96 protein-coding genes and 1 pseudogene are annotated in these 115,343 nt (G+C 67.2%); 50 read left to right on the forward strand and 47 right to left on the reverse strand.

What is annotated here, in order from left to right:
• Positions 1-265: 265 nt before the first annotated feature.
• From ACFONC_RS09915 to ACFONC_RS09945, 7 genes are all read right to left on the reverse strand, one after another.
• Entirely contained in the window at positions 266-949 is a 684-nt protein-coding gene (locus tag ACFONC_RS09915) for a DUF481 domain-containing protein (protein WP_386743646.1), read from the reverse strand.
• A 147-nt stretch (positions 950-1,096) separates the two neighbouring features.
• The gene (locus ACFONC_RS09920; protein WP_386743648.1) at positions 1,097-2,146 is read right to left on the reverse strand and encodes a dimethyl sulfoxide reductase anchor subunit family protein; all 1,050 of its coding nucleotides are present in this window, start codon (positions 2,144-2,146) and stop codon (positions 1,097-1,099) included.
• Between the two features lie 210 nt (positions 2,147-2,356).
• Complete coding sequence (locus ACFONC_RS09925; protein ID WP_386743650.1) at positions 2,357-3,115, reverse strand: 4Fe-4S dicluster domain-containing protein; 759 nt, start codon at positions 3,113-3,115, stop codon at positions 2,357-2,359.
• The gene (locus tag ACFONC_RS09930) at positions 3,112-3,339 is read right to left on the reverse strand and encodes a hypothetical protein (protein WP_386743652.1); all 228 of its coding nucleotides are present in this window, start codon (positions 3,337-3,339) and stop codon (positions 3,112-3,114) included. The genes ACFONC_RS09925 and ACFONC_RS09930 overlap by 4 nt, the downstream gene beginning before the upstream one ends.
• Positions 3,336-6,452 (reverse strand): molybdopterin oxidoreductase family protein, encoded by a 3,117-nt coding sequence (locus ACFONC_RS09935; protein WP_386743654.1) that lies wholly within the window; start codon positions 6,450-6,452, stop codon positions 3,336-3,338. The genes ACFONC_RS09930 and ACFONC_RS09935 overlap by 4 nt, the downstream gene beginning before the upstream one ends.
• A gap of 27 nt (positions 6,453-6,479) precedes the next feature.
• A complete protein-coding gene (locus tag ACFONC_RS09940) occupies positions 6,480-7,091 on the reverse strand; it encodes a hypothetical protein (protein ID WP_386743656.1) in 612 nt (203 codons plus the stop codon).
• Positions 7,092-7,155: 64 nt separating this feature from the next.
• Entirely contained in the window at positions 7,156-7,851 is a 696-nt protein-coding gene (locus ACFONC_RS09945; protein WP_386743657.1) for a LolA family protein, read from the reverse strand.
• 81 nt (positions 7,852-7,932) lie between these two features.
• Here ACFONC_RS09945 and ACFONC_RS09950 point away from each other — a divergent pair, with 81 nt between their 5' ends.
• From ACFONC_RS09950 to ACFONC_RS09970, 5 genes are all read left to right on the forward strand, one after another.
• Positions 7,933-8,901 carry a helix-turn-helix transcriptional regulator gene (locus tag ACFONC_RS09950; protein WP_386743658.1) on the forward strand — a complete coding sequence of 323 codons (969 nt, stop codon included), beginning with the start codon at positions 7,933-7,935 and terminating at the stop codon, positions 8,899-8,901.
• A gap of 4 nt (positions 8,902-8,905) precedes the next feature.
• The gene (locus ACFONC_RS09955; RefSeq protein WP_386743660.1) at positions 8,906-9,790 is read left to right on the forward strand and encodes a patatin-like phospholipase family protein; all 885 of its coding nucleotides are present in this window, start codon (positions 8,906-8,908) and stop codon (positions 9,788-9,790) included.
• Positions 9,791-9,949: 159 nt separating this feature from the next.
• On the forward strand, positions 9,950-10,294 hold the full coding sequence (locus ACFONC_RS09960) for a hypothetical protein (protein WP_386743662.1): 345 nt from the start codon (positions 9,950-9,952) through the stop codon (positions 10,292-10,294).
• 202 nt (positions 10,295-10,496) lie between these two features.
• Positions 10,497-12,647 (forward strand): prolyl oligopeptidase family serine peptidase, encoded by a 2,151-nt coding sequence (locus ACFONC_RS09965; RefSeq protein WP_386743664.1) that lies wholly within the window; start codon positions 10,497-10,499, stop codon positions 12,645-12,647.
• 141 nt (positions 12,648-12,788) lie between these two features.
• Positions 12,789-13,340, forward strand: a complete 552-nt coding sequence (locus tag ACFONC_RS09970; protein WP_386743666.1) for a DUF924 family protein — start codon at positions 12,789-12,791, stop codon at positions 13,338-13,340.
• 15 nt (positions 13,341-13,355) lie between these two features.
• Here the strand turns inward: ACFONC_RS09970 and ACFONC_RS09975 are convergent, their stop codons facing one another.
• Positions 13,356-13,682, reverse strand: coding sequence for a rhodanese-like domain-containing protein (locus tag ACFONC_RS09975; RefSeq protein WP_386743667.1), 327 nt, complete (start codon positions 13,680-13,682; stop codon positions 13,356-13,358).
• A gap of 35 nt (positions 13,683-13,717) precedes the next feature.
• Between ACFONC_RS09975 and ACFONC_RS09980 the strand changes: the two genes are divergently transcribed.
• Positions 13,718-14,512, forward strand: coding sequence for a polysaccharide deacetylase family protein (locus ACFONC_RS09980; RefSeq protein WP_386743669.1), 795 nt, complete (start codon positions 13,718-13,720; stop codon positions 14,510-14,512).
• 196 nt (positions 14,513-14,708) lie between these two features.
• Here the strand turns inward: ACFONC_RS09980 and ACFONC_RS09985 are convergent, their stop codons facing one another.
• Genes ACFONC_RS09985 through ACFONC_RS09995 form a run of 3 tightly spaced genes read right to left on the reverse strand, consistent with a single transcriptional unit; the run spans position 14,709 to position 17,406 of the window.
• Positions 14,709-15,380, reverse strand: coding sequence for a class I SAM-dependent methyltransferase (locus ACFONC_RS09985; protein ID WP_386744638.1), 672 nt, complete (start codon positions 15,378-15,380; stop codon positions 14,709-14,711).
• 11 nt (positions 15,381-15,391) lie between these two features.
• A complete protein-coding gene (locus ACFONC_RS09990; protein ID WP_386743671.1) occupies positions 15,392-16,156 on the reverse strand; it encodes an SGNH/GDSL hydrolase family protein in 765 nt (254 codons plus the stop codon).
• Complete coding sequence (locus ACFONC_RS09995; RefSeq protein ID WP_386743673.1) at positions 16,153-17,406, reverse strand: aminotransferase class I/II-fold pyridoxal phosphate-dependent enzyme; 1,254 nt, start codon at positions 17,404-17,406, stop codon at positions 16,153-16,155. The genes ACFONC_RS09990 and ACFONC_RS09995 overlap by 4 nt, the downstream gene beginning before the upstream one ends.
• Positions 17,407-17,670: 264 nt before the next feature.
• Between ACFONC_RS09995 and rsgA the strand changes: the two are divergent.
• Together rsgA and ACFONC_RS10005 are read left to right on the forward strand one after the other, a co-directional pair.
• Positions 17,671-18,761 (forward strand): annotated as a pseudogene (gene rsgA, locus ACFONC_RS10000) (ribosome small subunit-dependent GTPase A); the annotation flags it as partial.
• Positions 18,762-19,008: 247 nt separating this feature from the next.
• Positions 19,009-20,268 carry a flavohemoglobin expression-modulating QEGLA motif protein gene (locus tag ACFONC_RS10005; RefSeq protein WP_386743675.1) on the forward strand — a complete coding sequence of 420 codons (1,260 nt, stop codon included), beginning with the start codon at positions 19,009-19,011 and terminating at the stop codon, positions 20,266-20,268.
• Positions 20,269-20,320: 52 nt separating this feature from the next.
• On the opposite strand, the gene ACFONC_RS10010 is transcribed toward ACFONC_RS10005, so the two are convergent.
• The 5 genes from ACFONC_RS10010 to dgcN are packed head-to-tail and all read right to left on the reverse strand — an operon-like array spanning position 20,321 to position 26,391.
• The gene (locus ACFONC_RS10010; RefSeq protein ID WP_386743677.1) at positions 20,321-21,220 is read right to left on the reverse strand and encodes a LysR family transcriptional regulator; all 900 of its coding nucleotides are present in this window, start codon (positions 21,218-21,220) and stop codon (positions 20,321-20,323) included.
• 47 nt (positions 21,221-21,267) lie between these two features.
• Positions 21,268-22,983, reverse strand: a complete 1,716-nt coding sequence (gene ggt / locus ACFONC_RS10015; protein WP_386743679.1) for a gamma-glutamyltransferase — start codon at positions 22,981-22,983, stop codon at positions 21,268-21,270.
• A 60-nt stretch (positions 22,984-23,043) separates the two neighbouring features.
• Positions 23,044-24,282 carry a sodium/glutamate symporter gene (gltS, locus tag ACFONC_RS10020; RefSeq protein ID WP_386743681.1) on the reverse strand — a complete coding sequence of 413 codons (1,239 nt, stop codon included), beginning with the start codon at positions 24,280-24,282 and terminating at the stop codon, positions 23,044-23,046.
• Between the two features lie 43 nt (positions 24,283-24,325).
• Positions 24,326-25,354: an N-acetyl-D-Glu racemase DgcA gene (gene dgcA / locus ACFONC_RS10025; RefSeq protein WP_386743683.1), complete on the reverse strand. Its 1,029-nt coding sequence runs from the start codon at positions 25,352-25,354 to the stop codon at positions 24,326-24,328.
• Positions 25,339-26,391 (reverse strand): N-acetyltransferase DgcN, encoded by a 1,053-nt coding sequence (gene dgcN / locus ACFONC_RS10030; protein ID WP_386743685.1) that lies wholly within the window; start codon positions 26,389-26,391, stop codon positions 25,339-25,341. Before dgcN ends, dgcA begins: the two co-directional genes overlap by 16 nt.
• Before the next feature lie 318 nt (positions 26,392-26,709).
• Between dgcN and ACFONC_RS10035 the strand changes: the two genes are divergently transcribed.
• Both ACFONC_RS10035 and ACFONC_RS10040 read left to right on the forward strand, forming a co-directional pair.
• A complete protein-coding gene (locus ACFONC_RS10035; RefSeq protein ID WP_386743687.1) occupies positions 26,710-29,043 on the forward strand; it encodes an NADP-dependent malic enzyme in 2,334 nt (777 codons plus the stop codon).
• 178 nt (positions 29,044-29,221) lie between these two features.
• On the forward strand, positions 29,222-29,689 hold the full coding sequence (locus ACFONC_RS10040; RefSeq protein ID WP_386743689.1) for an REP-associated tyrosine transposase: 468 nt from the start codon (positions 29,222-29,224) through the stop codon (positions 29,687-29,689).
• A gap of 88 nt (positions 29,690-29,777) precedes the next feature.
• On the opposite strand, the gene ACFONC_RS10045 is transcribed toward ACFONC_RS10040, so the two are convergent.
• The 3 genes from ACFONC_RS10045 to ACFONC_RS10055 form a co-directional block, all read right to left on the reverse strand.
• Positions 29,778-30,119 (reverse strand): response regulator, encoded by a 342-nt coding sequence (locus ACFONC_RS10045; protein WP_386743691.1) that lies wholly within the window; start codon positions 30,117-30,119, stop codon positions 29,778-29,780.
• 108 nt (positions 30,120-30,227) lie between these two features.
• Positions 30,228-30,668: a response regulator gene (locus ACFONC_RS10050; protein ID WP_386743693.1), complete on the reverse strand. Its 441-nt coding sequence runs from the start codon at positions 30,666-30,668 to the stop codon at positions 30,228-30,230.
• On the reverse strand, positions 30,665-32,467 hold the full coding sequence (locus tag ACFONC_RS10055) for a sensor histidine kinase (protein WP_386743695.1): 1,803 nt from the start codon (positions 32,465-32,467) through the stop codon (positions 30,665-30,667). Before ACFONC_RS10055 ends, ACFONC_RS10050 begins: the two co-directional genes overlap by 4 nt.
• A 239-nt stretch (positions 32,468-32,706) precedes the next feature.
• On the opposite strand from ACFONC_RS10055, the gene aceE reads away from it, so the two are divergent.
• Both aceE and ACFONC_RS10065 read left to right on the forward strand, forming a co-directional pair.
• Positions 32,707-35,394, forward strand: coding sequence for a pyruvate dehydrogenase (acetyl-transferring), homodimeric type (aceE, locus tag ACFONC_RS10060; RefSeq protein ID WP_386743697.1), 2,688 nt, complete (start codon positions 32,707-32,709; stop codon positions 35,392-35,394).
• 163 nt (positions 35,395-35,557) lie between these two features.
• Positions 35,558-35,857 (forward strand): addiction module antidote protein, encoded by a 300-nt coding sequence (locus tag ACFONC_RS10065; RefSeq protein ID WP_386743699.1) that lies wholly within the window; start codon positions 35,558-35,560, stop codon positions 35,855-35,857.
• Between the two features lie 255 nt (positions 35,858-36,112).
• Here ACFONC_RS10065 and ACFONC_RS10070 read toward each other — a convergent pair whose 3' ends face one another.
• The 3 genes from ACFONC_RS10070 to ACFONC_RS10080 all read right to left on the reverse strand — a co-directional run bounded on the left by ACFONC_RS10070 (position 36,113) and on the right by ACFONC_RS10080 (position 43,386).
• On the reverse strand, positions 36,113-37,441 hold the full coding sequence (locus ACFONC_RS10070) for a hypothetical protein (RefSeq protein ID WP_386743701.1): 1,329 nt from the start codon (positions 37,439-37,441) through the stop codon (positions 36,113-36,115).
• Positions 37,416-38,681: a hypothetical protein gene (locus ACFONC_RS10075; protein WP_386743703.1), complete on the reverse strand. Its 1,266-nt coding sequence runs from the start codon at positions 38,679-38,681 to the stop codon at positions 37,416-37,418. The genes ACFONC_RS10070 and ACFONC_RS10075 overlap by 26 nt, the downstream gene beginning before the upstream one ends.
• A 352-nt stretch (positions 38,682-39,033) precedes the next feature.
• A complete protein-coding gene (locus tag ACFONC_RS10080) occupies positions 39,034-43,386 on the reverse strand; it encodes an RHS repeat-associated core domain-containing protein (RefSeq protein ID WP_386743705.1) in 4,353 nt (1,450 codons plus the stop codon).
• Positions 43,387-43,669: 283 nt separating this feature from the next.
• Here ACFONC_RS10080 and ACFONC_RS10085 point away from each other — a divergent pair, with 283 nt between their 5' ends.
• Positions 43,670-44,065 (forward strand): helix-turn-helix transcriptional regulator, encoded by a 396-nt coding sequence (locus tag ACFONC_RS10085; RefSeq protein WP_386743707.1) that lies wholly within the window; start codon positions 43,670-43,672, stop codon positions 44,063-44,065.
• A 121-nt stretch (positions 44,066-44,186) separates the two neighbouring features.
• Positions 44,187-44,660 carry a hypothetical protein gene (locus tag ACFONC_RS10090; protein ID WP_386743709.1) on the forward strand — a complete coding sequence of 158 codons (474 nt, stop codon included), beginning with the start codon at positions 44,187-44,189 and terminating at the stop codon, positions 44,658-44,660.
• On the opposite strand, the gene ACFONC_RS10095 is transcribed toward ACFONC_RS10090, so the two are convergent.
• The 5 genes from ACFONC_RS10095 to ACFONC_RS10115 all read right to left on the reverse strand — a co-directional run bounded on the left by ACFONC_RS10095 (position 44,646) and on the right by ACFONC_RS10115 (position 49,677).
• Positions 44,646-45,740 (reverse strand): integrase core domain-containing protein, encoded by a 1,095-nt coding sequence (locus ACFONC_RS10095; RefSeq protein ID WP_386743711.1) that lies wholly within the window; start codon positions 45,738-45,740, stop codon positions 44,646-44,648. The genes ACFONC_RS10090 and ACFONC_RS10095 overlap by 15 nt on opposite strands.
• 136 nt (positions 45,741-45,876) lie before the next feature.
• Positions 45,877-47,262: an MvaI/BcnI family restriction endonuclease gene (locus ACFONC_RS10100; RefSeq protein ID WP_386743713.1), complete on the reverse strand. Its 1,386-nt coding sequence runs from the start codon at positions 47,260-47,262 to the stop codon at positions 45,877-45,879.
• On the reverse strand, positions 47,262-47,681 hold the full coding sequence (locus tag ACFONC_RS10105) for a very short patch repair endonuclease (RefSeq protein WP_386743715.1): 420 nt from the start codon (positions 47,679-47,681) through the stop codon (positions 47,262-47,264). The genes ACFONC_RS10100 and ACFONC_RS10105 overlap by 1 nt, the downstream gene beginning before the upstream one ends.
• Positions 47,682-47,685: 4 nt before the next feature.
• Positions 47,686-48,930 carry a DNA (cytosine-5-)-methyltransferase gene (gene dcm, locus ACFONC_RS10110; protein ID WP_386743717.1) on the reverse strand — a complete coding sequence of 415 codons (1,245 nt, stop codon included), beginning with the start codon at positions 48,928-48,930 and terminating at the stop codon, positions 47,686-47,688.
• 237 nt (positions 48,931-49,167) lie between these two features.
• Complete coding sequence (locus ACFONC_RS10115; protein ID WP_386743719.1) at positions 49,168-49,677, reverse strand: hypothetical protein; 510 nt, start codon at positions 49,675-49,677, stop codon at positions 49,168-49,170.
• Between the two features lie 309 nt (positions 49,678-49,986).
• Between ACFONC_RS10115 and ACFONC_RS10120 the strand changes: the two genes are divergently transcribed.
• The 5 genes from ACFONC_RS10120 to ACFONC_RS10140 all read left to right on the forward strand — a co-directional run bounded on the left by ACFONC_RS10120 (position 49,987) and on the right by ACFONC_RS10140 (position 56,809).
• The gene (locus ACFONC_RS10120; RefSeq protein ID WP_386743721.1) at positions 49,987-50,784 is read left to right on the forward strand and encodes a hypothetical protein; all 798 of its coding nucleotides are present in this window, start codon (positions 49,987-49,989) and stop codon (positions 50,782-50,784) included.
• Positions 50,785-51,335: 551 nt separating this feature from the next.
• Positions 51,336-52,439: a DNA cytosine methyltransferase gene (locus ACFONC_RS10125; RefSeq protein WP_386743723.1), complete on the forward strand. Its 1,104-nt coding sequence runs from the start codon at positions 51,336-51,338 to the stop codon at positions 52,437-52,439.
• Between the two features lie 204 nt (positions 52,440-52,643).
• Positions 52,644-53,072: a hypothetical protein gene (locus tag ACFONC_RS10130; RefSeq protein WP_386743725.1), complete on the forward strand. Its 429-nt coding sequence runs from the start codon at positions 52,644-52,646 to the stop codon at positions 53,070-53,072.
• Positions 53,069-55,015 carry a Z1 domain-containing protein gene (locus tag ACFONC_RS10135; protein ID WP_386743727.1) on the forward strand — a complete coding sequence of 649 codons (1,947 nt, stop codon included), beginning with the start codon at positions 53,069-53,071 and terminating at the stop codon, positions 55,013-55,015. Before ACFONC_RS10130 ends, ACFONC_RS10135 begins: the two co-directional genes overlap by 4 nt.
• Positions 55,016-55,030: 15 nt before the next feature.
• Positions 55,031-56,809 (forward strand): ATP-dependent nuclease, encoded by a 1,779-nt coding sequence (locus ACFONC_RS10140; RefSeq protein ID WP_386743728.1) that lies wholly within the window; start codon positions 55,031-55,033, stop codon positions 56,807-56,809.
• A gap of 64 nt (positions 56,810-56,873) precedes the next feature.
• Here ACFONC_RS10140 and ACFONC_RS10145 read toward each other — a convergent pair whose 3' ends face one another.
• From ACFONC_RS10145 to ACFONC_RS10155, 3 genes are all read right to left on the reverse strand, one after another.
• Complete coding sequence (locus tag ACFONC_RS10145) at positions 56,874-57,815, reverse strand: HNH endonuclease (protein ID WP_386743730.1); 942 nt, start codon at positions 57,813-57,815, stop codon at positions 56,874-56,876.
• A gap of 183 nt (positions 57,816-57,998) precedes the next feature.
• Positions 57,999-58,283, reverse strand: coding sequence for a helix-turn-helix domain-containing protein (locus tag ACFONC_RS10150; protein ID WP_386743732.1), 285 nt, complete (start codon positions 58,281-58,283; stop codon positions 57,999-58,001).
• Positions 58,284-58,510: 227 nt separating this feature from the next.
• The gene (locus tag ACFONC_RS10155) at positions 58,511-58,816 is read right to left on the reverse strand and encodes a helix-turn-helix domain-containing protein (protein ID WP_386743734.1); all 306 of its coding nucleotides are present in this window, start codon (positions 58,814-58,816) and stop codon (positions 58,511-58,513) included.
• A 260-nt stretch (positions 58,817-59,076) separates the two neighbouring features.
• On the opposite strand from ACFONC_RS10155, the gene ACFONC_RS10160 reads away from it, so the two are divergent.
• Together ACFONC_RS10160 and ACFONC_RS10165 are read left to right on the forward strand one after the other, a co-directional pair.
• A complete protein-coding gene (locus ACFONC_RS10160) occupies positions 59,077-61,743 on the forward strand; it encodes a TonB-dependent receptor domain-containing protein (RefSeq protein ID WP_386743736.1) in 2,667 nt (888 codons plus the stop codon).
• Between the two features lie 74 nt (positions 61,744-61,817).
• On the forward strand, positions 61,818-63,890 hold the full coding sequence (locus tag ACFONC_RS10165) for an Atxe2 family lasso peptide isopeptidase (RefSeq protein ID WP_386743738.1): 2,073 nt from the start codon (positions 61,818-61,820) through the stop codon (positions 63,888-63,890).
• Here the strand turns inward: ACFONC_RS10165 and ACFONC_RS10170 are convergent, their stop codons facing one another.
• The 6 genes from ACFONC_RS10170 to ACFONC_RS10195 all read right to left on the reverse strand — a co-directional run bounded on the left by ACFONC_RS10170 (position 63,891) and on the right by ACFONC_RS10195 (position 68,884).
• Complete coding sequence (locus tag ACFONC_RS10170) at positions 63,891-65,636, reverse strand: asparagine synthase-related protein (RefSeq protein WP_386743740.1); 1,746 nt, start codon at positions 65,634-65,636, stop codon at positions 63,891-63,893. It lies immediately after the preceding gene.
• Positions 65,612-66,316, reverse strand: a complete 705-nt coding sequence (locus tag ACFONC_RS10175) for a lasso peptide biosynthesis B2 protein (protein ID WP_386743742.1) — start codon at positions 66,314-66,316, stop codon at positions 65,612-65,614. The genes ACFONC_RS10170 and ACFONC_RS10175 overlap by 25 nt, the downstream gene beginning before the upstream one ends.
• Before the next feature lie 53 nt (positions 66,317-66,369).
• Entirely contained in the window at positions 66,370-66,510 is a 141-nt protein-coding gene (locus ACFONC_RS10180) for a benenodin family lasso peptide (RefSeq protein ID WP_386743744.1), read from the reverse strand.
• Between the two features lie 268 nt (positions 66,511-66,778).
• Positions 66,779-67,399 carry a GntR family transcriptional regulator gene (locus tag ACFONC_RS10185; protein WP_386743746.1) on the reverse strand — a complete coding sequence of 207 codons (621 nt, stop codon included), beginning with the start codon at positions 67,397-67,399 and terminating at the stop codon, positions 66,779-66,781.
• A gap of 355 nt (positions 67,400-67,754) precedes the next feature.
• Positions 67,755-68,540 (reverse strand): TerC family protein, encoded by a 786-nt coding sequence (locus tag ACFONC_RS10190; protein ID WP_386743747.1) that lies wholly within the window; start codon positions 68,538-68,540, stop codon positions 67,755-67,757.
• Between the two features lie 68 nt (positions 68,541-68,608).
• The gene (locus ACFONC_RS10195) at positions 68,609-68,884 is read right to left on the reverse strand and encodes a TFIIB-type zinc ribbon-containing protein (protein WP_386743749.1); all 276 of its coding nucleotides are present in this window, start codon (positions 68,882-68,884) and stop codon (positions 68,609-68,611) included.
• A 593-nt stretch (positions 68,885-69,477) separates the two neighbouring features.
• Between ACFONC_RS10195 and ACFONC_RS10200 the strand changes: the two genes are divergently transcribed.
• From ACFONC_RS10200 to msrA, 3 genes are all read left to right on the forward strand, one after another.
• The gene (locus ACFONC_RS10200; protein ID WP_386743750.1) at positions 69,478-70,572 is read left to right on the forward strand and encodes a hypothetical protein; all 1,095 of its coding nucleotides are present in this window, start codon (positions 69,478-69,480) and stop codon (positions 70,570-70,572) included.
• A 182-nt stretch (positions 70,573-70,754) separates the two neighbouring features.
• Positions 70,755-71,255 carry a peptide-methionine (R)-S-oxide reductase MsrB gene (msrB, locus tag ACFONC_RS10205; RefSeq protein ID WP_386743751.1) on the forward strand — a complete coding sequence of 167 codons (501 nt, stop codon included), beginning with the start codon at positions 70,755-70,757 and terminating at the stop codon, positions 71,253-71,255.
• The gene (msrA, locus tag ACFONC_RS10210) at positions 71,255-71,761 is read left to right on the forward strand and encodes a peptide-methionine (S)-S-oxide reductase MsrA (protein ID WP_386743753.1); all 507 of its coding nucleotides are present in this window, start codon (positions 71,255-71,257) and stop codon (positions 71,759-71,761) included. Before msrB ends, msrA begins: the two co-directional genes overlap by 1 nt.
• Positions 71,762-71,870: 109 nt before the next feature.
• Here msrA and ACFONC_RS10215 read toward each other — a convergent pair whose 3' ends face one another.
• The 3 genes from ACFONC_RS10215 to ACFONC_RS10225 form a co-directional block, all read right to left on the reverse strand.
• The gene (locus ACFONC_RS10215) at positions 71,871-72,770 is read right to left on the reverse strand and encodes an ATP-grasp domain-containing protein (RefSeq protein WP_386743755.1); all 900 of its coding nucleotides are present in this window, start codon (positions 72,768-72,770) and stop codon (positions 71,871-71,873) included.
• A 123-nt stretch (positions 72,771-72,893) separates the two neighbouring features.
• Positions 72,894-73,553 (reverse strand): membrane protein YczE, encoded by a 660-nt coding sequence (gene yczE / locus ACFONC_RS10220; protein WP_386743757.1) that lies wholly within the window; start codon positions 73,551-73,553, stop codon positions 72,894-72,896.
• Positions 73,554-73,901: 348 nt separating this feature from the next.
• Complete coding sequence (locus tag ACFONC_RS10225) at positions 73,902-74,357, reverse strand: nucleoside deaminase (protein WP_386743758.1); 456 nt, start codon at positions 74,355-74,357, stop codon at positions 73,902-73,904.
• Positions 74,358-74,505: 148 nt separating this feature from the next.
• On the opposite strand from ACFONC_RS10225, the gene ACFONC_RS10230 reads away from it, so the two are divergent.
• The 6 genes from ACFONC_RS10230 to ACFONC_RS10255 all read left to right on the forward strand — a co-directional run bounded on the left by ACFONC_RS10230 (position 74,506) and on the right by ACFONC_RS10255 (position 81,707).
• The gene (locus tag ACFONC_RS10230; RefSeq protein WP_386743760.1) at positions 74,506-76,083 is read left to right on the forward strand and encodes a hypothetical protein; all 1,578 of its coding nucleotides are present in this window, start codon (positions 74,506-74,508) and stop codon (positions 76,081-76,083) included.
• A gap of 44 nt (positions 76,084-76,127) precedes the next feature.
• Positions 76,128-76,901 (forward strand): bifunctional demethylmenaquinone methyltransferase/2-methoxy-6-polyprenyl-1,4-benzoquinol methylase UbiE, encoded by a 774-nt coding sequence (gene ubiE, locus ACFONC_RS10235; RefSeq protein ID WP_386743762.1) that lies wholly within the window; start codon positions 76,128-76,130, stop codon positions 76,899-76,901.
• A gap of 201 nt (positions 76,902-77,102) precedes the next feature.
• Positions 77,103-79,139: a M1 family metallopeptidase gene (locus ACFONC_RS10240; RefSeq protein WP_386743763.1), complete on the forward strand. Its 2,037-nt coding sequence runs from the start codon at positions 77,103-77,105 to the stop codon at positions 79,137-79,139.
• A 3-nt stretch (positions 79,140-79,142) separates the two neighbouring features.
• Entirely contained in the window at positions 79,143-80,129 is a 987-nt protein-coding gene (locus ACFONC_RS10245) for an alpha/beta fold hydrolase (protein WP_386743765.1), read from the forward strand.
• Positions 80,126-80,860 carry a hypothetical protein gene (locus ACFONC_RS10250; protein WP_386743767.1) on the forward strand — a complete coding sequence of 245 codons (735 nt, stop codon included), beginning with the start codon at positions 80,126-80,128 and terminating at the stop codon, positions 80,858-80,860. The genes ACFONC_RS10245 and ACFONC_RS10250 overlap by 4 nt, the downstream gene beginning before the upstream one ends.
• Positions 80,861-81,134: 274 nt before the next feature.
• Positions 81,135-81,707 (forward strand): aminoacyl-tRNA deacylase, encoded by a 573-nt coding sequence (locus ACFONC_RS10255; protein ID WP_386743769.1) that lies wholly within the window; start codon positions 81,135-81,137, stop codon positions 81,705-81,707.
• Positions 81,708-81,710: 3 nt separating this feature from the next.
• On the opposite strand, the gene ACFONC_RS10260 is transcribed toward ACFONC_RS10255, so the two are convergent.
• Positions 81,711-82,643 (reverse strand): carbohydrate kinase family protein, encoded by a 933-nt coding sequence (locus ACFONC_RS10260; protein ID WP_386743771.1) that lies wholly within the window; start codon positions 82,641-82,643, stop codon positions 81,711-81,713.
• Between the two features lie 293 nt (positions 82,644-82,936).
• On the opposite strand from ACFONC_RS10260, the gene ACFONC_RS10265 reads away from it, so the two are divergent.
• The 8 genes from ACFONC_RS10265 (at position 82,937) to ACFONC_RS10300 (ending at position 93,332) form a co-directional block, all read left to right on the forward strand.
• Positions 82,937-83,983 carry a rod shape-determining protein gene (locus ACFONC_RS10265; protein ID WP_386743772.1) on the forward strand — a complete coding sequence of 349 codons (1,047 nt, stop codon included), beginning with the start codon at positions 82,937-82,939 and terminating at the stop codon, positions 83,981-83,983.
• Positions 83,984-84,184: 201 nt separating this feature from the next.
• Positions 84,185-85,216 (forward strand): rod shape-determining protein MreC, encoded by a 1,032-nt coding sequence (gene mreC, locus ACFONC_RS10270; protein ID WP_386743774.1) that lies wholly within the window; start codon positions 84,185-84,187, stop codon positions 85,214-85,216.
• Positions 85,213-85,695: a rod shape-determining protein MreD gene (gene mreD / locus ACFONC_RS10275; RefSeq protein ID WP_386743776.1), complete on the forward strand. Its 483-nt coding sequence runs from the start codon at positions 85,213-85,215 to the stop codon at positions 85,693-85,695. The genes mreC and mreD overlap by 4 nt, the downstream gene beginning before the upstream one ends.
• Positions 85,696-85,704: 9 nt before the next feature.
• Positions 85,705-87,705 (forward strand): penicillin-binding protein 2, encoded by a 2,001-nt coding sequence (mrdA, locus tag ACFONC_RS10280; protein ID WP_386743778.1) that lies wholly within the window; start codon positions 85,705-85,707, stop codon positions 87,703-87,705.
• Positions 87,706-87,849: 144 nt separating this feature from the next.
• Positions 87,850-88,962 (forward strand): rod shape-determining protein RodA, encoded by a 1,113-nt coding sequence (rodA, locus tag ACFONC_RS10285; protein WP_386743780.1) that lies wholly within the window; start codon positions 87,850-87,852, stop codon positions 88,960-88,962.
• Between the two features lie 557 nt (positions 88,963-89,519).
• Positions 89,520-90,650, forward strand: coding sequence for a lytic murein transglycosylase B (mltB, locus tag ACFONC_RS10290; RefSeq protein WP_386743782.1), 1,131 nt, complete (start codon positions 89,520-89,522; stop codon positions 90,648-90,650).
• On the forward strand, positions 90,650-92,050 hold the full coding sequence (locus tag ACFONC_RS10295) for a septal ring lytic transglycosylase RlpA family protein (protein WP_386743784.1): 1,401 nt from the start codon (positions 90,650-90,652) through the stop codon (positions 92,048-92,050). Before mltB ends, ACFONC_RS10295 begins: the two co-directional genes overlap by 1 nt.
• A 61-nt stretch (positions 92,051-92,111) precedes the next feature.
• Positions 92,112-93,332: a D-alanyl-D-alanine carboxypeptidase family protein gene (locus ACFONC_RS10300; protein ID WP_386743786.1), complete on the forward strand. Its 1,221-nt coding sequence runs from the start codon at positions 92,112-92,114 to the stop codon at positions 93,330-93,332.
• Positions 93,333-93,674: 342 nt separating this feature from the next.
• Here ACFONC_RS10300 and ACFONC_RS10305 read toward each other — a convergent pair whose 3' ends face one another.
• Positions 93,675-94,610 (reverse strand): CsgG/HfaB family protein, encoded by a 936-nt coding sequence (locus ACFONC_RS10305; protein ID WP_386743788.1) that lies wholly within the window; start codon positions 94,608-94,610, stop codon positions 93,675-93,677.
• 163 nt (positions 94,611-94,773) lie between these two features.
• Here ACFONC_RS10305 and ACFONC_RS10310 point away from each other — a divergent pair, with 163 nt between their 5' ends.
• From ACFONC_RS10310 to rarD, 6 genes are all read left to right on the forward strand, one after another.
• Positions 94,774-95,052: a DUF493 family protein gene (locus tag ACFONC_RS10310; protein WP_386743790.1), complete on the forward strand. Its 279-nt coding sequence runs from the start codon at positions 94,774-94,776 to the stop codon at positions 95,050-95,052.
• Between the two features lie 16 nt (positions 95,053-95,068).
• Entirely contained in the window at positions 95,069-95,788 is a 720-nt protein-coding gene (lipB, locus tag ACFONC_RS10315; RefSeq protein ID WP_386744640.1) for a lipoyl(octanoyl) transferase LipB, read from the forward strand.
• A gap of 10 nt (positions 95,789-95,798) precedes the next feature.
• Complete coding sequence (gene lipA, locus ACFONC_RS10320; RefSeq protein ID WP_386743792.1) at positions 95,799-96,803, forward strand: lipoyl synthase; 1,005 nt, start codon at positions 95,799-95,801, stop codon at positions 96,801-96,803.
• A 176-nt stretch (positions 96,804-96,979) separates the two neighbouring features.
• A complete protein-coding gene (locus tag ACFONC_RS10325) occupies positions 96,980-99,169 on the forward strand; it encodes a carboxy terminal-processing peptidase (RefSeq protein WP_386743794.1) in 2,190 nt (729 codons plus the stop codon).
• A 236-nt stretch (positions 99,170-99,405) separates the two neighbouring features.
• A complete protein-coding gene (gene yedA, locus ACFONC_RS10330; protein WP_386743796.1) occupies positions 99,406-100,347 on the forward strand; it encodes a drug/metabolite exporter YedA in 942 nt (313 codons plus the stop codon).
• On the forward strand, positions 100,344-101,261 hold the full coding sequence (gene rarD / locus ACFONC_RS10335) for an EamA family transporter RarD (RefSeq protein WP_386743798.1): 918 nt from the start codon (positions 100,344-100,346) through the stop codon (positions 101,259-101,261). The genes yedA and rarD overlap by 4 nt, the downstream gene beginning before the upstream one ends.
• A gap of 100 nt (positions 101,262-101,361) precedes the next feature.
• Here rarD and ACFONC_RS10340 read toward each other — a convergent pair whose 3' ends face one another.
• The 6 genes from ACFONC_RS10340 to ACFONC_RS10365 form a co-directional block, all read right to left on the reverse strand.
• Complete coding sequence (locus tag ACFONC_RS10340) at positions 101,362-101,670, reverse strand: hypothetical protein (protein ID WP_386743799.1); 309 nt, start codon at positions 101,668-101,670, stop codon at positions 101,362-101,364.
• On the reverse strand, positions 101,648-102,850 hold the full coding sequence (locus tag ACFONC_RS10345; protein WP_386743800.1) for an alpha/beta fold hydrolase: 1,203 nt from the start codon (positions 102,848-102,850) through the stop codon (positions 101,648-101,650). Before ACFONC_RS10345 ends, ACFONC_RS10340 begins: the two co-directional genes overlap by 23 nt.
• Positions 102,850-104,175, reverse strand: coding sequence for an ABC transporter permease (locus ACFONC_RS10350; protein WP_386743802.1), 1,326 nt, complete (start codon positions 104,173-104,175; stop codon positions 102,850-102,852). The genes ACFONC_RS10345 and ACFONC_RS10350 overlap by 1 nt, the downstream gene beginning before the upstream one ends.
• Before the next feature lie 25 nt (positions 104,176-104,200).
• On the reverse strand, positions 104,201-105,367 hold the full coding sequence (locus tag ACFONC_RS10355; RefSeq protein WP_386743804.1) for an ABC transporter permease: 1,167 nt from the start codon (positions 105,365-105,367) through the stop codon (positions 104,201-104,203).
• A 130-nt stretch (positions 105,368-105,497) separates the two neighbouring features.
• Positions 105,498-106,187 (reverse strand): ABC transporter ATP-binding protein, encoded by a 690-nt coding sequence (locus tag ACFONC_RS10360; RefSeq protein WP_386743806.1) that lies wholly within the window; start codon positions 106,185-106,187, stop codon positions 105,498-105,500.
• Between the two features lie 150 nt (positions 106,188-106,337).
• Positions 106,338-107,597: an efflux RND transporter periplasmic adaptor subunit gene (locus ACFONC_RS10365; protein ID WP_386743807.1), complete on the reverse strand. Its 1,260-nt coding sequence runs from the start codon at positions 107,595-107,597 to the stop codon at positions 106,338-106,340.
• A 325-nt stretch (positions 107,598-107,922) separates the two neighbouring features.
• Between ACFONC_RS10365 and ACFONC_RS10370 the strand changes: the two genes are divergently transcribed.
• The 6 genes from ACFONC_RS10370 to ACFONC_RS10395 all read left to right on the forward strand — a co-directional run bounded on the left by ACFONC_RS10370 (position 107,923) and on the right by ACFONC_RS10395 (position 115,281).
• The gene (locus ACFONC_RS10370) at positions 107,923-108,876 is read left to right on the forward strand and encodes an ABC transporter ATP-binding protein (protein ID WP_386743809.1); all 954 of its coding nucleotides are present in this window, start codon (positions 107,923-107,925) and stop codon (positions 108,874-108,876) included.
• Positions 108,876-109,640, forward strand: a complete 765-nt coding sequence (locus tag ACFONC_RS10375; protein WP_386744642.1) for an ABC transporter permease — start codon at positions 108,876-108,878, stop codon at positions 109,638-109,640. The genes ACFONC_RS10370 and ACFONC_RS10375 overlap by 1 nt, the downstream gene beginning before the upstream one ends.
• A gap of 82 nt (positions 109,641-109,722) precedes the next feature.
• Complete coding sequence (locus ACFONC_RS10380) at positions 109,723-111,576, forward strand: CIA30 family protein (protein WP_386743810.1); 1,854 nt, start codon at positions 109,723-109,725, stop codon at positions 111,574-111,576.
• Positions 111,577-111,627: 51 nt separating this feature from the next.
• The gene (locus tag ACFONC_RS10385; protein WP_386743812.1) at positions 111,628-112,890 is read left to right on the forward strand and encodes a sensor histidine kinase; all 1,263 of its coding nucleotides are present in this window, start codon (positions 111,628-111,630) and stop codon (positions 112,888-112,890) included.
• Between the two features lie 18 nt (positions 112,891-112,908).
• Entirely contained in the window at positions 112,909-113,511 is a 603-nt protein-coding gene (locus tag ACFONC_RS10390; protein WP_386743813.1) for a response regulator transcription factor, read from the forward strand.
• Between the two features lie 90 nt (positions 113,512-113,601).
• Positions 113,602-115,281, forward strand: a complete 1,680-nt coding sequence (locus ACFONC_RS10395) for a diguanylate cyclase (protein ID WP_386743815.1) — start codon at positions 113,602-113,604, stop codon at positions 115,279-115,281.
• The last annotated feature ends 62 nt before the right edge of the window (positions 115,282-115,343 follow it).

Genomic DNA, 115,343 nt, shown 5'->3' on the forward strand with positions numbered 1-115,343 from the left:
GCATCCTGCCCCTGCGAAAAACGCCGCACATCCATGTGCGGCGCCCTTTGGGTCTTGTCCGCCGGCTCCGCCGCTGCGGAGGGGCCCCGAAGATCAAGATCAAGATCAACGGCAACGGCAACGGCAACGGCAAAAGGCGCATCTGCGCGGGTTGGCCGTAGGTCGGGGTTACACCCCCGACATGCTCTTCGCGTGGCAGCCGCCGCGGGCGAAGGCCCGCAGGGCGGGTCTTGGCTCGCCGCCACGCCGCCCATTCAACGGCCTTCTAGAACGCGTAATGCAGGTTCACCGACCCCTGCGTGTCGGTGCTGCCGCGGCCGCCGTCGCCGGCGCTGTCGTGGTTGACCTCCAGCCGCGACTGCAGGGTCAGGCGCGGCTGCAGCATGATGTCGACGCCGAGGGTCTGGCGCACGAAGGTGTTGTGGCGGCCGGTTTCCACGCGCACGCGCTGGTTGATCTCCGCCCAGTCGCCGAAGCGTTGCGACAGACGCAGCCCGCCGGTGGCGATCACGCCGATCGCGGCGGTGCCGTAGTCGGCGTATGGCTGCAGCCGGTAGCCGGTGCCCAGTTCCAGCTGCACGTGGGTGTCGGGCCGCCGGATCGCCGCCATTCCGTAGGTCGTGTCGACCTTGGCATAGCTGGCCTCGGCGTCGAACCATTCGCGCTTCGTGGCGGGGGCGTGCAGCGACGCATAGCTGCGGGTGGCCAGCGGCGATGCCCGGGCCGGGCGCAGGCGCGGCACGGTGCCGGGCACCTTGGGCTTCCACAGCGTGGTGTAGGCGGTCGGTTCCAGCCACTCCGCGTCCGGGCAGATCAGCCGGTAGCACGGCGCGCGCAGCGACACATGCCCGGCCGCGATCGCGAGCGCCGCCGGTTCTTCCGGCGACTCGGGCAGGGACTGCTGGAAGACGGGCAAGCCGGCAAGCGCCAGCCACCAGATCGCGGGCACGGCGGGGACTCTCTGGAAACGTCAGTGGAAACGATTACAGCGGGATTATGCCGGGTTCCGGATGACAATCCAAAGGATCACGGCCGTTTTCGCGCACGTATTCAGCCCACCTTCGGTTCCAGGGCTCGTTTGCGCAGTTCAACGCATTCAGTAATACAGCGACACCACATGCCGGGCCTGGGCGAAGAACAGCCAGCGTTCGATGAAGGCGCCGGCCAGCACGACCAACGCCGCTGCCGCCAGCGCGAAGGCGGGGCCGCCGATCCCCGCCGCCAGCAGCAGCCAGGCCAGCAGCGGGCCGCCGAGCAACAGCGCGCTGGCACCGACGCGCAGCCAGCGCGCGTGGCGGCGCGCGACCTGGAACGCCATTTCGCGGGTGACGTAGTTGGCTTCCGTGTGCGGACGCTCGAATACCGTGGCCTCGCGCGCCGGCAGGCCGATCGCCGCGGCGCGGGTGCCGGGCAGGCCGATGCGGTCGGTGTCATGCCAGTACAGCCATTTCAGCGCGACCAGCAGCGCGGCGACGATCGCCAGCGTCAACAGCATCGTGCCCGTGCCCTGGCTGCCAAGCATCGCCAGCATCAGTGCGAACAGCAGCGCCAGCCCGGTCAGCAGCGCGAACAGCAGGTACACCGGCAGCACCAGCGGGTGGCGCCAGGCCGGGATCGGCTTGAGCGAGGCGTAGATCATCGCCGTGCACGCCACCGTCGCCAGCGCGCACAGCGCCAGCACGATGCCCGACACCGCCAGCAGCGCCGCGAGGGTCGGGCCGGGCTCGCCCCACCACAGCAGCGCGCCGACTACCAGCGCCGGCAGCAATGTCGCGATCGCCAGTACGCCTTCGCGCGACAGCCACGATGTGCGCCACTGCGAGAACGCCCGCCACGCGCGCAGCGGCTTGCCCAGGTGGGCGAGCGAGGCCAGCAGGCCGATCGTCGACAGCGCCAGGCCGAGCAGCAGCGCCGCCAGCTGCACGCCTGCCAGCGTTGGCTGCACTTGCCCGCGCAGGCTGAGCAGCGCGAGCGACACGCCGAGCCACGCCAGCAGCCCGTAGCCGGCGCCGGAGAGGGTGGTGAAGAAGATGACGGAGAGGGCGGGGTGCATGGTGGTCGGGTTCTGCCGATGGAGGTGGTGCGATGCGGTTGGCGATCCTTGCCGGGTGTTGCCGTTGCTGTTGTTGTTGTTCTTGATCGTCATTCCCGCGCAGGCGGGAATCCAGTGACTTCGGCCCCGGCGTCATGACATGGGAGCAGCGTCCATGGATGACCAGACGTTCGTCTGTTGAAAACCCCGCCTGCGCGGGAATGACGGCTTGAGGGAGCCTTGGCAGCTTCCATGCCGACGCCTCCAACACTTCCACTGCCGCACCAATTCGCTGCCCGGCCGAAAATTCCTGTTCCCCCGAGCCTAGCGCTTCAGCAGCCGCCCGAGCCAATGCAGCGGCGATGTCGCTTCCTCGTCCGTGCCGTGCGCCGCGCTTCCACCGTCATTCCCACCACCATCGCGCCGCGGACGCGGCGGCAGGTAGCGGTTGACCGGCTCGTACCCCAGTTCCGGCATCAGCGCCACGCCGCCGCGCTCGGCGACGAGCTTCGACACGTCGGAACCCGGGTCGCCGAGGTCGCCGAAATGCCGGGCGCGGGTCGGGCAGGCCTGCACGCAGGCGGGCTGGCGTTCGCTTTCGTCCAGGTTCTCGTTGTAGATCCGGTCCACGCACAGCGTGCATTTCTTCATCACGCCCTCGACCGGCGAATACTCGCGCGCGCCGTACGGGCAGGCCCACGAACACAGCTTGCAGCCGATGCACTTGTCTTCGTCGACCAGCACGATGCCGTCCTCGGCGCGCTTGTAGCTGGCGCCGGTGGGGCACACGGTCACGCAGGCCGGCGTCTCGCAGTGCAGGCACGAACGCGGGAAGTGGAGGGTCATCGCCGGCTCCGGCGCATCGGCGCCCGGCGCGGTTTCGGCCAGCTCGTAGCTGTGCACGCGGTTGAACCACACCCCCGACGGATCCTTGCCGTACGGCTTCTCGTCGGTGAGCGGCCCTGCGATGCCGCCTGCGTTCCACTCCTTGCAGCTGGTCGCACAGGCGTGGCAGCCGACGCAGGTGTCCAGGTCGATCACCAGCCCGAGCTTGACCTTCGATGGCGGCGGCAGCGCGGTCACGGCAGCGTCCGGTGGCGCAGCTTGCCGGAGCCGTAGCCGACCAGCAGCAGCGAGAACACGAAGCCCAGCGCCGCACGCCAACGCGGCGACGGCGGCGGCACCATGCCGCCCATGCGCATCTGCGGGAACGCGGACGGATCGATGAAGGCCCAGGTGCTGATGACCAGCCCGATGATGCCGGCCAGCAGGCAGGCCCAGCGGATGACGCGCATCAACGTTTTCATCGTGTGCTCCTTCTTTTCGCGCGCATGGCGGCGCCGTAGCGCAGCGGCGCCTCGCTGGCCTCGGCGAACTCCAGCGGTGCGAACTGCGGCTCCGATTCGTCCGTGGAGCCGCCGACCTTGCGGATCGCCACGCGCAGGTCGAACCACGCCGCCTGCCCGGTGACCGGGTCGGCGTTGGCGTAGTCGCCGCGCGGGGTGATGTCGGAGATCAGGTGGTTCATCAGGAAGCCCTTGTCGCCTTCCGGCGCGTCGGCCGCCAGTCGCCAGGCGCGGCGGCGCTTGCCGATCGCGTTCCAGGTCCACACCGTATCCGGCTGCACGTTGGACGCGAACTTCGCCTGCACGGTGATGCTGCCGTGGTGCGAGGTGACGGTGATCCAGTCCTCGTCTGCCACGCCGTGTCTCGCACCCGTGTCCGGGTGCAGGTACAGGAAGTTGCGCGCGGTGATCTGCCGCAGCCACGCGTTCTGCGAGCCCCACGAGTGGTACATGAACATCGGGCGCTGGGTGATGGCGTGGAGGGGGAACAACTGCGTTGTTCTTGCTCCCTCCCCTTCAAGGGGAGGGCTGGGGAGGGGATGGGTTTCCCCACCGACCTGCGCGGATTCAAACGCCTCGTACCAGATCGGCAGCGGATCGAAATACGTCGCCACCCGCTCGCGATGTTCCGCCGGCGGCTGGTACGCGCCGTGTCCCTGCGCCGCAAGCCGGAACTTCTGTAGCGGCTCCGAATACAGCTGCAGCACGATCGGCGCGGTGGATCCGACGAAGCCGAGCTTCTGCGCCCATTCGAGGTAACCGCGGTTGGCCATCTTGAAGTAGCGCGCGTGCTCTGGGATCTCCTCGCGCCAGAAGCCGTTGTTCTCGATGTACCGCTGCAGTTGCTCGGGATTCGGCGCGCCCTTGCCGTGCGTTTCGCCGTCCTCGCCGCGCCAGCCGGCGAGCAGGCCGACGCCGGGCGCGCGTTCGTGGCGGACGATGTAGTCGGCGTAGTCGCGGTACTTCGGCGAGCCATCGGCATGCACCATGCCCGGCAGGCCGAGCCGCGCGCCAAGTTCCAGCAGCACCGACTGGAAGCCGCGCACGTCGCGCGCCTTGCCGTCGCCGCCGGCCTGCGTGGCCGGGTCGAACACGGGGTGCCGGATCGCATCGGCGGCGCCATCGGCATCGGAGATCGGGCGGTCGAGCAGGCTGATCGCGTCGAAGCGTTCCAGGTAGGTCGTGTCCGGCAGCACCAGGTCGGCGTAGGCGACCATCTCGCTGGCGAACGCATCCGAGTAGATGATGCGCGGGATGCGGTACTCGCCGCTTTCATCCTTGTCGGTCAGCCACTGCATCGTCTCGCGCGTGTTCATCGCCGAGTTCCAGCTCATGTTGGCCATGAACATCAGCAGCGTGTCGATGCGGTACGGGTCGCCGGCGTGCGCGTTGCGGATCAGGGTGTGCATCATCCCGTGCGCGGATAGTGGGTACGCCCACGAGAACGCGTGGTCGATGCGGCGCGGGCGGCCGTGTTCGTCGACCAGCAGGTCTTCGGGGCCGTGCACGTAGCCCAGCGGGCCGGCGTCGAGGGTGCCGTCGGCGCGGCGCGCCTTGCCGGGGCGGTTGGGCAGCGGGATCGGCTTGGGATACGGCGGCTGGTAGCGGAACGAGCCCGGCGCATCCACGGCGCCCAGCAGCAGCTGCAGCAGGTGCAGCGCGCGGCAGGTGTGGAAGCCGTTGCTGTGCGCGCTGATCCCGCGCATGGCGTGCATCGACACCGGGCGGCCGACCATCTGCGCGTGCTCGCGGCCCCAGGCGTCGGTCCATGCGACCGGCAGCACCAGGTTGCTCTCGAACGCTGCCTGCGCGAGCTCGCGCGCGATGCGGCGGATGGTGTCGGCGGGGATGCCGCACTGTTCGCTGGCGGCTTCCGGCGCGTACTGCGGATCGAGGTAGCGCTCGGCGATCAGCTGGAACACCGGCACGGCCCTGCGGCCGTCGGCGAGCGTGTACTCGCCGACGACGGCGGGCGCGATGTCGATCGCGTCGGCTCTTGCCTGTGCTCCCTCCCCTGCGGAGGCGGGGGGTGAGGAGGTGCGCTTGCGAGCCACTGGCTCGCGCGCCGACGAACGCACGCCAGCTGTGCTGGCGGGCTGGGCGGGCTGGGGAGGGGTGCTGTCGGCTCGGGCGTTCTTTCTGGAAGTTTGCACCGGATCCGACGCAACCCCCTCCCAACCTCCCCCTGCCTTCGCAGGGGGAGGGGCAAGAGCCCAGCACAGCACGTTGCCCTCCACGTCGCGCGCGAACAGCCCGTCATCCGCGCCACCCGGATTGCGCACCACCAGCCAGTGCGCGTTGGCGTAGCGCACCAGGTAGTCCAGGTCGATGCGGTCCATCCGCAGCAGTTCGTGGATCAGCGCGAACGCGAACAGTCCGTCGGTGCCCGGGCGGATGCCGATCCATTCGTCGGCGATCGCGCCGTAGCCGGTGCGCACCGGGTTGACCGCGACGATCTTCGCGCCGCGTGCCTTCAACTTGCCGAGGCCGAGCTTGATCGGGTTCGAGTCGTGGTCTTCGGCCACGCCCCACAGCATCAGGTACTGCGTGTGGTCCCAGTCGGGCTCGCCGAATTCCCAGAAGCTGCCGCCCAGCGTGTACAGCCCGCCGGCGGCCATGTTGACCGAGCAGAAGCCGCCGTGCGCGGCGTAGTTGATGGTGCCGAACTGCTGCGCCCACCAGCCGGTCAATGCCTGCGACTGGTCGCGGCCGGTGAAGAACGCCAGCTCGTCCGGGTTGCGCTCGCGGATCGGCGCCAGCCAGTCGGTGGCGACCTGCAGCGCTTCTTCCCACTCGATCTCGCGGAACTCGCCCTTGCCGCGCTCGCCCACGCGCAGCAGCGGCTTCGACAGCCGTGCCGGCGAGTAGTGCTGCATGATCCCGGCCGCGCCCTTGGCGCAGATCACGCCCTGGTTGACCGGGTGCGCGGGGTTGCCCTGGATGTAGCGCACCTTGCCGTCGGCCATCCACACCTTGATGCCGCAGCGGCAGGCGCACATGTAGCAGGTTGTTGTCTTGACCTCGTCGCCCGGTGACGGCGACAGGTCCAAGGCTGGCTCGCTGGGCTGGCGCATGGCCGCATTGTGCACGCGTGGCGCGCGTCAGTCACAAAGCGCGCGCTTGCGGCGCAGTTCTTCCTGCAGCAGCTCGCTGTCGCCGGACTGGGAGAGCTGCTGGATGTTGCTGGCGACGCGTGCGCACGGGTCGGTGGTGTAGCCGGGGCCGGCCACCAGCCCGCCGATCGCGCGCAGCACGCGCTCGGCCGAGATTGGTTCGCGCATGCGGAACGCATCCGTTCCCGGCCCCGGCAGCCTGGCGGCGCGATGTGCGAGCGGGTCCGCCGCGAAGGCATCGGCGTCGATCGCCGCGCGCGACAGTTCCCGGCCCTGTTCGATGAACACCGCGCTCATCGGTGCCTTGCCCGGCGCTGGCGGCGTGGCGTGCGCTTCAACCTGCGCTTCGGCGGGCGATGGGGTTCGTGGCGCACGCATGTGCGGCGCGGACGTGCGCATCGCATCCGGCCGGACCTCCGTCGCCGGCGGCGGGGGCGACGGCAACGACGGCTCGATCCAGGTCACCTGCAGCGCGCCGCCCGTTTCGCCGGAGGGGAGAACGATCTTCCGCGCCACCATCCACCAGAGGAACATGTGCGCGACGATCGTGAGCACGCACGCGAACACATGGCCGGGGTCGACCCTCCCTGTCCGTCCCATGCCCTGTCCCGTGGTGGAAAGGCGCGCAGTCTGTCGAGCGCCCGGTTAAACCGCGGTTACCGGTTCATTGCGGCGGCGTAATCCGGATCGACGGGTCGTTGTAGCGCGAATAGCGGATCAGGCTGGTGCCCGCCTTGCCCGGTTCGGTGATGACCGCCTGGACCTGCAGCGGCAGGCCGTTCGCGTCGACCCACATCGTGATGTCCGCCGGCGTGTCCGCCGAGGGCTGGCGCAGCAGGAACTTGCGCACGGGCTTGCCGTCGAGGATCGCGGGGCCAAGTGCCTGCACGACGATCCCGTCGTGGGCGTCCTCCAGCCGGCCCGGGTCGCGCCACTTGTCCGTCATCCCGGCCGGCATCTTCGAGCGGATGACCTGGCCGCCGGCCTGCATGTACATGGTGTCGCCGATGATCGTCTGGCTGCCGATGCCGCCGGGCATGGTCATGCGGAAGCGGTCGGGGGCGACGAAGTCGAGTTCGGAGACCATCTTGGCGCCCTGCGCCTCGACCTGCATGGTGGCGTGATAGCTGCGGATGCCCTTGAACGCGCCCAGCGAGGCCATCAGTTCGGCCCTGGCGTCCGCGGCGGGCCCGTTGTTGGTGGCTTCATCGACGGCCGGATCGGCGGGCGCGGCAGGTTCCCCGGTCGCGTCGGCGCGGGCGTCCGGGCCAACCGGCGCGGGCGCGCCCCGGTCGCAGGCGGCCAGCGCGAGCGCGGCGCAGGCGCACAGGAGCAGCGTCATCGGGCGGTGCATGGACATCGGGGAAAGTTCCTTCGCGGGGGTTACCCGGTTATACGAAACATGCCAGCGAAACATGCCAACCCGGGCCATAATCGCCCCATGGACCGATACGAACGCATCCTCTCGCTGCACCGCATCCTCAAGACCGCGCGCTACCCGGTGACGGTGGCCCGGCTGCGCGACGAGCTGGAATGCTCGCGCGCCACCGTCTACCGCGACCTGGCCTTCCTGCGCGACGGGCTGATGGCGCCGGTGGTGGGCGACGGCGAAGCCGGCTTCCGCTACGACGCCGACGAAGGCGACCGTTTCGAACTGCCCGGCCTGTGGCTCAACTCCGACGAACTGCACGCGCTGCTCGCCGCGCAGCAGCTGCTCTCGCGCAGCGGCGGCGGCGTGCTGTCGTCGGCGCTGGCGCCGCTGCAGGGGCGGATCGAGAAGCTGCTGTCCGAACACGCGGCCGGCAAGCCGTGGCCGGTCGAACGCGTGCGGGTGATCCCGCATCGCACCCGGCGCATGGACGAGCACGCCTTCCGCACCGTGTGCTCGGCGGTGCTGTCGCGCAAGCGGCTGTCGTTCGAGTACCGCGCCCGTTCCACCGACGAAAAGACCCGGCGCACGGTGTCGCCGCAGCGCATCACCCACTACCGCGACAACTGGTACCTCGATGCCTGGGACGAGGAGAAGGAGGCGCTGCGCAGTTTTTCCGTCGACCGCATCACCGGCGCGCGCCAGCTCGACGCCGAAGCGCGCGACGTCGACGACGCGCAGCTCGACCAGCACCTGGCCGGCAGCTACGGCATCTTCTCCGGCCCGCCCAAGGGCGTGGCGACGATCGTGTTCAGCGCCAAGGCCGCGCGCTGGGTGGCTGACGAGCACTGGCATTCGCAGCAGCAGGGGCGTTACCTCGCCGATGGCCGCTACGAGCTGAAAGTGCCCTACAGCGCGCCGCGCGAGCTGCTGATGGACGTGCTGCACTACGGCAGCGACGCCGAGATCGTCGAGCCCGAGTCGCTGCGCGCGCAGGCGCGCACGCTGCTGACCCTGGCGCTGGGCAACTACGAGCGCTGAGGCGATGACCGCCGCCGCGTCCGCTGCCGCGACCGGCGAGCCGATCGCGCTTGCGCTTGGCGCCGGCGGCGCGCGCGGGCTGGCGCAGATCGGCGTGATCGAAGCGCTGGAGGCGCGCGGACTGCGGATCGCCTCGGTGGCCGGTTCGTCCAGCGGCGCGCTGGTCGGCGGCGTGTACGCGGCCGGCAAGCTGCGTGAATTCCGCGAAGGCTTCGAGAAGCTCACGCGTGGCCAGTTCCTGCGCCTGCTCGACCCGGTGGTCGGGCGCCCCGGGATGATCGGTGGCGAGCGGCTGGTCGACGCGATGCGCGAGGTGGTCGGCGACCCGCGCATCGAGGAACTCGCGCTGCCGTTCACCGCCGTGGCCGTCGACATGGAGCGCCAGCGCGTGGTGTGGCTGCGCAGCGGCCCGCTGTGGGAGGCGCTGCGCGCGTCGTTCGCGATCCCCGGCCTGTTCCCGCCGCAGGTGGTGCACGGGCGCGAACTGGTCGACGGCGGCCTGCTCGCGCCGATGCCGATCACGGCCACGCGGCTGTCCGACGCGCACCGGCTGGTCGCCGTCGACATGCACAGCCGCCCGCGGCGGCCGCCCGGCGAACCGGCCGACGGCGTGCCCGCAGCGCCCGTGCGCGGCTCGCGGCTGGCGCGCTGGCTCGACCGGCGCCTGGGCAACCCGCCGGGCGAGGCCAGCATGATCGACACCATGTCGCGCGCGCTGGACACCATGCAGGCGCAGATCGCGCGCGGGCAGCTGGCGCTGGATCCGCCGGAACTGGCGATCAACATCCCGCGCGACGTGTGCCAGGTCTACGAGTTCTGGCGCGCGAAGGAAGTGGTCGAAGTCGGTCGCGAAGCCGCGGAGAAGGCGCTGGATACCGCCGGGTACTGATTCCCCGCCCCGCTCTTGTGGGAGCGGCTTCAGCCGCGAGCTTTTCCCACGGCACATCCGCCAGGCCCAACCCGCGCGGCAACGACGCCCCAGGCCCCAGGTCGCAGCCTTTGAGATGCCCCCCCGCCAAGCTGCGCTCCCGACCCGAGGAGCACCGCCATGACGCCTGCCAGCCGACCGCTGTTCCACGATGCCGCCATCAACGATGCCGCCGCGCCACCCCTGGCCGCCTGGCTGCTGGGCATGCTGTTCCTCGGCGCCATCGCCATGCTTTCGCTGCCGGCCGCCCGCGCCGACAGCGCCGCCTTCGGCTGGATGCCGCTGTGGCTGCTGGGCATGCCGCTGGCCAGCCTCGCCGCGCTGGCCGCGGCCCGCCTCCACCTGCGCCTGCCGCGCCGCCGCATGCCGGACTCGTCACCGGCCATGCGGCGGCGCCGGCCGGGCACCACCCAGGCGCGTCGCCGCCCAACCCCCGTGCGCACCAGGCTGCCCCGCGCAGCGTAGGTCGGGGCTACCCCCCGACGCCTTCCAGCCGACCTTCGACCCGCCCGGGGCCAACGTCCCGCACCAACCGTTCCGCCCCCCCATGTCGGGCCCCGCGCTGCGGGGCTCCGCGCGCGTGCAGTCCGCTCTCCGCGCGCCCGGCCTGCCCGCGCCGCTGTGCTAGCGTTGCCTGTTTCAACGCCACCAGAGCCTGGGGATCCGAATGTCCAAGTTGTCGCACGTTTGCCTCGCCGCGGGACTCGCGGCCGCCGCCGGACTGGCCGGCACGCCCGCACTGGCCGCGCAGGCCGACCAGAACGCACCGAAGGAGGACGCCATGCCGGCCACGCCCGCCGATCCGTACCTGTGGCTCGAGGACGTCACCGGCGACAAACAGCTGGCCTGGGTGCGCGAGCAGAACGCCCGCACCGAAGCCGAACTGGCCGGCGCGCCGGGCTTCGACAAGCTCGAATCCGACATCCTCGCCGTGCTCGATTCCGACGCCAAGATCCCCTACGTCGGCAAGCGCGGCGAGTACTACTACAACTTCTGGCAGGACGCGCAGCACGAGCGCGGCATCTGGCGCCGCACCACGCTCGAGGAGTACCGCAAGGACGAGCCGAAGTGGGAAACCCTGCTCGACCTCGACGCGCTGAACAAGGCCGAGAACGAGAACTGGGTCTGGCACGGCGCCGACTGCCTGCGCCCGGACTACACCCGCTGCCTGGTCGCGCTCTCGCGCGGCGGCGCGGACGCCGACGTGACCCGCGAGTTCGACCTGACGACGAAGCAGTGGGTGGAAGACGGCTTCTACCGTCCGGAAGCCAAGGGCAGCCTGGGCTGGATCGACCGCGACACCGTGTACGTGGCCACCGACCTCGGTCCCGGTTCGATGACCGAGTCCGGCTACGCGCGCATCGTCAAGGAGTGGAAGCGCGGCACGCCGATCGAATCGGCGACGGTCGTCTACGAAGGCAAGCCCACCGACATGGCGATCGGCGCCGGCCACGACGACACGCCCGGCTACGAGCGCGACTTCGTGTACCGCGCGCTCGCCTTCTACAACAACGAGCTGTACCTGCGCGGCAAGGACGGCAAGCTGACCAAGGTCGACGTGCCCAACTCGGCGCAGAAGTCGGTGCAGCGCGAATGGCTGGGGCTGGAACTGCGCGAGCCGTGGGAGGTCGGCGGCAAGACCTACAAGGCCGGTTCGTTCATCGTCACCCGCTTCGACGACTTCATGGCCGGCGGGCGCGACTTCGACGTGCTGTTCGAGCCGACCGACACCACCTCGCTGGCCGGCGCGACGATGACGAAGTCGCAGCTGGTGCTCAACGTGCTCGACGACGTCAAGAACCGCCTGTCCGTGGTGCGCCACGGCGCCGACGGCTGGACCTCCGAGCCGCTGCGGATCGGCGACATGGAGCTGGGCACCACCAGCGTGGGCGCGGTCGATGCCGACGAGAGCGACGCGCTGTGGATCACCACCACCAACTACGTCACGCCGACCACGCTGATGCTGGCCGAACAGCCGGGCAAGGCCGAGCCGGAAACGCTCAAGACCATGCCGGTGTTCTTCGACGCGTCCAGGGACGTGATCGAACAGCACTTCGCCACCAGCAAGGACGGCACCCGCGTGCCGTACTTCATCGTGCATCCGAAGGACCTGGCCCTCGACGGCAGCGCGCCGACGCTGCTGTACGGCTACGGCGGCTTCGAGATCTCGCTGACGCCGTCGTACTCGGGCACGGTCGGCAAGGGCTGGCTCGAGAAGGGCGGCGTGTACGTGGTCGCCAACATCCGCGGCGGCGGCGAATACGGCCCGCGCTGGCACCAGGCGGCGTTGAAGGAAAAGCGCCACAAGGCCTACGAGGACTTCGCCGCGGTGGCGCAGGACCTGGTGGCGCGCAGGATCACTTCGCCGCAGCACCTGGCCGCGATGGGTGGCAGCAACGGCGGCCTGCTCACCGGCAACATGCTCACCCAGTACCCGGAGCTGTTCGGCGCGATCGTGATCCAGGTACCGCTGCTGGACATGAAGCGCTACAGCCACCTGCTCGCCGGCGCGTCGTGGATGGCCGAGTACGGCGATCCCGACACCGCCGACTGGGAGTTCATCAAGACTTTCTCGCCGTACCAGCTGTTCGACCCGGCGCAGGACTACCCGGCGACTTTCATCTGGACCACCACCCGCGACGACCGCGTGCATCCCGGTCACGCCCGCAAGATGGCCGCGAAGATGCTTGCCGCCGACAAGGACGTGCGCTACTACGAGAACACCGAAGGCGGCCACGGCGCCGGCGCCACCAACAAGCAGTCCGCGCACGTGTGGGCGCTGAACTACACGTTCCTGTGGAACGAGTTGGCGAAGTAATCATGTAAAGAAGGCCCCTTTCCCGCGAAACAGGAGAGGGGCTCCAGAACTCGTGTTCCCCAGCTTCTCGTGGGAGCGGCTTCAGCCGCGAGCTCTTCGACCAGCCCAGCGCGACTCGAGCCGCCCGCCAAGGACAACCGCATGAACAACTCAGCCACCCTCCCCGAACCGCGACACGTCATCGACTTCTGGCGCGAAGCCGGCCCCGCCAAGTGGTTCGCCCGCGACGACGCCTTCGATGCGCGCTTCCGCGAACTGTTCGCCGACGCCCACTGGGCCGCCGCCCGGCGCGAACTGGAACCGTGGATGGACACCGCCGACGGCGCGCTGGCGCTGCTCCTGCTGCTCGACCAGTTCCCGCGCAACTGCTTCCGCCGCAGCGGCCACGCCTACGCCACCGATCCGCTGGCGCGGCACTACGCCGCGCTCGCGGTCGACGCCGGTTTCGATACGCAGGTCGACCCGGCGCTGCGGGTGTTCATGTACCTGCCGTTCGAGCACTCCGAGGACATGGCCGACCAGCTGCGCTGCATCGAGCTGACGCGCGCGCTCGATCCGGAGTACATGAAGTACGCGGTCGCGCATCGCGACGTGATCGAACGCTTCGGCCGCTTCCCGCACCGCAACCGCGAGCTGGGCCGCGTCAACACGCCGGACGAGCAGGCCTGGCTCGATGCCGGCGGCGGGTTCTGAGCGGCCGGTCGTGCGTCAGTAGCGCGGCACCGACGGATCCACGTCCTGCGCCCAGGCGTCGATGCCACCGGCGATGTTGAACACCTCGGTGAAGCCATGCGCGCGGAAGTGGTCGGCCGCCTGTGCACTGCGCCCGCCGTGGTGGCAGAGGAAGCCCAGCGGCAGGTCGCGCGATTGTGCCAGCAGGTCCTCGAACCCACCGGCGTCGAGCACCGCGTAGGGCAGGGCGATGGCCGCCAGCTCGCGCTCCTGCGGTGGGCGCACGTCGACGATGGTGAGGCTGCCTTCGCGCAGGCGGGCGTCGGCTTCGGAGGGGGACAGGTCCCGGATTTCACTATTCATCCGGGCATTTTAACGCGGCGTGGCATCATCCACCGATGAGCGCGATCCGCGAACCACTGCCGTCCCTGCACCGCGTCCCGCGTGCGTCTCCGGCATGGATCTGGGTACTGCTGGCCGCGCACCTGGCCGTGTTGCTGGCGTGGTGGTGGCTGGGCTGGCGTGCCGGCCTGCCGCTGCTGGTCGCCGTCCACCTGGCCTTCCTCTGGGGCGCGCTGCGGCCGCGCTCGGCGATGTACGGGCCGGTGCTGTCGCACCTGCCGGTCACGGACAGGCGCGTGTGGCTGACGATCGACGACGGCCCTTCCGACGACACGCCGGCGCTGCTCGACCTGCTCGACGCGCACCGGGCGAAGGCGACGTTCTTCCTGGTCGGCGAACGCGCGGCGGCGCGGCCGGACCTGGTGCGCGAGATCGCCACGCGCGGCCACGGCATCGGCAACCACAGCCACGCCCATCCGCAGGCCTGGTTCTGGGCGCTGGGGCCGGCGCGGATGCGGCGCGAGATCACGCAGTGCCAGGAAGTGCTGCGCGCGATCACCGGCCGCGCGCCGCGCTGGTTCCGCGCGGTGGTCGGGCACGCGAACCCCTTCGTGTCGGCGCCGCTGCGCGACTGCGGCCTGGCGCGCGTGGCCTGGGATGCGCGCGCGTTCGATGCGGTGCGTGGCGATCCGGTTGCGGTGGTGGCGCGGCTGGAGCGCGAACTCGCGCCCGGTGCGATCGTGCTGCTGCACGAGGGTGCGCGGCACGGCCGCAACGTCGAGATGATCGGATTGCTGCTGGAGCGCATGCAGGCGTTGGGTTACGCGACGGTATTGCCCGAAGACCTGTAGGTCGGGGCTACACCCCCGACGCGCGCGGCAACCGGAGCCGATGAATTCCCGGTGCGAGACGATCAAGAGCTGGCCGGACGTAGGTCGGGGCTACGCCCCCGACGCACGCGGCAACCGGAGCCAACGGATTCCTGGAGCGGGACGATCAAAAGCCTGGAGCAGGACGATCAAAAGCCGTCGGGGGCGTAGCCCCGACCTACGGATTCTGGCCGACCACCAGCCAGTTGTTGAACGGCGTGCGACCCCACAGCGGTTCGATCGTCACCTGCAGGCCGGCGCCTTCCAGGATTGCGCGCAGGCCGTCGGCGTCCGGGTAGCAGCGCGGCGACGACTGCATCCAGCCGATGAGGTTCGCCGCGCGGTCGCCGATCCGCGAAACCAGCCCGCGGCGGCTGCCGTCGACCAGCCCGGTACGGATCACCAGCCGCGCGCCGGGCGTCAGCATCGCGATGACGTTCTCCAGCAGCTGTTGCTGCGCAGGTGCGCGCAGGTACTGAAGCACGTCGAGGATTGCGACGCTGCCCTCGTGCCGGGGCAGGTGGTGGGCGAGGTCGACGACCTCGAACCGCGTCGGCGCCAGGCCGCTGCGCTCCGCGGCGGCGATCGCGCGCCCGATCTTGTCCGCGTCGTTGTCGACGCCGTAGTACGGCATCGCCTGCCCGTCCTGGCGCAGCGCGTGCGCGAGCAGGCCAAGGCCGCAGCCCAGGTCCATTACCGGCGCGTTGCTGCCGCGCAGCGCGCGCAGCACGCCGGGGTAGAGCGGGTCGGTCGACAGCTTGCTGCGGATGTAGTGGTAGTCCCAGCGGTTGAGCACCTTGTGCGGCGGCAGGAACGCCTCGGCGATCGCGGTCGCCTGCTCGCGCGGCAGCGGCTCGCCGCTCATGGCGCGAGCATCCCGCGCGCCGCCGGCAGCGCCAGCGCCGCCCATTGCGCGTACATCGCGGCAGACGGATGCAGGCCGTCGTCGACCAGCATCGCCGCCTCGGCGCCACGCCGGCGGCTCACCGGCGTGACGTCGACGAAGGCCACGCCGCGGCTTTCGCAGACTCCGCGTGCAGCGGCATTGCAGGCGTCGATTTCGCGCGCCACCTGCACCGCGTCGCGCCCTTCGCGCGCGGCGAACGGCGTCACGCCCCAGTCGGGGATAGAGAGCACCAGCACGCGGCCGGCGCGGCCGCCCGCGTAGCCGATCGCGCGCGTGAGCAGGCCGGCGAATTCGTCGCGATACTCGTCGACGCCGCGACCGCGATACTGGTTGTTGACGCCGATGAGGAGGCTAGCGAGATCCCAGGCATCCGGATCCGCCTTTGATCTCGTGGGAGCGGCTTCAGCCGCGAGCTTTTCGATCCGGGCCGAAGAGCTCGCGGCTGAAGCCGCTCCCACATGAGCTTCTTCGGCAGGTTTCTTGCCTGCATCAAACGCATCCAGTGCCGCCGACAGTTCGTCCGTGGTCCAGCCGGTCCTGGCGATGATCTTCGGGTCGCCCAGCATCACGCCCTCCGCGCGCAGCGCACGCGCCAGCTGCACGGGCCAGCGGTCCGCGGGCGCCACGCCCTCGCCGATGGTGTAGCTGTCCCCGAGCGCCAGGTAGCGCAGCGCACGCAGCGGCGGCAGCGGGCCGCCGGTCATGCGCGCCGTGGTCATGTCCCCACCGCCCGCGCGGCGTCGCGGCCCGCTTCCACGCGGCGCGACAGCACGCGGTCGATGCGTGCGAACACCTCGCGCAGCGCATCGGGTTCGGGAAGCAGGGTGACGCGGAAATGGTTGCGGTAGGGCACGTTGAAGCTCGAGCCGGGCACGATCAGCACGTCCTGCGTCTCCAGCAGCTCCAGCGCGAATGCGTGGTCGTCGAATCCTTCGGCCGCGGCGCCGGTGACGCCGGGGAACGCGTACAGCGCCGCATCCGGGACCACCAGTTTCAGGTGCTCGCTGGCCGCACAGCTTTCCACCACCGCGCGCCGCGCCTCATGCAGGCGCCCGCCCGGCGCGCACAGCGGCGCGATGGTGTCGATGCCGTGCAGGGCGGCCTCGATCGCGAACTGCCCGGGGACGTTGGCGCACAACCGCAGCGCACCGAGCAGGTCCATCGCGTGGTGGAACTCGCCGCTGCGCATCGGGTCGCCCGACAGCACTGCCCAGCCCACGCGCCAGCCGCAGGCGCGATGCACCTTGCTCAGCCCGCCGAACGACAGGCACGGAACGTCGCCGGCGATCGGCGCCACCGGCACGAATTCCGCGTCGTCGTAAAGGATGCCGTCGTAGATCTCGTCGCACATCAGCAGCAGATCGTGCTTCGCCGCGATGGCGACGATGCGCTCGAGCAGTTCGCGCGGATAGCTCGCGCCGGTCGGGTTGTTGGGGTTGATCAGCACGATGGCGCGCGTGCGCGAGGACACCAGCGCTTCGATCTCCTCCGGGTCGGGCAGGAAGTCGTCGGCCACCTTGCAGCGGTAGTACACCGGGCGGCCGTCGTTGAGGATGGTGGAGGCCGACCACAGCGGGTAGTCGGGCGAGGGCAGCAGCACCTCGTCGCCGGGGTTGAGCAGGGCGCGCAGCGACAGGTCGATCAACTCGCTCACGCCGTTGCCTATGAACACGCGTTCGGGTGAAGCGTTGGGCGTGCCGCGGGCCTTGTGGAACGCGGCGACCGCATCGCGCGCGGCCGGCAGGCCCTGCTGGTGGGTGTAGGGGACGGTGTCGGCGATGCCGTCGGCGATCGCGCGCTGCAGGTGCTCGGGCGCCCGGAACCCGAACGCGCCCGGGTTGCCGATGTTGAGCTTGATCAGGGTCCGGCCCTGCGCTTCGAGTTCGCGGGCCCGGCGGGCCAGTTCACCGCGGATTTCGTATCGGACTTCGGACAGGCGTTCGCGGGTCTTCAGGCTGGGCGGCGACATCGGTTGGCGGACGGCGGAAGTGGTCGCAAAGCCTAGCGGAAAAACGCCCCCCGCACCGCACCGCCTCGGTCCGTAGGATGGGTAGAGCGCAGCGAAACCCATCACCCCGCCCGGACCCAGGCGACGCACCCGCACAACGGAGGAGGCGTACGCCCAAGCCGCTTGTGCCTGGAGTCCGGTGAACGATGGGTTTCGCTGCGCTCTACCCATCCTACGGCCGGGCTGCGCTTAGAATCCGCCCATGGACGCCAACTACCGCCGCGCTTGAACCCCGACTACGCCGCCCTGCGCGTCATCGGCTGGCCGTGGGAAGGCGCGCCGGACGACTCGGCATGGCGCGAGGCGATGGCCGCGCACCCGCAGGCGCGGCCGGCGCGGGTGGTCGAGCAGCACCGCTCCGGCTACATCGTCGCCGACGGCCCCGGCGAGGGCTTTGCGGTCGAATCCCTGCCCGAATGGCAGCGTCCGTCCGGCTACCGCAAGGGCAGCTCGTCGCAGGACCAGCGCGCTGCGGTCGGCGACTGGGTGCTGCTCGACGGCAAGCGCATCGTCGCCCTGCTGCCGCGCCGCACCGCGATCAAGCGCGGCGCGGCCGGCGAGCACTACAGGCAGCAGGTCATCGCCGCCAACATCGATACCGTGCTGGTGGTGAGCGGCCTGGACGGCGACTTCAACCCGCGCCGGATCGAACGCTACCTGCTGCTCGTCCACGGCGGCGGCGCGCAGCCGATCATCGTGCTGACCAAGGCCGATCGCAACGGCAGCGACGTGCAGGCCGCCATCGACGCGCTTGCCGGCATTGCCGGCGGCGTGCCCGCGTTCGCGGTCAACGCCAAGGACCGCGACAGCGTCGCCGTGCTCGATCCGTGGCTGCAGGCCGGCATGACCGCGGTGCTGGTCGGCAGCTCCGGTGCCGGCAAGTCCACGCTGACCAACACGCTGCTCGGGGTCGAGAAGATGAAGACCGCCGGCGTGCGCGAAAGCGACGCCCGCGGCCGTCACACCACCACCCATCGCGCGCTGATCCCGCTGCCGTCGGGCGCCTGCCTGATCGACACCCCCGGCATGCGCGAGCTCAAGCCCACCGGCGAGGAGGACCTGGCCGAGGGCGGCTTCGCCGACATCGAGGCGCTGGCCGAACAGTGCAGGTTCCGCGACTGCCGCCACGATCGCGAGCCCGGCTGCGCGGTGCGCGCCGCGATCGAGGCCGGCACGCTGGATCCGCAGCGGCTGGCCAACTACTTCAAACTGCGCGATGAAGTCGCCGGCGCCGCCGACAGGCTGGCCACGCGCCTGGCGCAGAAGGCCGAGGCGAAGGTGCAGGGCAAGGCGCTGCACAAGCGCCTGGACGACAAGCATGGAAAGCGCTGAGCTTTGCTCCCTCCCCTGCGAAGGCAGGGGGCGTACCGATGCGCTTGCGAGTCGAGGCCGCATGCGGCCGAGGTGGCTCGCGCATCGCGGAGCGACCGCCAGCTGTGCTGGCGGGCCGGACGGGCTGGGGAGGGATGTCTTCCGGATCAGCGCGAACCGTGGGCACCCCCTCCCAACCTCCCCCTGCCGTCGCAGGGGGAGGGGCAGGAGCAAAAATCCCCGGCTGAAGCCATGACAACGCACGCCCCCGACATCGCCCATCACGCCGCGCTCGACGCGCGCATGGTCGCCGCGGCGCGCGGGATCAAGGTGCTGACGCTGGCGAGCTGGCCGGCGCAGGTGCAGCAGCGCTTCCTCGAAGGCCACGCGCGCGGGCATGACGTGCCGCCGCGGATCGAGTACCCGAAGCACGACTTCGGCGACGTGCGGCGCGAACTCGACGCCGTCGCCGCGGCCGCCGACCCCACGCATCCGATCGGCGCCTACCTGGTCGAGTCCACCCGCAGCTGGTCGATCGCCGCGCAGCTGCTCGAAGCGCTGGGCACGCCGGCCGCCGGCATCCATTCGGCGGCGCTCTACGGCCGCCCCGACGATCCGCTGCCCGGCCAGGGCCCCACCGCGCGCGAGGCCGCGCGGCATTTCATCGACATCGCCAACGAACTCGACCGCGAACTGCTCTCGCCGGCCGAACAGGTCATCATCTCGGCCACGGCGCTGCAGCTGCAGCTGCAGTCCGAACTCGACCGCTACTTCGGCGAACGCGTGATCGCGGTCGAACTCGACCCGGACATGATCGCCAAGGCCGCCGCCGGATCGCGCCGCATCCGCCTGCGCGCGGGCGCGGAATACACCGACTACGACCACCACCAGCTGCTCCAGCACGAAGCCTTCGTGCACTCGCTCACCGCGCTCAACGGGCGCGAGCAGGCGTTGCTCGGCAGCCTGGCGCTGTCGTCGCCGCGCGCCACCGCTACCCAGGAAGGGCTGGCGGTGTTCGCCGAGCAGATCACCGGCAACATCGACATCGAGCGCATGAAGCGGGTCAGCCTGCGCATCGAGGCGATCGCGATGGCACTCGAAGGCGCCGGCTTTGTCGACGTGTTCCGCTACTTCCTCGATGCCGGGCAGTCGGCGGAGGAGAGTTTCGCCTCGGCCCAGCGCGTGTTCCGCGGCGTGCCGCTGGACGGTGGCCACGCGTTCACCAAGGACGCGGTGTACCTGCGCGGCCTGGTCGGCGTGCACACCTTCTTCCGCTGGGCGCTGCGCGAGCGTCGGCTGAGGCTGTGCCGGCAGCTGTTCGCCGGCAAGATGACGCTGGGCGACGTGCAGCGCTTCGCGCCGCTGTTCGAGGCCGGCGTGCTGCAGCCGCCGCGCTGGCTGCCGCACTGGGTGTCGCGCGCGAATGGCCTGGCGGGAATGCTGGCGTTCTCGCTGTTCGCCAACCGCATCCGGCTGGACCAGGTGTCCGGGGCGCCGGGATTCGATATCTGACCGGCGCGTCGAGGAAGCGGCGACGAGTCGTTCCCGCGCAAGCCGGCCTGCGCTAGCCGGCCGGCGCGCGGATCTCCTCAATGATCGAAGCGAGCAGGGCGATGAACTCCTCGGCTGCCTTCGAAGGCGGCCGGTCCTCCAGGAACACGCATTCGACCTTGAACCTGATCGGCGGGTCGAGGGGCCGGAAACGCACGGACGTTTCGGAGCCGGCGCGCGCGGTGAATTCGTCGACCACCGTCATGCCCGCGCCGCAGCCGGTCAGCGCCGCGGCGATGTAGAACGTCTGGTTCGACACCACTTCATGGATCACCACGCCTTGGCGCTTGAGTTCGGCGGTGAACGCGTCGCCGACCGGGCCGCTGGTGGTCAAGCCGACCATGTTGCGGCCGTCGAGCAGCGACAGCGGCACGGCATCGCCGACGTCGGCAAGCTCGTCTTCCCGGAACAGCAGCATCAGCTCGCCCGTGTCCAGCACGCGGCGTTTCATGCGCGGGTGCGCGGGCGGGTCGTAGGCGATGGCGATGTCGCAGGTGCGTTCGTACAGCGCCTGGAACAGCTCGTCGTGGTGCAGCGTCTGCACGTCGAAGGTGACTTGAGGATGCAGCTTGCGAAAGCGCGCGATCGCCAGCGGCGCGACGTGCAGGCCCAGCGACGGCACCACGCCCAGGCGAATGTGGCCGCCGCCCACGTTGCGGATGTTGCTGACGGTCTTCTGCAGCGAGGTCAGGCGCTCGAAGATCTCGCTGACTTCCACGAACAGCGCATGCGCCTCGTCGGTGGCGACCAGACGCCCGCGCACCAGGGTGAACAGAGTGAGGCCGAGCTGCGACTGGGTGTGGTGCAGGACCTTGCTGACCGAGGGCTGCGAAACATGCAGCGTGCGCGCGGCGGCGCTGATCGACCCGGTCGTGTAGACGGCGTGGAAGACTTCGATCTGGCGGAATCGCATGGCGTCGATCTTAAGGCGCGGCCCGGCTCTTGTCAGATCGCGATCTGCTACTCGGGACTGCGCCCGACTCCCTCGCGCCGCGGATCGGCCGCCCACTCGAGCCTGCCTTCGCGAATGAACACGCCGTGCAGGCCCGAGTCCTCGCCGGAACCGGCGCGGACCTCGATGCCTCGGCGTTCGAGTCCGGCGCGGATGCGCGGGGAGAAACGCGCGGCCTCGCCGTTGAAGCGCTTGCCGCGCGCGACCAGGTTGGGCAGGTCGACCGCCTGCTGCAGCGGCAGGTCCCAATAGACCAGGCCCACCAGCGTCTTGGCGATGTAGGCGGGGATCGCGGAACCGCCGGGCGAACCGATCGCGCCGACGAAGTTGCCGTCGCGATCGAGCAGGATCGCCGGCGTCATCGACGAACGCGGACGCTTGCCGCCGGCGATCGCGTTGGCGGCGGGAACGGGGCCGGCGGCCGGGTTCCAGGAAAAGTCGGTGAGCTGGTTGTTGAGGAAGAAGCCATCGACCATGCGCCCGGAACCGAAGAACGATTCGATCGTGGTGGTGATCGACACCGCGTTACCGTGCGCATCGACGATGACCATGTGGCTGGTGCCGCCCGGTTCGTCGGTGCGGTCGGCGACCGCTGGCGGCGCGCCTTCGGGCCGTCCGGCCGAAGGCGCGGGCACCGCGGCCGTGGCGCCAATCAGCTTGCGGCGCGCGTCGACGTAGGCCGGGTCGAGCAGACCCTGCACCGGAACCGGCACGAAGCGCGGGTCGCCCACGTACTGGTCGCGGTCGGCATACATGATCCGGCTGGCCTCGGCGAACAGGAACCACGACTGCGGATCGCCTGGCCCGCGCTGGTCGATGTCGGTGCCGTCGAGCAGCGCCATCAGCTGCAGCAGGCCGACGCCGCTGGTCGGCGGCGGCGGCACGCACAGCACGTATTGGCGCAGCGGCCGGCAGATCGGTTCGCCGGTCGTGGGTTCGTAATCGGCCAGGTCCTGCTCGCTCATCGCGCCGCCCAGCGGCGGCTGGTGCGTGCGGGCGACGATCGCGCGCGCGATGTCGCCGTGGTAGAACGCCGACGGCCCGCCCTTGGCGAGGGTGCGCAGGGTGTCGGCATAAGCGGGGTTGCGCAGCAGGTCGCCGACCTCCAGCGCGTTGCCCGCGGCATCGGAGAAATAGGCGGTGACGTCGGGCGCCGACGCCTGCGGGAACTTGCCGTGGATGTGCTGCGCCAGCCGCGGGGTGACGCGGAATCCTTCCTCGGCACGTTCGATGGTCTCGTCGAACAGCTGGTCCCAGCGCAGACGGCCGTGGTCGCGCTGCGCGGCCGCGAACACCGCGACCGCACCGGGGACGCCGGTGGCGCGTCCGGTCAGCATCGCCTCGGAACGCGGCAGCGGATTTCCGTCGGCATCGTCGAGCAGCGCGGGCGTGGCCAGCGCAGGTGCTCTCTCGCGCCCGACGTAGCTGGTCACCTCGCCGCTGTCCGCGTCGTACACCATGATGAAGGCGCCGCCGCCTAGGCCCGAACTCTGCGGCTCCACCAGGCCCAGCATCGCCTGCACCGCGACCGCCGCGTCGATCGCACTGCCGCCGCGCCGCAGCACCGCGGTGCCGGCGTCGACCGCGAGCGGATGCGCCGCGACCACGACCGCTTCGTCCGGAGCGGGCGTCGGGACGTGCCCGCCGGTTGCGCAGGCGGACAACACGACCAGAACGCCGACGGACACGCAGGTGCGGGCGCGGTACAGGATGCGAAGTGTCATGCGCGATGTTCCTCGCTGCGTTGGGAGTGACAGGGTGCGGTTGCCCGGGCCTTCGTCGACCTACGGCCAGAAGTTGAGGAACCCGGTGATGATCAGCGCATTGGTGAAGTCGATGAAGAACGCCCCCACCAGCGGCGCCACCAGGAACGCGCGCGGCGCCATGCCGTAGCGCAGTACCAGCGTGCGCATCACCGCCATCGCGTTGGCGGTAGTGCCGAGCATGAAGCCGATGAAACCGCCGCCCATCACCGCCGCGTCGTAGTCGCGGCCCATGATGCGGAACACCGGGATGCAGAACGCCACCACCAGCGCGACCTGCACCGCAAGGTTGACCACCAGCGGCAGCGCCAGCCCCGACAGCTCCCACAGCTTGAGGTTCATCAGCGCCACCGCGAGGAACAGCGCCAGGCACACGTTGCCGATCAGGTCGGTGGTCTGCACCGACAGCCCGACCCAGCCGGTGTGGTCGTCGAAGTTGCGGATCACCGCGCCCACCAGCATCGCGCCGATGTAGACCGGCAGGGTGAGGCCGATCGCATCGAAACCCTTGCCGACCCAGGCGCCGACCCACATCGCGAGCAGGATCACCACGATGCTCTTGAGCGCGTTGAACTCGCGCGCCGCTTCGGTATCCACCACCACGCCCTCGCCAACGGCGACGTCGAGCTCCTCGGCGACCGCCGCGGGCACCTGCACCTCGACCGGTTCGGTGGCAACCGCGTCGGCGCCCGTCCTCAGGCGCAGCCGCCGGATCAGCACGGTGATCGCCGGGCCGCCGACCACCCCGCCGCAGACGATGCCCGCCATCGCCGAGGTGATGGCGATCGATTCGGCGCCGACCAGGCCGGCCTGCTCGAACAGCGGCGCAAACGCCAGTCCCGTCGCCGGCCCACCGGTTAGCGTCGCCGAGCCTGCGAGCACGCCGAACATCGGATCGAGCCCGAACGACGTCGCCACCCCGATCCCCACCAGGTTCTGGATCACCGCGAATCCCGATGCCAGCGCCAGGAACACCATCACCTGCTTGCCGCTGATCCGCAGCAGCGCGACCGATGCGTTGACGCCCATGGCAGTGAAGAAGGCGACCATCAACGGACCCTGCAACGCGGTGTCGAACTGGAACAGCACGGTGTCGCGGCCATGCGCCCAGAGCACCACCAGAGCGACCACCAGCCCGCCGATGACCGGCGCGGGCAGGTTGTATCGGCCCAGCACGGGGATGACGCGGCACAGCGCGTAGCCGAGGAAAAGGGCGAGGCCGCCGAAGGCCACGGTCTGCACCGCGTTCAATTCAATCATGTGGGTTCCTCGAAATCGTTCGCGGGCGTGCGTCCTGCGATCGTCACTGCGCGCCGGCCGCCACGCCCTCGCGGATCGCGCCGTCGGCCTGGCCCCAGAAACCGGCGGCGGCCGGCCGCAGCGCTCCGTTGTGCGAACGCACGCCGTCGCCGTGGTCCGCCTTCAGCCACAGCGGGCCATCGAGGTCGACGAACTCGGCGCCGCGAGCCACCAGGAACGCCGGCGCCACCGCCAGCGACGAGCAGATCATGCAGCCGACCATGATCCGGAACCCGCTGGCACGCGCCGCTGTCCGCAGCGCCAGCGCTTCGGTCAGGCCGCCGGTCTTGTCGAGCTTGATGTTGACCGCCTGGTAGCGGCCCTGCAGGCGCGGCAGGTCGGCGGCGACGTGGCAGGACTCGTCGGCGCAGATCGGCACCGCCGATTCGAAACCTTCCAGTGCCTCGTCTTCCGCGGCGGGCAGGGGTTGTTCCACCAAGGCCACGTCGAGTGCTGACAACGCGGGCTGCATGTCGCGCAGCAGGTCGATGTTCCAGCTCTCGTTGGGGTCGACGATCAGGCGCGCGGTCGGGGCCGCGCAGCGCACCGCCCCGATCTGCGCGGCCGGATTGCCGGCGTCGACCTTGACCTTGACCAGGCGCGCCGTCGCGATCCGCGCCGCCGCCTGGCCCATGCGTTCGGGCGTGTCCAGGCTCACGGTCAGCGCGGTGGTCAGTACCTGCGGCGGCGCCAGCCGCAACAGCGACCACACCGACGAGCCGGCCAGCTGCGCCTCCAGGTCCCACAGCGCGCAGTCGACCGCGTTGCGCGCCGCGCCGGCGGGCAGCAGTTCGGCCAGTTGCGCACGCGACGCGCCCTCGGCGATGGCCTGCCGGGCGCCTTCGATCTGTTGCAGCACCGATTCGATGGTCTCGCCGTAACGCGCGTACGGCACCGATTCGGCGCGCCCGCGGCAGCCGCCTTCGCGGATCTCGACGACCACCGCTTCGGCTGAGTGCTTGACCCCGCGCGAGATGCGGAACGGCGTGGCCAGCGGCCAGCTGCGGTGGCGCGCGCTCAGCTCGCGAAGCATGACTGCAGCCGGTCCGCGATGCGCGCCATGCCCATGGTCACCGGGTCCTCGCAGGGCAGGCCCAGCGCGTCCTCGATCTCGGCGCAGGCCCGGGCCGCGGCGTCCGCGCCACCCAGGTTCGAGGTGTTCACCGCCACGCCGACGGCGATGACGTCGGAGCTGGTCAGGCGCGCGGCCTGCAGGTTCGCCTCCAGGCACGTCGCCAGATCGGGCACCGGGTAGTGCGGCAGGCCGCGCATGTGGGCGCGGCCGGGTTCATGGCACAGCACGAGCGCGTCGGGCTGCGCGCCGTGCAGCAGGCCCAGCGAGACGCCGGCGTAGGACGGATGGAACAGCGAGCCCTGTCCCTCGACCAGGTCCCAGCCGCCGTCGTCGCGCGCGGGCGAAATCCATTCGGCGGCACCGGAAATGAAATCCGCCACCACCGCGTCGATCGGCACGCCCGCGCCGGCGATGAAGATGCCGGTCTGCCCGGTGGCGCGGAAATCCGCGCGCACCCCGCGTGACTGCAGTTCGCGTTCGAGCGCCAGGGTGGCGTACATCTTGCCGACCGAGCAGTCAGTGCCGACCGCGAGCAGGCGCCGGCCGGCGCGACAGCGGCCGTTGCCCACCGCCAGCGGCGGCGGCTGCCGCGCATCGAACAGGAAGCGCCCGTTGCGCCGTGCCGCGGCCACGATGTCCGGGTACGACGCCAATCGCTGGTGCAGGCCCGAGGCGATGTTCATGCCCGCGTCCAGCGCGGCGACGACGTGCTGCACGGCTTCATCGTCCATCACCCCGCCAGCGTTGGCCACGCCGACGATCATGGTGTTGGCGCCGGCCGCCACGGCCTGTTCGAAGTCCAGGTCCGGCAGGCCGAGCGTGGTCTTGCAGTCGCTGCCGCGGAACTGGCCGACGCACCATTGCGGCCGCCAGTGGGCCAGGCCGCGGGCGGTCTTGGCTGCCAGGTGGTCGCGTGCGTTGCCCAGGTAGAGCAGGTAGGGCGGCGGCCAGCGGGAAGCGGGCGGAGCCGGGGCAAGCGCGGCGGTCGATGACATAGGGTCGGGCGGTCCTGGGGTGGGGCGGGGCGGAGGGAGTCGCGGCGGCCGTGCGGCGCCGCCAGCGCTTGCGATCGTCCGAAGCGATCACGTTGCAATGGCCGTGCCCCGCATCGATGGCGCGCGGCCCTTGCCGGGCGTTCCCGCATGGGATGCCCAACCTTAGCCACTCGCCTGCCGGCCCACCATTGAAAAGACGCAGGCCGTGCATAACCCGCGGTTATGCGCGTCGCGCGCGGGGGACAGTCGCCCGGGCGACAGGCCCCGCAGCAAGGGGGCAAGGTAGAATCGAAGCCGTTATCTCCCAACGCCGCGACCATGCCCGACCAATCTCCCGAGACGCCCGATCCCGACCAGCCAATCGCGCAGCAGCCCGAGGATTTCAAGCAGGCCGCGCTGGACTACCACCGCCTCGCGCCGGCCGGGAAGATCAAGGTCACCGCGACCAAGCCGATGGTCACCCAGCGCGAGCTGGCGCTGGCCTATTCGCCCGGCGTGGCCTACGCCTGCGAGGAGATCGCCGCCAACCCCGCAGCCGCGCACGACTACACCGCGCGCGGCAACCTGGTGGCCGTGATCTCCAACGGCACCGCGGTGCTGGGCCTGGGCGACATCGGCCCACTGGCCGGCAAGCCGGTGATGGAAGGCAAGGGCGTGCTGTTCCAGAAGTTCGCCGGCATCGACGTGTTCGACATCGAGGTCGACGAGCGCGACCCCGACAAGCTGGTCGAGATCATCGCCTCGCTGGAACCGACCTTCGGCGGCATCAACCTCGAGGACATCAAGGCGCCGGAATGCTTCATCGTCGAGCGCAAGCTGCGCGAGCGGATGAATATCCCGGTGTTCCACGACGACCAGCACGGCACCGCGATCATCGTCGGCGCCGCGGTGCTCAATGCGCTGCAGGTGGCGGACAAGGAGATCGGCGAGGTCAAGGTCGCCACCACCGGTGCGGGCGCCGCGGGCATCGCCTGCCTGGACATGCTGGTGGCGCTGGGCGTGCGCAAGGACAACATCGTCGCCTTCGACCGCGACGGCGTGATCCACACCGGCCGCCCGGGGCTGGACCCGGACAAGGCGCGCTACGCGGTCGACACCGACAAGCGCACGCTGGCCGAAATCGTGGACGGCGCCGACGTGTTCCTCGGCCTGTCGGCCGGCGGCATCCTCAAGCCGGACATGGTCGCCACGATGGCCGACCGGCCGGTCATCCTCGCGCTCGCCAACCCGTACCCGGAGATCCTGCCGGAAGACGCGAAGGCCGTGCGCCCGGACTGCATCATCGCCACCGGCCGTTCGGACTACCCGAACCAGGTCAACAACGCGCTGTGCTTCCCCTACATCTTCCGCGGCGCGCTGGACGTGGGCGCCACCGAGATCAACGAGGCGATGAAGCTGGCCTGCGTGCGCGCGATCGCGCGGCTGGCGCAGATGGAATCGTCCGACCTGGGCAGCGCCTACGGCGGCGACGTGACGTCGTTCGGCACCGACTACATCATTCCGCGCCCGTTCGACCCGCGCCTTCTGACCGTGCTCGCGCCGTGCGTGGCGGAAGCGGCGATGGCCTCGGGCGTGGCGACGCGGCCGATCACCGACATGGACGCGTACCGGGAAAAGCTCGGCCAGTTCATCCACCGCACCGGCCTGATGATGAAGCCGGTCTACGAGCGCGCCCGTGCCGACCTGCAGCGCGTGGTGTACGCCGAGGGCGAGGAGGAAACGGTGCTGCGCGCGGTGCAGACCGTGGTCGACGAACGGCTGGCGCGGCCGATCCTGATCGGGCGCCCGGACGTGATCGAAAGCCGCATCGCGCGCCTGGGCCTGCGCCTGCGCATGGGCGAGGACTTCGACCTCACCAACATCAACGACGACCCGCGCTTCCACGAATACTGGACCCAGTACCACGCCCTGACCGAACGCCGCGGCGTCACCCCGGACGCGGCCAAGAACCTGCTGCGCTCCCGGCCCTCGCTGATCGGCGCGATCATGGTCGAACGCGGCGAGGCCGACGGCCTGATCTGCGGCCTGGTCGGCCGCTACCACAAGAAGCTGGGCTACCTGCGCAGCGTGTTCGACCTCGACCCCGGCGTCACCAGCACCTCGGCGATGACCGGCGTGATCAACGACGCCGGCCTGTGGTTCTTCCTCGACACCCACGTGCAGCTCGACCCCAGCGCCGAACAGATCGCCGAAAGCACGTTGCAGGCGACCTACCGGCTCAAGCTGTTCGGCGTCGAACCGCGCGTGGCGCTGCTGTCGCACTCCAACTTCGGCAGCCACGACAACGCCTCGGCGGCGAAGATGCGCAAGGTGCGCGAAATCCTCGCCCGCCGCGCCCCGCGCCTGGACATGGACGGCGAAATGCAGGGCGACACCGCCTGGCTCGAGGACATGCGCCGGCGCATGCTCCCCGGCACCACGCTCAAGGGCCGCGCCAACCTGTTCGTGATGCCCAACCTGGACGCGGCCAACATCACCTACAACCTGATCAAGGTGATGACCGACGGCGTCGCCATCGGCCCGATCCTGATGGGCACCGACCAGCCCGCCCACATCCTCACCGGCGCCGCCACCCCCCGCCGCGTGGTCAACATGACCGCCATCGTCGCGGTGGAGGCGCAGATCCGGAAGCTGCAGCGGGAAGGGGCCTAGCCTACGCGGGTACGAACGTGCCGTTGTAGGAGCGGCTTCAGCCGCGAGCTTTTTGACCTTCGACGCCAATCAAGAAGCTCGCGGCTGAAGCCGCTCCTACAGGAGAGCGGGGTTCCCCTACGCGACATCGTGGTTTCGGCCGATTCAAACGGATAAACCTGTCCGGCATGCTGGTTGCATGGGATCAGGACACGAAGCTCTGCGTCGAGGAAGATGGTCCGAAGCAGGCCGCATTTACCTGTTGACGTTCACGACGGCCAACAGGCAACCGCATTTCCTCGCATGGCCGATCGCTTCCGATGCGGCGAGGCTGATGACGGGGTTGTCGCTTTGGCGAAAGAGCAGGTTGCTCGCATGGGTATTGATGCCGGACCACTGGCATGGATTGGTCGAGCTCGGGGATGGCATGGCGCTGGCCGAGTGTGTTGGCCGACTAAAGGGCGCGAGTGCCCGCGCCTTGCGGCAGCAGCATCCAGCGCTTGACCGCATCTGGGCGCCGGGCTACCACGACCATGCGCTTCGCAGGGAAGAAGACCTGCTTCCCGCTGCGCGTTACCTCATCATGAATCCCGTCCGCGCGGGATTGGTATCCCGGCCCGGCGACTATCCGTTCTGGGACGCAGGGTGGCTCCAGGACTCTGTGTAGGAGCGGCTTCAGCCGCGAGCTCTTTGGTCCGCGTCGAAGATCAAGGAGCTCGCGGCTGAAGCCGCTCCTACAAGAGTGTCGGGCTGGGTTACGCCCCTAACAGCTCCCGCACCAACCCCGGCAACTCGTGCAGCTCGTGCTTGAGCAGCACGCCGTCGGCTTCGGGAAGGGTGGCGTCCTCGGCGATCGCGCCGGTCAGGAGCACGAACTTCGCCCCTGGCGCGCGCTCGCGCACGATGGCCAGGGCGCGCGGGCCGTCGAAGCCGGGCATGTTGAGGTCCGAGAGCACCAGCTGCGGCGCGGGTCCGTCCAGTGCGGCGTGCAGCGCTGCTTCGCTTGCCACCCACAGGCAGTCGACGTCGAGGCCGGCGCCGTGCAGTTCGATCCGCGTCAGCTCGGCGTCGTCGGCGCAGTCGTCGACCAGCAGCACGCGCCAACGTCGTGCCGCAGGTGGTGGCGATGCGCCGTCCTTCTCACTCGTCCCCCGCCCGGAAGCGGCGATGCGAGGGGGATTCCCCCCGGGCGAAGCCATGCGTCCTCAGACGTCCTGCGGTGCTTCGTTGAACACCGCCCAGAACTTGCCGAGCGTCTTCACCGCCTCGAAGAACTGGTCCACGTCCACCGGCTTGACCACGTAGGCGTTCACGCCCAGGTCCCAGCTGCGGGCCAGGTCGTTTTCCTCGCGCGAGGACGACAGGATCACCACTGGCAGGCGCTTTAGATGCTCGTGCTGGCGCAGCTCGGTGAGCACTTCCAGGCCGTCCATGCGCGGCATCTTGATGTCCAGCAGCAGCACCGCCGGGTCGCCCTCGGGGCGGTCGGCGAAACGACCACGGCGCAGCAGGTAGTCCAGCGCCTCGACGCCGTCCTCCACGTGCACGATCGGGTTGACCAGGTGGGCGTCGCGCAGGGCGTCGATCGCCATCTCCGCGTCGTTGGGGCTGTCTTCTGCAAGCAGGATGGTGCGGATGGTGCTCATGCGGTCGGCGTGCTCTTGCTGTTGGTGGGTTCCAGGGTCGCTGGAAGGGTGAAGTGGAAGATTGCGCCCTTGCCGGGTTCGGATTCTGCCCAGACACGGCCCTCGTGGCGCGTGATGACGCGCTTGACGCTGGCCAGGCCAATGCCGGTGCCGGAGAACTCCGACGCCGCGTGCAGGCGCTGGAATACCCCGAACAGCTTGCCCGCGTAGGCCATGTCGAAGCCCGCGCCGTTGTCGCGGATGCTGAACCGATGGCTACCGTCGGCTTCGTGGTCATGGCTGACCTCGATTTCCGCCGGCTCGCTGCGCGCGCTGTACTTGACCGCGTTGCCCAGCAGGTTCAGCCACACCTGGCGCAGCATGTTCTCGTCGCCGACCAGCACCGGCATCTGCCCGATCTTCCAGTGGATGACGTGGTCCGGGTTGTCGGCGTGGGCATTGGCGTCGAGCATCGAGCGGGTGTCGTGGACCATCGATTGCAAGTCCAGCACCTGCAGGCGCAGCGCGCTGCGGCCCAGGCGCGAGTACACCAGCAGGTCGTCGATCAGCGCCGACATGCGCCTGGCGGAACCTGCGATCACGTCCAGGTAGTGGCGGCTCTTCTCGTCGACATCGTCGCCCAACTGGCGCCCCAGCTTGTCGGAGAACCCGGCGATGTGGCGCAGCGGCGCGCGCAGGTCGTGCGAGACCGAGTAGCTGAACGCCTCCAGCTCGCGGTTCACGTCCGACACCTGCTCCACCTTGCCCTCGAGCTGGCGGTTGAGCTCGCGGATCTGCTGCTCGCTGGCCTTCTGCGCGCTGATGTCGCTGGCGGTGACCAGCACCGCGTCGTCCTCGCTGTCGGGCAGCGACATGCGGCGCGCGTTGATCAGCATCACGCGCTCGTTGCCGTCGGCGGTCTCCTGGCGGCGCTCGAAGTCCCACAGCTCGCGGTCGCGGCCGATCACGTCGCCGAGGCGACGCAGGACTTCCTCGTCGTCCCAGGCGGCGTTGCCCACTTCGGCCAGCGGCTTGCCCACCGCATTGCCTTCGACGCCGAACAGCTCCGCGAACGCGGCGTTGTACATCACCACGCGCAGGCCTTCGTCGGCCAGCACGATGGGTTCGCGCACGGTTTCGAGCATCACCGCCGCGCGCGCGCTGGCGCGCTGCGTGGAACGTTCGGCCCGCGTGCGCGCGGCCAGCTGGCGGACGGCGAAGAACATCACCGTGCCCAGCAGCGCCAGCTGCGCGAGCACCGCGCCCCAGCGCAGCAGCCCGGCGCGTTCGCGCGTCTTCTCGGCCACCGCCGTGCGCCGCGCGAGCAGGGCGCGCTCCTCGCCGACGATCTCCGCGGCGATGCCGCGGATCGGGTAGCGCGTCACCAGCCGTTCCACCCCGGCGGCGTTGCTGGTGCCGGCCAGGATGCGGTCGACCTCGTCCATCCGAAGTTCGACGTTGGCCCGCAATATGCCGATGCGCACCTGCTGCTGCGGGTTGTCGCGGGTCAGCGCCTGCAAGGTGTCCAGCGCGGGCCGGATGCGCGCGTGGCTCTCCTCGATGCGCCCGCGCAGGCCCGGGGCGTCCACGCCGGCGGAGATCGCCAGCGCCGCGGCCTCGATGTTGCGCAGGTCGTAGGTCAGCGCGTACGACTGCGCCTCCACCTGCTGCGAATGGTTGACCTGCTCCATCGCCTGCACGCTGTCGATCGAGGCATTGCGCAGCAGGGCGGCCGGCACCACCACGATCAGCACGACCGCCAGCAGCAGCAGCGCGAAGCGCCACTTCTGCGTCGGTTCTGTGGGCACGGGTACGGACATGCGGTTCGCCTGGGCACGGAAAGAGGCGAACGCCCGGTGCGTCCACGGCTCCCCCCAGCGGCGATCATCGCCGCCGCGCCCGCGGATCGCAACCGACCGCCTCCGCGCGCGCCGGAGGGGTTCCCGCGCACCCGAAGGGAACGCTGCGTGCCGGCCGGCAGGGGTGGCCGCCCTGATAGAATGGAAGCTCTAATCCACGACCACTGTGCGGCCAGCGGGCCGCGGCGGAGCGCGCCCCGATGAACTGGCTCAACGAAGTCCTCAACAACGATCCCGACCCTGCCGAGTCGCAGGAATGGTTCGAATCGCTCAAGGCGGTCATCGACCACGATGGCCCCGCGCGCGCGCACCAGCTGCTCAACGGCATGGTCGAGCTCACCCGCCGCGCCGGCGCCCACCTGCCGTTCGCGCCGACCACCGAATACATCAACACCATCCCGCCCGGCCAGGAGGCAAAGTCCCCCGGCGACGCGCAGATGGAGTGGCGCATCCGCTCGCTGATCCGCTGGAACGCGATGGCCATGGTCGTGCGCGCCAACCGCAAGCCCGGCGACCTGGGCGGCCACATCGCCACCTTCGGCTCCTCGGCCACGCTCTACGACGTGGGCTTCAACCACTTCTGGCGCGCGCCGAGCGAAGACCACCCGGGCGACCTGCTCTACATCCAGGGCCACGGCTCGCCCGGCATCTACGCGCGCTCGTTCATGGAGGGCCGCATCAACGAGTCGCAGCTCGACAACTTCCGCATGGAAGTCGACGGCCGCGGCGTCAGCTCCTACCCGCACCCGTGGCTGATGCCCGATTACTGGCAGACACCCACCGTGAGCATGGGCCTGGGCCCGATCGCCGCCATCTACCAGGCGCGCAACTTCAAGTACCTCGAAAGCCGTGGCCTGATGCCCAAGACCGACCGCAAGGTCTGGTGCTTCCTCGGCGACGGCGAGACCGACGAACCCGAGAGCCTGGGCGCGATTTCGGTTGCGGGAAGGGAAGGCCTGGACAACCTGGTCTTCGTGATCAACTGCAACCTGCAGCGCCTGGACGGCCCGGTGCGCGGCAACGGCAAGATCATCCAGGAGCTGGAAGGCAACTTCCGCGGCGCCGGCTGGAACGTCATCAAGACCATCTGGGGCAGCTACTGGGATCCGCTCCTGGCCCGCGACACCAGCGGCAAGCTGCGCCAGCTGATGATGGAAACCGTCGACGGCGAATACCAGAACTGCAAGGCCTTCGGCGGCGCCTACACGCGCGAGCATTTCTTCGGCAAGTACCCGGAGACCGCCGCGCTGGTCGCCAACCTGTCCGACGCCGACGTCTGGCGCCTGAACCGCGGCGGCCACGACCCGCACAAGGTCTACGCCGCCTACCACGAGGCGGTGAACACCAAGGGTATGCCCACCGTGATCCTGGCCAAGACGGTCAAGGGCTACGGCATGGGCGCGGCCGGCGAGTCGCTCAACCCGACCCACGGCACCAAGAAGATGGACGACGAGGACGTCAAGGCGTTCCGCGACCGCTTCCAGATCCCGGTCAGCGACGACCAGCTCAAGGACGGCCAGATCCCGTTCTTCCACCCCGGCGAGAAGTCGCCGGAAGTCGAATACATGCTCGAGCGCCGCAAGGCCCTGGGCGGTTTCCTGCCGCAGCGCCGTCCCAAGGCCAGCAAGTCGCTGGAGGTGCAGCCGCTGCAGACCTTCGAGCGCCTGCTCAAGGACACCGGCGAGCGCGAGATCAGCACCACCATGGCCTTCGTGCAGATGCTCAACATTGCATTGCGCGACAAGCAGGTCGGCCCGCGGCTGGTGCCGATCGTCGCCGACGAGGCGCGCACCTTCGGCATGGAAGGCCTGTTCCGCCAGATCGGCATCTACGCCCCGCACGGCCAGAAGTACAAGCCGGTCGACGCCGACCAGCTGATGTACTACCGCGAGGACGCCGCGGGCCAGGTGCTGCAGGAAGGCATCACCGAGGCCGGCGCGTTTGCGTCATGGCTTGCCTGCGCCACCAGCTACAGCACCAACGACCTGCAGCTGCTGCCGTTCTACATCTACTACTCGATGTTCGGCTTCCAGCGCGTCGGCGACGCCGCCTGGCAGGCCGGCGACATGCGCGCGCGCGGCTTCCTGCTCGGCGCCACCGCCGGCCGCACCACGCTCAACGGCGAAGGCCTGCAGCACGAAGACGGCCACAGCCTGGTCCAGGCCGGCCTGATCCCGAACGTGCGCAGCTACGACCCCACCTTCAGCTACGAAGTGGTGACCCTCGTCCAGCACGGCATGCAGCGCATGCTCGCCGAGCAGCACGACGAGTACTGGTACATCACCCTGATGAACGAGAACTACAGCCACCCGGCCATGCCCGAGGGCAGCGCCGAAGGCATCATCAAGGGCATGTACCTGTTCAAGGACGCCGGCAAGCCGAAGAAGGGCGAACACCGCGTGCAGCTGATGGGCTCCGGCACCATCCTGCGTGAAGTGATCGCCGCGGCCGAACTGCTCGACAAGGACTTCGGCGTCACCGCCGACATCTGGTCGTGCCCCAGCTTCAACGAACTGGCCCGAGACGGCCAGGACGCCGAGCGCCACAACCGCCTCCACCCCGAAGCCAAGCCGCGCAAGGCCTACGTCACCCAGCAGCTCGAAGGCCGCCAGGGCCCGGCCATCGTCGCCACCGACTACATCCGCGCCTACCCCGAACAGGTCCGCGCCTACGTCCCGATGCACTACACCGTGCTCGGCACCGACGGCTACGGCCGCAGCGACACCCGCGCCAACCTGCGCCGGCACTTTGAGGTCGACCGCTTCCACGTCGCGCAAGCCGCGATCGCGGCGCTGGCGGCGGAAGGGAAGATGACGGCGAAGGACGTGAGCCGGGCGATCAAGCTGTACAAGATCGATACCGACAAGCCTTACCCGTTGTACGCCTGATACTTGGAGTGATCGGGAAGGGCGGCCGAATGGCCGCCCTTCTCATTTTCGGACCTCGGAAGCCGTAGGATGGGTCGAGCGCAGCGAAACCCATCACGTCTGTTCCCGGCACAGATCCCGGAATCGGTGGCAGCGCCCCAATCACCCGCCAGCCTGCCCGGACATGGCCCTCAAGACCACTCCCTACGATTCCGCCCGATATCTGCGCACCGACGAGGAGCGCGCCGCCTACCTGGCCACCTGCATGGAGGAAGCGCCCGAAGACGTGGCCTTCCTCGCCCATGTCGTGGGCGTCGTCGCCCGCTCCCGCATGAGCCAGCTTGCACGTGATGCCGGCCTCACCCGGGAGGGTTTGTACAAGGCGCTGTCTGACAGCTGCAACCCCAGCGCCGACAGCGTGCTGAAGGTGGTGCATGAGTTGGGCTACCGGCTGACTGTGACGCCTGAAAAGCCGGGCGCTTGAGCCAAAGCGAGGAGCGCGCGACGCGCATGACGCCGAACTCCACATCCGCCTCCACCCAGAGACCCAGACCCCGCATAAGACCGGCGTGACACTGTGGTTCGAAGTCGCCGAGCCCGGCTGTCTTCCCACCGATACTGTCGACATCTACCGCCAATCTAACGGGAAACCTCCGTCGCCGCATGAAAATTTCCTATAAATTCCCGAAAATTTATAGAAACTCTCTGGCTCGCTTCTCCGAGACCGGTCCCGAGCGCATCAATGCGGTGACTGGTTGCGCGTAGGCTTGCGCAACTCCATGAACCAGCCGGAAGGGTTGATCGGGATTCTCACTACATCTCCTACTTGTGCATTCTCGTAATCAGCAACGTGCTGTCGATAGGCGAAATCCTCGAACGGGCGTATCTGCCAGCTGACCGGGATCGCCACCAGAATCGCGCACGCGAGCATGCCGCCAGCGACCCATCTCGCAACCGGCCGGCGGTCCTGCCCGGCCATGCACATCAATGCGGCGTAGAAGCCAAGCATCGGTAGAAATGAGTACCTTTCGCCGGCATGCGGCACTTCCCATGTAACCCACTGAGCAGTGGTGGACAGTTGCGGCGATATCAGCGCCGCGATGAAAACAAGCGCTGTAAACGCAATAAAACTGATTGCCGCATCACTTCCAGATCGTATGGCTCGAACCAGTACGCCTGTTCCAATGGCTGTAGCAACCAATGGCAAGAGAACACTTTCTCTCCAGAGGCGCAGAGAATAGATGTGGCTCCATCCATCGCCAAGTAGCCCGGCCAGCACGACCTGGCCACCTGCAATCCGCAGAAATCCCAGCCAAGTCGCCCCAAGTGGCCCGACCGCTCTACTGACTCCCATTTGCGGAATGGCGAGTGCCAGCTGTATTCCTGCACCGACAAGAAGCACGGCAAGGAGCCATGCTGTGCGGCGGTCGCGTCTGCGATAAGCCAGCCACGCCACGCAAGGTAGAAGCAAGATGCAGAAGGGACCGCTTAGGCAGGAGAGCGACACCAAGCCGATGTCGAGAGCCATCTGCCGCCTGCTCCTCCAAGCATCGAAGCAGCATACAAGCGCAGCAGACACGGCCAAGTGCCACTGCGCATTCGTGAGATTGGCATGCACCTCTGTCGTATACGGTTGCGCGATGTAAAGCAAGCCGAGAGCCAAGCGGGCAGTCAAAGAGGGAACAAGCGCGCGGCCCCGCGCACTGCTCAACAGCAGTATTGGCAGGATCTGTGCCGCGATCGCTGCAAGGTTGAACACCAGTGGCGCCAACTGCATCGGCATCCATACGGCGACGGCCGCCACTAGACGTGACAACGTCTGCAGGTATCCGTTCTGCGGTAACAGCAGCGAGTTAAAGGCCCCCAGGTTGTGGGCATCGGCGAACCAGATTTTGCCATCCTCGGCCCAGAACTGTGGGTCAAGGATGGCGTCGGGTCGGCGCAGAATGACTACAGCAGTGCATACCAAAGCCAATCCTAACCACAGTGGAAGGGCCGGGGCGAGTCGGTGCTTCAGGTCGCCAGAGCGCTCGATTGAAGCATCAAGGACTCGTCGAAATATATCCAAGTATGCCTTCAACTGTTCGGCCTTCGCATGTAGGTGATCTGGAAACAAAATGGTTCAAAGAGAGGCCGCTCCCCGTAGTGCAGCGATAAAGGGCTGCTCTTCCAGTGGCAGGACTTGTGTAGATCCAGCCCTCGATCCCAAGAGGTGTGGTAACTCCACACGAGCCCCGTGCCAGGACATGGTCCTGCCCGTTCACACAGCCGAAAAGCGGGGCTGTTCCGGTGACGGGAGCCATCTTCAAGTAGCCCACTACTGACTCGAAGTTGAATCCGCAATAATGTCTCACATACCCCGTCGTTATCCAGTGCTCCGGCATTTGTCCCAAGCAACCCGTCGCTGAAAAGTATCGCTTCAACGGCATCGAATCAGGATCTGGAGACCATGTCGCCGACGCAATCTCCCATGTGGAAGGATCTGCGTCTCCCGCTCCAAAGAACATTGTTACTTCTGGGAAGAGAAAATCAAGATTCCCATACCCATCCCGGAGAAACGACGGATTGTGGAGTTCTCTGAATCCGGTGTTTGCAGAGTTGAGAACTGCCTGAAGCTCCCACGCGCCCGACCCGCTCAGGAAGTTTGCCGCACTCATCTTGAACAGGCCCATCTGGTATGACTCTGTGTCTCCGGAGCGTACCGGATAGCCGCTTACGACTCGATAGAAAACATTTTCCGTCGATTCATATGCAATATCGCCGCTGGTAATGTTAATCGCCAACCCAGCGTTATTGCTGTTCGGTATTGTTGTTGGAGGGCCAAAGTTGATCCCATCGATGGTCGAACGAGTGTAGATTCTTGTTCCAACCTGAGGGCTCGTATCGACGTACATCAGGATGATGTTGTCCACGCCATCTTGATTGTACGTCCCAGCTTGGCCCGCCCCGTACGTTCCCGTTGCCGGATAAACCTGCGGATAGATAACCGGGTTCGCGACTTTTAGCCAGCTGACACCGTTAACGGAGAACGCTACACCGATTCGGCTATTCCTCCCGTCCGCTCTATCGGTCGCCGTATAATACATCGCATAATTATAAGTAGTAGATGATCCCGGAACCGAGAAGGCGCCCTTAACAACCGATGGATCACAAGTATGTACCCCGTCCCATGCGCCAGAAGTTGGCCACATAACCTTTGTGATTGCGGAGAACTGTCCGGTACTGGTGTTATAGGTGCGATAGTATATAACGTCTCCACCGGTTGACGAGCCCGGGAATGTGCCATATCCACACCACCAGATCTTCATCAGATTATTTTCTACAATAACTGACGGAGCATAATCGTATCCACCTCGCACAAATAGTGGTTCCTTGTCGGGTAGATCCAGGCCCGCTTTTGCCGATTGACACAGAACCAGTAGGCCCGCCAGTGCAATAGCTCGGGTAATAATGGCCGCGGCACTCTCCATCGTCACCTCCTCCCCAGAAGAGTAATAATAATTATTCCAACAGAAATTATTATTAGTGTCGGAATAGCGTCTTGAAAGTTGTTCCAAGAGAGTATTGAGTTGTGAGAATACCTTGCACTTCTCATCAACAATGCAAGCACTAGCAAAGAGACTGCGGCAATTATGAATGCGGCCGCAATTATGATCTTCATCATTCTGAGCATTTTTGATAGCACGTATTGATTTGCCCCATAGATATAGCGGTAGTACTGAGGTTAACAATTGGATTAACCTTAAGTAGTGCTCTCCCAGCCAGTCTTTCCGCGGAGCTGGACATGCATGCTTCCGCCAGGTCTCTTATTCCTCTTTTCAGCATAGGTTTCGCCATCTCTCCTGAGGCATCTGTAATTCGATTCTCAGTAAAGCTCTCTTGTGAGGTACCCAGAGTATTGTCCATGTAACAGAACGTCGCACAGCTAATCCGACGCTTAGCCTCATGAACGCCCATTGCGTACGCTATGGCGGCTTCATCTACAGGCCGAACCGGGACATTCGACAATGATTGCAGTCCGAAGGGGTCGGTCAAGTTCACCGGATCCCCCTCCACATAAGCGAAAGTGTTCATGCTGCCTTTCAACCCAATCGGATCGCTCTGTACGTACCGTCCAATGCTCGCATCGTAGTCTCGGAACCCGTTATTCCACAGCCCCGTTTCTGCATCGTAGTACTGTCCGGGGAACCCTAGGTTCAGCCCGCCAATGCTGTTCAATGTCACCGTCCGGTCGAAGGCATAGTTGCTCGCCCGCCAAACCGCTGCCTTCGCTCCGTTGGTCACCAGCTCCGGACGCCCCAGATGGTCGGCTTGGATGTAGCTGATCGCACCTCCGCGCACCATCGCCACCGGCTCGCCTTGGAAGTAGACGTACTGGGTCCAACCTTGGCCCGCCTTGTATTCACCCAGCATCGCGTTTCCGGCACCGTAGGTGAACCAATGTTTCGTGCTTCCCACCTTCTTGTAGACCCGTTGCCCGAGTGCATTAACGGCATACGTCGTTGTCACCCCCGCCTTCGTTGCGGAAGCCATGCGGTTAAAGGCGTCGTAGGTATACGTAGCGCCGGCGTTGCCGGTGAGATTTCCATTGGCGTCAAAGGAGAAGCTCTTCGCGCGTGGGCCCGTGATCGCCGTCAGGCGGTTGCTGGCCGCCGGCACGCTGTACAGGTCCGCCTGCCCACCCCAAGTATGGCTCGTCCGGTTGCCGTTGGCGTCGTACAGGAAATCCTGGTTGGTGCCACTGGCCACCACGGTCTTCAACCTGCCCACCGCATCGTAGGTGTAGTTCTGAGTGAGGGTCGACTGGACACTGTTCCCGATCCGGGTGATCTGATTGTTGGCATCATAGGTGTACGAGAGGTGCTGCAAGAAGGCGGCGCCGTTCTTCGTGTTGCGTGCCGTGGGGCGTTCGTCCATGTCGTAGGCGAGGTTGCGGACGAGGCCATTCCCATACGTCCACCTGACAGCCGGGCCGAAAGGCCGGTAGCTGGCGCCGGACACTACGTTGGTGGTCGTCCCGCCGATCGTCGCAGTCACCGTCGTTAGTTGGCCATAGGCGTAGCCATAGCCGACGCCCACGCCGCCGGGGTAGCCGATGCCGCTGACGCGTCCCATGTTGTCGTAGGCATAGGTGTATGTGGCCTCGCCGCTCGCGGGCATGGCGCTGACCTGCTTGGTCAGCCCGCCTTGCGGGCTATAGGTGTAGCTGACGCTGCCCGTCGGATCGGTGATCTTGCAGAGCCGGCTCTTGCCGTTGGTGCAACTGTCGTATAGGAAGGTCTGCGACTGTCCTCCCGCCGTGACGCCCGTCAGGCGTCCCAAGCCGTCGTAGGCATAAGTCGTGATGTCACCGCTTGCCCGAGTCATCTTCGTCGGCTGCCCCGCAACGTTGTACTCGAAAGTCGTGGAGCCGGTATCCGGGCTATTCTGGCTCCAGAGCTGGCCAAACCCGTCGTAAACGAACGTCGTGACCCGACTCGTTGGGGTCGTGACCTTGGTAATCCGGTCTCCCAGGTCGTACTCGAACTTGGTTATCTTGCCCAGCGGATCTTTCGACTGGACGAGCCGGTCCAAGGCGTCGTAGGTCAGCGTCGTGACGTTGTTGAGGGAATCCTTGATCGTCTTGACGTTGCCATTCAGATCGTAGGTGTACCGCATATTCTGTCCGTTGTTACCGCGCTTTGCGCGCGGACGGTTCAATTCGTCGTAGTCGATGAAGGACGTATAGTAGTCTTCGGAGGAGATGACCTCGATTGGATCTCCCGGCTCACCGCCGGGCCAGCAAGCAGGCCACGGCTCTGTGCAGGGGGGCATCTGCATCTTCTTGCTGATGCGTGACTTGATGATTCCTGTGATGTTGCCCGCGCTATCTTTCTCGTGAACCTGCACGGCAATGGGGTGCGTGCCGCTGGATTCGATGCGCTGAACCGTACTCAACACTCGATTGGGATCGTAGAAGTAGCGGGTGGTGACACCGTCAGGCGTGATGACCGACGACAGTTGCCCCGTGTCCTCGTACGTCATCTGCGTATCAGCGGCTGTGCCGTTCGGATAGTTCCGCACCTTGAGTACGCGCCCGCCCGCGTCGTAGGTGTAATCCACGATGTCACCATTGGGGCCGGTGATGCGCCGCGGCTGTCCCAAGCCATCAAAATTGGAGTACGTCCTTGCCTGGTTGAGGCTGTTCTTCACCGACACAAGGTTTCCCAGTGTGTCATAAGAAGCAATCAACGTATCGCTGGAAAGCGGGCCATCTTCGGCAACTGTGGCGACCATGCCGTTGGCATGCTTCGTGTACGCATAGGTGGTCGTGCGGGATTGGTTGGTGACGCCGTGCGACGACAGATTCGTCGTCTTGACGCTCGCAACCCGGTTGTCCGTGGTGTAGCCGTACTCCACCTTGATCAGATTGCTACCCGTTGCGACACCACCGACAACAATCGATGTCACACGATTCTTCGCAGCGTCCCAAGTATATGTAGTCTTGCGCGCCTGTGGAGTACCGTAGGCCTCGATCTGCGTCAGCATCTGGCCTTTGGCATTGTGGGTGTAGACTGTGTCGTTACCGTTATAATCCGAGCGCAGGGTGGGATATCCGGTCGTCGCATCGTATACGGTTTCGCTGTAACTCGATGCGCAGTACGTGCTGGTATGTCCGGTGATCGATGTAGGCTTTCCGTCCTTGAAGACGTACGTGGTCTTCTTTCCAAGTGGATTGGTCTCCAGGACCGTCAGCGTTCCATTGGTACCCGGCGTATAGACGAACGTGTGCTTGTTCCAGTCGTAGTCGTGCTTGGTGCTCGTCACATACCCGTTGGTGTCGTACGTGAACCACGAGTATCGCCTCGTGCCAAATGACTTTCCTGTCAGTGCACCAGGATCGCCAGCCACCTCATAGTGATAGCTGATCGTCGTACTTGGTGTACCTGGCTGGGTTGCGGACGCGAGCCGGTGGAATCCGGTCCCGAACGCATTGGCAGTGTATGTGTAGGTGTAGTTATTGCCGGCGGGGTCACGTGCAGTTGTCAGCCTCGTTCCGCTCCACGTGAACTGCACGTACCGACCCGAAGTATGCGTTACCTTGGTCGGATAGGTGCCGCTATAGGTATACGTCCAGCCGATGCCGTGCTCATTCTTGATCGTAGAGACATAACCTGAGGACGTATAGGTTTCTACATCGTTTTCCTCGGTATAGAGGATGAAGCTGCCATTAGCCTGCTTGACGATGCGGGAGATGGGGCCTGCCTTGTCTTCGTAGAAAATCCCGTCCGATGCATTCTTCAGATACTTTATAGTGCGCCCATCCGGACGCCACGCGTAGATGGTCGTTTTGCTTCCGACGGCACACGTCCCACCTCCCGGTCTCGGATAGCAAGTGTCGACTGCGGTCGTTCCGAATGTCAGCTTGTAATCAAAGTTGCTGATCCAGTGCCTTCCGAACAGACCGATACCTTGCCAGTAGTGATTGTATGTCCTCGATTGAAAGAGAGCGCGCTCGCCGCTTGTCGAAAAATCCCACTCGGGTTCAATCTTGTTGCCGGTGGAGAGCACGACTGGATTGCCTACCCGTGAAGGCGCCATCGATGCCGGCACGGGCGCTCCACCTCCGCCCGACCCTTCGGGGCAAGGATCCTCGGAGGCGGCATCATTTCCGTTGATCACCACGCTCACGTTCGTGACCCGCGAACCACGACCAAAGCTCCCTCCCCCGTCGAGATTGCGGACATGGTTGAAGTTTGGCCAAAACACATGGTAGCGCCTGCCCGTTACCGTCATGGTTGGTTCGTTGCAGCTGCCATCCGGTGCCGGTGTTTGATCAGGGTCGCATATGGCTTGCGCCGCGCCCGAGCCCAGTAGAAGTCCCGCGACGAGCAGAATCTTGCCGAAGGAAGCAGGAATCAGAGTAGCCGCATTTCTGAAGCCGGCTTGAAAGTCCAATTCAGGCTCTGTGAGGGTAGCGTTCCCGTTCTCTTGGCGGTGCGTGACCAATGCACCTAATTCAGAATTCTTCAACCTTGACCCCCTTTGGTATCACTTCTCAGTAGATTTCATTCGGCTACAGCACATGTAGTGCGATGCTGAGATTCACCACGTCACCATCGAGGTTGCCGATGCACTTCGTACTCCGCAAGCAGGCAGCTGGTTACTCCAGCTAGCGGCCGCACAGTCAGTGTGGTGGTGTGACGGGTACTTGAGGGGCATTGGGCACCTATACTCAACAGCTTTGTTGAGTGTATGTCTCAGCGTCTCTTTTGGTAACATCAGACCACTTCGACCTTGGAAGAAGACCATCGCGATGAGGCTACGCTCAAGAATCCAAGCTGCCCGACGCCTGCAAGACATGACACAAACCGAGCTCGCCAGATTGGTTGGGGTGCAGCGCAGCGCAGCCAGTCACTGGGAATCGCCCACCGGCAAGAGCCCAACTGTCAGCAATCTGCGCAAGATCGCCAAGGTCACCGGCGTCGGTTTTGAATGGCTGGCCACTGGCCGCGGCCGCATGACGCTTTCGTCGGAGGAGGCTCTGGAGGGGATGCCTGTTGCACTGGCCGAATTGATCGACGATGACGTGGAGATTCGATTGATCCGGGCATTTCGCGAAGCGCCCGCCAAGTCCAGGTTGACGATACTCGAAGTGACCGAACAGATTGCTGCGCTACGCACGGGCAAGCGACGTAGTAGCAGAGCCTGATCGGCATTGGAGCATTGCTGTTCCATGGCCTTCTTGTCAGCAACTGTCCGCCCGGATCGACGGCGTGCGCGAAGCCACGATGTGATGGATGTTTGAGTAGAACGAGCAGCGTACGGACGCCATGGGTGATCTGATCGCGCAGCCATATGGACGGCAGGTGGGCCAAAAAGAGGGCGAAGTGTCAGATTTTTCCTACAACACAATGCGGCATCCGCCGACTGCGTTCGGCCGGCGCTTGGGCGAATCTATTCCCGCCCCGGCAGCACGGCCTATGCACCGGCAACGGATGCCGCTCAGCAACGAAATAGGCCGCGACCTTGAGCAAGTCGTGAAGCTGGGCCGGGGCACCCTCCATCTCCAGGTGCCGGTAATGCAAAGCAGGATGATCCTCGTTCAACCCGCGGAACAGGGCTGGTCGGTTACCTTTCGGGGTCTGCCGCTCAGCAACCTGCCCACCAAGTCGCAAGCTGTGGAGTCAGCCACCGGGCACGCGGGCGACCGCTTCGCCATAACCGGCGAACCGATCGGCGTTGTCCTCCGCCTGGCCTGCGGCTCGGAAGTACTGATAGTCCAGCACGGGCTAAGCCAGCCCTAGATCGGCCATTCGGGCGAACTGAACCGGACTCATACCAGCAAGGGCTTGATGTGGCCTGACCAGGTTGTACCGGATCCGCCAGGCGTCGAGTTGCCGCTGGACCTCGACCAGTGACTTGAACCGATAGACGTTGAAAACCTCTTCCCGCTGGGTCTTGTGGAGGCGCTCAACAAAAATGTTGTCGATCGGGTGGCCTGGCCGTCCGTACCTTCGCTTGACGTGATGGCGCCTTGTCCACTCCAGGTACTTCAATCCCTTGAACTCGGCACCGTTGTCGCTGCGAAGATTCGCTGGCGCGCGGCCGGATGCCCGCAAGGCTTCCAGCGCAGCCACGACCGCTACCGTGCTGGATCGAAACAAAGCGACCGAGCAAAGGCATTCGCGGTTGAAGATGTCCACCACATTGAATACCCAGAACCGACGGCCGGTTGTCAACGCGTCGACAAGGAAATCGATCGACCATGTCCGGTTGGGCACCCCGATGATCGTGGTCCTCGTCGCCATCCTGACCGGCACCTTGATCCGTGTCTTCCGGAACTTCTGCTGCATGCGCTGCTGCTGATAGAGCTTATGCGCATGCCATCTTGTGCACCCTTTGTCCCGCAGCAGGACCCGGAACATCTTGTCAAAACCCTGGTGGGGATTCTCCTTCAAGTACGCACGCATGACTTCGACGAGTCGCGCGTCTGCCTGCCTTTGCGCTCTGATCGCACCAGCCGTAGGTCCGATGCCGACGATCTGATTGGCACGGGCATGGCAAATGCCGTATCCGGCTCTGGCAGCGGTGGCGAAGAGGGAACGCCGTCGCGGATTGGGTTCGAGCTGCTTGATGATGGATCCGGCAATCCTGATCTGACCCTCCGCGTACTTCATCCGCCTTCTGAGGATGGTGGTCTCGTGCTCCAGGCGCTTGACATAGGCCAGCCACTTCTCGTCGAGCCCGATATACGGCTTCCACAGCGAGACGGCAGCGGGAGAAATTCCGTAGCTGGCAGCCGCCGCGGATCCGGTTGTACCGCATTCGAGATCCAGCAGCATGTCTGCGATCTGCCGATAGGTCAGCTTGCTTCGAGCGGCCATGGCGCGCTCCAGCCGGATCGGAAGCGCCAAGTATGCTCTAGCTGTCAGGATCACCGGTGGGGAACTCTTCCGGGCCGGAAGCTTCGGTCAGGCCGGAAGCGCGCGATTCTCGGCATTGTCGATCAAAAAAGCCGATTCAGCGGCCAGCCTCCTCACACGCATCCACGATCCGGCTGGATTCGTAGAGTGCAGGAAGATCCTTGCTGGCAACCCGAAACTGGCTGCGCTTCTTCGGCTTCGGCGTGGCCGTGCTGATGCCTTCCAGCTTGATGCCCGGATCGTAGTAGACCCTGCCTTCATTTACGGCGTTGAGGAAAAGGCCGAACTCCGCGCCTTCGCCCAGCAGGATCCGGCGTCCGAACCGGTATTCCAGATCCGGTGTCCTGCGCTGCTGCGACGGCACGAAGGCCGCGGCAGCGTGCTTGGCTTTCCAGTGGTCCATCAGCTTTGCGAAGGACCATGCCGCGGCCACGTTGTCGCTCGCATCCAGCAACTGGACGGCGCCGGTGGACGCGTATCTTTTGACGGTGTCGAAGCCGTCGAGCACGAGACGAAGACCGGTCCGCTGATGGGCCGGTCTGCCTGCGCGATGGATGCCGCCGAAGTTGAGGCGATCGTCGCGTCCCTTCGTGTCCGGGTAACCGTAGCGGCGCACGAATTCCTCGACGCCGGCGTCCGTGTAGACCCCGCCGGTCGGTTCGGGCGTGAACAGCGTGACCGTGCTGGCGCCCGGCCTGTCCACGTTGGCAACCTGCCGCGCTTTCACCTCCCAGCCGCGGAAGTCGGGCAGCGAGTATCCGTTCGAACGGATTCCCAGCAGGGACTCCAGCGTGTTGCCGTTGCAGTTCGACGCATTGCAGGCAACCAACGTGCCGTCTGGGTCGAGGCGTGTCGAGGGAACCCACAAGCGTCCGTGGATGCCGCAAAGCTCGCGCATGAGCTCCCGAAAGCCGTCGACTTCGCGCTGTCCGGGCATGGGCAGCATGTGCAGAGCGCCATAGGGCTCGTGCGGCTCCGTCGCCCGGATCTCCCCTGCCGCCGGCGACTCCGGCGGCAAGGTGATGGCGATGACCTTGCGCCCGTTGCCGAGTCCCAGGACGAGGATGCGGTCAGGCTCCTGGCCGCGCTTTTCCTTTACCCAGAGCGACGTCGGCGCGTTCCTGCAACCCAGCAGAAAGCCCGAGAACCGCACTTCGGGATACTGCGGATAGAAGATGAGTTGCGCATTCGGTGCCGCGTGCGTCTGCCCGCGGGCGTCCAGCCAGTGGAAGTCGAGAGCGGAGCGAAAGACGGCCTCCTGTCTTCCGTTCTTTCTGGAAACGGACTGATGGGCCGTCACTTGGCCGGAAGGAATCTTTCCCAGCTGGGACAGGTCCGGCGCCAGATAGACCTGATTCTTGCTGTTCGCGTTCCGCGGAAGGACCTTGTAGAGCACCTCGGTCACGCCGTTGCCCCGCAACATAGCGAAGACCGTGGAAAGCTCGATCTCCGACAGCCACCGGTCCGCGTCGTCAGCCGCCATCAATCCCTCTCCCCCGGTGCGTTGTTCCTGATCCTGTCCGCCAGCCGCGAAAGTTCCGCCTCGCCCAGCTGGCAGGCCCACACCGTCTCGACCCGCCAGCCTGCTTCCTCGAGCTGCTGTTTTGCCCGCGCGTCCCGCTGCACGTTGGCGGCGAACTTCTCCTGCCAGAATTCGACATTGCTGGCCGGCGTCGTGGCGTAACGGCAGCCTTCGTGCCTGTGCCAGAAGCAGCCATGCACGAACACCGCGGTTCGATACCTGGGCAACACGAGGTCGGGCTTGCCCGGCAGTCTTGCATGCAGGCGGAAGCGCAGCCCTGCGCGATGCAGGAAGCTGCGCACCGCCAGTTCCGGCTTCGTGTCCTTGCCGCGGATGCCGGACATCATCCGGCTGCGCGTGGCGCGGTCGACGACGTCCATCGGCTCAGGCGGCGAGCAGGGACTTCTGCTTTGCCAGCTCCGGGACGATCAGTTCCATGATGCGCGGCTTCATCACCCGGGCCACTTCCCGCATGACCGGCATGACGACGCTGTTGCCGAACTGCTTGTAGGCCTGCGTGTCGCTGACCGGAATGACGAAGTCGTCCGGCAGCCCCATCAGGCGCGCGCACTCGCGGGGCGTCAGCCTGCGCGGGCGCCGGCGCGGCCCCTGCGACACCAGGATCTCGGAGCCATCCTTGTAGTAGCGTGCCGACAACGTGCGCGACACGCTGTCCGGCCCCACCAGCCCGAAGCCGAATCCGTTGCCGGCGGCGCGATGCTTCGCCGCATACGCCTGCAGATAGGCCCAGAGCTTCGGGGTGAGCGTGTAGCGGGCATCCACCTTCGCCTTCGGGCCGACGGTGTAGTGCGACTCGGGCTCCTCGCTGCCGTCCTGAGGATGCAGGATGTCCTTCATCGTCAGCCTGTGCGCCGGAAACTTCAGGTCGTCGAAGCTGAAATCGGTCTTCTCGCGGAAACCGACAATCAGGATGCGCTCGCGGTGCTGCGGCACGAAATGCGCGCCGTCCACCACCTTGAAGGTGATGTGGTAACCCAGCTCTTCCTCCAGCACCTTCCGGATGACCCGGAAGGTATTGCCCTTGTCGTGGCTGACCAGATTCTTGACGTTCTCCAGCAGAAAGGCCGCAGGCCGTTTGGCCGCGATGATGCGAGCCACGTCGAAGAACAGGGTGCCCTGGGTTTCGTCGGCAAAGCCGTGGGCGCGGCCCAGTGCGTTCTTCTTGGACACCCCGGCGATGCTGAACGGCTGGCAGGGAAAGCCGGCCAGCAGCACGTCATGGTCCGGGATGTCGTGCTCGTCGACCGAGGTGATGTCGCCCGCAAGCGTGTGTGCCGATTCCGGGAAGTTGGCCAGATAGGTCTTCTGTGCCCAGGAGTTCCATTCGCTGGTGAACACGCAACGCCCGCCGTGGGCCTCGAAGGCCATGCGGATGCCGCCGATGCCGGCGAACAGGTCGATGAAGCGGAAGTCGCAGTCCTCCTTCTTGCCGACGTCGGCCAGGGGCATCAGGCGCTGGCGGATGGCATCGGCCGTGTATGGGGGGGGCTCGGTTTCCCCTGTCTCCCAGCGCCGCAGGGTCCGGGTGGTGATGCCCAGTGCCCCGGCCAGCTCCGTCTGGTTGTAGCGGCCGCGGAGGGAGGCGAGGAGCTGAAGGACATCATGCATGGGGGTAGTCTCGGCAGCGGGTCGGAATGCGGACATCTTGTCCGCGAACAGTCCTCGCAGTCAACAACAACAAACGAACCGCGACCCTCGAGGTGGGGGTCCGCAACGGAAGGAAGTCAATCCTGCTGAATGCGGTTCTCAAAGCCCGCGACGGCAGCCGGCAAAGACGGGAATGCGCCGATGCCGGCAATGCTCGACACAAGACAGTCGGTGATGGATCCGGAAGGCAGAGCTCGCCTAGTCGTCCGGAAGGACTGATGCCTTTCCGGTGATCGTTTTTCCGCTCGTTTCCATGACAGTCGTACGTCGGGTGGCGGGGTCGAAGATCGCGATATGGGACTGCGATGCATCGATGACATAACCGGTCGCGAGAACCTTGCCGTCCTCCATGATTTCGCTGCACCGGACCTTGCAGTCTGGTTCGTTGTTGTCGCAGCCAGCCATGAACAAGGCCATTTCCCCGGCCGCTGCATCCATGCTTCGCATCCGCTCCCGAAGTTGCTCATCCAGCGGAGCGCGCAGGAACTCGTCCTGAAGGGAGTCCGCTTCCATATCCGGCGGTACCTCGAAATGGACGAGCCAATCGTCGCCGTCCATGCGGATGGAGACTGCGAACATGCCCGAATACCGGGTGCGCGGCAGCAACAACTGCCACCCGCGAGTAGGCAGCGGAATGCAGACGGACTTCGACTGCGCGCATGCGTCCTCCCCAAGCGAGCGACGGCCCATGGTGCGGCGGCCCGTCATGCGCAACTGATCCGATACCCGTGTCGTCGCCTGTTGATGCATTCTGTCTAGGAAAAACTCTCGGGCCTAAAGGCGGAAAATGCCTCGACTACCGGTACGGTGTGTAGGATGGCCCCGGTCTAATGTCTTGGGGAGGCATTTGTGGTAGCAAAGAAGAAAAGAGCCATAGCCCGCCCGAGGCGGCGGCGTCGCAGCAAGGGAGAACCATACCTAGTACTGGTAGAACATCGGGTTAGGTTCCGGACGGATTCACCAGTCAGCGTGGAGGCGGTCATTGCCTCCCTGCGGGGCATGGACCGAATAGTAAAAATGCAGTTGCCGAAGGCAATTGAGTCGGTCACCGGCGCGCGCGTGAAACAGGCGGAGCTGCAGGTCAGTGGCCTTGAAGACGGAAGCTTCGTCGAAGACTTGAAGATTAAGCTCCTCTTCAAAACCAAAGAAGACTATGAGCAATGCGTGAACAAGGTGGCCGACACAATCAAGACAACATGGGAGGGGGGGACTCCGATGCTGAAGGTTGCGATTGGCGTGTTAATTGGTGCCCTTCTAATCGGAAGCCTGAACCTTCTTCCGAGCGATGCACCGAGCGATGCCTTGAGCACCATACAGGGCGACAATAACGCGGTAATCGTGATTGGTGCTGAGGCTTATCAAACCTCGCCGGAGGATTTCCAGAAGGCGATTGACATCGCCATCTCTAAGACTTCACAAAAGCGTGCGGTGCAAGCTGCGCTTGATGCGACTGCACCGGCGCGAGAGCAGGGTGCTGCTGTGGAATTCGAAGGTGAGAGCGGCGCGGTACAAGTGCTTTCGAAGGAAGGAGCTGCATCTCTTCCGAAGAACGTCGACGTTCCGGATACATCGGAGGATGCGAAGTACGCGAAAGTCAAGCTGAAGCTACGCGCGTCCGATTACGATTCGGCCGTAAAGGGATGGGCGGGAACGATTCCGGGAGTCGTCGACAACCGAACCCGGGTTATGTTTGCAAGCGACTTGGAGGCTGGGAAGGCCGCGTTCAAACCGGAGGTCGACGCTGACGTAATCGTCACCTATACCTCGCCGCTCCATCAACGGGCGGTACTAATCCTCGTGGAGCGAGTGTACTAGGCGTGCCGCAGACACTGAAAGGGTTAGTGAAATGCCAACCCCTTCAAAAACCGGAGGAACTCTTTGGTGAGGGGAATCGAGCTCACGGAGAAATCCCGTTCGGGGGCATCGCTTGGTGGAATGGCGCCAAGGACAGTCCTTCAGACGGCTTCTGGCTAGAAGTTCGTGTTTCCTGGGATCGTTCGCTGACGGTCGGGGTGTGCTGTCCCCCTGCTGAAGCTACTCCGGGGCCAAGAGATACCGAGATGGCGGCCGGGATGCTGCGGCAGCTGCAGCGCCACTGGATAAAGCGTTGGGCCCCGTCACATCTGGTCAGGTTCCGTGGACAAATAATAGCGCTCGGCGAGGACTCCTCGTGACGCCTGACCGGGTTGCCAAATGCCGAGGCTGTGCAATGATGGGGGGATGCGGGGAACGCCGCTGGTTGAGTCGTTCCGGAAGCGGGGCGCAGGGGTTGTTTGTTGGGAAGCGTGGCCTCGCAGGGTTTCTCTTAAGAAATCGGTCAACTCAAGAAGCGCCGACACATATCAGCAGCATACTTCAAAATCGTCATGGAACAACGTACCAAGCGACCCAAATCCGCTCCAAAGCGAATGACCGCCGTGGATTTGTTCAGCGGCTGCGGCGGGCTGAGCTATGGCCTTCTCAAAGCCAAGTTTCAAGTCGTAGCGGCTGTCGAAATCGACGAGAAAGCGCAGCGTACGTACGAACTGAATCATCCTGACGTGCGCTTGTTCAAGCAGGACATTCGGCAGGTTTCGCCCCTAGATGTCATGCGGGAAACCGGTCTGCGGCGGGGTGATCTGGATCTGCTGGCGGGGTGTCCGCCGTGTCAAGGGTTTTCCCGCCTTCGGACGAAGAATCAGAAAATCTACGTTCGCGACGAGAGGAATAATCTTGTTTCGCACTTTCTGCGTTTTGTGAAAGTAATGCGTCCGAAGACCGTAATGCTTGAGAACGTGCCTGCCTTGGGCAAAGATGGGCGCTTCACCAAAATGAAGAATCGGCTCGCTGGATTAGGTTATGAGACTGTGGTCCACGTCCTTGACGCCGCCGACTACGAAGTTCCACAACGGCGAAAGAGGCTCATCATGCTTGCGTCGCGCGTGTGTATACCTTTGATCGCACCAGCAGCCAAGGAGCGCATGACCGTCCGCCAAGCGTTGAGCGGCTTGGTTGCCCCGTCGCGCACGACAGACAAACTTCACGCGTTGCCCGAGCGCAGATCTGAAGCCGTAAGGAAACTGATCAGCCTCATCCCTAAGGACGGCGGCAGCCGTTCTGATTTGGGCCCGGAGCATCAGCTGGCATGCCACCTCCGGAGCGATGGGTTCAAAGACGTCTACGGCCGCATGAGCTGGGATGATGTATCACCAACCATCACCAGCGGTTGCCATAACCCTTCCAAGGGACGCTTCTTGCATCCGACGCGCAATCGGACGATTACGCTGCGCGAGGCTGCCCTACTTCAGGGCTTTCCTCGTGACTATCTGTTCGACGTCACGCATGGAAAGGAAGCCATAGCTCTTATGATCGGAAATGCACTACCTCCGCCTTTCATTGCGGCCCACGCCGGTTCGCTTCGCGATGGATTGCTCGCCGCGAGACGCCGGACCGGCGCTGTGGCAACCCGCCGCAAGCGCGAAGGCAGGTAACAAGAAGAATCTGGTGATCGATCGGATCGGCATCAACCTGGCCAGCCCCGCGTTAGAGCATCCTGCGTGGGCGCCTGTGACCTCTGGGCTGCACTTCGCGACAACGGTTGCAGGAAGAACGACTCTTCATCCATGATGGGTTAGGGGTTAGGTTCAGCGTGAGCTGGGAAAGACAGTCTTGGCCGCACGCGCTCCCGGACAGGCATGGGTATACAGAAGCAGGAGTTCTACGAGGGCGCTGCTCTACACGTTCTGCTGCGCGGCGGAGCGGGCGCCCATGTTGCGTACAGGAATCCATTTTTTCTGATCGACGACAGAATTCTGATCTACCTGAAGTATTCGACAGGTATTCGCAGTCCTTGGGGATTTACTTTTACTGCGATGGAGCAGCGCCTGCTTTACAGAAAGTCCATCGAGTTGCCCGTAACGATCGGCCTGGTCTGCGGCAGCGACGGTGTTGCCGCTTTGCCGTTCGCGTCCTACGCTGGCATTGCTTCCCTCAGGGGACTCGCTCTCAGGGTTTCTTGCAGCCGCGCGCATAGGAAGCACTTCGAGATCGGTGGCCCTGACGGTATGTTGGGATACAAGGTGCCGCCGTCGGATTGGAGCAGATTACTAAGCGAGACCACATGAACCATAGGGATCAAGTTCTCAATCTCCTTCGTACCCAAGTCAGCAATCTGTCCGAGGTCGACGATATCCAGCGAACAGCCGAGGAAGTCGCATCGCACTGGGCGAACCCTTTAAGCGGAGGCCAAGAGCAAACCAATGGTCTGATCTATGGATTGGTTCAGAGCGGGAAAACCGGTGTGCTTACGGCAACAGGCGCGATCGGCGCGGACGAAGGCTACAAAACCTTGATAATTTTGACGTCCGACATCGATCCATTATATGAGCAGACATATGCCAGGGCACAGGAAGCCTTTCCTGGTATTGACATTCTCGGGAAGAAGGACATCCGAGACCTCGACTCCTTCGTGCAACGGATCAAGGGTGGTACTTGCGCAATCGTTATCACGAAGAACGGCGGCCATCTAAGGACGCTTATTGAGAACTTCAAGAAGAGTTCACTCCGCGGGATAAGCTGCCTAGTCATCGACGACGAAGCAGATCAGGCCAGTCTGAACACAAGGGCCCGCAAAGATGACGGTTCTAGGAGCGCGATAAATGCGTTGATTGAGGAGATCCGGTCCTTCTTTCTGACGAACACCTACCTGCAGGTGACGGCAACGCCGCAAGCTCTTTTTCTTCAGGCGGAAGATAACTCGTTTCGACCAAAGTTCACGGTTCTTAGCCATCCTGGCGCCGACTACGTCGGAGGCGAGGACTTCTTCTCCGATGGATCCCCGCTGGTCCGGGAGTTTCCCCTAACAGACATCGCGAGCCTGAGCCCAGGACCGCAGCCCATCCCCTCCCAGACAATTCCGGCTTCGCTTCTGAGAGCGCTGGACGCGTTCATGATCGCGGCAACTTACAAGCGGTCATCGGAGCCGACACAAAACTGCGCATTCCTTTGTCACGTCAGCACCAAGACGAGAGATCACAACCATATCGTTGGTCTGCTCAGGAAATACAAGGCGGACTTGACGATTTCTCTGAAATCGAAAGATCAGAAGGTCGTTTCGCGTCTCAGGGATGCGTACGACGACCTAGCCTCCACCCATCCTCCCCTCAAGGAGGCAAGTTTCGACAGTCTATTGGAGGCGGTAGAGTTTTTTAGCCCGGGGATAGCGGTGAAGTTGGTTAACGGCCAGACCGACGAAGACGTCGCGGTACGTTCCCCCTACAACTTATTTGTAGGTGGAAACAAGCTCGGCAGGGGAGTCACAATCAGGAACCTGCTCGTCAGCTATTACGGAAGAAATCCTCGTACGCCGCAAGCCGATACAGTTCTACAACATGCGCGTATGTATGGATACCGTAGGCGAGACATCGGACTTCTTCGCCTTTTTCTGCCTGCGCAGCTCCATACCGTTTTCAAAGCCATCAACAAGATGGAGCGAAGTCTGCGAGACTTGGTTGCAAACCAAGCAAATGAGGAGTTCCGCGGAATATATGTTGAGGGTAACCTTCAGCCTACGCGCAAGAACGTGCTCGTTCCTGGCGCGGTTGGTGTCTATACGGCCGGCGGATCTTATAATCCGGCACAAGTCAGGCGGGATATCGAAAACTCGCGAGATGTCACCGAGATAGACGCGCTGCTTGAGTCAATTCCGGACAGGAACTACGGTGAGTTCCCTATCGAAACGATTAAGCGGATTATCGGCCTGACGCAACCTGATCCGGAGGTGGCCGAAATGGTCTGGAACGGGGTTGCGGTTGCCGAATCATTGATCCAATGCGCGAAACTGCGCAACCAAGCAACGGGCTTTGTCTACGTTGATCGTGACCGTGACCTCGTTGGCCGTCGGCGGGAAACACAAGGAATACTGACAGGGGGAGAAGCAGGGCAAGTTCCGGATGCCAAACCCACACTATTCTTGCTTAGAACAACGGAGAAGGATGGCCGCAACCCTGCTTGGTGGCCGCAGGTCCGATTCCCCGCGGGGCGGTACGCGTTTGCCTTTGCGATATAAGAGTGCGATAGCAAGATGTCTAACGATGAAGAGATCGCAAAGCTTGTCGACACCATCAAGGGCTTCAAGCCGGGTGGCGCCCTCAAGAACTACATCACGCACATCACGTTTCCGAAGTTCAAGAGCATTGAGTGCGGGGCTACGGTCAATTTCGATTTCGCATTTACAGCGCTTGTAGGGGCAAACGGAATTGGTAAGAGCTCGGCGCTTCATGCGTTATGGGGCGCGCCCTTTGGCTACTCGACGTCGAAGTTCTGGTTCGCAACAGAGTTGGATCCGATAGAAGGTAGCAGCCGTGATCCCCAGCGCTTCTTCTACGGACACTGGAATGAGTCCTACAAGGGGGTTGTGGAAACGCGCAAGGCCCGCATCGGAAAGAAAAGGGGCAGCGACTACTGGGAGCCCTATAGAAGCAGTACACGGGATGGAATGCGGCCGCTGCCCGAAGGCAAGTACGAAGGAAAGGCGAAGGATCGCTGGAATCCCGTCAAGCGCACCTGTGTTTACATTAACCTTAAGACCACCTTCGGATCGTTTGATAGGTACTTCTACTTCGACGACGGAATCAGCGGCGGGGGAAGACGCGATACGATGCTCCGTGAGGCCAAGCGCCTCAAGCAGATTGTTCTGGGCGACAGGAAATCGTACAAGCTGGGAGGTGGCAGGGAGCGCCTTTTCGAGAACCGGCTGCTAACGAAAGACGAGTTGGCACACGTCTCGAGAATTCTGGGACGAGATTACACGTCAGCGCGTCTTGTCAGACATTCGCTCTATCCGGGTAACCGAGGCGAGGATCTCAGCGTCATCTTTAACCGTGGCGCCGAGTACTCGGAAGCCTTTGCAGGAAGCGGAGAGATAGCTGCCGTTAGTGCCGTGGTCCAAATACTTGGAGCACCACCGGGGTCCCTCATCCTTTTGGATGAGCCGGAAACGTCTCTGCATCCGGGTGCGCAGAGGGCGCTGCTCAGGTTCTTGCTGGAGCGGATCAAGCACGATAAGCACCAAGTCGTCGTTTCTACGCATTCCATGGAATTCCTGAGGGGCCTTCCTCAGAATGCGATCAAGGTTTTCGAGGACAATGGAGCAGGACGTACGCGGATCCTGCCAGAAAGCAGCTCGTGGGCGGCCTTGAAGAGGCTCGGGAAGCCACCAGAGGATGTTCGGCGAGTGCTCGTCGAAGATCCCATCGCGGCCATGATCGTGAAGCATGCGGCGAGGGGCCTTGATCCCGGCGATGCGGAAGCGTTGGAAGTTCGTGTTGCACCAGGAGGTGCTGACGCAATCTTGGCCTATCTGGGTCCGTCCGCGATGATGTCTGGCGACAACGTTTTCGTGCTGCTCGACGGAGACAAGCGAAAGGTCCCGGAATTCACGGATCCGGCGGGTGTTCCGCCAGCACGGCATCCGGAACTAGAGGAGTTGTTGAAGCAGGAGATCGGCGTCAAGCCGATTCTGCACATTCCCGGTGGTGCGGATCAGGCCGGCCATGAGAATGCGAAGATTGACGCGCAGCTGGGGTATCTGCGCTGGTTACGGTCTCGGCTTAGCTATCTGCCAACATCGACGCCGGAGCATCTGATCCTTGAGGCTATTGACCGCGGTGGGAGTCTTTCTGGCAAAAGCTCCGGTGAAGTAAAAGACGCTTTCAAGACGCACTTGGCTGAAGATCTCGATGTTCTACTGAGCTCCGAAGACATTATCGGGCTAGCAAAAGTCACAATTGCGAAGATCTCTCAGAGCAACCCCCACATTGTTGCAATCAGAGAGAAGCTGCGCGCTTGGCTTCATTCTTGAAGTTTCTGCAGCTGTGGGGCAAAGCGACGTCTAGTACGGGCGAGTTCCGGGAGTAGCATTTTCGCTATTTCCGAAACACGACAAGCCGATGGTAGGCCATGTAACGCCGCTGCTGTTGGGTGAGCGGTTTCGGCGAAACTAGATTGTTTAGGTCCCAAGCGTGGAGCACATCGACCGGTAGCCATGGACCGACGCGCACCCGCCCGTCGTCCTCAAAGGTGATGTAGCCCTTGTCGAAAAGGCGGTCGATGTTCGGTGTCAGCAGCAGGCCGTTGTTGCCATCGAGCCTCTCGGCGTTGCTGCTTCTGGACCATGGCTTGATGTGGCTGGCGGTCAGGAACCGGGAATCAGCTATGCCGGTTATGCGGCAATAGCGTTCGATTGACGCAACCCGAGAACGGAACAGGCCTTGGCCGATGCGGGCCTTGATCAGCTGTATGCGTTCGGTTCTCGGAATGCTGCCGTTGCCGAGCAGCGAGTCGATCGCGGCGCTGTCGTCTGTCTCCGACACGGCGCCCGTTTGTTTGGTCGATGATCGGTCTTCCGGGAGAACGAGTGCGCTGCGCACCAAGACAACATGGTCATCCTTGATGCCGGAGACCGAGAAATGACCTTCGTATGTCCAGTGATTCTTCTCTTCCGTGAAAAGCAGGATCGGATACCGGTAATCGGGTTGATCGACGAGAACCCTGTTCGCCTTCTCCGTGTACGAGATCGTCCCGTTACGTGCCTTGAAAGAGTAGTGGTAGACGTTCCTGGTACTCTCGGCCCATCCGTCATTTTCGTACGATCCAGGCTTGGCCTTAATAAGGACGGCACGACAGCCTGGAAGTTCGCCAATCCAGTTGATGCCTTGCTGAGGTGTATTGCCGACCAACCAGCTTCGATCTTCCCAGAAAGGAGAGTCTTCGACTTTCGACAGTTGGATGAGATCGAAGAGGTTGCGCTTAGTAACGGTTTCCCCAGTGGAAAGCTTGAAAATGTCGCTGGGCTTGTGCAGTTGCATGCGGAACTCCTATACCTTGCAACGCCAATCATTAATCACATAGACAACGCGCAAAGGCCGTTCTTCTGGGACGTGCCTACTTCGCTTCTTTGCATCGAGCACGCATATCAGGAGTTCCTGCTATCGGGGGGCAGGAGTAGTCTGATTCTTCCGTCAGATTCTGCTCAGGGCTGCTGACACGCCTCAGCGCTTTCGCTTACTGGTCGGCTTGAAGTCTTTGATGAGCCGCGCGAGTTCGTCGTCTTCTGCATAGAAGTAGGCAACCGGCACACCGAGAACCATTGCGAGCCGCTTCAGGATCTGGAGATCTGGCTGGTGGACGCCGGTCTCGTAGCGGTTGATTCGGGTGCTCGCGACGAAGTCGTCCAGGCCCGCTTCGATACCGAGACTGCGCTGCGATATTCCATAGGCTTCCCGCGCTTCACGCAGCCGGCGGCTGTAGACAGGGAGTTGTCGCTTCTCAGCCAAGCGCCTATACGCTCCGGAGTTCCATGCAAGGAAGCTTCCAGAAGGGCGCTCGAAATCGATACTACGTTAAACGTAGTTTCTTAGGTCGCGGAAGGGGATGCGTGACTTGACGAGCGGAAGCAGCGGTGTGTTCAGTCCTCAGATTTGTGTTGCCAACGCGACGGCGCGTAAGCACACCCTAGGCCGCTGCGGATACCCGCTCTACTACCAGGATGAGGAGGTGTGGGTTAGCTAATGCCCCGTTTCCGGCGACTTCTGGCTTTTCCTTTGGGCCTGAAATCCGCGATCAGGCGTGCGAGCTCTTCGTCTTCGGCATAGAAGTACGCCAGCGGCAAGCCGAGAGCAGCCGCCAGTCGCTGCTGGATCTGAAGGGCAGGTTGATGGACGCCCTTTTCGTAGCGGTTGATGCGGGTGCTGGCGACAAACTCGTCCACGCCTACTTTTATACCTAGATTGCGCTGCGAGATGCCGCAAGCCTCCCGTGCCTCGCGCAATCGGCGGCTGTAGACAGGAATCCTGCCCTTCTTAGCCACGTGTTGGCGCGTAGAAGACTTTCATGCGGGAAGCTTCCCGAAGGCCGCTTGACGCGGCTACTACGTTTAACGTAGTGTCCGGAACGCTACGTAAATCGTAGCTCCGGCATCGCTGGAGCGTGGGCCGTCGGCAAGCGGCACGACAGGCTTGGCAAATCGGCCAGCCGGTCGAGTCCCGCAGTCGGAAAGGGGAGCTGGCACAGCTCGGCCCGTGCGCGAGCCGGAATGCCAGCCGTGCCAATCATGAAAAAGGGATCAACATGAAGAGCAGCGTTCTGCGTGGCAGCGCTTGTATTGTCGTGTCGGCCGTCGTCATGAGCATGTCTTGGCCAGCTTCGGCACAGGAAGCCATGACTGGCCAACCTTGGGCGACCGGTAGCCTGGAGAATGGGCGTCCGGCCGCAGCCGACTTCGACCTGCCGGCCGGGGACCTTACCGTTGCCCTCGATGCGTTCGGCAAACAGGCCGGCATCGAACTCGTCCTGCCACCCGGCGGTGTCGAGGGTAGGCAGGCGAGGGCGGTCGCAGGCCACATGGACTGGCCGGAGGCGCTCCGGCGCCTGCTCGAGGGCACTGGTCTTGCCTTTCGCAGGACCGGTCCTGCAGCCGCGGTGATCGAAGCGGCGGAGCAGGGCGCCGTTTCGGGACATCCATCCCTCCCTGCCGGCTCGGACGGGAACGCACCGCAGGCCGATCCGGCGGCCACGGACCTCGCCGCCGTCACGGTCACCGGCACCCGCATCCGCGGCGGCACCTCGCCGTCGCCGGTGATCACGATCGGGCTCCAGAACATCCGCGAGGAAGGGTTCACCGACCTTGGCCAGGTCATCCGCGCCCTTCCGCAGAACTTCACCGGGGGCCAGAACCCCGGCGTCCCCAGCCTGGGCTACTCGGGCGCGGGCCTCCAGAACCAGAACATCACCGGCGGCTCGGCACTCAATCTGCGTGGGCTGGGGCCGGATGCCACGTTGACGCTCCTGAACGGCAGGCGCATGGCCTACGGGGGTATGGCCCAGGCCGTCGACATCGATGCGATTCCCGTCGAGGCAGTGGACCGCATCGAAATCGTCGCCGACGGCGCATCCGCGATCTATGGTTCCGACGCGGTGGGCGGCGTGGGCAACGTCATCCTCCGGCAGGACTTCGACGGGGTAGCCGTGGGCGCCAGGGCCGGTACGACGGCCGACGGCGGAATGACCACGCGCGAGTACACGGCCACGGCAGGCACGGCGTGGGCCAGCGGCGGGCTGCTCGCGACGTTCAAGACGGCCTCCGTCGAACCGATCTACGCGCGGCAGCGCCCGTATACCCGCGACATCACCCATCCGGCCACGCTCTATCCCGGGAGCGATCTGGACAGCGGCCTGCTCAGCATCGGCCAGTCGCTGGGGCAGCGCGTTGAAGTACGGCTGGATGCACTGCGGACCGAGCGCGACCAGACGTACAACCAGTTCTCGCCGGACGGCCGGATCAACCGCGTCAACTCCGAAACAACGACCACGATGGTGGCGCCGGTCGTGGAGTTCTTTCTCCCTGCGGACTGGTCGCTCACCGTTGGCGGCAGCCGCGCGAAGAGTACGCATCTCCAGTACCAGCATTGGGAGGTCGTTGAAACCGGCGCGAGGACGCTTTCCGTGCACGACTGCCTGTGCAACGAGGGCAGTGTCTATGAAGTGGGCGCCGAGGGTCCGGTGTTTGCTCTGGCCGGGGGTGATGCGCGCATGGCCGCCGGCGCCGGATACCGTACCAACGACTATCTGCATTACAGCTACCTTGCCGGCTCCGCGACCACGGAGGGGGACGAAAGCAGCCGCTTTGCATACGTCGAGCTGCACCTGCCCCTGGTCGGGAACATGCAGGAGCCGTCGGCCGGCCAGCGGCTTGCGTTGACCACGGCGCTGCGTACCGAGGACTACGACAGCTTCGGACGCGTGACCGTCCCGAAGGCCGGTCTGGTGTACGGCCCGACGGAAAGCATCACGTTGAAGGCCTCCTGGGGGAAATCCTTCAAGGCCCCGACCCTGCACCAGAGGTACTTCGCGCCGTACGCAATGCTGACCGCGCCCGGGTATTTCGGCGGGAGCGGATACCCGGAGGGAAGTACCGTGCTGGCCAGCGGAGGCGGAAACCGGGACCTCGAGGCGGAGCGCGCGACGACCTCGACGGTGTCGGTTGCCTTCCACCCGGTAGCGGTTCCGGGTCTGGATCTCGAGCTGACCTGGTACGACATCGACTACACCGGCAGGGCGCTGGAGCCGATCACCAACTTTGCCGAGGCCATGCTCAACCCTGTCTACGCGCAGTTCGTCGACAGGACTCCCACCGCACAGGAGCAGGCAGACTGGATTGCGGCAGCGTCGACCTTCTACAACTTTGCCGGCGTGCCCTATGATCCCGGTGACGTGGTGGCGCTGGTGAACCTGCGGTACACCAACGTCGCGAGACAGAAGATCCGCGGGATCGACGTCTCGGGGACATACCGGGTGGAAATGGAGCCCGGAACCGTCACGCTGCGTGGTTCGGCGAGCTGGCTTGACAGTACGCAGCAGAGTACGGACCTCCAGGCTCCGTTCGATCTGGCCGGTACATTGAACAACCCGCCCGGGTTCCATGCGCGCGCCGGTGCCGTCTGGCATGGCGGCGGACTCACCGCATCCCTGTTTGCCAACTACAAGGACGGACTGAAGGACGTCCTGCATGGCGGACAGACGGCTTCCTGGACGTCGTTCGACGCGGCACTCCGGTACGCTCCGCGAGCGGCCGGGCTTCTGTCCGGCGTCGAGTTCTCGGTTGCGGCACGGAATGTCTTCAACCGCGCGCCTCCCCGCAGCATTGCCTGGCTGCCGGGATTCTCCATGCCCTACGACGCGACCAACTACTCGCCTGCCGGTCGTTTCGTGAGCATCGGCGTCTCGAAGCGGTGGTGAGGCGGGTGATGCGGGAGCCGATGCCCGCCATTGGCGGTCCGGGTTCGATCGGGCCTGCGGTACGGAGCGCTGCCGTGGAGCTGCTTTCCGGCCCCATCATGCTCGCGTGCCTGCTGCTTGCGTCCGCAGGTGACGCGGGCGCGATACCGCCGCGCCGCCTTGTCGAAGTGACCGACATCAGCCTGCCGGTCGTGTCGCCTGCCGGTGACCGGGTGGCGTTCCGGGTCGAACGGCCTTCGATCGAGCGGAACACCTGGGACACGGCCTGGTACGTCGAACGGCTCGACGGGGAACCGTTGCCCGTCCGCGTCGCGGAAGGGGGTGTGCCGCTGCGTGATTCCGCTGGACTCCCCGTGCCGACCGCAGCAGTCTGGTCGCCTGACGGGCGATGGATATATTACCGGGCCCTGATCGACGGGAAGATCGACGTCTGGCGCGCGGCAACCGATGGCTCTGGCGCCGGACCTGTCACGCACGATGCGGCGGACGTCAGGGAGTTCCGCATCGAGGCCGACGGCCGGTCCATCGCGTACAGCACGGGCGCGACGCGGGAAGAAGTGCTTGCTGCGGAAGAGGGCGAATACAACCGTGGCATCCGGATCGACGCGCACACGCCGACAAGCCAGGGGCTGTTCCGGTCCGGATACACCGAAGGGCGCCTGGCGACGCAGCGCCTTGGCTTCTGGTTTGACCGTGTCCCGCTGCTGGCAGGCGTGCCCGATCACTGGCACCGCCTGGATCTGCGTTCGGGCGAGAAGCGCACCCTGACGGGGTCGGAGGTTCCCCGCAGCCCGATCGCTCTGGACGACCTTCCGGAAACACTGGGCACTCCGCAAAGACTGGCGCAGGATCCGGAGAGCGGCAGGATTGCGTTCCTGGCACGCAATCAGGACACGGAGGGATCACCGGCCAGTTCCGCCATCAGGCTCGCAGTGCTGCCGGACAGGCATGCCCGAACGCCGGTCGAATGCGTCGATCCCCTGTGCGTTGGCAGGCCGATCACCACCGTGCAGTGGCGGCCGGGGAGCGACGAAGTCATTTTTACGGTTACCGACCCCGACGAGGGTCTGGCGCAATCGGTCTTCCGGTGGGATATCCGAAGCGGTGCCGTGCATCCGGTGGCGAGCGCAACGGGATTGCTCAGCGGAGGGCGTGACGAGCGAAGCGGATGCGGCGTGTCCGGATCCCGACTTGTCTGCGTCTCGGCCGGTGCGGACCAGCCTCCGCGACTGGAGCGGATCGACCTGGCCACGGGGCAGCGGCATGTGATCTTCGACCCCAATGCGGCCCTGGCGCAGGATCTCGCAGTCATGCACCCGCAGGTGATGCGCTGGACCGACCGCAACGGCCTCCACTTCAGCGGGCTGTATTTTCCTGCGCGCCGGTCCGGAAGCCGGCCGCCGCCGCTGTTCGTCACGTACTACAAGTGTCCCGGCTTCCAGCGCGGCGGATACGGCAACGAATGGCCGCTTGCGTCGCTTGCCGCACACGGCATTGCTGCCCTGTGCATCAACGCTGTGCCGTACCGGCCGCAGGCAGTAGAGCGGTACTCGATCGGTCTCTCGGCCGTCGAAAGCGCCATCGATGTCCTTTCGAAGTCGGGCGCGATCGATCCCCGCAAGGTCGGGATGGGTGGCTTGAGCTTCGGGACCGAGGTGACGATGTGGACCGTCATCCATTCCAACCTGCTTTCGGCCGCTTCCATCACGTCCCCGCTCCTGTCCCGCACCATGTACCTGCATGGCAGCCTGAAGGGAGAGCCCTTCTTCAGCGGGCTCGAGGCGACATGGCAGGCCGGTTCGCCGGAGCGCACCCCAGCGCAGTGGCAGACGCTTGCACCGGCGCAGAACCTGGATGGAATCCGTGCACCGATACTGATGCAGATGCCGGAACAGGAGTATCTCTGGGCGCTGGACTACGCGATTCCCCTGATCCGGCGGGGGATGGCCGATGTCTATGCATTCCCCAACGAGCCGCACTTCAAGTTCCAGCCGAAGCACCTGCTTGCGGTCAACGAGAGAAATCTCGACTGGTTCAGGTTCTGGCTTCTCGGAGAGGAAGACCCCGACCCGGCGAAGCGCGCGCAGTACGCGCAATGGCGCGGTATGGAGCAGCAACCGCACGGGGTTGCGCAAAGCGGCCCGTAGTCACGGGGACCGGGCATTGAGTCGAAGCCAGTTCTCGATCATGCACAGGGAGAGGATGCGCAGGTATCCTCGGTCTTTCGGCGGTGCTTCGTGCGCGAGGTAGCGACTGACCGCGTCCGCATCCAGCATCTGCCGGTCCTGCAGCATGCCGGTCAGCAGGAGTCTGCGTATCAGATGCCTGTGCCGCTGGTGGAGCGCTCCCAGATACCCGGCAAAGGTGCCCTTGCTCTGACGCGCCAGTATTCCCGCCGGAAGCACATCGGCGAAGGCATCCCGTGCAACGGCACGGTTCCGGCCTCCGGCGATCCACATCCATGTCGGTGTCCTGAGCGCTGCCTCGACGACGGGTTGCGACATCAAGGGCATGCGCATGTGCCGGCAGCCCCGCGGCGCGATGTCACGAAATATCTGCGCGCCGGCGAGGCCTGCAACGCGCTCCCGGTCGCCCGGCAAAGCATTCGCCGGCACGTCGAACCATGGATGACGTTCCGGATCGCTCGCCACCCGCGACGGGTTCACGAAAGTGTGGTCCGGCCTGAGAAGCGGGGGAGGGCGGGTCGCAAGCTTCTTCAGCGACAGGCGCCCGGCCTTCCACAGCGTGCATCTGTGCAGCACTGCCAGGTCCCGGACGGCAGACGCCCATGCAGCCGTTCCCTTCGTCCTGAGCGCATCGGTTGCCGGCGCGGCGCTGCTCAGGTAGCAGAAGACGGTATCTCCTCCGGCGCCCGAAAGGTGGCTTTCCACGCCGTGCCGTTCTGCTGCCGACGCCATGACGCTGCCGACAGCCTGTTGCAGGACACCCATTCTCGGTGCGGCAGCGCTCTCCGGTGAAGCCGAGTGGATGTCCGCAGTGTCGAATCCCAGGTCTTCGACACTCAGGGGAAGCCCGAGATGGTCCGCCACCTGCCGGGCATACTGTCTTTCGTCCGTTCCGGGCACGGGTGTCTTCAGGGTGCAGAGGGTTATGTCCGCTTCTGTGCCTTTCAGGGCTGCAGCGACTATCGATGAATCGAGGCCACCGGAAAGTTCCAGCAGGACCGACCGGTCCGTTTCGGCCCATGCGTGGACGGCAGATGTAACCGCGTTGCGGATCCCGGACGCCGCAGCGGCGGGGTCCTCATGGCGGGCTGCGGCCGCGACGAAGTCCCACGGATTCCACGCAGGCTCAACCCTGGCATGGCCCCTTAGCACCGACAGGGTGCACCCGGCGGGAAGTTCGCTGATGCCCGCCAGTGCCGTTCGCCGGGCCTTGTGGGTCGGGAATGCCAGGCAGTGGGCCACGAACTCCCAATCCACTTCCCGGTTGCAGAGTCCAAGCGCGGTGGCCAGCGATACATCCGATGTGATGAACCCGCTGCCGTCCTTCAGTGAGTAGACAGCCGGGATGCCACCCGACGGGTCACGCAGCAGCGAAACTCCTTCGCCGTCGGCCGTCGCCTGGATCAGGAGGTAGTCTCCCCAACACTCCGCAAGGATTCTCTTCCGCACCGCCGCGGATGAGGAGCAATGTCCCAGGGCAGTACGGGCATCCGCCGACGAAGGAGAGCGGGCGAACAGGTGTCCGATGAGGACGCCTGCGCCTTCGATGGATCGGGCGGGCGTGTCGCTGGACAGATGAACCGTTGTCCGCCCGACGGCGAACCGGGTGCGTAGCCCCAGCCGGGCGAGCGTCGCCGTGACTGCCGCGTCCGGGGGCTGGTCACCACGCCTGGGGTCGGCAATCAGCGCAATGTACCGGCAGGCCACCGGACCTCCCTTATCGGCGTATAGGCCCCCACGTTTCCCACCGTGTCGTTCAGCACGGTCGTGCCGACCTGGATCCAGCAGTGCGCAGAGAAGGGCGCTCCGGTTACGCCGAACACCAGACTTCCTGGCTGGTGCCGTCTTGACAGGAATCTGGCCAGGGCAATCGAGTCGAGGAGGCAGGTCGGCTCCACGGGGACGTATCGTCGTGCCTGCGCGAAAACGCCTGCAGCATCGAACGAAATGGTGTCTGACACCCCGTCGCAATCCCGCAACTGCGGGGCGGGGGAAGCGCATCTGTTCCTCGTCATGGAACCGAGAACCTGCTTGAGGGTGCGGTGCTTCAACTGCCACCGTGTCAGAACGACGATGGAAAGAACCTCAAGCAATGCGGCCGGCTGCACTGCCCCTGCGGCCGGGAAGCGCTCTGCCACACTGCGTTCCGGCTTGCAGACAGGCTCTGTCTGCATGGTCCCGGGCGAAGGGGGCGCTTCGGTCAGCACCTTGTTCGCGAGCAGTAGCGCGATGTCGGTGCCAGCTGATTCCGGGTGATCCAGCCAGGCGACGAATGCCTGTTCTTGGGAAGCCGGAAGCAGGAAGTACCGGTCATGAAGGACATCGAGGAAGACCAGCCGATCGTCAACGCGGCAGAACGACAGGTCATCCGGCAGTCTGTAGCGCATCTCGACTTCCCGGAAAGCAGGAGGGCGCACCTTTGATGGTGCGCCCGGCTTGCTTACTCTTCGGAAATTCCGGGCACCATCAGGGTGCCGACGAACTCGTGGATTCCCGCAGGGCCCTTGGTCTCGATGCTCGCGGCGCCGAGCTTGATCAGGTTGTCGGCTCCGTCATTCCTGGTGCTCTCGTTCGTGTCCATCTCTGTCTCCTTCGGTTGCGTCATGGATAACCCATGACGAGGCCAGGCTAGGAGAGTGAAATCTTTGTTTTCAAGTTATTTCTGCGTCGCTACCTACAAATCATTGTTGACGGTGATGCCCGACCGGATTGCCCGTCGAGCCCGACCGCACCATTAGTGCCGTCGGCCTCCGGGACAGGCAAGCCGCATCCTCTTCTGCCCGGGAAGTGACATCGTGGCTCGCAATGGTCGACATGGAGCCGGCTGTTTCGCAGGGACGTCGTCCGCTTCAGGACAGGAGGTCACTGTCGTTGCCGAGGCATGCCACGATGCGGGGAACGATCTGCTTGCGACGCTCGTGATAGGTACTCAATCCGGCTTTGAGCGACTGGATATCCCGCTCCTGCCAGTGCTGCATCAGCGCTGAGATCTCGTCGCTTGCGTTGTCGACGCTTCCAGCCCGCCGGATCGGTGCCAGCCTGTCGTTCGCCTGCTTCACGGATTGATGCAGGTACCGATGGCCTGTCGCCCGGGCGATCGAGTCGAAAAGCTGCCAAGTTTGCCTGGGGATGTCGTCACTCGTAGCATGCTTCGGATCTTCTCCTGCCAGCGGCGTGGCTCCGAAGCCGATGTCGCACGCCATGACCAGCAGGCGTCCCATCCAGTCGTACAGGTCGCGGAGTGCAACCTCGGTGAAAAGCGGAACATAGAGTCCGCTGCGGGCATGATCGGCAATCAGGCCTTCTCCCACCAAGCGATACAGGGCGAACCGCACCGGCGTGGCGCTTGTCCGAAATTCGTCTGCAATGGCGGCAGGGTCGATCCGCTGCCCGGGGACGTAGCTCCCCGACCGCAACGCGCGTCTGATCTGCCTGTAGAGAAAGACGCTCTTTGATTGGATCGCACTCATCGCAAAACTCCATGTCTGCGAAGGCGGCCGCGTTCGGGCGGAATGGTACATCACTCATTGCGGCCGCAATAATTATCTGATGATTGCAAGCGTTCCGCATGTGTCCGGAACGCCAGAGGCATGCAACGACGGCGAAAGACATGTTCGTGGTGCAGGGGTGCATGATCCCGCCCACCAGAGGGCGTGGATGAGGACCGACGATGCGATCCGCACGCCGGTTGCCCGGTCGCTGGAAGCATTCGAACGCGTCAGCGGGCCAGAGCAAACCCGGGTTTCCGATGATCCGCAGCAGCAGATACAACATGGAATGAGAATGTAGGCCTGTCCGTTCGAGAGCGGACAGGCGGTCGCTGTGTCATCCGGCTGCCCCGCCGTCACCTTCGTACTTTTCGTGCAGCTTCACCGGCGCCACCGCGCGTTCGGCGCGGCGGCGGATCCAGAGGTTGATCATCTCGACGAACACCGAGAACGCCATCGCGGTGTAGATGTAGCCCTTCGGGATGTGCTGGCCGAAGCCGTCGGCCACCAGCACCAGGCCGATCATGATCAGGAAGCTCAGCGCGAGCACCTTCACCGTGGGGTGGCGCTCGACGAATTCGCCGATGGGCCGGGCGAAGGCGAGCATGAACACGATCGACGCGACGATCGCGGTCACCATCACCCAGCGCTCGTCGACCATGCCGACGGCGGTGATGATCGAGTCGAGCGAGAACACGATGTCGAGCAGCATGATCTGCGCGATCACCGCGCCGAACGTGGCGGTCGCCGCGCGCGTTGCCGAGCCCGCGGCCTGCACGGTCTCGGTGGCGCCTTCGAGTTTCTGGTGGATCTCGTGGGTGGCCTTGCCGATCAGGAACAGGCCGCCGCCGATCAGGATCAGGTCGCGCCAGGAGAACGTGTGGTCGAACAGCGAGAACAGCGGCGCGGTCAGGCCGACGATCCAGGCGATGACCATCAGCAGCGCCAGGCGCGTGACTGCGGCGAGCAGGATGCCGATGCGCCGGGCCTTGTTGCGTTGCTCCGGTGGCAGCTTCGCGGCCAGGATCGAGATGAAGATGATGTTGTCGATGCCCAGCACCAGTTCGAGCGCGGTGAGGGTGGCGAGGGCGATCCAGATTTCCGGGTTCGCGAGCTGTTCCATGGGAGGTTTGTTCCGGGAGGAGTCGGGCGGGGAGGCGGCGCCCGCCTGGGCGGGCGCGGTGGGGCTGGTCAGAAGTCGAACAGTTCCCCGAGCAGGGACTTGGGCTTCTTCCTGCGGTAATCAGGCTTGTAACCGCGGTGGTGGTCGTCGCGGCGTGAGCGGTCGTCGCGGTACTGCGGCGATGCGGGCGGCATCGGTGGGGCGGCCTGTTCGGCGCGTTCGATGAGGCGGTCGAGTTCGCCGCGGTCGAGCCAGATGCCGCGGCACTGCGGGCAGTAGTCGATCTCGATGCCCTGGCGGTCGGCCATGGACAGGTGCACGTTGTCACAGGTGGGGCACAGCATTGGGTTCTCCGGTGGGTGGGTGGAGAGCCGTCGCGTCCCCCTGCCATTCGGCGAGCGCACCAAGGCGCTGCGGTGCTCGACAGGTGGATCAGGGGAAGCGGCCGGCTCGACGCCACGGCCGGATCGCGTCTGGTGGACGCACACCTTCGCCGTGACGGCGAAGGTCTCGCTCACAGGCCGGTGGCCTGCTGCCGCACCGGAGCCGAGGCTCGTAATGACGGTGGCGGCAATTGGGAGCTACTCCCCTTCGAGGCGAAGACTAGCACGGGGGAAGTGCATGAACGGGGATGTTTTCGTTCACTTTCGGCGGCTGTGCGGGGGCGGCCAAGGAAGGAGGTTCGGCCAACTGGGCTTTGCTCGTCATTCCAGCGAAGGCGGGAATCCATGGACGTTACGCATTGAAAGCATGGATTCCCGCCTTCGCGGGAATGACGAACCGATGGATCCCCGCTTTCGCGGGGATGACGATCAAGAGCGGGATGACGATCGAGAGCGGGGCGACGGTCGAGGGCGAGGTCGTTCATCACGATGTCGACCTGGAAGATAATCCCGGGCTGCCGGCACGCCGTCGGCCGTTCAGGGGATGGATGCACATGCGGACTTGGGGAATCTGGGCGCTCGTGGTCGCGGCGCTGTGCGCGCTGGCGGCGCTGTCGTGGTGGTGGGCGGTGGGGTCGCAGTCGCGGGTCGATCCGGGATTCACCCAGGCCTTCGTCGACCTCAACAGGCGCATGGACGACCATGCCACGGCGGTGGCCTACGACCCGCAGACGAAGATCCTAGCCGTGGGCCGGAACAGCGGCGCGCTGGAGCTGTGGGACGCGCGCAGGACCGATTCGCGCATCGCGGTCAAGGCGCATTCGGTGCGCATCGAGCACATCGCCTTCGGTCCGGAAGACGGCATCGTGCTGACCAGTTCGGTCGGCTCCAACATGATGGGCCTGGATCCCGAGGCGGTGCCCAAGGTGTGGGACGCGCGCAGCGGCGAGCTGCTGCTGGCGCTGCCGGGCGAATGGATCGGCGGGCCGATGGTGGCCGCGCCGGTGCCCGGGTTCTACCTGGTGTCGAGCGACGACGAACTGCGCGTGTACGACCATGCGAAGCGCGCCGTGGTCGGCGACGCGTTGAAGGTGGAAGGCGGCGTCACGGCACTGGGCACGGACGAGGTGTCCGGCCTGGTTGCCGTGGGCACCAGCAGCGGCGAGCTGTTGCTGCTGAAGCTCGATGCCGCCGGCACGGTTCCGCGCCTGGACGTCGTCAGCCGGACATCCACCTACGACCTGGAAATCCGCACCGATGTCCTGGCCGTGATGCTGCTCGACGACGGCCGCCGGCTGGTGACAGTGAACTGGCTGCCCGGGGCGAGGCGGTTCGACCCCGCGTCGGGCAGGCAGCAGGCGGAGATCGTGCAATGGGACACGCGCGACTGGACGCGCGAACGGACGTTTCCGTTCACGCTGCAGACCACGCACTGGGCGTCCTACACGCCGGGCGAGCCGTGGCTGGTGCTGGCCGGCAGCGAGTCCACGCGCGGCAAGATCGAACTGGTCGACCTGCGCCACGGCGTGGCCTGGCGCTACAAGTCGAACTTCTCGCACCCGCGCGCCGTGCTGCTGCCGGAAATCGAAACCGGCCTGATCCTGCAGAGCAGCGGCGCCACGCAGATCCGCTACCTGGACCAGGAGTAGCCGGGCGCCCAGACTCGACTTGTGGAAGCGGCTTCAGCCGCGAGCTCTTCGCTCATCCCGGGCAGATCGAAAGCTCGCGGCTGAAGCCGCTCCCACAAGAGGCCCAGCGATCTTCGCGCTACCCGCTTTCGAACCCGCCATCCCGCCCCCATGTGGGAGGGCACACCCTTCGGAGATTCGCCATGAGCGCCTACCGCAAGACCCCCGAAGCCGTCGCAAGCCTCACCCCCGAGCAGTACCGCGTCACCCAGGAAAGCGCGACCGAGCGCCCGGGTACCGGCGAGTATCTGCACAACACCGAGCCGGGGATCTACGTCGACATTGTCTCCGGCGAACCGCTGTTCGCGTCGTCGTCGAAGTTCGAGTCCGGCTGCGGCTGGCCGAGCTTCAGCCGGCCGATCGTGGCGGCGCACGTCAACGAGGTGCGCGATTCGTCGCACGGCATGATCCGCACCGAAGTGCGTTCGGTGCATGGCGACAGCCATCTCGGGCACGTGTTCGAGGACGGGCCGCGCGAGACGGGCGGGCTGCGCTACTGCATCAACTCGGCGGCGCTGCGGTTCGTGCCGCGGGAGGAGATGGAGGCCGCGGGGTACGGGGATTACCTGGAGCAGGTGGAGGACCCGCGCGGAGAACACGCGGCTGGAGCCGCTTCCACGAAGAACAAGACGGGAGATGCGTGATGACGACTGAACGGGCGGTGCTGGCGGGCGGCTGCTTCTGGGGCGTGCAGGAACTGCTGCGCAAGATGGACGGCGTGGTGTCCACGCGCGTGGGCTACAGCGGCGGCGACGTGCCCAACGCGACCTATCGCAACCACGGCAGCCATGCCGAGGCGGTGGAGATCGTGTTCGACCCGGCGCGGATCAGCTATCGCGAGCTGCTGGAGTTCTTCTTCCAGATCCACGACCCGTCGACGAAGGACCGCCAGGGCAACGACCGCGGCGCCTCGTACCGTTCGGCGATCTTCTACACCACGCCAGAACAGGAGCGCATCGCGCGCGACACCATTGCCGATGTCGACGCCTCCGGCCTGTGGCCGGGCAAGGCGGTGACCGAGGTCGAACCGGCGGGCGATTTCTGGGAGGCTGAACCGGAACATCAGGATTACCTGCAGAAGCTGCCCGACGGCTACACCTGCCACTACGTCCGTCCGGAGTGGAAGCTGCCGCGGCGCGCGGGCGGTTGACTGGCGTGTGATGGGTTTCGCTTTGCTCTACCCATCCTACAACCCCCCGGAACCGTAGGATGGGTAGAGCGAAGCGAAACCCATCGCGCACTCGCCCGTCCAGCGGAACTTACGGGCCCGCCCCGAGCCTCGTGCGCACAGCTTGCGCGAATCCCGCGCCGGCGTGCGGATCGTGGTCGAGATAGAAGTCGGGCTCGATCAGTTCGGCTTCCATCAGCAGCCAGCGGCCATCGGCGTCAGGCACCATGTCGATGCGTGCGTACAGCAGCGGGGTGTCGATCGCTGCCAGGGTTTGTTCGGCCAGGGCGAGGGCGCCCGGCGGTGGCGTGGGCACGGCGGTGTAGAGGCCGCCGAACTGCAGCTGGATGCGGAAGTCGCCGGCAACCGGGCGCTTGTTGACGACATGGCTCAGCCGGCCGCCGAAGTACAGCAGCGAGGTTTCGCCTTCGGTTTCGATGGTCGGCAGGTAGGGCTGGATCATCGCACCGCCGTCGGGCGTGCCGTCGAGCGCGTCGCCGCGGCGCAGGCGTCGCGTCTTCCACGCGCCGCCGGAGACGGTGGGCTTGGCGATCAGGGATTCGGCGCCGGTGTCGTCGAACATCGCGTCGATCTGCCCGCGCGTGATGCGATCGCTCCAAGTGGTCCGGGGAATCGCGACGCCACGCTCGCGCAGCGTTTCGAGATAGCGCTTGTCGGAGTTCCACGCCAGCACGTCGGCCGGGTTCGCCATCGCCACGCCGGCGTCCTGCCATGCGCGGCACGCGCGCAGCCAACGGGCGTGGTCGAGGTGGTAGCCCCAGGCGAGCAGTGGCAGCACGAGTGCGAATTCCTGCAGTCGTGCGCAGTCGTCGACGTGCGCCGGCCACGCGATCGGCGTTGCAACCACGCCCGCGACGGATAGCGCGTTGGCAAGGCGCTCAAGGACCTCGGGCCAGGCATCGGCGTAGGTGCCGTCGGCGGGATCGGGGGTGAGGATGGCGACGCGGTTGTCCGCTGCTGGCGTGTGCATGCGGCGAGTGTAGCGAAGGAGCGCCCGTGCTCCGCTGCCGGCATGGGCAACGCTGCGTCCTGCGCCACCACGGCGTGGGCCTTCCTGGATTCCCCGCTACGCCCAACCCGGAGTGTCCGGCCCTTACGGCGATCGATCCGCGCAAGCTGCACCGGCGGTCGTCATCATGCGGACGCGTGGGTCGAACCACGGCAGCATGGCCTGGATCAACGGCCCGATCAGCAGCATGTAGGCCACGGTGCCAAGCCCCAGCGTGCCGCCAAGCAGGAAGCCCGAGAGCAGCACGCTGCCTTCGATGATCGTGCGCACCAGGCGCACGGAGCGGCCGGTGCGTCGTACCAGGCCGGTCATCAACCCGTCGCGCGGGCCCGGACCGAAATGCGCACCGAGGTAAGCGGCGGTCGCGGCGCCGTTGAGCACGATGCCGCCGACCAGCAGCGCCATCCGGAACGCGAGCGGAGCGTCGACCAGGCGGTCGCCGATCCAACCGTTGACCAGGTCGAACACCAGCCCGATCACGATCGCGTTGCACAGCGTGCCGAAGCCCGGCTTCTGCCGGATCGGGATCCACATCAACAGCACCGCGAAGCTGACCGCGATGGTGACCCGGCCCATCGGCCAGCCGCCCTGCAGCGAGATGCCCTGGTGCAGCACGTCCCACGGCATCAGCCCCAGGTCCGACTGCAGCATCATCACCATCGACACGCCGTAGGCGATCAGCCCGAGGAACAGTTTGAGCAGGCGCTGCGGCATTGCGCGACCGGGAGGCAGGGGACTGCGCATTCTAGGTCTTGGCGCGGTTGGTCGTTGCGCATCAGTGTGTTCTGCACGGCGCAGCACCGCTGCCCGGCGCCCGGGGGAGCGGCTTCAGTCGCGGGCTCCTGGCTCCCTCCCCTGCGAAGGCAGGGGGTGAGGAGGCGCGTTTGCGAGCCATTGGCTCGCGCGCCGAACGAACGCACGCCAGCTGTGCTGGCGGGCCGGACGGGTTGGGGAGGGGTGTCTTTGGGATTGTTGTGAACCGTGGCAACCCCCTCCCAGCCTCCCCCTGCCTTCGCAGTGGGAGGGGCCAAGGCAAGAACTCGCGGCTGAAGCCGCTCCCACAAGGGCGGGTGGGCCGCACTCCGGCGTGGCTCAATCCTCGCCGATGTCCTCGTTCCACACCTCGGGATTGGCCGCGATCCAGTCGCCGAGCATCGTGATGCAGCGCTCGTCGGCGAGGTCGACGACGTTGACGCCGTTCTCGCGCAACCAGTCGATGCCGCCGGCGAAGTTCACCGATTCGCCGACGACCACGGTGCCGATGTTGAACTGGCGCACCAGTCCGCTGCAGTACCAGCACGGGGCCAGCGTGGTGACCATGATCGTGTCGCGGTAGCGGCGCTGGCGGCCGGCCTTGCGGAAGGCGTCGGTTTCGCCGTGCACGGACGGATCGCCTTCCTGCACGCGGCGGTTGTGGCCGCAGCCGAGCAGGCGGCCATCCTGGTGGTACAGCGCGGCGCCGATCGGGATGCCGCCTTCGGACAGGCCGGTGCGGGCTTCTTCGATGGCGGTGTCGAGCAGGGCGCGGTAGTCGGGGGTGGCGATCATGGTCGTGGCTGCGGTGCTGGCGGGAGACACGATGGTGCCACGGGCGGGCGTCGGGCAGCGGCTTGCCAAATCGTGCCCCGCATGGATAGTTGCGGGTGCACGGTCGCTGCCGAAGCGGCCGCGCGCAGCAGGGGGAGGGATCAAGATGATGACGTCGAACCCGGGCGCTCGTCGCCCGCGCGCGTCCGCGCTGGTCGCGGGCGGACTGTTGCTGCTGGGTGGCGGCTCGGCGGCCGCGCAGGTCGTACAGGGCCGGCTGGAGCTGCAGTGGGGCGACCCGGCGCCCGCGCCGGCCGAACATCGGCCGCCGGCGCGGCTGCTGGCCACCCTGGTCACCGACGACGGCACGCGCATCGCGCTCGATCCCGTGCAGGCGCGCCGCGCCGCGGGCGACCTGTATGCGCTGTCCAACCGCCGCGTCGCGGTCGCCTTCGTCGAGCAGGGACGGGGCGTGCTGCGGCAGCCGGAGGTGGAAGTGATCGTGCCTGCTGACCGCCCGTGGCAGCGTGCGCCTGCGGTCGATGCCGCCGGCCGCGTGGTGGCCGGGGCGGGGGTGGAGGGCAGCACGCGCTGGGTCACGCTGGCCTGCAGGTTCAGCGACATCGCCGCCGAACAGAAGACCCGGGATTTCTTCACTTCGCAGTACGGCCACCTGCCCGGCCAGCTCGGGCATTACTGGATCGAGGTTTCGTACGGAAAGATCGACCTGGCCGGCAGCCAGGCGTACGGCTGGTTCGCGCTGCCGTCACCGCGCGACGCCTACGTGACGATGGTCGACGGCGAGGAAGAGGCCGACCTGGACAAGCTGTTCACCGACTGCGCGGCGGCCGCCGACCCGACGGTCGACTTCGCCGGCGTGCAGGGCGTCAACATGATGTTCAACGGCGACCTCGACGGCTACGCCTGGGGCGGCGGCGCCTGCGCGGTGCTCGACGGCACGCGGCGCTGCCCGCGCACGACGTGGAACCCGCCGTGGGCGTTCACCAACCTGGCGCCGCTGGCGCACGAGATGGGTCACGGTTACGGCCTGCCGCATTCGGACAACTCCGACGGCGACGACGACACCTACGACAATCCCTGGGACGTGATGAGCGATGCGTGGAGCAACGCCATGTACAACGTCAACTTCGGCGCGCTTCCCAAGCACATCAACATGGTCCAGCGCGACCGCCTGGGCTGGGTGGATGCGGCGCGCAGGCTGGTGATTCCCGATGGCGACTTCGCCCGCACCACGGTGCAGCTGGACTTCGCCCACCTGCCCGGCGCGACCAACCCGCAGATGATCGTGCTGGCGATGCAGTCGCGGCCCGATCCCTACGCGACCGTGTTCTACACGCTCGAGGCGCGACAGCGCACCGGCACCTACGAGTCGGCGCTGGCGGGCAACGCGGTGATCATCCACCGGGTGGAGGATTACGGCACCGCCTACAGCGTCGATGCGGACGTGCCGCCGGCGGACGTGTCCAACAACGAGGGTTCGATGTTCAAGCCCGGCGAAGTCTGGCAGTCGCCCGATCGCTCGCGCTGGATACGGATCGACGCGACGACGGCGACAGGATTCCTGGTCACGATCGGGCCGCAGGTGCGGGTCACCGGCGGACGGCTGCCGGCGCAGCGCAAGGCGGCGGGCAAGGTGGCGCCGCCGCCGGCGCGCGCCGCGGGGCAGGCGTCCGGTTCGCGGGATTCCCGCCCGGGCCGGGTCGACGGGAAGCCGGCGATGCGTTGACCCGTGGCCGGGCGCCCCCGCCCGCGGATGCGATAATCGGCCGCATGAGCGAATCACCTGGCAAGCCCGCCGACACGCCCGGCACCACCCACTTCGGCTTCCGCGAGGTGCCGGTGGCCGATAAGCAAAAGCTGGTCGGCGAGGTGTTCTCGTCGGTGGCCGGCAACTACGACCTGATGAACGACCTGATGTCGATGGGCATCCACCGGGTCTGGAAGCGCTATTTCGTCGCCACGGCACAAGTCGGCAAGGGCGACCGGGTGCTGGACCTGGCCGGCGGCACCGGCGACATCGCCGCGCTGCTGAAGGATCGCGTCGGCGAGACCGGCGAACTGGTGCTCGGCGACATCAATGGCGAGATGCTGCGCGTCGGCCGCGACCGCATGGTCGACCGCGGCAACGTGCGCGGCTTCGAGTACGTGCAGTGCAACGCGCAGGCGTTGCCATTCCCGGACGCGAGCTTCGACCTGGTCACCATCGCCTTCGGCCTGCGCAACGTCACCGACAAGGACGCGGCGCTGCGCGAGATGCGGCGCGTGCTCAAGGTGGGCGGGCAGGCGCGGGTGCTGGAGTTCTCGCAGGTGAAGGCGGACTGGTTCCGGCCGCTGTACGACTTCCACTCGTTCCAGGTGCTGCCGCGGCTCGGCAAACTGTTCGCGAAGGACGCCGACAGCTACCAGTACCTGGCCGAGTCGATCCGCAAGCACCCGCCTCAGGACGAGCTGAAGGCGATGATGGAAGCCGCCGGCTTCGACCGCTGCGATTACAGGAACCTGTCCGGCGGCATCGTCGCGATCCACACCGGCTACCGCACGTAGCGTAAAGAAGCCCTCCCCTTCAAGGGGAGGGTTGGGTGGGGATGGGTGTCCCGTCGGCGCCCGTACAGTTGCCTGCACCCGCACCGAAACCCATCCCCACCCCAGCCCTCCCCTTGAAGGGGAGGGGGCAAAAGCGATGATTTGGGCGCGCACGACGGGGACGCTAGACTTGGCGACCCTGTCCCATTCCCCCGGATGCCCATGCGCGCTCTCCTGCTTTCCCTCGGTTTCGCCGTTGCCCTGGCCGGTTGCCAGCGCGATGCGGCCGACACCGCGGCCCCCACGCCCACCGCGAAGCCTGCGATGACCACCTCGGCCAGCCACGACGCACTTTCCTACGCCGAGCCCGGCAAGGTCGTCATCACCGATCTGGCGCTCGACCTCAAGCTCGACTTCGACACGAAGACGATCGCCGGCACCGCGACCTACACGCTCGACTGGAAGGACGGGGACGCGCGCCAGCTGGTGCTCGACACCCGCGACCTGGCCATCGACAAGGTCGAGGGCGAAGGCAAGGACGGCGCGTGGCACCCGCTGCAGTACGGGCTGGCCGACCGCGACAAGCTGCTCGGCAGCAAGTTCACCATCGAGGCGCCGGAGCGCAACGCGCACATCCGCGTCACCTACACCACCTCGCCCGACGCCTCCGGCCTGCAGTGGCTGGAGCCGGCGATGACCGAGGGCAAGCAGCTGCCCTTCATGTTCAGCCAGTCGCAGCAGATCCACGCGCGCAGCTGGGTGCCGCTGCAGGACACGCCCGGCGTGCGCTACACCTACAGCGCGCACGTGACCTCGCGCCCGGACGTGATGGTGCTGATGAGCGCCGACAACGATCCGAAGGCCGCGCGCGACGGCGACTACACGTTCAAGATGCCGCAGAAGATCCCCTCGTACCTGATGGCGATCGCCGCGGGCGACCTGGTGTTCAAGCCGGTCTCCGAGCGCTCCGGCGTGTGGGCGGAGCCGGCGATGGTGGACAAGGCGCAGGCCGAGTTCGAGGACACCGGGAAGATGATCCAGACGGCCGAGGCGCTGTACGGCCCGTACCGCTGGGAGCGCTACGACATCCTCGTGCTGCCGCCGTCGTTCCCCTACGGCGGCATGGAGAACCCGCGTCTGACTTTCGCCACGCCGACGGTGATCGTGGGCGACAAGTCGCTGGTGTCGCTGGTGGCCCATGAGCTGGCGCACAGCTGGTCGGGCAACCTGGTGACCTTCGCCACGCCCAAGGACCAGTGGCTCAACGAGGGCGTGACGTCCTACGTGGAGAACCGCATTGTCGAAGCGCTGTACGGCGAGGAACAGGCCAACATGGAGTCGGTGATCGCGCGCGACGAGCTGGAAAAAACCATCGGCGACATGCCGCCGCAGGCGCAGGCGCTGGCGATCCGGCCCGACGTCGAGGTCAAGGCCGGCGACACGCTCACCGCGGTCGCCTACGACAAGGGCGCGTGGTTCCTGCAGTTCCTCGAGAAGCGCTTCGGGCGCGAGGACTTCGACGCCTTCCTGCGCGGCTACTTCGACCACTTCGCGTTCCAGAGCATCACCACCGTGCAGTTCATCGACTACGCGAAGAAGAACCTGCTCGACAAGTATCCGGGCAAGGTCAGCGAGGCCGAGCTGGACGAGTGGGTGTACGGCACCGGCATCCCCGCCGGCGCGCCGAAGGTGCTGGCGCGCAAGTTCGGGGTGGTCGATTCGGCGCGGCTGGCGTGGCTGGGCAGCGGCGAGTTGCCGCCGGCGGTGATCACCAAGGAGTGGAGCACGCAGGAATGGGTGCACTTCATCGAAGGCATGCCCGACACCCTGACCACCGAACAGCTCGCGCAGCTCGACGGCGCCTACCACTTCACCGGCACGCCCAACGGCGAGATCGCGCAGCGCTGGTACCCGCTGGCGGTGCGCAGCGGCTACACGGCGGCGAACGAGGCGATCGCCGGATTCCTGCAGAAGATCGGCCGTCGCAAGCTGATCATGCCGACCTATGACGCGCTGGTGCAGACGCAGGACGGACTGGAGCTGGCCAAGGCGGTGTTCGCCAAGGCCAGGCCGGGTTACCACCCGATCACCACCGGTTCGGTGCAGAAGGTGATCGACGAGGCCAAGCCCGCAGCCGCCACGGCGAAGCCCGCCACGACCGATGCGCCGGCCGATGCAGAGCCGGCCGAAGGCGACGCGCGGCCGGCCGCCGGCGACGCCACCGCGCCCGCGCCGGAGCAGGCGCCGCCCGCCGGCTGAGCGATGCCTGCCTGGCAGATCGCACTGATCGTGGCCGCCCTCGTGGCGGCCGCGTTCGTTGTGGCGATCGCGCTGCGGCTGCGGCGCGATCCCTACGCCCTGGTCCGCGCCGAGTTCGCGCGCGAGCGGATGGCGCTCGGGCTGGCGCGGCAAGTGGTCGAGATCGACGGCATCCGCTGGGTCTACGCCGAAGGCGGTTCGCGCGATGCCGATGCGCCGGTGCTGGTGATGCTGCACGGCTTTACCGGCAGCAAGGAGAACTGGTATCCCGTCGCCAGGCGCCTGCGCGGCCGTTGCCGGCTGCTGATCCCGGACCTGCCCGGCTGGGGGGAAAGCCGGCGCGAAGGCGTCGCCGGGCACGGATTCGCCGCGCAGGCCGCGCGCGTGGCGGCGTTCATCCGCGCGACCTGCGACAAGCCGGTGACGTTGCTCGGGCATTCGATGGGCGGCGGCGTCGCCGCGGTGCTGGCCGCGCGCGAGCCGCGGCTGGTCGCGCGCGTCGGGTTGTTCGATGCCGCCGGCGTGCGCTTCGCCGACAACCAGTTCGGTCTCGACGTGCTGGCGGGGAAGAACCCGTTCGGCGTGCATGACCGCGCGTCGCTGGCACGCTACCTCGATGTCCTGTTCCACGACCGCTGCGCGATCCCGGCGATGCCGTGGCCGGCGCGGGACATCCTCGTCGCGCACCGGCGCCGCGAGGCGGCGTTCGAGCAGTCGGTGCTCGACGAGATCGGGCGCGGACCCGAACAGTTCCTGCCCGGCGAGGAAGCCGCGCGCATCCGCCAGCCGGCGCTGCTGGCGTGGGGCGCGCACGACCGGGTGATCGACCCCAGCGCCATGGACCTTTACGCTGAAAGCATGCCGCAGGCGCGTAAAGTGCTGCTGGCCGGCAGCGGTCACATGACGGTGACCGAACAGCCTGACGACGTCGCCGCGGCGATCGAGGGCCTGCTTGCCGCCGAACCGGCCAAACAGGGAGCCCACGCATGAACCACCGCCACATCCTCTGCGCCATCGTGCTCGCAGCGGGCACCGCCGTCGTCTCCGGCTGCGGCGACCGCGAAGCCGCCGAGGCCGCGCGCGCCGCCGCGCAGGCCGCCGCCGACGAGAAGGCCGCGAAGGAGTACGCCGACGGGTTCGAGGCGGCCGTAGCCGAGGAGAACTGGGCGCTGGCCAAGGCCCACGGCGACGTGCTGTTCGCCCGCTTCCCGGACACCGAACAGGCCGCGCGCGTCCGTCCGCACTACGACGAGGTCAAGGCGAAGGCCGGGGCCGAGCGCGAGCACGCCCGAATGGCCGCGCTGTGGAGCTACCAGTCCGAAGACGTGAAGGGCGGCAAGCAGCTGTCGGCGGCGGTCTACTCGAAGGATGCGGTCGACACCGACGGCAGCGGCGCCAACCCGGTGCGGCTGATCTTCCGCGACCATCCCGACTGGGGCACGAGCAGCTACCTGGTGCTGCAGGCGGGCGACTTCGACTGCTACGGCGGCTGCCGGGTCAAGGTGAAGGTCGACGACGCGGAGCCGAAGTCGATGTCGGCGCTGCGGCCGGACACCGACGAGGCGACGGCCATGTTCATCAACGACGAGCACGGCCTGTGGCGGATGTTCGAGGGCGCGACGCAGGTGTCGATCGAGTTCCCGGTCAAGGCCGGCGGCACGCGCACGGCGGTGTTCGAAGTGGCGGGGCTGGACCGCACGAAGCTTCCCGGTTGGGATTGATCGCCGTCGCGGATTGCCGGAGAAGGCTGGGGAAGGCAGTCGGGGGCGTAGCCCCGACCTACGGGCGGTGGCGGAAGCGCGCACGGTGCTAGCGATTGCGACGTAGGTCGGGGCTACGCCCCCGACAGCTCTTGATCTTCGCCCACCGCGCCCGAATCCGGCTTTGCCAGGGAAAAGCCGTCGGGGACGTAGCCCCGCCCTACGTCCGAAGGCATCCCATGCGCCCTACACGTTGCTGAAACCCGGGAGGAGTAGAGTCGGCGCCACGGCGCGCATGAAACAGTCGCCGCGCCGCATCGACGCGCAGCCGGACGCGCGCGCCAGGCACACCAGCCGGGTCCGCGCCGGAGCGGCGGCGGACCCGAAGCAGGAGACGACCATGCTCTCTCCCCGCCTGCACCACTTCCTCGACGAGCGCCACGCGGCCTACACCACGCTCAGCCACGAGCGCACTGTCACCGCGCAGGAAACCGCCAACAGCGCGCACATCGGCAACCGCCACTTCGCCAAGACCGTGATGCTCAAGGTCGGCGGCGACCTGGCGATGATGGTGATGCCCGCCGCCTACCGCATCGACCTGACCCGCCTGTCGCGCGCCCTGGGCGGGCGCGAGGTCGAGCTCGCGCAGGAACCGGAATTCAGCGACGCCTTCCCCGACTGCGAGCTGGGCGCGATGCCGCCATTCGGCAATCTCTACGACATGCCCGTCTACGTCGACGCGCGCCTGTCGGAGCACCCCGAGATCGCCTTCAACGCCGGCTCCCACACCGAGCTGATGCAGATGCCGTACGCGGAGTTCGAGCAGCTGGTGAAGCCCGAGCCGCTATGGCTGGCGCATGTGATGTGAGCCCTACAGCGTATATCCGAACTGCTGCTTGAACTGCTCGTTGAACTCGGCGAAATCGAAGCGCTGGTTCTGCGTCCCAGGGTGCTCGACCTTGAGCGCGCCCATCAGGTTGCCGATGCGGCCGATGGTCAGCCAGTCGCAGCCCTTCTGGATGCCGAAGATCAGGCCGGCGCGGAAGGCGTCGCCGCAGCCGGTGGGGTCGGTGATGCGGCGCTCGTGCGCGGGCGGTACGTCGATGGTCCTGCCCTCGGCGTAGATCACCGCGCCCTTGGGGCCGCGGGTGGCGATGTAGGCCTTCACCTTGCCGGCGATTTCCTGTTCCGACCAGCCGGTGCGTTCCTGCAGCAGGTTGGATTCGTAGTCGTTGACGGTGACGTAGTCGGCCTTCTCGATGAAGTCGCGCAGCTCGGCGCCGTTGAACAGCGGCATCGCCTGGCCGGGGTCGAAGATGAAGGGGATGCCGCCTTCGGCGAATTCCTTCGCGTTCTGGATCATGCCTTCGTAGCCATCGGGGCTGACGATGCCGATGCTCACGCCGGGCACGTCGCGCACGTGGTTCTCGTACGAACGCATCATCGCGCCGGGATGGAAGGCGGTGATCTGGTTGTTGTCGTGGTCGGTGGTGATGAAGGCCTGGGGGGTGAACAGCTCCGGGATTTCCTTCACCTGGGCCAGGGAAATCTCCAGTTCTTCGAAGTATTCGCGGTAGGGGCCGAAGTCCTGGCCGACGGTGGCCATCGGCACCGGGTCGCCGCCGAGCAGCTTGAGGTTGTAGGCGATGTTGCCCGCGCAGCCGCCGAACTCGCGCCGCATCCGCGGCACCAGGAACGAGACGTTGAGGATGTGCACCTTGTCCGGGAGGATGTGGTTCTTGAACTGGTCGGGGAACACCATGATGGTGTCGTAGGCCAGGGAGCCACAGATCAGGGCAGACATCAGGCAGGCGCTCGCTCGGGACGGATCGGGCGGCTAGGTTAGCCGGGCGGGTGCGGGGAGGCCAGCGGCGGGGCCAACAACCCCCTTTGGAAAAGGGGGCGGGCCGGCGCGCAGCGCCGGACGGGGGATTTGCCTTTGACTTTGCCCGGCCCAAGCCAAGGTCAAGAGCAAATCCCCCGCTGCGCTGCCCCCTTTTCCAAAGGGGGCTGATCTGGGCCGGCAGCGTCCACGGCCCGCTTTTTTGCTAGGCTAGCCGACTCTTTTCACCCATTCCTCACGGACATTCTCCCCCGATGTTCAAGAAGTTCCGCGGCCTGTTTTCCAACGACCTGTCGATCGACCTCGGCACGGCCAACACCCTCATCTTCGTCCGCGGGCAGGGCATCGTGCTCAACGAACCGTCCGTGGTCGCGGTGCGCCAGGACCGTTCCGGCTCCGGCAACCGCACGGTGGCGGCGGTCGGTACCGAGGCCAAGCAGATGCTAGGCCGCACCCCCGGGGGCATCACCACGATCCGGCCGATGAAGGACGGCGTCATCGCCGACTTCACCTATACCGAGGAGATGCTCAAGTACTTCATCCGCAAGGTGCACAAGTCGCGCTTCCTGCGGCCCAGCCCGCGGGTGCTGATCTGCGTGCCCTGCGGCTCGACCCAGGTCGAGCAGCGCGCGATCAAGGAATCGGCGCTGGAAGCCGGCGCCCGCGATGTGTCGCTGATCGAGGAACCGATGGCCGCGGCGATCGGCGCCGGCATGCCGGTGACCGAGGCGCGCGGCTCGATGGTGGTCGACATCGGCGGCGGCACCACCGAGGTGGCGGTGATCGCGCTGTCGGGCATCGTCTACTCGCAGTCCGCGCGCATCGGCGGCGACCGCTTCGACGAGTCGATCATCAACTACGTGCGCCGCAACCACGGCATGCTGATCGGCGACAGCACCGCCGAGAAGATCAAGCTGGAGATCGGCAACGCCTGGCCGCAGGAGCGGGTGATCGAGATGGAAGTGTTCGGCCGCCACCTGGCCGAGGGCGTGCCGAAGATGATCACGATCAGCTCGAGCGAAGTGCTCGAAGCGCTGCGCGAGCCGCTCGCCGGCATCGTCAGCGCGGTCAAGCAGGCGCTGGAACAGACCCCGCCGGAGCTTTCCGCGGACGTGGCCGAGCTGGGCATCGTGCTCACCGGCGGCGGCGCGCTGCTGCGTGACATGGACCGCCTGCTCAGCGAGGAAACCGGCCTGCACGTGCAGGTCGCCGAGGACCCGCTGACCTGCGTCGCCCGCGGCGGCGGCCGCGCGCTGGAGCTGCTTGATACGCATGGCAATGAGTTTTTTGCCTACGACTGAGAAAGCGGGGATTCGGGATTCGGGATCGGGGATTCGCAAAAGCGGGTGCGCTTTCCTATCCTGATGACGCGGATGCAGGGGGTATCCGCGGCACTGCATGGATGCCCGTGCCCTCGTCCGTCCTCGAGTGGTCCATGACTCGCGCCGGGGCCGCGCTGTTCCGAATCCCCAATCCCGAATCCCGAATCCCGGCCCTCCCACGTGCCTGCCTACGCCAGTCCCACGCCTCCACGCAGCGGTGATGTCGCGGGTACGCTGCGGCTGCTGACCTACCTGGCGCTGTCGGTCGCGCTGATCGTGCTCGACCATCGCGGCGACGTGCTGGCCCAGGCCCGCGCCCAGGCCAATCTCGCGGTGCAGCCGCTGTGGTGGCTGGCCGGGCTGCCCGGCCGCCTGGGCGACAGCGTGCGCGACGATGCGGTGACCCGGTCGATGCTGGCCGAGGACAACCGCCGGCTGCGCAATGCGCTGCTGGTCAGCGACGCCCGGCAGGCACGGCTGCAGGTGGCCGCCGCGGAGAACGCGCGCCTGCGCGGCCTGCTCGGCGCGGCCGAGCGCGGCGGGCTGGACGTGCAGCTGGCGCCGATCCTGGACATCGACCTGGACCCCACGCGCCAGCGCCTGGTCCTCGACGCGGGCACCCGCGACGGCGTGCGCGAGGGCCAGAGCGTGATCGACGCCGGCGGCCTGGTCGGGCAGATCATCGCGGCCACGCCGACCACCGCCACCGTCCTGCTGATCACCGATCCCGACCACGCCGTGCCGGTGCTGGTCGGGCGCAACGGCGTGCGCCTGGTGGCCTACGGCAAGGGCCGCAGCGACCAGCTCGAACTGCCCAACATCCCGCTGTCGGCCGACGTCAAGGTCGGCGATGCGATCATCACCTCCGGACTCGGCGGCCGCTTCCCGCCGGGCTTCCCGGTCGGCACCGTGGCCGCGCTGCGCCCGGACGACAGCCGCGCCTTCCTGGTCGCCGAACTCACGCCGGGCGCCCAGCTCGACCGCGGGCGCGACGTGCTGTTGCTGCAGCAGAGCAGGGACTCGGGGCTGGGGGCTGGGGACTTGGGAGATCAACAGCAGCAGCGGGGAGCGCCGGCGTCGGACGCGGGCGATCCTGCCGCTTCCACGGACAGCGGCAGAGAGCCTCCGGCGACCCGCACCCCGTCGGCCGCCGCCCCCCAGCCCCCAGCCCCCAGCCCCCAGCCCCGGCCCCCGCAGGGGGCCAAGCCATGAGCCGCCCCCGCCGCCTCTGGTTGCTGCCGGTCAGCGTCATCGCCGCGCTGCTGCTCGGCCTGCTGCCGCTGCCGCCGATGGTGCAGCCGCTGCGTCCGTACTGGCTGGCGCTGGTGGTGGCGTTCTGGGTGATCGAGGAGCCCGACCGCGCCGGCCTGGGGTTCGCGTTCGCGATGGGCGTGATCGGCGACCTGGCGTTCGGCGGCATCCTCGGCGAGCAGGCGCTGCGGCTGGTGGTGATGGCCTTCATCCTGCAGCGCTTCCGCTCGCAGGTGCGCTTCTTCCCGGTCGCGCAGCAGTCGCTGGTGATCGGCGGGCTGCTGCTCAACGACCGCGTGGTCAGCGCCGCGGTGCACCTGATGCTCGACGAGCCGCAGCTGCCGTGGTCGTACTGGTGGGCGCCGCTGCTGGGCATGGTGCTGTGGGCGCCGCTGTTCGTGCTGCTCGACGCGCTGCGTTTCGGCCGGCGCAAGGCCTGAGGTTCGCGCATGCGCCAGATGCGACGCCGGCTGAAGAACCACGCGCGCGAAACGATGCAGTTCCGCGCCCGCGCGCTGCTGGGCTTCGCGATCGTGGTACTGGCGCTGGGCGGGCTGGCCGGCTGGTACTTCAAGCTGCAGGTGCTCGACCACGCCGATTACGCCAGGCGCTCGGAAGCCAACCGGATCAAGCCGCGTCCGGTGGTGCCCGCGCGCGGGATCATCTACGACCGCAAGGGCCGGATCCTGGCCGACAACGTGCCGGCGTTCCGGCTCGACGTGGTGCCCGAGGACGCCGGCGACCCGAAGGCGCTGATCGCCGGGCTGTCGAAGATCATCGCGCTCGACCCCGAGGACATCGAACGCTTCGAACACGAGCGCAAGGCCAGCCGCAGCTTCCGCGCGGTGACCCTGAAGCTGCGCCTGTCGCCCGACGAGGTGGCGCGGTTCGCGGTGGACCAGTGGCGCTTCCCGGGCGTGAGCGTGGAACCCTACCTGACCCGGCGCTATCCCTACGGCGCGCTGATGGCGCACATCGTCGGCTACGTTGGCCGCACCGACGAGAAGGACATCGAGCAGTATGGTCCCGGGCAGGCGCTGTTCACCCACACCGGCCGCTCCGGCATCGAGCGCTATTACGACGAGGCGCTGCGCGGCGAGGTCGGCTACGAGGAGGTCAAGACCAACGTCGAGGGCCGCGCGCTCGGGCGCGTCGGGCGCATCCCCGCCACCGCCGGCGCCGACCTGCGCCTGGCGGTGGACGTGGACCTGCAGCGGACCATGGTCGAAGCCTTCGGCGACCACGACGGTGCGGCGGTGGCGATCGATCCGAAGACCGGCGGGATCCTGGCCATGGTCAGCCTGCCCAGCTACGACCCCAACCTGTTCGTCAACGGCATTTCCAGCGTCGACTACCGTGCGCTGATGGACGACCCCTCGCGGCCGCTGTTCAACCGCAACGTGCTCGGCGGCGGGCCGCCGGGGTCGACGGTCAAGCCGTTCATGGCGCTCGCGGGGCTGGAAAGCGGGTTGCGCACGCCGCAGGACCGGGTTTTCAGCACCGGCGAGTTCCACATCCCCGGGCAGAAGCGCGGGTACCGCGATGCGCATGGCGGCGGCGGCTGGGTGGACCTGCACAAGTCGATCGCAGCGTCCGTGAACTACTACTACTACAAGCTTGCCTATGACATGGGCATCGACAAGCTTGCGGAGTACATGCACCGCTACGGTTTCGGCGAGCCTACCGGCATCGACCTGACCGGCGAGAACGCCGGCATCGTGCCGTCGCGCGAATGGAAGGCAAAGCACCGCCCCGAGCCGTGGTATCCGGGCGAAACGGTGATCGCCGGCATCGGCCAGGGCTACTGGGTCGCGACCACGCTGCAGCTGGCGCAGGGCACCGCAGCGCTGGCCGACGACGGCGTGCGCCACCGTCCACACCTGGCGCGCGACCGGCGCGACGGCTTCCGCAGCCCGTGGACGCCGATGCCGCAGCCCGCGCCCACGCGCCTGACCGACAACCTCGGCCATATCCGGGCGATCCAGGACGGCATGGTCGGCACGATGTACGACCCGGGCGGCACCGGCCGCGCCACCGCGGTCGGCGCGCCCTACCGCATGGCCGGCAAGACCGGCACCGCGCAGCGGGTCAGCCGCAAGGGCAGCGTCAGCACCAATCCGCACCTGCTGCCGCTGCACCTGCGCCACCAGGCCTGGTTCATCGGCTATGCGCCGGCGCAGGATCCGCGGATCGCGGTGGCGGTGATGGTCGAGCACGGTGGCTACGGCGGTTCCACGGCCGCGCCGATCGCGCGCAAGCTGTTCGACGCCTGGCTGCTGGGCGAATACGCCGAACCCGATCCCGATGCGATCCCGGTCACCGCGTTCGGCGCGCAGGCGGAGGCCGCGGAAGCATCACCGACGCCCGCGCGCGCGGCCCGCGCGGCGATCCCGGGACTGGACGCGGCAACGGTCGAGGTGATCCGCGGCGCCCCGGGGGCAGGGCGTTGAATCGGATGCAGCCATGAACGTCATCCTGCGCTGGGCGCAGCGGCACGCTTGCGGACCACTGGTCCGCGTGCCGCTGTGCGACCGGCCATGGATGGCCGGGCCGGGGGCTCCGGAGCCGGCGCAGTTGCGCCATGGACGGCGGCCATGAACGTCATCCTGCGCTGGCTGTTCGACCTGCTGCAGCGCTTCGTGCGCACCCTGGACTGGCCGCTGTGCGCGGCCCTGTTCGCGCTGATGGCGATCGCGCTGGCGGTGCTGTACAGCGCCGGCGGCGAAAACGGCATGCAGCTGGTGTACGCGCAGGGCGCGCGCTACGCGGTCGGGCTGGCGGCGATGTGGGTGCTGTCGCGGGTGACGCCGCCGCGGCTGCGCGACGCCACGCCGCTGGCGTACGGCATCACCCTGGTGCCGTTGCTGCTGGTGCTGGCGATCGGCACCGGCCGCTACGGCAGCCACTGGATCGACCTGAAGCTGTTCTACTTCCAGCCTTCGGAGCTGCTCAAGCTGAGCCTGCCGATGATGGCGGCCTGGTACCTGGACCGCCAGCTGCTGCCGCCGCGCGTGGGCGCAGTGCTGGCCACGGGCGTGATCATCGCGGTGCCGACGGCGCTGGTGCTGCTGCAGCCGGACTTCGGCACCGCGATGCTGGTGGCGATCAGCGGCGCGTTCGTGCTGTTCCTGGCCGGGCTGCCGTGGTGGTGGTTCGCGGTCGCCTTCGGTGGCGTCGCCGGCGCCGCGCCGGTGGCGTGGTTCTGGCTGCTCAAGCCCTACCAGAAGGACCGCATCCTCACCTTCCTCGACCCCGAATCCGACCCGCTCGGCGCCGGCTGGAACATCATCCAGTCGAAGATCGCGATCGGTTCCGGCGGCATGGGCGGGCAGGGTTGGATGCAGGGCTCGCAGTCGCACCTGGACTACCTGCCCGAGCACACCACCGATTTCATCTTCGCGGTCCTGGCCGAGGAGTTCGGCTGGATCGGCGTGGCCACGGTGCTGGCGCTGTACCTGTTCGTGGTCGGGCGCTGCCTGTGGATCGCGGCGGAGGCGCGCGACGGCTACGCGCGCCTGCTGGCCGGGAGCCTGGGGCTGGCGTTCTTCGTCTACGTGATCGTCAACGGCGGCATGGTGTCCGGCCTGCTGCCGGTTGTCGGCGTGCCGATGCCGCTGCTGTCGTACGGCGGCACCGCGGCGGTGTCGCTGCTGGCGGGCCTTGGCGTGGTGATGTCGGTGCGCAACCATCGGCCGATCCACGGCTGACTTTCCGGTTCTTCTCCCGACTGAGGGATGGTGGCGACCCAAGGGCGGACGGTCCGTGCGCGGGCTTCGGAAACAGCGGCGTCCCGACCGGGGATGCTCCCGGCTCGGCAGGACCGCCGCCGCGCGGCTCCCCCCGGCCCGGCGCAGCGCGCCGGGCATTCGCACGGGCGCGCGGCAATGCCGCGCAAGCAGCCCGCGCTCATCCATGCCTGACTCGCCGCCGCAGGCCATCCATGGCCTGCTTTCCGCGTACCCCGGTCGGGGCGCCGCGTCGGCGATTCGTTGTCGCGACACTTGTTGAAGCCGAAGCGCCAATGGCTACGCCAAGGTGAATCGTGTCCTGTCGGCCGGGGGTCGCGTCAAGCGCGCCATGGATGGCGCGCGCCCGAGTCAGGGCAAGACGCCCTGACCGAGGGAAAAGCGGCCCCCGGCCGACAGGACACGGCGACCTACCGGAGCCCACGCGGTTGATTGGTCATGCCGGTGCTGAACACAAGCGGTGCGCCAGCGGGCTGCGCGAGGCCGGCTCGCGGCGAGCGCGTGATAACCTCGCGCCGATGACCCGACGCGCTTTCCGACTGTCCGCCGTCCTGGTCCCGCTGGCGCTGGCCGCCTGCGCGACGCAGGCGACGCCGCCGCCTTCGGCCCCGGCCCCCACCCCCGCTCCAGTCGAGCCCGCCGCCCCGGCCCCGCCCGCGGCCGACGCGCTGCTGCCGAAGGTCCCGCAACCGCCCGAACGGCCGGTCGCGCCGCCGTCGGTGACCGACCCGGCCATCCCGCAGGCGCAGCGCATCGACGCCTTCGTCGACTACACCGCGCAGACCTACGGCGTGGACCCGGCGAAGATCCGCGCCACCCTGGCGCAGGCCGAATACAAGCAGAGCATCATCGACGCGATCACGCGTCCGGCCGAGAAGGTGCGGCCGTGGCGCGACTACCGCCCGATCTTCATGAACGATGCGCGCATCAGCGGCGGCAAGGCGTTCTACGCCGAAAACCGCGCCGCGCTCGACCGCGTCGCCGCCGAAACCGGCGTGCCGGCGCGCTACATCGTCGCGATCATCGGCGTGGAAACCAGCTACGGCCGCATCACCGGCAACTACCGCGTGCTCGACGCGCTGTACACGCTGGCGTTCTCGCATCCCCGGCGCGCGCCGTTCTTCGCCGGTGAGCTGGCGCAGCTGTTCGCGCTGGCCAAGGAAGAACCGCAGCTGGACATCCTCGCGCTCAAGGGCAGCTACGCCGGCGCGATGGGCATGGGCCAGTTCATGCCGTCCAGCTACCGCAACTGGGCCAAGGACGGCGACGGTGACGGCCGCCGCGACCTGCTCGACCACAAGCCCGACGTGTTCGCCTCGATCGCCAACTACTTCGTCGTCCACGGCTGGCAGCGCGGCGGCCCGGTGGTGGCGCGCGCGACGCGCGATGCCGGCGCGGCCGACTTCGCGCCCGACGGGCTCGACCCGGTCTACCCGCTGGCGATGCTGGCGGCGAAGGGCTACCACCCGCAGGACGGCCAGCCCACCGCCGACGGCGCCACGCTGCTGTCGCTCGACGGCGACGCCGGCAAGGAATACTGGCTCGGCTACCGCAACTTCTACGTCATCAGCCGCTACAACCACTCGCCGATGTATTCGCTTGCCGTGCACCAGCTGGCGCAGGCGATCGGCGACAGCAGCACGCCGTGATGCGGACGGCCGCCACCGCGCGCGTCCTGCCGGTGCTGGCGGCGCTCGCGGCGCTCGCGCTGGCCGGCTGCGCCAGCGGGCCGGAGAAATCGGCGTCCGAACCCGGCCCGGCGGCCGACGACGGCAGCAGGCAGTCGTCGTCGGACAGGCGTTCGCCATACGCACCGGCACAGGAAGACCTGTCCAAGCGCGGCCACTACACCGCCGGCGGCTTGTACGCGCCGCACATCAAGGACACCGTGCCCGACGAACTGCCGGACGTGGACGCGATCCCCGAGCCCGAAGTCGTCGCCGAGCCGCGTTCGCGCTACGGCAACCGGTCGCCGTACAAGGTGCTGGGCAAGAGCTACAAGGTGCTCGACAGCGCCGAAGGCTACGACGAGACCGGCATGGCGTCGTACTACGGCAACAAGTTCCACGGCCGCCGCACCTCCAACCTCGAGGTGTACGACATGTACGCGTTCACCGCCGCGCACAAGTCGCTGCCGCTGCCGAGCTTCGCGCGGGTGACCAACCTGGACAACGGCAAGTCGGTGGTGGTCCGGGTCAACGACCGCGGCCCGTTCCACGATGGCCGCATCATCGACCTGAGCTACGCCGCCGCGGTCAAGATCGGCATCCGCGATCGCGGCACCGGGCGGGTCGAGGTGGTCGGCCTGACCCCGGGCGAGAACGCGCGCAACGACCGTGGCGCGGTCGCCGCGAACGAGCCTGCATCCGCACCTGCGGCGGCCACCACCACCGGCAACGGCGCGCTGCAGCTGCCGCCGGGCGTGCGCATCGCCACCGGCAAGCCGCAGCCGGCCGCGCCCAGCGCGATGGACAGGCTGGTCGAGGGCGGGCTGGCCGAAGGCGTGGTGCCTGCCGCTTCGGCCACTGCCGCGGTCCCCGCGGCCGCCGCCGTCACGCCTGCGCCTGCCCCGGCCACCGCGCCCGCGGGCGAACTGGATTGGCGCTTCGACATGCGCCAGGACGGCAAGGCGATGACCGCCGACGAATTCGACGCCTGGATGCGCGCACGCCGCGCGCGCGTGGCCACCGGCAAGGCGGGCAAGCCCGATCCCTACGGCTCGGCTGCACCCGGTGCACCGGCGCCGGAGACCATTGCCGCCGCGCAAGAAGCCGATGCCGGCGTCGTCGCCCCCGTCCCGCCGCTGCCGGCAGTCGCCAGCGGCGTGACCCTGCAGGTCGCCGCCTTCGGCGCGCGCGCCAATGCCGAGCGCGCGCTGGCAATGCTGCGCGGCGCCGGCGTATCCGGCGCGCGCCTGCTCGACGCCGTGTCCGCGGGCAAGCAGGTCTGGCGCGTGCGCGTCGGCCCGGTCGACAGCGCGAAGATCCCGGAACTGTCGGCGCGCGTGGCCGGCCTGGGGTTCGGGCAGCCGCAGGTCGTGCGCGACTAGCCACCTTTTTCTTTCCACTTCGCTTGCACAAAGCGGTTCTACCCCTGGAGTTGTGTTGTCGATGAAAGCCACCCTGACCGCGCGCAGCGCGTTGCTCGCCGCCCTGTTCACCTCCGCCGTTGGCCTGGCCATGGCGCAGACGCCCGCGCCCAAGCCGTCGCCGGCGCCCGCCGCGCTCAGCGACAGCCTGCCGATCCCGGCCGCGCCGGAACCCAAGCAGTCCAACTCGTGGGTGCTGCTCGACGCCGCCAACGGCCAGGTGCTGGCGGGTGAGAACGTCGACGAGCGCGTCGCGCCCGCCAGCATCACCAAGGTGATGACGTCCTACGTGCTCGCTGCGGAAATGAAGGCCGGCAAGATCGGCCGCGACGACCAGGTGATGATGACCGAGAACGCCTGGCGCACCGGCGGCGCCGGCACCGACGGCAGCTACAGCGGCTTCGAGGTCAACAAGACCGCGCGCCTGGAAGACATGGAAAAGGGCATGGTGGTGCAGTCGGGCAACGATGCGGCGATCGCCCTGGCCGAGCATGTCGCCGGCAGCGAAGCGGCGTTCGCGCAGCTGATGAACGCCTATGCGAAGCAGCTGGGCCTGGAGAACACCCACTTCGTCAATGCCACCGGCCTGACCGCCGAAGGCCACTACTCCAGCGCGCGCGACCTGGCGCTGCTGGGCCGCGCGCTGGCGCGCGACTACCCCGAGGCCTACAGCTACAACAAGATCAAGGAGTTCCGGGTCGGCCCGATCACCCAGCGCAACCGCAACCTGCTGCTGTGGCGCGACTCGTCGGTCGACGGCATCAAGACCGGCCACACCTCGGCCGCCGGCTACTGCCTGATGGCCTCGGCCAAGCGCGGCGACCAGCGCCTGGTCGCAGTGGTGATGGGCGACACCAGCGAAAACCAGCGCGCGGTCGATGCGCAGGCGCTGCTCAACTGGGGCTTCCGCTTCTACGAATCACACAAGCTGTACGACGTGGGCAAGGCCGTGGCCACGCAGAAGGTGTGGAAGGGCAAGGCCGACGAAGTGCGCCTGGGCGTGAGTCGGCCGCTGCTGGTGAGCAGCCCGCGCGGCAAGTACGAGCAGCTCAAGCCGACGATGGACGTGCCCAAGACCCTCGTTGCGCCGATCGCCAAGGGCCAGAAGATCGGCACGGTGAAGGTGACGCTGGACGGCAAGACGATCGCCTCCGCGCCGCTGGTCGCGATCGACGCGGTCGAGGAAGCCGGCTTCTTCGGCCGCCTGTGGGATGCGTTCTGGATGTGGTGGGAGTCGGCCTGAGGTCGCGATTCGCCAGGAAAACAGGAAGGGCCGGCGCAAGCCGGCCCTTTTCGTCGATGCCGCTTCTGATCTTGTGGGAGCGGCTTCAGCCGCGAGCTTTCCCAAGCGGTTGCCGGTTCCGGTTGCCGGTTGCCAGTGCCCGCAGGAGCGGCGGAAGCCGCGATGTTTCTTGGTCGATTTATTGGCAGGAGAGGGTTCGCAGGTGCGTGCCGGAAACCCGTCCCCACCCAACCCGTCCGGCCCGGCGCAGCGCGCCGGGCGTTCGGTCGGCCCGCGCGGCAGTGCCGCGCACACGGGCCGCCCTCACCCCCTTGAAGGGGAGGGCTTCGAATCCCCCGGCCCTCAGCGCGACAGGCCGAACAGCGTCGAATTCACCCAGCCGCGGTTCCCCAGCTCGTCGTCCACCTCCCACATCAACCCGTCCTTGTTGCCGGTGGGGTAGAGCATCATCCCGACGTCCAGGTCGCGCACCGCGCCGCCCTTGCCGTTGGACTGCTTCAACAGCCGCGCCGGCTTGTTCACCGTCACCGCCTGCTGCGCGTTGGCCGCCGAGGCGTTGGCCGGCAAGCCACCGAGCTGGGCGACCATGTCGGTGTAGGCCTGCAGGTAGGCCAGGGTGAGCACCTTGCCCATCTCGGTGTTGGCGTAGCCGGTCGCGCCGCCGCCCAGGGCCGCGCCGCGGAACACGCCCGCGCCGCCGCTCCAGCCCAGGTCGGTCTTCGAGGCGTGGCCGTCGGTCATCGCCACCTGCTCGGAGGAGCGCGCGTCGGTCACGGTCAGCACCACATCGGCGGTCTTGCGCTTGATGTTGATCCCGCCGACCACCGCCGCGGCCGTGCGGTCGCCGATCAGGCCGCCGATCAGGCCGCCGATCCTGTTGCCCGAGGCGTCATCGTTCTGCGACACCACGTCCGGCACCATCATGTAGTCGGCCGCCCTGATCTGGCCCTTGCCGATGTTGGAGCCGCCGCGCAGTTCGCCATCGGCGGCAAGTCCGCGCTCGGCCTTCATCGCCTCCAGCCCGACGCCGCGGTCGACCAGGGTGAAGCAGCGCGAGCGGTTGACGAAGACCTTGATCAGCGCCGTCGGCGAAGCCAGTCGCTGGCCGCTCCACCAGTTCCTGCCCTGCGACTCGACCACGGCCAGAGTGCCCAGCGAGCGGTTGCAGACGGGGATTTCACCGGTCTGCGCGGGTGCGGCCCGTGCAGCGGGGGCGGCGGCCATCGCCGCCAGGGCGCATGCCATGGCCAAGGCCAGGCGCGAGCTTCGAGTCTCCATGTGCGATCTCCCGGATCATCAGTTGTCGGAACGGCCGATCGGGTCGATCGGTACAGTGAATACGCGAAAAGCAGCGCAAGTCAGACACGCCGGCGGCAAGGCGCGGCCTGCTGGCCGCCGGGCAAGCCTTGGGTTGGGCCCTCGGCGGACCCATAATCGGTCGATGGAAATCAAGTCAGACAACCCGGAACACGGCTTCCAGTTCCCCGGCACCTTCGAGATCACCGCGATGGGCCCGGCCACGGCCGGCCTGGAGGCGGAAATCCCGAAGCTGCTCGCAGCCGCCGGCATCGACGTGCTGCACGAGACCATCTCGTGGCGCGAATCGAGCGGCGGCAAGTTCGTCTCGGTGAAGCTCAGCTTCCGCGCCGACGACCGTGCCCAGTACGAAGCCGCGCATACGGCGCTGCGCGAGCACCCGGAAGTGAAGTGGACGCTGTGAGCCTTTGCTCCCTCCCCTGCGACGGCAGGGGGAGGAGCCAGGCGTGAGTCCGCGCCCCGCCATCGTTCGCGACCTCGGCCGCCAGCCCTACGAACCGGTCTGGCGCGGAATGCAGCGTTTCACCGACCTGCGCGACGAAGCGTCGATCGACGAGGTCTGGGTGGTCGAGCACGACCCGGTGTTCACCCTCGGCCAGGCCGGCAAGCCCGAGCACGTGCTGATGCCCGGCGACATCCCGGTGATCCACGTCGACCGCGGCGGCCAGGTGACCTACCACGGCCCCGGCCAGATCGTGGTCTATCCGCTGCTGGACCTCAGGCGCCTGAGGATCGGCGTGCGCGACTACGTGTGCAGGATCGAGCAGGCGGTGATCGACACGCTGGCCGAATGGAACATCGGTGCGCAGCGCCGCGCCGGCGCGCCGGGCGTCTACGTCAACGACGCCAAGGTCGCCGCGCTGGGCATCCGCGTGCGCCGCGGCTGCACCTTCCACGGCCTGGCGTTCAACGCGGCGATGGACCTGGCGCCGTTCGGCCGCATCAACCCCTGCGGCTACGCCGGGCTGCAGGTGACCTCGGTGCTAGACTTGGGCGGCCCGTCGAGCATGGACGCGATGAAGCCCGTGCTGCTCGACGCCATGGCGGCGCAATTCGGCCTTGCGTTGCAGGCGGCCCCGCCGCCCGACCTCGCGGATCCGCTGCCCGTCGTCGCCGCTTCTTCCACCCAAGCCGCCTGAGCCGCCTGCCATGCCCGAGTCCCCGTCGCGTTCGATTCCCGTGCAGGTCGTTGCCAACCCGGCATCGGCGCTGGAAGCCGGGGCGAAGCAGGTCGCCGGCGACAAGATCGCGCGCTCGCCGGTGCAGTTCACCGATGCGCCGGTGCTGCGCAAGCCGTCCTGGATCCGCGTCCGCATTCCGTCCAACGGCGCGGTCGCCGCGCTCAAGGCCAAGCTGCGCGAGAACCGCCTGGTCACGGTGTGCGAGGAAGCCAGCTGCCCGAACATCCACGAGTGCTTCGGCCACGGCACCGCCACCTTCATGATCCTCGGCGAGGTCTGCACCCGCCGCTGCAGTTTCTGCGACGTCGCCCACGGCCGGCCGAAGCCGCCGGACCCGGCCGAGCCGCTGCACCTGGCGCAGACGGTCAAGGACATGGGCCTGAAGTACGTGGTCGTCACCAGCGTCGACCGCGACGACCTGCGCGACGGCGGCGCGGGGCACTTCGTCGACTGCATCACCGCGATCCGCGAGTTCAGCCCCGGCACGAAGATCGAGATCCTCACCCCCGACTTCCGCGGCAAGGGCCGCATGGAGCGCGCGCTGGAGATCCTGGCGGCCAACCCGCCGGACGTGTTCAACCACAACGTCGAGACCGTGCCCGACCTGTACCGCAACGTGCGCCCGGGCGCCGACTACCAGTGGTCGATGACCCTCCTGCAGAAGTTCAAGCAGCAGCACCCGGCCATCCCGACCAAGTCCGGGATCATGCTCGGCCTGGGCGAGACCATGGAGCAGGTCCAGGCCACGCTGCGCGACCTGCGCGCGCACGACGTGGAGATGGTCACCATCGGCCAGTACCTGCAGCCCAGTGCGCACCACCACCCGGTGCTGCGCTACTGGACACCGGAGGAGTTCAAGGCGCTGGAGGTCTACGGCATGTCGCTGGGCTTCACCCACGTGGCTTCCGGCCCGCTGGTGCGCTCCTCGTACCACGCCGACCGCCAGGCCGCCGAGGCCGGCGTCGCCGCCTGAACCCGGGCTTGCGTGGCATATCCTGCGCCTGACGTTCTGTTCACACCTGTCGCTTCCGGCGCGGTTAGAGTGGATTTGGCGCCTCCGTGCAACTTTGTGCACTGTCGCGCCGTCCATCCAGGACGCCAGACTCCTCCCATCCCGAACAGCGGCCGTGGCGCGGCCCGAGTGAACGCATGAACCTGTCCCGCACCCTGTCGACTTCCGTGATCGCCCTGGCCCTGTCGGTGCCGCTGGTGCTGATGGCACGCGCCTCCGGCGGCGACGAGATCCCGTCCACCGCCAGCGCCGACCAGGCCACCACTTCGAAGCTGGTCTACGGCCTGCTCTCGGACAGCCGCTACGCCTACCGGCCGCGGCCGCTGGACGGCACCCTGTCGGCCGACATCTTCAAGCGCTACCTCGAGTCGCTCGACGGCAGCAAGATGTTCTTCACCGCGTCCGACGTGGCCCGGTTCGCCAAGTTCAAGGATGGCATGGGCGGCGCGGTGAAGGCCGGCGAACTCGACCCGGCGTTCGCGATCTTCTCGCTGTACAAGCAGCGCGTGGACCAGCGCATGGCCTACGCGCGCGGCCTGCTCAAGCAGGACATCTTCGATTTCAGCGGCGACGACCGCTGGTACTACGACCGCGAGGACGCGTCGTGGGCGGCCAGCGACGCGGAGGTCGAGCAGCTGTGGAAGCAGTCGGTGCGCAACGACTGGCTGCGCCTGAAGCTGGCCGGCAAGGACCCCGACGCGATCCGCAAGACGCTCGACAAGCGCTACGCCAACTTCACGCAGAACAGCAACCAGCTCGACGGCACCGACGCGTTCCGCAGCTTCCTCAACGCCTACACCGCGTCGATCGACCCGCATACCGACTACTTCGACCCGCGCAGCGCCGAGCGCTTCAACCAGAGCATGTCGCTGTCGCTCGAGGGCATCGGCGCGCAGCTGCAGAAGCAGGACGACGTGGTCGTGATCCGCGAGTTGATCGCCGGCGGCCCGGCGGCCACCAGCGGCAAGTTCACCCCCGGCGACCGCATCGTCGGCGTCGGCCAGGGCAAGAGCGGGCCGATGGAAGACGTGATCGGCTGGCGCATCGACGACGTGGTCGAGAAGATCAAGGGCCCCAAGGGCACCCAGGTGCGGCTGGACGTGATCCCGGCGGCCATGGGGCTGGATGCGGAGCCCAACCGCATCGTGCTCACCCGCGCCAAGATCCGGCTTGCCGAACAGGCCGCCAAGTCCGAGATCCTCACCGTGCCGGCGAAAGGCGATGCGCCCGCACGCCGCATCGGCGTGATCAAGCTGCCCGCTTTCTACCAGGACTTCGAGGGCCGCCGGAAGCACAGCGACGACTACGCCTCGGCCACGCGCGACGTGGGGCGACTGCTCAAGCAGTTCCGCGGCGAGGACGTCGACGGCGTGGTGATGGACCTGCGCGGCAACGGCGGCGGTTCGCTCAACGAGGCGATCGAGCTCACCGGCCTGTTCATCGACCAGGGCCCGGTAGTGCAGGTGCGCGAATCCGGCGGCCGCGTCAGCGTGGAGGGCGATCGCGACGCCGGCGTGGCGTGGGACGGCCCGCTGGCGGTGCTGGTCAACCGCGGCTCGGCGTCGGCGTCGGAGATCTTCGCCGGCGCGATCCAGGACTACGGCCGGGGCCTTGTGATCGGCGAGACCACGTTCGGCAAGGGCACGGTGCAGAACCTGGTCGACCTCGACCGCTGGCCGGGCAACGAAGGCAAGCGCTATGGCCAGGTCAAGCTGACCATCGCCCAGTTCTTCCTGCCCGACGGCAGCAGCACCCAGAACAAGGGCGTGGTGCCGGACATCGCGTTCCCGGTGATGGTCGATGCGAGCGAGTTCGGCGAAAGCACCTACGACAACGCGCTGCCGTGGACGCGGATCGCCGCCGTGCCGCACACCCAGTACGGCAACTTCGCGCCGCTGCTGCCCAAGCTCGAGGCGCGCCACGCCGCGCGCACCGCGCACGACAAGGAGTTCCAGTGGTTCGAGGAGGACGTCAAGGAATTCCGCGCCGAGCAGGCCAAGAAGTACGTCTCGCTCAACGAGGCCGAGCGCCGCGCCGAGCGCGACCGCCAGGAAGCCAAGCGCAAGTCGCGCCAGGAGCAGCGCAAGGCACTCGGCCTGCCGCTCGATCCGCTGGCCGCCGATGCCGCCGACGACGGCCTGCAGGCCAACGAGCGCAACGTGGTCAAGGACGCCAAGCGCGAGAAGCTGGCAGAGGACGCGCCCGACCCGCTGCTGCGCGAGTCGGCATCGATCCTCGCCGACGCGGTGCAGCTGCTCGACAACGACAAGGTGCTGTCGGCGCAGGTGTTGCCGGCGGCGAGCGTGGACGGGCACTGGACCGAGTGACGTCCACGGGGCGCCGGCACGTCGAGTGCCGGCGAACGCGACACGGAACGGGCGCTCTTCGGCGCCCGTTTTCTTTTCGCCCTGGCTCCGCTCCTGAAAGAACTGGAGCATGCGCTGCCCGCCGATTGGCCCATGCACTGGAGACAGCGTTGCGTCGCGGGTGGGCACGGCAGGCGTAGAATCCCCGCGGCAGGACGCGTCCCTCTTTCCGAAAACCCCCACCCGGATTCCTCCCCATGAGTGCCTCGCAGCCGCTCGTGCAGTCGCCCCTTTCCGCTCCCGCTCCCGCGCTCGCCATCGCCGCTGCGCTGGCGGTGCTGTACGTGGTCTGGGGCTCGACCTACCTGGGCATCCGCTTCGCGCTGGAAGGCGGTTGGCCGCCGCTGCTGATGGCCGGCATCCGCTTCCTCGTCGCCGGCACGGTGCTGTTCGCGGTGCTGCGCCTGCGCGGCGTGCCGATGCCCACGCGCAGGCAGTGGCGCAACAGTGCCTTCATGGGCGCGCTGCTGCTTGGCCTGGGCAACGGCATGGTGTGCATCGCCGAGCAGTCGGTGTCGTCCGGGCTGGCCGCGGTCGCGGTGGCGTCGGTGCCGCTGTGGATCGGGCTGTTCGCCACGCTGCGTGGGCAGCGTTCCAACCGCCTCGAATGGCTGGGCCTGGGCATCGGCTTCGTCGGCGTGCTCTGGCTCAACGCCGGCAGCTCGCTGACCGCGTCGCCGACCGCGCTGGTCGCGCTGCTGGTGGCGCCGGTCGCGTGGGCGTTCGGCTCGGTGTGGAGCAAGGGCCGCGACCTGCCTTCGCCGTTCATGGGCGCGGCGGCGCAGATGCTGTGCGGCGGGGCGATGATGGTCGCCGCCGGGCTGCTGCTGGGCGAGCGCCTGGACGCGATGCCCACGACCAAGGGCCTGTTCGCGGTCGCCTACCTGGCCGGGTTCGGCTCGATCATCGCCTTCTCCGCCTACGTCTGGCTGCTGCACCACGTGCGCCCGACGCTGGCGGGCAGCTATGCCTACGTCAACCCCGTGGTCGCCGTGGTGCTGGGCGCGTGGCTGGCCGCCGAACGCTTCAGCGCGCACGACATGGGCGCGATGGCGGTGATCCTGCTCGGCGTGGTGGCGATCACGCTGTCGAAGGCGCGCGCGCCGAAGGTGGTGACGGCCGCAGAGGCGTCGACATGACGCCCGCGCCGCTCGACCGCCGCGGCCTGTGGATGGCCGTCGGTGCGTTCGTGATCTGGGGCGTGATGCCGCTGTACTGGCACCTGCTCAAGACGGTGCCGTCGCTGCAGATCATCATGCACCGCATCGTCTGGAGCGCGCTGCTGGTCGCCGGCTGGCTGTTCTGGAAGTACGGGCGCGGCTGGCTGCGCGAGACCCTGGCGATCCCGCGCGCGGCGTGGATGCTCGCGCTCAGCGGCGCGCTGATCGCGTTCAACTGGGGCCTGTACATCTGGGCGGTCAACGCCGGCCACGTGGTCGAAACCAGCCTTGGCTACTTCATCAACCCGTTGCTCAACGTGGTGCTGGGCGTGCTGGTGCTGCGCGAGCGGCTCACCGCAGTGCAATGGTTGTCGGTGGCGATCGCCACCTGCGGCGTGCTGTGGCTGACTTTCAACTACGGCAGCTTCCCGTGGATCGCGCTGGTGCTGGCCGCTTCGTTCGGTGGTTACGGATTGATCCGCAAGCTGGTCGGCGTGCCGCCGGTGCGTGGCCTCGGCGTCGAGAGCCTGTACCTGTTCCTGCCCGGGCTGGCGGTGCTGCTGTGGGGCGAGTTCCACGGCGCGGGCGGCTTCATCGCGCACGACGGCATGCGCGGCTGGGGCTGGGGCGTTGCGGCGCTGCTGGTCCTGGGCGGCGCGCTGACCGCGCTGCCGCTGATCGGCTTCGCCGACGCGGTGCGGCGCATTCCGTATTCGGTGGTTGGTCTGCTGCAGTACATCGCGCCGACGCTGCAGCTGCTGTGCGGCGTGCTGGTGCTGGGCGAGGACTTCGGCTCCGACCGTGCGATCGGCTTCGTCCTGATCTGGATCGCGCTGGCGGTCTACGCCGGCGACGGCCTGCTGCGCTCGCGCCGGCGACCGCTACCGGCGTAGGTCGGGGTTACGCCCCCGACGGCTTTTGGTCTTCGTTGCGGACGTACCAGACCAAGCCATCGGGCAAAAAACCGTCGGGGGCGTAGCCCCGACCTACGGGTCAGCCGTGCGCCAGCCACCACCAGGCGCAGGCGGCGATGCCGAGCACGGCAATGGCCAGCGCGGCCCGGCGCCACGCCTGAGCGCGCTGCCGCAGCCTCCGCACGCGCTCCTCGTTGAGTGCCCTGGCCTGCGCGATCAGCGGCGCCGCCTCCGCCTCCGCCTGCGCGTACGCCAGCTCCGCCTGCGCGGGATTCGCCTCGGCGCGCAGCGCCGCGTCTTCGTACACGTCGAACGCCCGCCTCTGCAGTTCGTGCAACAGCGCGTCGAGCCGGGCGTGGCTCAGCTCAGCGGGGGATGGCGTGCTCATGCGTGGCATCCGTGGGTGGGGACGGCGCTGGCGCGTCGCCGGAAGGGGAGTGGGCAGCTTGCTCTGCGTTCGGACGTGTCGCCGGGTCGACTTCGTCGTCGACCGCGAATCGCGAGGGGCCGCCATCGGCGAGCGGATCCGCGGGCAGCTGCAGCGGCCCGCATTTTCCGTCCGCCACTTCCTGCAGCCAGGCATCGAGCGGACGCGCCAGCCATTCGATGCGCAGTGGCAGGCTGACGTGGTTCTCATCAGGAAGTTCGCGGTAATGCACGAGCGCGGACGCATCGGCCAGCGAGCGCCCCACATCTATGGGAATGTAGCGGTCGCGCGCGCCGTGCAGCAGCAGCGTGCACGTCGCGGTCGTGGCGAGTACGGTGCGCACGTCGATGGTGTCCAGATCGAGGTCGAGCCGCCGGCCGGCCTCGCGTACGCCGCGCTCGATGTCCTGCGCGTCATAACGCCAGCGCGTGTAGGCACGCATCAGCCGTGTGCGCATGCCGTCGTCGGCGCGCCTGGCCTGCATGCCGGCGATGACGCCGCGCACGCCGTCGCCCGCATTGGCGTAGGTTTCCATGACCACGACACCGGTGATGCGTTCGCGCAACAGCGGCTCGGCGAAAAGCGCCGTGGCGCCGCCGTAGGAGACGCCGAACAGGTAGATCGGAGGCGGCAGTCGGCCATCGGCCTGGAGGTGCTCGACGAGCGCGGCGATGTCGCCCGCCTCGCGGGTGCCGAATCCGGCCGGTGCACGCGAGGAGCGGCCGTGGTTGCGCAGGTCGACGGTGACGCCGCGATAGCCCAGCTCCGACAGCGCCAGCGCCCATGGCAGCATGCTGGATGCGTCCAGGCCCCAGCCGTGCAGGTACACCACGCTGCCCTTGGCCGGGACGCGTCCGGTTTCCCGGTCGACGCGGATCGCAAGCTCGCGGCTGCCATCGCTGCGCGAGATCGTGTACTCCATGCCGCGCGTCGCAGGTGCAATCGTGCCGTAGGAGAGGGTGACGTCGTCCGGCGTGAGGTAGCGCGCGGATCCGAGACCGATCACCGACTCCATCTGGCCAAGCGTGCCGGCATCGATGAAGCCGCTGCTGTGCGGCTGCGCGATGCGCTCGCCCAAGGACGTGCAGCCGCCTGCGATGCAGGCTGCAAACGCCAGGGCGAGCGCGCCTGCACGCGCCATCACGCGTCGCGCAGGGCCGTGGTCACCGGCTGGGTGGCGGCGCGCAGGGCGGGGAACAGGCCGCCGACGAAGCCGATCGCCAGCGCCCACTTCAGGCCGGTCCACAGCACTTCGGGCGAGACCTTGAACGCGAACGTGAGCTGGCCGACGCCGCCGGCGATGGTCGATGCGGTGTAGCCGTTGAACACGATCCACGCCAGCGCGCCGCCAAGCACGCCGCCGAGCAGCGCCAGCAGCATCGTCTCCAGCATCACCGCGACCACCACCGGCACGCTGCGGAAGCCGAGCGCGCGGAGCGTCGCGATTTCGCGCGCGCGCGTGGCCACGGTGGCGAACATGGTGTTGAGCGCACCAAACACCGCGCCGATCGCCATGATCGCGCCGACCACGATGCCGATGATGCGGATGACCTTGGTCATGCCCTCGGACTGCTTGCTGAAGTACTCGAGCGTGGTGCTGGTATCCACGTCCAGGCGCGGGTCGGCGGCCAGCGCGGCCTTGAACTGCTTGAACGCGCCCGGGCTTTCGAGCCTGGCGGTGACCGACGAGCGGGTGCTGCCGCGGCGGTAGGTGGTGGCGACCACGTCCGCGTCGCCCCAGATCTCCGAATCCATCGCGTCGCCGGAGTGGAACACGCCGGTCACCATCCAGGTCTGGCTGCCCAGGCGGATCTGCTTGCCGACATCGAGCCCGGCGAACTGGCGTTGCGCGCCGGTGCCGACCACGATCTCGCGCTTGCCGGTGCCGAAGCGCTGGCCCTCGACGATCTCCACGCCCGGGCGCACCGCCCAGGCCTGCGGACCGACGCCGCGCAGCTGCACGCTGCCATCCTCGTCCGGCGCGCCGCCCTTGATCGGCAGGTTGGCCGCGACCACCAGCTCGGCCGAGGCGATCGCCCGGCCCTGCGCGTCACGCGCCACGCCCGGGGTCTGTTCGACCGCCCTGACCGAAGCGTTGTCCAGGGTCGACATCACCTCGGCCGCCGACGCGCCGCGCATCACGATCGCGGTGTCCTCGCTGCCGCTCTTGCGCAGCGTCTCGCGGTAGCCCTCGGCCATCGCCAGCATCGCCACCAGCACCGCGACCACGCCGGCGATGCCGATCACGACCACCGACGAGGCGCCGAGCCTGCCGGGCAGCGTGCTGACGCCGATGCCGGTGACCGAGCGCGCCTGGCGGCCGCGCCGCGTGAGCACCATCCACAGGCCGAGCAGCAGGGCCAGGCCGAGCAGGAACGGCCACGGCAGCCACAGCCAGGCGGCGATGCCGGCGGCGACCACCAGGAACAGGACGACGCCGACCAGGAACGACTTGAGCTTCTTCATGACAGGATCCTTCGTAGTGGCCGCGTCAGCGGCCGGCCAGCGCGTCGACGATGTTCAAGCGCATCGCCCGCATCGCCGGCAGCGCGCCGACCAGCAGGCCGATCGCAACCATCAGCCCCAGGCCCAGCAGCCAGCTGCTTGCATCAACCGCCGGCATCGAGATCACGCCGCCGCTGATGGTAGTGATCGCCGGGCCGAGCCCGGCCGCCAGCCCCAGCCCGAGCACGCCGCCGATCAGCACCAGCAGCACCGATTCGGCCAGCACCAGTCCCAGCACCGCGCCGTCGCGGAAGCCGATGGTCTTGAGCACCGCCAGCTCCGGGATGCGCTCGCGCACCGCCTGGGCCATGGTGTTGCCGGTGAGCAGCAGCAGGGTGAAAAACACCGCGCCCATGATCGAGCCGACGATCAGGCCGATGTCGGCCATCTGCTTCATCCAGTTGGCGGTGGCCGCCTGCTCGGTCATGGTCTTGGTTTCGTGGTCGGAGTTGGCCGACAGCGCGTCGATCGCGGCGGCGACGCGGTCGGCCTGGTTGACGTCGGTGATCCGGCTCACGTACCAGCCCACGTCGCCGTCGACGTAGGGCGTGGACTCCTCGAAGTACTTGTAGTGCAGCAGCAGCAGCTGGTCGTTCCAGCCGCCATCGGCGTCGTTGGCGTTGTGCAGCACGCCGACGATGTCGAACGCCCAGTTCTTGCTGCCGTCGCTGTTGGGGAAGATCGTCGACTGCAGCGGGATCTTCTGCCCGACCTTCCAGCCGAAACGCCGCATCAGCGCCTCGCCGACCAGGATCCCGGTGCGGGTGCTGGCGAAGGCTTCGCGTTCGGCCGCGGAGACCTCGATTTCCGGGTAGAGGTCAAGGTAGTTGGGAGCCACCGCGAAGCTGAAGATCTGGTTGCGCGGATCCTGGTAGGCGCCGCCGAACCAGTTGGCGTAGGTGGTGTCGGCCACGCCTTCGACCTGCTTGATCCGTGGCAACAGGGAAATCGGCAAGGTCTGGATGAACGACAGCCGCGAGCCGGTCTGCAGGCGCTCGGCACCGTTCGCGCTCTGCCCGGCCTCGGCGAAGCTGGTGCGCACGCCGTTGAGCAGGCCGAACAGCAGGAACGCGGCCAGGATCGACAGCAGGGTCAGGATCGTCCGGGTCTTGCGCCGGAACAGTTCGGACCAGATCAGGGGCAGGTATTTCATGGGTCTCTCCTTGGGCTCCCTCCCCTGCGAAGGCAGGGGAGGGTTGGGGAGGGGTGCCTTTTGGATCAGCTCGAACCGTGGGCACGCTCTCCCAGCCTCCCCCTGCCTTCGCAGGGGGAGGAGAAAAGCGTCATGCGTGCGCGGTCTGTTCCACCAGCGTGCCCTTGTCCAGGTGCAGCGTGTGGGTCGCGTACTCGGCGGCCTTCGGGTCGTGGGTGACCATGACGATGGTCTTGCCGTGTTCGCGGTTGAGCACCTGCAGCAGGCCCAGGATTTCCTCGGCCGACTGCCGGTCGAGGTCGCCGGTGGGCTCGTCGCAGATCAGCAACGTGGGGTCGGAGACGATCGCGCGCGCGATCGCCACGCGCTGCTGCTGGCCGCCGGACAGTTCGTTGGGCTTGTGCTTCGCGCGGTCGCCAAGGCCCACCAGCTGCAGCGCGATCTCGGCATTGCGCTTGCGCTGCGCCGCGCCCAGGTTGGTCAGCAGCAGCGGCAGCTCGACGTTGCGCTGCGCGGTCAGCATCGGCATCAGGTTGTAGAACTGGAACACGAAGCCGACATGGTCGCTGCGCCACTGCGACAGCTGGCCGGCGCCCATGCGGTCGATGCGCTCGCCGTCGATCTCGATCTCGCCGCCGCTGGGCGTGTCCAGGCCGCCGATCAGGTTGAGCAGGGTGGTCTTGCCCGAACCCGACGGACCCATCAACGCGACGAAGTCGCCCTTGTCGATGTCCAGGTCCAGGCCGTGCAGCACGGCGATCTTCTCCGGGCCGCGCTGGTAGGTCTTGGTGAGGTCGCGGATCGAAACCAGGGATGCCATGGGCGTGTTCCTCTCGGGTTGTGGTGTCGCGTGGCGCGAATGGGTGGCGCCGCGCGGATGTTTCGGGGTCCGTGGATCAGGAATTGAGAATCAGGTTGGATCAATGCCTGCGATCTTGAATCGTCATTTCCCCACACGACGAACGGAGCCTCACGATTTCGACTCCCCGGCCGCGACGATCCGCACCTTGCCGCCGTCCTCGAGCGCCGCTGGCGGATCAAGGACCACCGTTTCGCCGGCCGACAGCCCCGACAGCACCTGGCGGTCGTTGCCGCGGGTGCCGCCGAGCTTCAGCGGGCGGCGTTCGACCGTGCCTTCCTCGCCGTCGCCGTCGACCACGAAGGCGACGCTGCCGCCGTCGCGCACGTCGATCGCCGCCGCCGGCACGCTCGCACTGCGCGGCGCCTGTTCGCCCTGGGGTGCGGCTTTCTCCAGGAAGCGCACCGCCACGCCCATGTCGGGCACGATGCGCGGGTCCTTGGTCTTGATCGCAACGCGCACCTTGACCGTGGCCTTGCCGCGGTCGGCGGCGGGGATGATCGCGATCACCTCGGCCGGGATCTTCCAGTCCGGATAGGCATTGAGCGTCGCCTCCACCGGCATCTTCGGCTTGACCCGGCCGATGAACGACTCGCCGACCTCGACCTCGATCTCCAGCGAATCCATGTCGACGATGGTGCCGATGCCGGTGCGGGTGAAGCCGCCGCCGGCCGACAGCGGCGACACGATCTCGCCCGGCTGCGCGGCCTTGGCCGTGACCACGCCGGCGAACGGCGCGCGCACGATGGTGTTGTCGACGCCGTTGTCCGCGATCGCAAGCCGGTCGGCGGCCACGTCCGCATTGCGCTGCGCCGTGGCCAGCTGCGCGCGCAGGGCGTCGCGTTGGGCCACGGCCTGGTCGTACTGCGACTTCGACACCAGCTGCTGCCCGACCAGCGTGGCCAGGCGTTTCGCATCGACTTCCGCCTCGTGCAGCTGCGCCTGCACGCCGTTGATCTGGCTGCGCGCCGCGGCCAATTGCGAAGCCGCGAGCGCGCGCTCGGCGTCGGCGTCGACCGGGTCGAGCGTGGCCATGATGTCGCCTTCGGCCACGCGCTGGCCTTCCTCGATCCGCACATCGAGCACCTTGCCGGTGATCTTGGCCGACACGGTCGCCATGCGTCGCGCAACCACGTAGCCGGTGGCGTCGAGCACCGAGGCCGAACCGCCGCCGCTGCCGCCGATCGCCTGCACCGTCGCGACCTGCACTTCGATGCCGCGGTCGCGGCCGAAGATCGCCCACGCCGCGCCTGCGGCGAGCAGCAGCACGGCGACCACGGCCAGCGTGATCCACAGCCCGCGCCGCGATGGCGGTGGCGGTGCCTTGCGGTCGATCCGCAGTTCCTTCAGCAGTTCGGCATTCGTGTTCATCGTGGACCGTGACGGAGGAAAGCGACGAGTGTGACGGCAACTGCAGCGTGGACCCAATGCCCGGAAGTCATCAATGCATGGTTCGCACCGGCGGGCCGATTGTCACGCGCCGGCGTTGCCGCCTTGGAGTGCGCGGCGGGATTGCCCGCAAAACGTAACCGGCATTCCACGAGAGCGCGGCGTGCCGGCACTGCAGGACGCAGGCTATGCCGGTCGCGCGCCCGTGTCACCTGACGCCTGTCATGCGCGATGCATGACCGCCGCGACTGCAGTCCGCGGCCCGGGCTGCCTATCGTCACTGCCATCGCATACACGGGGCGGGCGGATGGAAGACGGACCGATCGAACTGGCAAGCCTGCGCGGCGCGCGCAAACAGTACGGCAAGGTGGTCGCGCTCGACGGCGTCGACCTGTCGCTGCGGGCCGGCCAGGTGCTGGCCCTGCTGGGCGCCAACGGCGCCGGCAAGAGCACGGCGGTGGCGCTGCTGCTCGGGCTCGTGCAGCCCGATGCGGGCGAGGCGACGCTGTTCGGATGCTCGCCCGGACAGCTCGATGCGCGTCGCGGCGCCGGCGTGATGCTGCAGTCCGCCGCGCTGCAGGAAACGCTCAAGGTGCGCGAACTGCTCGACCTCACCCGCAGCTACTACCCGTGCCCGCGCAGCATCGCCGACTGCGTCGCGCTGGGCGGCCTCGACGGCCTGCTTGATCGCCGCTACGGCAAGCTGTCCGGCGGACAGCAGCGGCGCGTGCAGTTCGCGCTGGCGGTGTGCGGCAACCCGCGCGTGCTGTTCCTGGACGAACCCACGACCGGCCTGGACATCGAAGCGCGCCAGACGCTGTGGCGCGCGCTGCGTGACCTGGTCGCGCAGGGCTGCGCGGTGCTGCTGACCACGCACTACCTGGAAGAGGCCGAGGCGCTGGCCGACCGGGTGATGGTGCTCGCCCGCGGCCGCGTGGTTGCCGCCGGCGGCATGGAGGAACTGCGCCGCCACGTTTCGGCGCGGCGCATCCGCTGCCTGACGACACTGGACGCCGCGCGCATCGCCGCGTGGCCGGAGGTACGCACCGCACAGGCCGCTGCGGAAGGCGCGGCCGCGATGCTTCCCGGCGGCGGGAAGATCGAGATCGTCACCGACGCCGCCGAAGCCGTGGTCCGCCGCCTGCTTGCCGAGGATGCCGCGCTGTCCGAACTGGAAGTCCAGCGCGCCGGCCTGGCCGACGCGTTCCTCGAACTCACCCGCGAAGACGTCAGCGATGACGCGCACAGGGAGGCTGCATGATGCACGCCGTCGCCGAACCGATCCGCCACCGCGCGCTGCGCAGCTACGTGCTGGAGGCGAAGTACGAATTCCTGCACCTGCTGCGCACGCCGATCTTCGCGCTGCCGACGATCCTGTTCCCGGCGCTGTTCTACCTGCTGTTCGGGGTGGTGCTGAACTCCGGCAGTGGCGACGCCGCCCGCTATCTGCTCGCGACCTACGGCGCATTCGGGGTGATGGGTGCCGGCCTGTTCGGCTTCGGCGTGACCGTGGCGATCGAGCGCGAGCGCGGCTTCCTGATGCTCAAGCGCGCGCTGCCGATGCCGCCGGGCGCCTACCTGCTGGCGAAGATGGCGATGGCGATGCTGTTCTCGGCGATCGTGTCGCTGCTGCTCGGCGCGCTGGCGTTCTTCCTGGCCGGCGTTTCGCTGCAGCCGGGGCAGTGGGCGCTGCTGCTGCTCGTGGACATGCTCGGCGCGCTGCCGTTCTGCGCGCTGGGGCTGTTCATCGGCACCCTGGTCAGCGGCAACGCGGCGCCGGCGGTGGTGAACCTGATCTTCCTGCCGATGGCGTTCCTGTCCGGGCTGTGGCTGCCGCTCTCGATGTTGCCTGGCGTGCTCGCCAGCTCGGCCCCGGTCTGGCCGGCGTACCACCTGGGCCAGATCGCGCTGAAGGTGGTGGGCATGGACGGTGGCTCGCCGCTGGCGCTGCACGTGGGCGTGCTGGCGGTGGTGACGGTGGCGCTGTTCGTGCTGGCGCGCGCGCGGCTGGCGCGGACGGGCTGAGGTTCGCGGCGGTGGCGGGCGGAATGTCACGTTCGTTGCCGGCGTTCGTCGGTGTACCGACATCACTCCCATGGGGATTGCCATGAAACGCTGGCCTGAATTCATCGCCGTTGCGGCCCTGGCCGCCGTACTCGCCTTCGCGGTATTCGCGCAGGACCGCCCGGCGCCCGCGCAGCCGTCGTCCACCGCGAAGGACGCGCCCGCTTCGACCCGGGGCAACAGCTTCGCGATCCGCGACGTGCGCGTGTTCGACGGCGAACATGTGATCGAGAACGCCAACGTCGTCGTCCGCGACGGCCGCATCGCGGCGGTCGGCGCTGATGCGGAAGTTCCGCAGGGACTGGACGTCATCGATGGCGCCGGCAAGACCCTGCTGCCGGGCCTGATCGACGCGCATACCCACAGCTGGGGCAACGCGCGCGCCGACGCGCTGCGTTTCGGCGTCACCACCGAACTAGACATGCTCGGCGACTGGAACCGGTTGCCGCAGATCGAGCAGCGGCGTGGATCGCTGGCGCCAACCACGCAGGCCGACCTCTGGTCCGCCGGCGCTGCGGTCACCGCGCCGGGCGGCCACGGTACGCAGTACGGCATGGACGTGCCGACGCTCGCGGCCGACGGCGACGCCGCTGCATTCGTCGACGCGCGCGTGGCGGAAGGTTCGGACTACATCAAGATCATCGTCGAGGACCTCAGCGCCTACGGCACCGACATGCGCATGCCGACGCTGGCGCCGGCGCAGGTGGCCGCGGCCATCGACGCCGCGCATCGCCACGACCGGCTGGCGGTGGTGCACGTGTCGGGCAGGGCGCCCGCGATGCGGGCGATCGATGCCGGCGCAGACGGCCTCGCCCACATTTTCATCGACGCCGCGGTCGACGAAGCGTTCGCAAAGGCCGCGCGCAGCCACGACAGCTTCGTGATCCCGACGCTGTCGGTGCTGTCCGGCATCGCCGGCACCGGCGAGGGCGCAAAGCTCGCCGCCGACCCGCGCCTGCAGCCGTGGCTTGGAGGCGAACAGGTCGCCACCCTGGAGGCGAGTTTCCCGCTGCACGCACGCGATCCCGCGCTGGGCGAGCGGCTGCTGGCTTCGGTGGGCGCGCTGCACGCGGCCGGCGTCACCATCCTCGCCGGCACCGACGCCGGCAACCCGGGCACCACGCACGGCGCCAGCCTGCACGGCGAGCTGGAACTCCTGGTGCGCGCGGGCCTGAGTCCGGCCGAGGCGTTGAACTCTGCCACCGCGGCCACCGCGGACGCCTTCGGCCTCGACGACCGCGGTCGCATCGCGCCCGGCCTGCGCGCCGACCTGGTGCTGGTCGACGGCAATCCGCTGGCCGACATCACCGCCACGCGCGCGATCGACGCGGTGTGGAAGAACGGCCATGCGGTGGAACGCGCGCTCGCCAGGCCCGCCGGGCCGGCCGCCGCGGCGCCGGGCGACACTCTGGTCGATGATTTCGAAGGTGATGCAATCGCGCCCCGCTTCGGCGCCTGGCACCCGACCACTGACGCCATCGCCGGCGGCGCGTCCGTGGCCTCGCACGCCCTGGTCGCCGGTGGCGCCGACGGCACGCGCGGCGCGCTCGCGGTGCGCGGCGAGATCAAGCCCGGCTTCGCCTTCCCCTGGGCCGGCGTGATCTTCTTCCCCGCCGGCGATGCGACGCAGGCGCTCGACTTCTCGGCGCGCACCGAGCTGGTGTTCAAGGTCCGCGGCGACGGCCGCCGCTACAACGCGATGCTGTTCTCCGGGCCGTCGATGCAGGGCATGCCGAGCATGCAGGCGTTCACTGCCGGCGAGGACTGGACCGAGGTGCGGCTGCCGCTGGACGGCTTCGCCGGCGCGGACCTTGCGCAGCTGCGCGCGATCGCGTTCACGGCCGGGAAGCCGGAAGGCGGGTTCGAGTTCTTCCTCGACCATGTCGAAGTGCGCTGACGTGCGCGGTTGCGGCAACAGGCAGCGCGACGCGCTGCCGCCGCGGCGGCAATGCGGCATCATGTCCGCCGGTATCGGCTGCGGAGGAAACGGGTGAAATCCAGGCGCCTGCCCGCATGGCTGTTGCCGGCACCGGACTCGCTGCTGGCGCGCACGATCCGCCGCGGCAGGGCGCCGTGGACGGAGTTCGTGCACCTGGGCTGGACGGCATGGGTGTTCATCACCCCGCTGTTCGCCCCGGGCGGGTACGACCTGCGCTGGCTGTTGCTGACCCTGGCCTCGTTCCCGCTGTTCGTGCTGCTGTACACGCTGTGCCTGGTGGCGCCGCGGCGCCGGGCGCGCCGGTTCGCGCTGGGCATGATCGCGCTGGCGATGGTGCTGCTGCCGGTCTACCCGGCGTGCATGAGCTACTTCATCTTCGGTTGCATCATGCTGCGCATCAACGGCGTGCAGTCGGTGCCGGGCTATTTCGCGCAGCTGCTGCTGTTCAACGCGGTCTTCGCCGGGCTGGCGCTGTGGATCGGCTACCCGTGGCAGGCGCTGGCGTGGTTGCCGGTGGTCTCGATCATCGTGGGCATCATCGTCAACGTCGAGCGCGCGAGCGAGGAGAAGGACCACGAACTCAGGCTCTCGCACGACGAGGTGCGGCGCCTGGCGGCCACCGCCGAGCGCGAGCGCATTGGCCGCGACCTGCACGACTTGCTCGGGCACACGCTGTCGTTGATCACGCTGAAGCTGGAGCTGTCGCGCAAGCTGTTCGAGCGCGATCCGGCCGCCTCCAGGCGCGAGCTGGAGGACGCCGAAGCCGTCGCACGCCACGCCCTGGCCGAGGTCCGCAGCGCGGTCACCGGAATCCGCGCCGCGGATCTGGCCGCCGAACTGGCGTCGGCGCGCCTGATGCTCGAATCGTCCAGCGTGCACCTGGACTACGACGCGCCGCCGGTCGGCCTGTCGCCGGACGTCGAGCGCGGGTTGGCGCTGGTGCTGCGCGAGGCGGCCACCAACATCGCCCGCCACGCGCATGCCGGAAGCGCGCGGGTCGCGTTCGAACGCGACGGCGACCAGCTGCGGGTGCGGGTGTTTGACGACGGCATCGGCGGCGTCGGCAGCGAGGCCACCGGCAACGGACTGGGCGGGATGCGCGAGCGCGTGGCGAAGCTTGGCGGCACGCTGGCGATCGAATCGCCGCCGGGCGAGGGCACGCGGCTGCAGCTGCAGGTGCCGGTGGCCGCCCGCGACGGCTCGCCGCTGTCCGCGCCTGCGCCCGACGCGGTCGAGCCGTTCGAGACCGAGGGCCGACCCCATGCGTGCTGACGCCGGGAGCCGTGCGCCGTGATCCGCATCCTGCTCGCCGAGGACCAGGCGATGGTGCGCGGCGCGCTGTCGGCGCTGCTCGGCCTGGAGCCCGACATCGAGGTGCTCGGTGCCGCCGCCGACGGCGAGGACGCCTGGCGCGAGCTGCAGCGCCTGCAGCCCGACGTGCTGGTGACCGACATCGAGATGCCGCGCCTGAGCGGACTGGAACTCGCCCAGCGCGTGCAGCGCCACGAACTGGCGACGAAGGTCGTGATCGTCACAACGTTCGCGCGTGCCGGGTTCCTGCGCCGCGCGCTCGACGCCGGAGTGTCCGGCTACCTGCTCAAGGACGCGCCGGCCGAAGATCTCGCCGAAGCGCTGCGCAAGGTCCACCGCGGCGGCCGCGCGATCGACCCGCAGCTGGCGCTCGACGCCTGGAGCGACGCCGACCCGCTCAACGACCGCGAACGCCAGGTGCTGCGCCTGGCCGGCGAGGGCAAGTCCGCGAACGACATCGCCGCCCAGCTCCACCTCTCGCACGGCACGGTGCGCAACTACCTGTCCGAGGCGATCGGCAAGCTCGGCGTCGGCAACCGCATCGAGGCCTTCCGGCTGGCGCGGCAGAAAGGCTGGTTGTAGCGCCCGCGGGCGGATGCGGCCGCGCATTCATCCATCCATGGCGCCTGTGCTGCGATCCTAGGGCGTATTCGCTGCCTGATCCCGGCCACAATGCAGACAGTCAAGGAAAGAACCCGCGCCGGCCTGCTGGTCGCCGCCCTGGTCTTCATCGGCATCGGCGCCGGCGTCCTGTACGGCGCCCAGCGGCTGATCACCGATGCGCGCCTGGTGGCCCACAGCAACGAGGTCATCGGCCGCCTCGACGAGCTGGAAGCGCGATTGCGCGACGCCGAGTCCGCGCAGCGCGCCTACATCCTCACCGGGCGCGTGGACTACCTCGCCGACTATCGCAATTCGCGCGAACACGTGCCGGCGCTGGTCGGGAGCGTGGCCGACCTGGTCGCCGACAACCGGTCGCAGGCCGCGCTCGCGCGCCAGCTGCGCGCGCAGACCGAGATCCGCCTGCACCAGATGACCAACACCCTGCTGCGCAACGAGAGCGACGGCCTGCCCGGCGCGCGCGCGGCGATGGGCGGCGAGGTGTTCGAGACCTCCAGCACGATCCGCAGCATCAAGGCGCAGATGACGGAGGCCGAAAGCACGCTGCTGGAGCGCCGCGCCGCCTCCACCGCCAACAGCGCCAACGTCCTGCGCGCGATCGCGGTGCTCGGCATCCCGATCGGACTGGCCGTGACCTTGGGTGTGTACATGCTGCTGGTGCGCGAGATCGCCCGCCGCGCCGCCGCCGAAGACGAGGCGCGCGAGGTGCAGGCGCGGCTGCGCGAGGGCAACGCCGAACTCGAGCACAGGAGCGGCGACCTGCGCGCGCTCAGCCGCTACGGCAGCATGCTGCAAAGCTGCGTCGATCCGGATGAGGCGCTGCAGCTGACCATCCGCATGCTGTCGACCCTGCGCCCGGGCACCGCCGGCACCCTCTACCGGATGCGCAACTCGCAGGACCATGCCGAAGCCGCGCTGCACTGGGGCGAACATCGCGCCGCCAGCGCGGAGTCGATGCAGCCCGAGTCGTGCTGGGCGCTGCGGCGCGACCAGCCGCACCTCTCTCCCGATGCGGCGCAGTCCCACTGCCCGCACGTGTCGGCAGTGGCGCACGCCGGCGTTGCCACCGCCTGCATCCCGCTCTCGGCCCAGGGCACCCAGCTGGGCCTGCTGTACCTGAGCGACGACGACGACGGCTTCCTGTCGCGCATCGACATCATCGAGGCCGCGGCCGAGCAGTTGTCGATGGCACTGTCCAACCTGTCGCTGCGCGAGCGCCTGCGCCTGCAGTCGATCCGCGATCCGCTGACCGGCCTGTTCAACCGCCGCTACCTGGAGGAATCGGCGACGCGCGAACTCGCCCGATGCGAGCGCCGCGGGCTGCCGCTGTCACTGCTGATGCTCGACATCGACCACTTCAAGGCCTTCAACGACGTCCACGGCCACGCCGGCGGCGACGCGTTGCTGGCGCAGTTCGGCAAGCTGCTGGCCGAACACAGCCGCGGCGAGGACATCGCCTGCCGCTACGGCGGCGAGGAGTTCACCCTGATCCTGCCCGAGGCCCCGGCCGAGGCCGCACTGCAGCGCGCCGCGGAGATCTGCATGGCAGTCGAAGCGATGCGCGTGGAGCACATGGGCCGCGAACTGCCGCGGGTGACGGTGTCGATCGGCGCGGCGACGTTCCCTGCCAACGGCAACACGCCGGAAGTCCTGATGCGCGCCGCCGACGAAGCGCTGTACCGCGCCAAGCACGAAGGCCGCAATCGCGTCGTGCCCGCGACGCCCGTGTAGGAGCGGCGGAAGCCGCGAGCTTCTAGCTCCCTCCCCTGCGAAGGCGGGGGAGGGTTGGGGAG

The organism is Luteimonas soli (genome assembly GCF_042648865.1).
Classification (GTDB): Bacteria; Pseudomonadota; Gammaproteobacteria; order Xanthomonadales; family Xanthomonadaceae; genus Luteimonas; species Luteimonas soli.

Bases quoted from the DNA above. Each gene is read 5' to 3' on its own strand.
- ACFONC_RS09920 (WP_386743648.1), bottom strand. From the start codon at position 2,146: ATGACGATCAAGAACAACAACAACAGCAACGGCAACACCCGGCAAGGA.
- ACFONC_RS09930 (WP_386743652.1), bottom strand. From the start codon at position 3,339: ATGAAAACGTTGATGCGCGTCATCCGCTGGGCCTGCCTGCTGGCCGGC.
- ACFONC_RS09935 (WP_386743654.1), bottom strand. From the start codon at position 6,452: ATGCGCCAGCCCAGCGAGCCAGCCTTGGACCTGTCGCCGTCACCGGGC.
- ACFONC_RS09940 (WP_386743656.1), bottom strand. From the start codon at position 7,091: ATGGGACGGACAGGGAGGGTCGACCCCGGCCATGTGTTCGCGTGCGTG.
- ACFONC_RS09945 (WP_386743657.1), bottom strand. From the start codon at position 7,851: ATGTCCATGCACCGCCCGATGACGCTGCTCCTGTGCGCCTGCGCCGCG.
- ACFONC_RS09950 (WP_386743658.1), top strand. From the start codon at position 7,933: ATGGACCGATACGAACGCATCCTCTCGCTGCACCGCATCCTCAAGACC.
- ACFONC_RS09955 (WP_386743660.1), top strand. From the start codon at position 8,906: ATGACCGCCGCCGCGTCCGCTGCCGCGACCGGCGAGCCGATCGCGCTT.
- ACFONC_RS09960 (WP_386743662.1), top strand. From the start codon at position 9,950: ATGACGCCTGCCAGCCGACCGCTGTTCCACGATGCCGCCATCAACGAT.
- ACFONC_RS09965 (WP_386743664.1), top strand. From the start codon at position 10,497: ATGTCCAAGTTGTCGCACGTTTGCCTCGCCGCGGGACTCGCGGCCGCC.
- ACFONC_RS09970 (WP_386743666.1), top strand. From the start codon at position 12,789: ATGAACAACTCAGCCACCCTCCCCGAACCGCGACACGTCATCGACTTC.
- ACFONC_RS09975 (WP_386743667.1), bottom strand. From the start codon at position 13,682: ATGAATAGTGAAATCCGGGACCTGTCCCCCTCCGAAGCCGACGCCCGC.
- ACFONC_RS09980 (WP_386743669.1), top strand. From the start codon at position 13,718: ATGAGCGCGATCCGCGAACCACTGCCGTCCCTGCACCGCGTCCCGCGT.
- ACFONC_RS09990 (WP_386743671.1), bottom strand. From the start codon at position 16,156: ATGACCACGGCGCGCATGACCGGCGGCCCGCTGCCGCCGCTGCGTGCG.
- ACFONC_RS09995 (WP_386743673.1), bottom strand. From the start codon at position 17,406: ATGTCGCCGCCCAGCCTGAAGACCCGCGAACGCCTGTCCGAAGTCCGA.
- ACFONC_RS10005 (WP_386743675.1), top strand. From the start codon at position 19,009: ATGACAACGCACGCCCCCGACATCGCCCATCACGCCGCGCTCGACGCG.
- ACFONC_RS10010 (WP_386743677.1), bottom strand. From the start codon at position 21,220: ATGCGATTCCGCCAGATCGAAGTCTTCCACGCCGTCTACACGACCGGG.
- ggt (WP_386743679.1), bottom strand. From the start codon at position 22,983: ATGACACTTCGCATCCTGTACCGCGCCCGCACCTGCGTGTCCGTCGGC.
- gltS (WP_386743681.1), bottom strand. From the start codon at position 24,282: ATGATTGAATTGAACGCGGTGCAGACCGTGGCCTTCGGCGGCCTCGCC.
- dgcA (WP_386743683.1), bottom strand. From the start codon at position 25,354: ATGCTTCGCGAGCTGAGCGCGCGCCACCGCAGCTGGCCGCTGGCCACG.
- dgcN (WP_386743685.1), bottom strand. From the start codon at position 26,391: ATGTCATCGACCGCCGCGCTTGCCCCGGCTCCGCCCGCTTCCCGCTGG.
- ACFONC_RS10035 (WP_386743687.1), top strand. From the start codon at position 26,710: ATGCCCGACCAATCTCCCGAGACGCCCGATCCCGACCAGCCAATCGCG.
- ACFONC_RS10040 (WP_386743689.1), top strand. From the start codon at position 29,222: ATGGGATCAGGACACGAAGCTCTGCGTCGAGGAAGATGGTCCGAAGCA.
- ACFONC_RS10050 (WP_386743693.1), bottom strand. From the start codon at position 30,668: ATGAGCACCATCCGCACCATCCTGCTTGCAGAAGACAGCCCCAACGAC.
- ACFONC_RS10055 (WP_386743695.1), bottom strand. From the start codon at position 32,467: ATGTCCGTACCCGTGCCCACAGAACCGACGCAGAAGTGGCGCTTCGCG.
- aceE (WP_386743697.1), top strand. From the start codon at position 32,707: ATGAACTGGCTCAACGAAGTCCTCAACAACGATCCCGACCCTGCCGAG.
- ACFONC_RS10065 (WP_386743699.1), top strand. From the start codon at position 35,558: ATGGCCCTCAAGACCACTCCCTACGATTCCGCCCGATATCTGCGCACC.
- ACFONC_RS10075 (WP_386743703.1), bottom strand. From the start codon at position 38,681: ATGAAGATCTGGTGGTGTGGATATGGCACATTCCCGGGCTCGTCAACC.
- ACFONC_RS10085 (WP_386743707.1), top strand. From the start codon at position 43,670: ATGAGGCTACGCTCAAGAATCCAAGCTGCCCGACGCCTGCAAGACATG.
- ACFONC_RS10090 (WP_386743709.1), top strand. From the start codon at position 44,187: ATGGGTGATCTGATCGCGCAGCCATATGGACGGCAGGTGGGCCAAAAA.
- ACFONC_RS10095 (WP_386743711.1), bottom strand. From the start codon at position 45,740: ATGGCCGCTCGAAGCAAGCTGACCTATCGGCAGATCGCAGACATGCTG.
- ACFONC_RS10100 (WP_386743713.1), bottom strand. From the start codon at position 47,262: ATGGCGGCTGACGACGCGGACCGGTGGCTGTCGGAGATCGAGCTTTCC.
- ACFONC_RS10105 (WP_386743715.1), bottom strand. From the start codon at position 47,681: ATGGACGTCGTCGACCGCGCCACGCGCAGCCGGATGATGTCCGGCATC.
- dcm (WP_386743717.1), bottom strand. From the start codon at position 48,930: ATGCATGATGTCCTTCAGCTCCTCGCCTCCCTCCGCGGCCGCTACAAC.
- ACFONC_RS10115 (WP_386743719.1), bottom strand. From the start codon at position 49,677: ATGACGGGCCGCCGCACCATGGGCCGTCGCTCGCTTGGGGAGGACGCA.
- ACFONC_RS10120 (WP_386743721.1), top strand. From the start codon at position 49,987: ATGCAGTTGCCGAAGGCAATTGAGTCGGTCACCGGCGCGCGCGTGAAA.
- ACFONC_RS10125 (WP_386743723.1), top strand. From the start codon at position 51,336: ATGGAACAACGTACCAAGCGACCCAAATCCGCTCCAAAGCGAATGACC.
- ACFONC_RS10130 (WP_386743725.1), top strand. From the start codon at position 52,644: ATGGGTATACAGAAGCAGGAGTTCTACGAGGGCGCTGCTCTACACGTT.
- ACFONC_RS10135 (WP_386743727.1), top strand. From the start codon at position 53,069: ATGAACCATAGGGATCAAGTTCTCAATCTCCTTCGTACCCAAGTCAGC.
- ACFONC_RS10140 (WP_386743728.1), top strand. From the start codon at position 55,031: ATGTCTAACGATGAAGAGATCGCAAAGCTTGTCGACACCATCAAGGGC.
- ACFONC_RS10145 (WP_386743730.1), bottom strand. From the start codon at position 57,815: ATGCAACTGCACAAGCCCAGCGACATTTTCAAGCTTTCCACTGGGGAA.
- ACFONC_RS10160 (WP_386743736.1), top strand. From the start codon at position 59,077: ATGAAGAGCAGCGTTCTGCGTGGCAGCGCTTGTATTGTCGTGTCGGCC.
- ACFONC_RS10175 (WP_386743742.1), bottom strand. From the start codon at position 66,316: ATGCGCTACAGACTGCCGGATGACCTGTCGTTCTGCCGCGTTGACGAT.
- ACFONC_RS10180 (WP_386743744.1), bottom strand. From the start codon at position 66,510: ATGGACACGAACGAGAGCACCAGGAATGACGGAGCCGACAACCTGATC.
- ACFONC_RS10185 (WP_386743746.1), bottom strand. From the start codon at position 67,399: ATGAGTGCGATCCAATCAAAGAGCGTCTTTCTCTACAGGCAGATCAGA.
- ACFONC_RS10190 (WP_386743747.1), bottom strand. From the start codon at position 68,540: ATGGAACAGCTCGCGAACCCGGAAATCTGGATCGCCCTCGCCACCCTC.
- ACFONC_RS10195 (WP_386743749.1), bottom strand. From the start codon at position 68,884: ATGCTGTGCCCCACCTGTGACAACGTGCACCTGTCCATGGCCGACCGC.
- ACFONC_RS10200 (WP_386743750.1), top strand. From the start codon at position 69,478: ATGCGGACTTGGGGAATCTGGGCGCTCGTGGTCGCGGCGCTGTGCGCG.
- msrB (WP_386743751.1), top strand. From the start codon at position 70,755: ATGAGCGCCTACCGCAAGACCCCCGAAGCCGTCGCAAGCCTCACCCCC.
- msrA (WP_386743753.1), top strand. From the start codon at position 71,255: ATGACGACTGAACGGGCGGTGCTGGCGGGCGGCTGCTTCTGGGGCGTG.
- ACFONC_RS10215 (WP_386743755.1), bottom strand. From the start codon at position 72,770: ATGCACACGCCAGCAGCGGACAACCGCGTCGCCATCCTCACCCCCGAT.
- yczE (WP_386743757.1), bottom strand. From the start codon at position 73,553: ATGCGCAGTCCCCTGCCTCCCGGTCGCGCAATGCCGCAGCGCCTGCTC.
- ACFONC_RS10225 (WP_386743758.1), bottom strand. From the start codon at position 74,357: ATGATCGCCACCCCCGACTACCGCGCCCTGCTCGACACCGCCATCGAA.
- ACFONC_RS10230 (WP_386743760.1), top strand. From the start codon at position 74,506: ATGACGTCGAACCCGGGCGCTCGTCGCCCGCGCGCGTCCGCGCTGGTC.
- ubiE (WP_386743762.1), top strand. From the start codon at position 76,128: ATGAGCGAATCACCTGGCAAGCCCGCCGACACGCCCGGCACCACCCAC.
- ACFONC_RS10240 (WP_386743763.1), top strand. From the start codon at position 77,103: ATGCGCGCTCTCCTGCTTTCCCTCGGTTTCGCCGTTGCCCTGGCCGGT.
- ACFONC_RS10245 (WP_386743765.1), top strand. From the start codon at position 79,143: ATGCCTGCCTGGCAGATCGCACTGATCGTGGCCGCCCTCGTGGCGGCC.
- ACFONC_RS10250 (WP_386743767.1), top strand. From the start codon at position 80,126: ATGAACCACCGCCACATCCTCTGCGCCATCGTGCTCGCAGCGGGCACC.
- ACFONC_RS10255 (WP_386743769.1), top strand. From the start codon at position 81,135: ATGAAACAGTCGCCGCGCCGCATCGACGCGCAGCCGGACGCGCGCGCC.
- ACFONC_RS10260 (WP_386743771.1), bottom strand. From the start codon at position 82,643: ATGTCTGCCCTGATCTGTGGCTCCCTGGCCTACGACACCATCATGGTG.
- ACFONC_RS10265 (WP_386743772.1), top strand. From the start codon at position 82,937: ATGTTCAAGAAGTTCCGCGGCCTGTTTTCCAACGACCTGTCGATCGAC.
- mreD (WP_386743776.1), top strand. From the start codon at position 85,213: ATGAGCCGCCCCCGCCGCCTCTGGTTGCTGCCGGTCAGCGTCATCGCC.
- mrdA (WP_386743778.1), top strand. From the start codon at position 85,705: ATGCGCCAGATGCGACGCCGGCTGAAGAACCACGCGCGCGAAACGATG.
- rodA (WP_386743780.1), top strand. From the start codon at position 87,850: ATGAACGTCATCCTGCGCTGGCTGTTCGACCTGCTGCAGCGCTTCGTG.
- mltB (WP_386743782.1), top strand. From the start codon at position 89,520: ATGACCCGACGCGCTTTCCGACTGTCCGCCGTCCTGGTCCCGCTGGCG.
- ACFONC_RS10295 (WP_386743784.1), top strand. From the start codon at position 90,650: ATGCGGACGGCCGCCACCGCGCGCGTCCTGCCGGTGCTGGCGGCGCTC.
- ACFONC_RS10300 (WP_386743786.1), top strand. From the start codon at position 92,112: ATGAAAGCCACCCTGACCGCGCGCAGCGCGTTGCTCGCCGCCCTGTTC.
- ACFONC_RS10305 (WP_386743788.1), bottom strand. From the start codon at position 94,610: ATGGAGACTCGAAGCTCGCGCCTGGCCTTGGCCATGGCATGCGCCCTG.
- ACFONC_RS10310 (WP_386743790.1), top strand. From the start codon at position 94,774: ATGGAAATCAAGTCAGACAACCCGGAACACGGCTTCCAGTTCCCCGGC.
- lipA (WP_386743792.1), top strand. From the start codon at position 95,799: ATGCCCGAGTCCCCGTCGCGTTCGATTCCCGTGCAGGTCGTTGCCAAC.
- ACFONC_RS10325 (WP_386743794.1), top strand. From the start codon at position 96,980: ATGAACCTGTCCCGCACCCTGTCGACTTCCGTGATCGCCCTGGCCCTG.
- yedA (WP_386743796.1), top strand. From the start codon at position 99,406: ATGAGTGCCTCGCAGCCGCTCGTGCAGTCGCCCCTTTCCGCTCCCGCT.
- rarD (WP_386743798.1), top strand. From the start codon at position 100,344: ATGACGCCCGCGCCGCTCGACCGCCGCGGCCTGTGGATGGCCGTCGGT.
- ACFONC_RS10340 (WP_386743799.1), bottom strand. From the start codon at position 101,670: ATGAGCACGCCATCCCCCGCTGAGCTGAGCCACGCCCGGCTCGACGCG.
- ACFONC_RS10345 (WP_386743800.1), bottom strand. From the start codon at position 102,850: ATGGCGCGTGCAGGCGCGCTCGCCCTGGCGTTTGCAGCCTGCATCGCA.
- ACFONC_RS10350 (WP_386743802.1), bottom strand. From the start codon at position 104,175: ATGAAGAAGCTCAAGTCGTTCCTGGTCGGCGTCGTCCTGTTCCTGGTG.
- ACFONC_RS10355 (WP_386743804.1), bottom strand. From the start codon at position 105,367: ATGAAATACCTGCCCCTGATCTGGTCCGAACTGTTCCGGCGCAAGACC.
- ACFONC_RS10360 (WP_386743806.1), bottom strand. From the start codon at position 106,187: ATGGCATCCCTGGTTTCGATCCGCGACCTCACCAAGACCTACCAGCGC.
- ACFONC_RS10365 (WP_386743807.1), bottom strand. From the start codon at position 107,597: ATGAACACGAATGCCGAACTGCTGAAGGAACTGCGGATCGACCGCAAG.
- ACFONC_RS10370 (WP_386743809.1), top strand. From the start codon at position 107,923: ATGGAAGACGGACCGATCGAACTGGCAAGCCTGCGCGGCGCGCGCAAA.
- ACFONC_RS10375 (WP_386744642.1), top strand. From the start codon at position 108,876: ATGCACGCCGTCGCCGAACCGATCCGCCACCGCGCGCTGCGCAGCTAC.
- ACFONC_RS10380 (WP_386743810.1), top strand. From the start codon at position 109,723: ATGAAACGCTGGCCTGAATTCATCGCCGTTGCGGCCCTGGCCGCCGTA.
- ACFONC_RS10385 (WP_386743812.1), top strand. From the start codon at position 111,628: ATGCGGCATCATGTCCGCCGGTATCGGCTGCGGAGGAAACGGGTGAAA.
- ACFONC_RS10395 (WP_386743815.1), top strand. From the start codon at position 113,602: ATGCAGACAGTCAAGGAAAGAACCCGCGCCGGCCTGCTGGTCGCCGCC.